Below are 115,343 nucleotides of genomic sequence, written 5' to 3' on the forward strand. Positions count from 1 at the left end.
TCCCGAGTCCTTGGTCACAAGCCACTGGGCGCCCACCTGCCGAAGCATCGCCTCGTTGAGCTCGCGGGTGAAGGGCCCCTGCATGCCGATGACGTGCGACGGCGAAAACCCCACGTCGATGCACTTCGTTATAGCACCGGGCAGCGGGAGCACACGCACGAAGAAGCGCTCCGCGAAATCGGCGACGCGCGTGTAGGGAGCAAGCTCCTTGCTCCCCGTCGTGAGAAGCGCGCGACCCGGGTTCTCGGAGAGAAAGCGCGCCGCGCAGGCGATCGACGCGACCGACACGACGCCTTTGGGCAGCGCCTCGGCCGGGCGCGCAAGGCGCAGGCATCGTGCACCCACGGCGAGCGAAGCGGCCCGGATGTTGCCGCTTGCGAGCGTAGCGAAGGGGTGCGTGGCGTCGACGACGATGCGCGCGCCGGAAAGCTCGCGCTCCATGTCGGCCTCGTCGAGCCTGCTCGCATGCACCTCGATGCCCGGAAGCTCGCCCAAAAGCTCACCTCCGTACTCGGTTGCCGCGTAGGTACGGGCGGGGATGCCCGCCCCGCTCGCCCATTCGCACAGAAGGCGGCCCTCGGTGGTGCCGGCGAAGATGCGCAGCGCTGGCACGGATGCGGGGGCCGTCACTTCGCGCCACCCGTGCGCGTGATCTGGTAGAGCAGCGCGTTCATAATGGCGGCCGCCACGGTCGAGCCGCCCTTGCGACCCCTCGCGACGATGGCCGGCACGCGTCGCGCGAGTAGCTCCTCTTTCGCCTCGACCACGTTCACAAACCCGACCGGCACCCCAACGACGAGCGCGGGCGCGATCTTCCCCGCGTCCATGAGCTCGGCGAGGCGCAGAAGTGCTGTGGGAGCGTTGCCGACGGCCACGATGAGCGGACCCTCGATGCCGCAAGCTTTGTCCATGCTCGCAACGGCGCGAGTCGTGCCCGCGGCGCGCGCAGCCGCGGCGACATCAGGGTCGGCCATGTAGCACACGGCCTTGCAGCCGAGCTTCGCGAGCGCGGGCTTGCTTATGCCTGCGAGCGCCATGTTCGTGTCGGTGAGCACCGTGGCCCCTGCGCGCAGTGCGTCGAGCGCACAGTGCGCGGCGTCATGGGTGAACACGAGGGAATCGGCGTACGAGAAGTCGGCAGTAGTGTGGATGACGCGCTTCACGACGGGCTCTTCGAGCGGCGGGAACGTGCGGCCGCCGAGCTCTTCGGTGATGATCTCGAAGCTGCGCCGCTCGATGTCGCCGGGCGCCATCTCCTTGGAATCCATCTAGTACTCCACTCCTTCCCTTGCACATATCCCCTGAGAGTAGGGGTGTTTCTCGCACCGCATCTCGGTTATGTAGTCGGCCTTCTCCACGATCTTGCGGGAAGGCGCGCGCCCAGTGAGCGCTACTTCGACGCCGCGCGCGGACATATCGAGCGCGCGGTCCACGAGCGCCTCGTCGACAAGCCCCTTCGAAAGCGCGTCGAGCGCCTCGTCGAGCACGAGCAGCCCCTCCTGAGCGCCCTCGAACTCGGCGAGCGCGGAAGCGAGGTTCCCATCGTGCAGCTCGCACGTCGCGGCAAGTTCTTCCGACGTCATTGACCAGGTAAACTTGTCCGACACCTTCCCCGCGAACACGGGCACGCCGAAATGCTCGGCGAGCAGGCGCGCCTCCCCGCTTTCGCCGTCTTTCAGGAACTGCACGACGACGACGCGGCGGCCTGCGGCGAGCATGCGAAGGGCGAGGCCCATCGCCGCCGTGGTCTTGCCTTTGCCGTCGCCATGATACACGTGGATCATACGCCCTCCTCGATAATGCGGTAGACATACTCCATGTCGAGCGCCCCGCGCACGACGTCGGCCAGGCGGTCGAACTCGCGCGCACGGTGATCGGCTGCGGACGCTGCGCCCGCAGCACCCACGACGCTCTCGGGCAGGCCGCGCTTGCGCGCGAGCGAGCGCGCGAGGGCGAGCGCCAACCCCGGTTCGTCGAACAGGCCGTGGAGATAGGTTCCGAACACGTTTCCGCAGGCCGCGCCTTCTGGTTTGCCGCCAATCTTGCCTGCAGGGGCGCAGGAGACGGTCGTTTCACCGTCGTGAATCTCGTACCCGCGCGCCGTCATGCCGTTCCACACCGAGAACGCGCCTTGGGCGCCCGTGATGCGCAGCTCCGACTGGGCGAGGCGCTTTTCCTCCTTGAACACCGTACTTGCAGGGATGAGCCCGAGCCCGCGCGCGGTGCCAGCGCCTTCCCTGCCGTGCGGGTCGGAAAGCTCGTCTCCCAAAAGCTGGTAGCCTCCGCATATGCCGAGCACCGGCGTGCCCGCGCCCGAAAGCGCGCGTACACAGGCTCCGATGCCGCTAGCCGCAAGCCAGCGCGCGTCGTCGAGCGTGGTCTTCGAGCCAGGGAGCACCACCAGGTCGGGTCGGCCCAGATCGGTCGTCGAGGAAACGTAGCGCACGCCCATGCCTGGCACGCGCGAAAGCGGGTCGAAGTCGGTGAAGTTCGACAGATGCGGAAGGCGCACGACGGCGACATCGATGACGCCGCGCGCCTCGCGGGCAGATAGGCGCGGCGCGAGCGAGTCCTCGTCATCCAGGTCGAGCGTAAGATACGGCACGACCCCCACGACGGGAACCCCGCACATCTTCTCGAGCGGGGCCAAACCCGGGCGCAGGATTTCCACATCGCCGCGGAACTTGTTCACCACAAGCCCCCGCAAAAGCGCGCGATCCTCGGGCGCAAAGAGCGCGACCGTACCGTAGAGCTGGGCAAACACCCCGCCTGGGTCGATGTCGCCCACGAGCAGCACGGGGGAGGACACGGCGCGCGCGAGCCCCATGTTGACGATGTCGTTTTCGGAAAGGTTGATTTCGGCGGGGCTGCCGGCGCCCTCGATGACGATGACGTCGTTTTCCTCCGCGAGCGAATCGAACGCCTCCAAAATCTGCGGCATGAGCGCCTTCTTTCGCGCGAAGTAGTCCCTCGCAGCGAAGGCTCCCTGCGCCTTGCCGGCCACGATGAGCTGGCTTCGGTGGTCGCTTTCGGGCTTGAGAAGGATGGGGTTCATGCGCACGTCGGGCGCGATGCCGCACGCCTCAGCCTGCATGATCTGGGCGCGCCCCATCTCGAGCCCGTCGGCCGTGACACCGCTGTTGAGCGCCATGTTCTGGCTCTTGAAGGGAGTCACGCGCAGGCCGTCCTGCGAAAGCACACGGCACAGCCCCGCCGCAAGCAGGCTCTTACCCGCGTTCGACATGGTGCCCTGGATCATGATGGGCTTCGCCCTACCCACGGGTATCGACCTCCTTCGCCGAGCCTCGGCCATCCGCGCCCGCCATAGCGCCGCCACAAGAAACGCCGCCCCGTTCGTCGGGTTCGCCTTCGCCCGATGCACCTTCCGCCCGAAGCGCGCGGCCGAACGCCATCGCAAGCCGGGCATTCTCCTTGCGCGTGCGCACCGCGACGCGGCACCAGAAACGGGACAGTACCGAAAACGAGTCGCACGTGCGGACCAAAACCCCCTGTTTATACAGGCGCTCGGGGATGTCTTTCGCCGGAGTGCGGACTAAAAGAAAGTTCGCATCCGATGGCACGACGGAAAGCCCGAGTGAGGAGAGCTCGTGGGAAAGCCACGCTCGCTCGCCCGCCAATACATCGCGCGTGCGCGAGACGTATTCAACGTCTTCCAGGGCGGCGATGCCCGCGGCCTCGGCGACCGAGGAGACGGGCCACGCCTGCCCCGCCCGGCGAATCCCCTCGATGAGTTGGGCGTTTCCGCTGATCAGATATCCCAACCGCAACCCCGCCATTCCGTAGAGCTTGGTGAACGCGGAGAGCGTGGCCACATGGCGCGAACACGCGGCACGTGCGGCCACGCTCCTTTCGCGGGCGTCGGGCGCAAATCCGAGGAAGCACTCGTCCACGACGAGCAGCGCGCCCACCTGCTCGCAGCGGCAAGCCGCGGCATCGATCACGCTGGGGTCGACGAGTCGCCCCGTCGGGTTGTTCGGATTGCAGAGGTACGCCACGTCTCCCGGCCCCTCGATCGCGCGGGCGAAGGAGGCGGGCACGTCGAAGTCGTCCGCTTCGGAGAGCGGGAACTCCTGCACGCATGCGCCGTAGTACGATGCCGCCTCCGCATATTCAGAAAACGTCGGCGCGCACACGACGATGCGTTTCGGGCGCACCGCCGCGGCGAACCGCCAGATGATGTCGGACGCGCCCGCGCCGCAGACGATAGTATCTTCGGGAATGCCCTGGGCGCGCGCTAGGGCGCGAACGAGCGCGAGGCTTTCCCTATCGGGGTAGGCGTCGATTCGAGAAAGCGCCTTGCAAGCTGCGGCGACGGCGCGCGGCGAGGGGCCTGCCGGATTCACGTTCACCGAGAAGTCAATGAGGTCGGAGGCGTCCCCTTCGCAAGCGATGCCAAGCGATTGCGTGCTACCCCCATGCGCACGGGCGCGCAGGATTCCCCCGGCAGCCCGGGGCGCGGCGTGGTCTTCCCTCATGCCATCGCCCCCACGGCGAGCACGACCGCCGCGCGCGCGGCACCGAAGACGACGACCGCGCATACGGACGCGGTGAGCATAAGCCTTGTCGCCCGGGCGATGTCGCCCCACTCGATTTCGCGGGACGCGTCGCCTATCGTCGGTTTCTCAACGAGCTTGCCGAAATACACCGCGGGTCCTGCCAGGCGCAGCCCGAGCGCGCCCGCGCACGCTGACTCGGTCTGCGCCGCATTCGGGCTCGCATGGCGACGCCTGTCGCGGCGCCAGATGTGCGCCGCCCCGCGCGCGTCGAGCCCGACGATCGGGCATACGGCGATCATAAGCAGGGCCGATAAGCGCGAGGGAATCCAGTTCGCCGCATCGTCGAGGCGCGCCGAGGCGCAGCCGAAGTCGATGTAGCGCTCGTTTTTGTAGCCCACCATGCTGTCGAGCGTATTCACCGCCTTGTACGCCATGCCCAAGGGCGCACCCCCGATCATAAGGTAGAAAAGCGGCGCGATGACGCCGTCGCTCGCGTTCTCCGCCACCGTTTCCACGGCGGCACGTGCGACGCCGTGCTCGTCGAGAACAGACGTGTCGCGTCCCACGATGAGCCCGACGGCTTCGCGCGCCGCGACAAGGCCGCCCTTCGAGAACGCGCGGGCCACGGCCAGGCTCTGGCGGCGCAGCTCGCATGTCGCGAGAATCTGATAGCTCGCCCATGCCTCGGCAACGAAGCGCAAGCCGGAGTGAACCATGCCGCAAAGATACAGGATGCCCCAGGTCAAAAGCCCACACGCAAGCGGAAGCGCCACGGCGAGCACAAGACCTGCGGCGCGCGTGCCCGCGGACGTTTGCGGGAATGCGCCCCGCAGGCGGCCTTCGGCCCACGTGATCGCGCGCCCCATGGCGACGACGGGATGGGGAAGCCAGCGCGGGTCGCCGAAGGCAAGGTCGGCCGCGAACCCGGCGGCGACGGCAAGAATCGTCATCACCGGGCATCGCCCCCCGAAGCGGGACGAACGTCGCGAAGGCAGCGCCCATCCCAGGTGGCGGCCCATGCGCCGCCCGGCTCGGTATGCACGTCGAAGTATCCAATTTTCGGGACAGCTAACTCGGAGAGCAGCGCTTTCACGGTACCCGCGTGAACGACGAAGACGGCGCGCCCACTCCCCTGGGCACGCTCCGATTTGCACGCCTCCCGAAACGCCGCGACGACGCGGCGGGTGAAATCGCTCTTGCCCTCGCCATGCGGGCAGCGCGTCTCGCACCAGGAGTCTACCCAGGCGCGGTAGCGCGCATCCTCTTTAAGCTCGGCGGCGCTTCGTCCCTCGAAGTCGCCGAAATCCATCTCGCGCAGACCGGGGCACGCCATAAGCTCCGCGTTCGGGAAGAGGATGCGCGCCGTCTGGTCGGTGCGGGCCATGCCGCTCGTGATAACACGGAACACGTCACGATCGCACGCGAGGTCGCGCAAAGCGCGCTCGCCCGCGCTCGACAGGGGCTCGTCGGTGCCCGCCCCGCTGTAGCGATGGTCTTCCGTGCCCGCCGTGGCACCATGGCGCACGAAGACGACTTCCAAAGGCGCGCCCGCGCCCTGCGTCCCTCGAGGCGCATCATCAAGATTTCCCTTGATGACCTGGGGAATCCCGCACGTCATGCGCACGACGACGTCGGCGCGCGCAGCGAGCGCGCATCCCAGGCGCCCCGCGCGCTCGCGCCATTGGGCGTCTTCCGCACGCATAGGGACGACCCCCGAGCCGACCAAGGACAGAATCACTACGTCGAAGCCGATCAGCCGCTCGAGCGCCCGGTCAGCGTCGAGCGCGCGTACGAGTTCCTCAGCACAGTAAGCGACACGGCCGGCAAAAGCCGCGGGCACGCCGCCCTCCGCAAACTGCGCCGCGTCGACGAAATCGTCCGCCGCGAACCCGAGCTTTTCGCGCACGAAGGTCCTCTTCCCCGAATGCGCGCCACCTACCACGAGCATCATAGGAGCATGCCCCCCGCCACCAGCATGGCAAGCATCGCGAGCTCGGCCCATTGCAGAAACCATCCGGCCAAATCCCCCGTCACCCCGCCGAAGCGGGACAGGGCAACATGGCGGTACCACGCGAGCGCCAAAAGCCCCGCCACCGCCATAAGGGCGCCGACGGCCTGAGCGCACGCGACCATCCCTGCAGCCGAAGCCGCAGCGAAAGCGCAAAGCGGCACGACGATCGCCGCGTGCTTCTTAGCAGGCGAGAGCCCCGCGGCCATGCCGTCCGCACGCGCGGCAGGCCAGCATTCAACGGCGAGCCCCGAAAGCGAGCGGGAGAACACGAGCGAGCACAGAAGCGCGAGGAACGCCCCCGCCGTAAGCGGCAGCGCGGTGAACAGGGAAAACTGCAGAATAAGGTACACAACAACACCGATGACCCCGAAGGCGCCCGCCCGCGGGTCGTGCATGATCTCGAGCTTTCGCTCGCGCGGGGCCCAACTTGCAAGCGCATCGGAGGTGTCGCAGAGCCCGTCTAGGTGGATGCCTCCCGTCACCGCCACAGGCAGCGCCACGAGCACGGCCGCGACGATGGTCGCGGGCACGCCGAGCAGGTTCGCAACGTGTCCCCACGCCGTCATGAGGAACCCTTCCGCAAGGCCCACCAGGGGAAACGCGGCAAGCGCATGGGTTGACCCGAAATCGGTCCAGGCCGATTTCGGGACGGGGATGCGCGAGAACGTTCCGAACGCCGCGCCGATTGCCTCTGCTATCTTCACCTTGTAGGTCCTTCACCTTTCATCCACACGGGAATCCCGCATACCACCTCGACTGCGCGGTCGGCCAGCGCCGCCACGCCCGCGTTCACGCGCGCGAGCGCGCGCCTCCATGCCTCGGTCCCCTCATCGTAGCGCATCTCATCGGCGAACACGTCGACGGTGACCACCACCGTATACGCAGCGGCCTGAGCGAGCCGTTCGATGCCTCCGAGCACCTCGCGCGCCACAGCGTCAGGGTCACGCGGGGACAAGCCGCCTTCCGCGAAAAGCTCGTTCGCAACCAGGTTGCCCACGTCTTCCAAAAGAAGCGTACAGCCGCGCGGAAGCTCGGGCACTGCGGTGCCCACGTCACGCGTGCGCTCGAGGGTGGAAAACCCCTTGCCCTCGCGCAGCGCCCGATGGCGCGCGATGCGGCGGGTGCCCTCTTCCCCGAAGGGCTCCATCGTTGCCAGGTACACGCGGGGGCCGTCGTGCCCGAGGCACAGAGACTCGGCGTAGGCGCTCTTGCCGCTCGCGGCGGCGCCGATAACGAGCGTCACCGTCATTTCACGGCCTCGAAATGCTCGTAAGCAGCCATGCCAGTCGCCGTGAACGTCTTCCCATCCCGGTATACGCGCAGCGCCGAATCCAGAAGGGGCAGATACGCCATGGCGCCCGCGCCCTCGCCCAAGTGCATGCCTGCGTCGAGGGGTGCCTTTATGCCGAGCTCGAGAAGGAGCTCCTGGCTTGCGGGTTCGCTTGATGCGTGGGTGCCCACGAGGTAGCCCAAGGCGTTGGGGCACAGGCGCGCCGCGCACAGAGCCGCCGTGCAGGATATGACCCCGTCGAGGAGCGCCGGCGCCTTCGAGGCCGCGGCCCCCAGGTAGAAGCCGCACATCGCCGCGATGTCGAAGCCGCCCACCTTCGAGAGCACGTCGATCGGGTCGGCGGGATCGGGCGAGTTCGCGTCGATAGCGCGCTCGACCACGTCGCGCTTGCGCGCGAGCGAGGCGTCCGAGAGCCCCGCGCCGCGCCCGACGAGGCTCCGCGCGTCCGCCCGGATGAGCACTGCGGCCACCGCCGCCGAGGTGGTCGTGTTGCCGATGCCCATCTCGCCCGCGGCGAGAAGGCGCACGCCGGCGCGGGCAAGCCCGCACGCGACGGCGATTCCGACCTCGATCGCGCGCACGGCCCCATCTCGAGACATAGCGGGGCCGTGCGCGATGTTGCCACTCCCCCGCCGCACGTTCGCGCGCACCATGCGCGCGTCTTCTATGCCCCGGGCCATACCCACGTCGACGGGCACGACCTCGGCACCCGCGAACGCCGCCATGCGGCAGGCGCTCGTGGCCCCCTCGCACATGTTGCGCGCGACGGCTCGCGTCACGTCTTGCCCGCTTTGCGACACGCCTTCGGCAACGATCCCGTTGTCGGAGAAGAATACCGCGAGCGCACGGGGAAACTCGGCCACCTCGGCGCTCCCCTGAGCTGCGGCGATACACGCGACGGCGTCTTCAAAGTCGCCCAATCCCCCCAAGGGGTGCGCGATGGAGTCCCACGCGGCGTACGCGGCGGCGCGGGCGCACTCGTCTGCGGGCTCGATCCGGGAGAGCGTGGCTTCGAGCACGGCGCCCGGCGCCGACGAGAACGCGCGCTCGACTTCCTCGCGGATGCAGGCAAGCGCGGTTTCGGTTGCTTCAGCCATGCCGTCTCCTCTCTGCAAACGACGCTGCGGCAGACGCGAACGCGCGCGCAACGTCGGGGTTCGCAGGATAGTACACATGCGGGAAGCCCGCAACCAGGGACGGGGTGGTCGACATGCACGGCCAGCCCTTGTCGCGCCGGGGCTTCTGCGCCCAGAAGTCGCCGCCCGGGCAGGTGGACTGCCAGTAGTGGAACTCGTGCGCGCGGATGCGTGTGCCGCGCGGCCCGTAGAGCCCGTCGCGTTGGGAAGTGAGCTCCACGTACCCGAAATGGGACAGCCTTCCCCCATTCTCGCTTGCGCCCTCAAGGGCGCCCGCAACAGGCCAGCGCCGCCCCTCGCTATCGGCGATTTCGCGCTGCAGGTACAGAAACCCACCGCATTCGGCGACCGTCGGCATGCCGGATTCCACCGCGCGCCGCACCGCCTCGCGCATCGGCGCGTTCTCGGAGAGCTGCCGCGCATGGAGCTCCGGGTAGCCGCCCCCCAGATAGAGGGCGCTTGTCCCCCGGGGCAACTCGTTATCACACAGGGGGCTGAAAAAGGCCAGCTCGCAACCCAGGTCCTCGAGCGCGCGCAGGTTCTCCTCGTAGTAGAACGAGAACGCCTCGTCACGCGCGACGGCGACGATGGGCCGCGCTCCCGCGATCGGCTCCAACCGGTAAGGTTCCTCGCGGATATCGGGTGCCGTCACCGCTATTTCGAGCAAGCGGTCGACGTCGACGCTCTTTTCCACCAGCTCGGCCATCTTGTCGATGCGCGCGGAGAGCTGCTCGACCTCGTCGGCGGTCACAAGCCCCAGATGCCGGCTTTCGAGCGAGAACGCCTCGTCGGCGGGGATATTCCCCAAAACCGCGACGCCCGTGTGCTTCTCGATCGCAGGCGCCGCGTAGGCGCAGGCAGCGGCGCTCGTCTTGTTCAGCACGACGCCGCGCACGTTCGCACAAGGCAGGAACTCGGCAATGCCGCGGATTACGGCGGCGAGCGATAAAGACGCCCCGCGCCCGTTCACCACTAAAACGACCGGCGTTTCCGTGTCGCGCGCAACCTGGTAGCTGCTCGCGTCGGCCACACCGGGCGCCATGCCGTCGTAGAAGCCCATAACCCCCTCGAGCACCGCGACATCCGCGCCCGCGGCGCCGCGTGCGAGCAGGGCGCGCAGCGTCGGGGCGTCGGTGAAGAAGCCGTCTAAATTGCCCGAGCGCGCACCCACGACGCGGCGATGAAAGAGCGGGTCAATGTAGTCGGGTCCGCATTTGAAGGCCGCGCATGCAAGGCCGCGACGCGCGAGCGCGCGCAGGAGCGCGCACGTGACGACCGTCTTGCCGCTCCCGCTCGAGGGCGCAGCGACCATGAAGCGCGGGATGGACGTGCTCACTGGGCGCCGCCTTCCCCACCTGCGGCGTTGCAGTTAGCAAGCGAGACCACCTCAACGGATGGTTTCCCCTCGGCAGAGGGGTCCTCCCCGACAGGTGACTCAACAAGCGCCCCGACATCGGCAAGCTCCTCGGCATCCGCGCCCGCACCACGCGCGCTGACGAGGAACACGGGGTTTTGCGCCTTCATAAGATGGTGCGAGCCTACAGCCTCGGCGCGGGCGGCCGAAACCTGGCACGCCTCGAACTCCTTAAAGCGCGAACCCGAGAGGAGCGCGCACGCCTCGGTGAGCGTCTCAACGGTGACGCATGGCACGCACAGGCGAACCTGCGAGTTCTTCTCGAGCGCCGCCTCCACGATGGAGGGAAGCTCGCCCGCGCTCCCGCCGACGAACACGGCGTCGGGGACGGGCAGTTTCGCGAGCGCTTCGGGGGCGACACCGGGGACCGCATGCACGTTGCCGCACCCGAATGCATCCGCGTTCTCTCGGATGAGCCGCACGCCGGCCGCGTTGCGCTCGACCGCCCATACCGACCCCGCTCGCGCGACGAGCGCCGCCTCGATCGACACGCTCCCCGTGCCGGCGCCGACATCCCACACGGTGTCGGTCGCGGTAAGGCGCAGCTTCGCGAGCGCGACGGCGCGCACCTCCTGCTTGGTCATGGGAACGTCGCCGCGGATGAAGAGCTCGTCGGGAATGCCCGAGGAAGCGTACGGCCAGCGGGAGCTCGCGGCGCGGGATGCGCCCGCAGAGTCCGCCGCGAAAGAAGCCGCCGCGGGCGCAGACGCGCCGGCCGGCGCCTCGGAGGCTGCGCTAGAGCCCGCAGGCGACCCGGCGCAGCCTGCGAACTCGATAAGCATCACGTTCAAGTCGTCGAACGTCTGACCTGCGATTTCACTTGCGGTCGCGCAGGTGATGCGCTCGTCGGGGTACGACAGGCGCTCGGCCACCGTCACGCGCGCGTCCGCGAAGCCCGCCTGCACAAGCTCGCCCGAAAGCCGCGAGGGGTCTTCCCCGCCCGACGTGGCGAGGAAGAGCTCACCTGCGCGCTCGGCCTCGGCCACGATGTCGCACGCCACGCCGTGAGCGCTCGCGAAGCGCCAATCCTGCCATGGACGCGCGAGGCGCGCGGCGAGATACGACGCTGAGCTTATGCCGGGAATGACGCGCACGTCCACCCGCGCGTCGCCGGAGAGCGCCTCCACCAGGCGGCGCGCGCCGCTGAACAGCCCCACATCGCCCGTCATCACGACCACGGCGCGCTGCCACGACGCCGCATCAGTGAGCGCGGCGACGATGTCCGCCGTCTTCACGAGCTCGCATCTCACCACGTCGGGCGGCACGTCGATGCCGACAAGCGCGCGATGAGCGCCGATGACCACGTCGGCGATGTCGATCGCGTCGAGCGCCGCACGCGAGAGCAAGTCGGGGTTTCCGGGCCCCGCCCCGATGATCGTTACCTTTCGCATGGAATCTCCCGATACCCGCGCGGCGTGACCATACGGCCGCCTACGCGCTTCGTGTCCGCGTTGCCGACGAACACGGTGGTGAACATGTCGGCGTCGAACTCCCCCAGCTCGGAGAGCCTGCACATGCCCGACTGCTGCCCCTCGCGCCCGATGTTGCGTACCCAGCCGCAGAGCGTGTCGGGGGCCTTCCATTCGAGCATAATCTTCGCCGCGCGCGAGAGCCTGTCGGCGCGCTTTCTGCTGCGCGGGTTGTACAAACAGATGCAGAAGTCGGCGCTCGCCACGGCAGCGAGCCTGCGCTCGATGACCTCCCACGGCGTGAGCAGGTCGGAGAGCGACACGACCGCGAAGTCGTGGGCAAGCGGGGCGCCGAGCACCGCCGACCCGCTCTGAGCCGCGGTGGCCCCGGCGATAACTTCCACGTCTACATCGGGGTAGTCCTCCGCAAGCTCCAGCACGGGGCTCGCCATGCCGTACACGCCCGCGTCACCGCTGCACACGAGCGCCACGGCTTCTCCGCTCTGCGCGCGCGAAAGCGCCAGGCGGCACCGTTCGACCTCGTGCATCATCGGCGTCGCGAGATGCGCCGCGTCGGGCACGGCGGCGAGCGCGAGCTCCACGTATTTCGTGTACCCCACAACGATGTCGGCCGCCTCGAGCGCGCGCCGAGCCGCAATCGTCATGCCGTCGGGGCCGCCCGGGCCAATCCCCACCACGAAGAGCTTTCCCATCACCGCTCCTTAAACGAAAGTTCGATAGTTACCTTGGAAAACGCGACGGTCACGCCGCCGTGAGCGAGCTTCGGGAAGAAAAGTTTGCCCCCGCCCGCGAGCGCCGCGCGCTCGCACACGTTGTCGACCCCCACCGTCGCGCGCACGAAATCAGATGGCGAAACGCTGCCTTCGACCTGCGACAACTCCTCTGCGGAATACGTCGCGAGCGGGATACTGCGCGCGTGGCAGAAGGCGAGCAGACCCTCCTCGCGCGCCTTAACGTCGATCGTCGCCGCCTCGCGCACGGCCGAAGGCGAGATGCCCGCCTGCCCGCACGCGAGAAGAAACGCCTCCCCGATCGCTTCGGTGCACGCACCGCGACGGCACCCTATGCCCGCAACGATGCAGGGTAAGACAAGGTGAAGCGGCTCGGGCGCAGGCGCCTGCGCCCGCACGCCCGCCGGCTTCCCCGTCACACCGGCGGGCACGACCTCGCCCGTTGTCTCCGCCGCGCGAACGGACGCACCTGCATTCGCGCCAGCGAACGGCGACACGACGATATCGGCCCGAGCGCGGTCGGACGCAATGTCAACCCCCTCAGGCGGCTGTCCCGAAATCGGCATGTCGGAATAGAGCGCCACGCGCCCGCCCGAAAGCAGCCGCGCCGACACTCGCTTGATAGCCTCGGGATTCGAAACGGCGAGCCCAGCACAGCGCGCCCACGTATCCACCGCCCACACGCCGCGGACGTCGGTCGCCGTGGTGATGACGGGGATGGCCCCTGCCGCGCGTGCCACAGTTTGCGCAAGCTCGTTCGCACCGCCCAAATGCCCCGACAAAAGCGAGACGGCAAAGCGCCCCGCCTCGTCGATCACCACAACCGCGGAATCGTTTGCCTTCGAGGCGACATGCGGCGCGATCGCCCGCACGGCGATGCCCGCCGCGCCCACGAACAGAAGCGCGTCCGACGCTTCCCACGCGAGCGCCGTCCATGCGCGCAGGTCGGCCTTCCCCTCGCCGAACCCGCGCGAAACGGAAACGTTCCAGCCAGAGTCATCTTCACCTGTCTGCGCGCAATCGGAAAGCGCGCGTGCGGTGCGCTCCGCCAACGCATACCCCCTCTCAGTGAACGCTATGCAGGAAACCCTCATCTAGCGCACCACCATCGTCGAGAAGTAGCTGCCCCGATCGGGCACATCGTCGAGCGAGCGGTACACGCGCTCGCCCGGAAGCCCACAGTCCTCTACGAGCTCGGCACCGTCGAAGGCACCCTCCTCGCGAAGGATGCGCTTCGTGTCCGCAAGCGAGCGGCGCGCCTTCATGACCACCTTCGTCCCCGGCCAGCCGATTGCGCGGCGAACGTCATCGTAGCCGCCGGGCACGATGTGCAGAGGCGACGACATCTCGGGCGTGAGGTCGCGCTCGAGCGCCGCGGCGACCGCGCAGAAGCTCGGCACGCCGGGAATGGCGCGCGCCTCGAACCCGCGGGCGCGCACGTCGGGCGCTATGCGCTGGAAGGTGGCGTAGATGCTTGGGTCCCCCAGGTTCAGCAGCGCGACGTCGCGGGCCGCATCCAGGTGCGCGACAAGCTCGCGAACAAGCGAGGCATGCTCGGCCGCGCGGCGCTCGGCGTCGCGCGTCATCGAGAATCGCACGGGGATCACCGTCTTGCCTGTAAGGTCGACGGCGCCGCGCACAATGTCAAGCGCGACCATGACCCCGTCCGCCGTTTGCGGTGCGGCGATGACCGGACACGATTCGATTGTGCGGACGGCCTTGATCGTGAGCAGCTCGGGGTCGCCAGGCCCCGTGCCCACCCCGTACAGCACGCCTTTACTCATACGTCGCCCCCAATTCCCCGATAACAGCATCGGCGCCCGACGTGCGGAAAAGCTCGCGGCGCCCGGCGTCGAACACGACCGCGGCGATGTCGCATGCGCCCGCCGCGCGGCGGCGCAACCTGTCCTCGATTGCCGCAGCGAGCGAGGCGCGCACAGCATCCCCCACGCCGGCGGCCTCGATTACCTCAAGCGCCGTCGTGGTCGTGACCGACGACATGATCTCGTGCACGGTCTTCGCGCCCGCGCCGGCCAAGGCCGCGTGGGCGGCCAGAATCTCCGCGCGGCAGTCGGCGGTACGCGAATGGGTGTCCATGATGCCGCCCGCGACCTTCACTAGCTTGCCGATGTGTCCCACAAGAAGGACATTGGTAAATCCCTCGCGAACGCAGCAATCAATCGCATCGCCCACAAAGTTGGAGATGAAGACCACCGGCGCACCGTTTAGGTGGAAATGCCCCGAGATGAACTGCCCGCCGTAGTTGCCGGGCGTGAGCACGACTCCGCGCCGCCCCATAGCCGCATGCTGCCGGATCTCGAGCTCGATGCTGTCGCGCAAGGCAGCGAGGCTGCGCGGCTCGACGATGCCCGTCGTACCCAGGATGGAGATGCCGTCCTCTATCCCCAGGTGCGGGTTGAAGGTCTTTTCGGCAAGGGCAACACCCTCGGGTACCGAAATCGTCACAGCAATATTTCCAGAAAAGCCGTGCGCGGCGCACACCTCGCGCACCGCCGAAGTGATCATCGCGCGCGGCGTCGCGTTGATGGCGGCCGCCCCCACCGGCTGCTCAAGCCCGGGCAACGTCACGCGCCCCACGCCCACGCCGCCATCGACGGAAACTTCCGATTCGCGCGCGGGCACGCCCTTGCTGCCCGCAGCGCCCGTGCCCGGCCCCGCATGTTCCACGAGCGCGTACACGAGCACGCCGTCGGTCACATCGGCATCGTCGCCTGCGTCCTTTCGCACGGCGCACTGGGCGCACCCCTCGCCGATGCATACGTCGACCACGTCCGTCTCGACGGGCAGCCCGCCGGGGGTGACGATCGACACGCGGCCCACGGTCTTTCGTGACAAGAGCATCTCGCAGGCCGCCTTCGCCGCGAGAGCGGCGCAGCTCCCCGTGGTGTAGCCGCAGCGCAGGCGGGTCGTCCCGGTATATATGTAGTGCTCGAAGGCCACGCTAGCTGCTCGCCTTCCGATACCCCGTGGCAAACGAAGGGTCGTAAAGCTTGCTGCGCTCGTACGACTCCGCTTGCGCGCCGTCGTGCGCAAGCCCGCCGCGAGCTCCGAGCACGCGGCCCACCACCACGAGCGCCGTGCGGTCGATGCCCTCTCGCGCGCCCGCATCGGCGAGCGTGCCCACTGTGCATCGCACCACGCGCTCCTCAGGCCAGGTCGCCTTATACACGAGCGCCGCCGGCTCGTCGGAGCTGCGGCCCGCGGCCAAAAGCTCGGCGGAAAGCTCGGCGAGCATACCCGAGCTCAGGAAGATGACCATAGTCGAGCCGCTTTCCGCCATGGTGCGCATGCCCTCGCCCGCAGGCATGGGGGTGCGCCCGGAAAGCCGCGTGATCACGACCGACTGGCTGATTCCCGGCAGCGTGTATTCCTGGCGAAGCGCCGCCGCGGCACCGCAAAAGCTCGACACGCCGGGCACCACCTCGTAGTCCACGCCGCGCGCGTCGAGCGCGTCCATCTGCTCCTGGATGGCGCCGTACAGGCACGGGTCGCCCGTGTGCAGGCGCACCACTTCCTCGCCCCGCGCATCTGCCGCGCACATCACGTCGAGCACTTCCTCCAAGGTCATGTGCGCGCTGTCGTAGACGATGCAGGATTCCTTGCACTCAGCGAGCAGCTCGGGGTTCACAAGGCTCCCCGCCCAAACGACCACGTCGGCCGCGTGCAGAAGGCGCGCCCCGCGCAGCGTGATAAGGTCGGCGGCGCCAGAGCCTGCGCCAACGATATGAATCATCCGAGCCTTCCCTTCCCGTTTCTCATCGCAACCGTTTACGCCGCCATTCGCGCAGCGGGCAAAACACGGCGCCTGCGGCAGCAATCGGCGCAAATACGCAGGCAGGAGGCGCAATGCCGCCCGCGCTGGCTTTGACACGTTCACAAGTGCCCACTATCATAGTAAAAGTTTCGGCAACGAGCATATGACAATCGGATAAAAGGAAATGACCGGCGCGGCGCCTGCACAGCCCGCGCTGGCTTGCGGAGGGAACCAGGTGGGAATCCTGGGCAAGGGACATTACTGTATAGGACGCGCGGGCGAACCGCCTCGCGCCCCAAGCCAGACTGCTTCGCCTTTTCCTCACGGCATCGCCGTGGCGTTAGCTCCTTGTGAACCCCGAGGGGTGCGCTTTTCTTTCGCTTGTGCCGACAAGCAACTGTCGCCGGGGGACCGGCAAACCGAGGAAAGGAAAAACCATGTCCGACCAGATGTCACGCCGCGGCTTCATGGGCGCCGCAGCAACCGGAGCCGTCGCGCTCGCCGGAGTCGCGCTCGCGGGCTGCTCCAACACCTCCGCGAGTTCCGAGAAATCTAGTGAAAAGGAGAAGGCCGCGAAGCCGGTCATCCTCGTCACGAGCTTCGGCACGAGCTACAACGACTCGCGCCACATCACCATCGGCGCCATCGAAGACGCTATCCGCGAGAAGTACTGGCAGGACTACGACATCCGCCGCGCCTTCACCGCGCAGATCATCATCGACAAGCTGAAGAAGCGCGACGGCATCACGATCGACAACATGACCGAGGCGCTTGACCGCTGCGTGGAAGACGGCGTGAAGGAAATCGTCGTGCAGCCGACGCATCTCATGGCTGGCCTGGAATACGCCGACGTGAAAGACGAGCTCGACAAGTACGCCGACAAGTTCGACAAGATCTCGCTCGGCGACCCGCTGCTCACCTCCGACGACGACTACAAAAAGGTGGCCGCAGCCATTAAGGAGAACATGGCGTCCTTCGACGACGGCGAGACGGCGCTGTGCCTCATGGGCCACGGCACCGAAGCCGATTCCAACGCCGACTATGCCAAGATGCAGGAAGTGTTCAAGAACGAGGGTTTGACGCAGTTCTTCGTCGGCACCGTCGAGGCTGAACCGACCTGCGAGGATGTTATCGCCGCCGCGAGCGCCGCAGGCTACAAGAAGGCCGTGCTCGCGCCGTTCATGGTGGTCGCGGGCGACCACGCGAACAACGACATGGCAGACGAGACCGACCCCGACAGCTGGGCTGCGAAGTTCGTGGCCGCAGGCTTCGAAGTGACGTGCCTGCTCCAGGGTCTGGGACAGAACGTCGCGGTCGACGACATCTACGTCTCGCACGTGGACGACGCCATCGCCAAGCTGTAAACTCGCCGCGCACGGGGGCGCCGGTCGCGTCCCCGTGCAACGGGCATGCGCCTTTCCCCGACTGACGACGCATGCCCGTTGCATTCGCATCCCGACCGCCCACCGCACGGCGCGGGCGGTCGAAGCGATTGAAAGGAACCCCCTCCATGTTGAAGAAAACCCTCGTCTTCGCCCTGTCGGCGGCGCTTTGCGCGTTCTCGCTCGCCGGCTGCGCCGGAAATTCAATCGACAGCGCAAAGGCAAGCGATGCCGATTCCCAGGAAAAGACCGAACAGGCGGCCGATGCGCCCGCGGGCGCAAGCGCTGCCCCCATCACCGCCGACAAGGTGGCCGACGGCACCTATCCAATCACCGTAGATTCCAGCTCGAACATGTTCAGGATCGTGGACGCCCAGCTCATCGTGGAAAACGGCTCCATGCACTGCGTGATGACGCTTTCCGGCACGGGCTACGGCAAGCTCTTCATGGGCACGGGCGACGAGGCTGCCGCCGCGAGCGAGGCCGACTTCATCCCCTATGTGGAAAACGCGGAAGGCAAGTACACCTACGACGTGCCCGTTGATGCGCTCGACGAGGACACCGCCTGTGCCGCGTGGAGTATTAGAAAAGAGCAGTGGTACGACCGCACACTTGTGTTCGAATCCGCCGGCGTCGATCTGCGCGCCGACGCACTGAAGTAACGCCATGCGGTCGATTCTTCCCAAGGGGGAAAACAGGAAGCTCCACAGCATCGCGGCGCGCGCGATCGCCTGCGTTCTCGTCGCCCTGCTCGCGCTTCCCTTCGCGGGGTGCAGTGCGAGCCCGAACGCGACCGGTGGCACGGCGGGCTCTCAGGAATACACGGTGAGCGTCTCGCTTTCCGGCGGGTCAGGGCGCGCAAGCATCGCCTCACCCACCACAATTGTGAAGGATGGCGACACCTACACCGCGACCATCACCTGGTCGAGTTCGAACTACGACAAGATGACCGTCGACGGCGTGGACTACGCGCCCGTAAACGACGGCGGCAACTCCACGTTCGAGATACCCGTCACGCTCGACGAGGACATCGCCGTGTCGGCCGAGACCGTCGCCATGTCGACGCCGCACACCATCGACTACACGCTCCACTTCGACTCATCCACCATGAAGGAGAAATCGGGCGACGATGCAAGCGGCGGCTCCCCTGCGGGAACGGCTTCAAGCGCCGCGGCCGACTTCCACAACGCCGATTTGGGCTGCGGCTGGGAGCCGACGGGAGCGCTTCAGCTTGAATACGCCGAGCACTTCACTGTCGACGAGTTCGAAGGCGGCCTGCGGCTTATCTGCGTTTCGAACGGGGAGCGCTTCCTCGTGGTGCCGCAAGATGCGAAGGTACCTGATGGGTTAAGCTCCGACATCGCGGTCATAAGGCGCCCCGCCGACAAGGTGTACCTCGTGTCGTCGGCGACGATGTGCCTGGTCGACGCGCTCGATGCGAACGACAATATCTTAATGTCGGGCACGAAAGCCGACGATTGCTCGGTCGCGGGCTTCAAAAGCGCGCTCGGAAGTGGGGCGATCGCCTACGGCGGCAAGTACAGCGCGCCCGACTACGAGCGAATATCGGCCTCGGGCTGCACGCTCGCCATCGAGAACACCATGATCAACCACACGCCCGATGTGAAGGAAAAGCTGCAGAAGCTCGGGCTCGTCGTGCTCACCGAACAGTCGTCGAGCGAGCCCAAAGCACTCGGGCGCGTCGAGTGGATTAAGCTTTTCGGCGTCCTGTTCGACAAGGAAGACGAGGCCACGCACCTGTTCAACGAGCAGAAGGCCCGCGTCGAGCAAACGTCGGGGCTCGCGTCGTCAGGTAAAACCGTGGCGTATTTCTACATTAACTCGAACGGGGCCGCCGTCACGCGGCGGGCGGGCGACTACGTGGCGCAGATGATCGAGCTTGCAGGCGGCAGCTACGCGCTCGATGACGCGCAGACGGCGTCGACGTCAGGTTCGTCAGTAACGCTCGAAATGGAGCGCTTCTACGCGACAGCGAAGGATGCCGACATCATCGTCTACAACGGCACCATCGACGAATCGGTTGCCACCTTGAACGACTTCGTAGGCAAAAACGCGCTATTGTCGCAGTTCAAAGCCGTGAAGAACGGCAACGTCTGGGTCACAAGCGCCGACATGTACCAGCAGATGACTTCTACCGCCGACATTATCGACGAGCTGCACGGGGCGTTCACCGGCGATGACGCGAGCGACTTCCATTATCTGAGGAAGCTCGGTTAGCGCCATGAGAAGCCGGCTTTCCATGGCATACGACGAATCGGGGCGCGCCGCGCGGTGTCGCGTCGTGACGGCGCTGCTCGCTGTTGCCCTCATCGTGCTCGTCGGGGCCAACCTGTGCATCGGGAGCGTGCTCGTGCCCGCAGACCACATCCCCGGCATCCTTTCGGGCGGCGCGGCCAATTCCATGGAAAGCCAGGTCATCTGGGAGATTCGCCTGCCGCGCGTGCTTTCAGCCGTGCTTCTCGGCGGGGCACTTTCGCTTTCCGGGTTCCTGCTGCAGACGTTTTTCAACAACCCCATCGCCGACCCGTTCATCTTGGGCGTCTCCTCGGGCGCAAAGTTCGTCGTCGCGCTTACGATGATCGTACTTCTAGGCGCGAACCAGGCCATGTCCTCGCCGGCCATGGTGGCCGCAGCGTTTCTGGGCTCGCTTATCACCATCGGCTTCGTGCTCCTCATCGCACGGCGCATAAGTTCCATGGCCATGCTCATCGTGGCGGGCGTCATGGTGGGATACATCTGCTCGGCGGCGACGAACTTCCTCATCGCCTTCGCCGACGACCAGTCCATCGTGAACCTGCACAACTGGTCTTTGGGTAGCTTCTCGGGTTCGAGCTGGGACGACATCGCGGTCATCGCGGTCGTGGTGATCACCGTGAGCGCATGCGTATTCGCGATATCGAAGCCCCTTTCCGCCTTCCAGCTGGGAGAAGCCTACGCGAAAAGCGTCGGCGTGAACGTCGAACGCTTCCGCGTGGTGCTCGTCCTTCTAGCGAGCATGCTCTCCGCCTGCGTGACCGCGTTCGCTGGTCCGGTGTCGTTCGTAGGCATCGCGGTTCCGCATCTCGTGAAGTCGGCGCTAAAGTCGTCGAAGCCCATCCGCGTGATTCCTGCGTGCTTCTTGGGAGGCGCCATCTTCTGCGCGGGCTGCGATTTGATCGCGCGCACGCTGTTCTCTCCCGTCGAGCTTTCCATCAGCGCCGTCACCGCCATCTTCGGCGCTCCGGTGGTTATCGCGCTCATGTTGAAGAAGCGGGTGAGGTAGATGCGGGAATTCGTGCCGCGGCCCAAAACGCTCGGAGGGGACATTCCATGCTTAGACAGTCCTGAGCTCGCACGAAAGCGCCAGAAGGCACTTTCGGCTCGTGCGGAACTGCGCGCGGAACGCCTCTTCCGAGCGGAGCCGAACCTCGAAACTACGGTCGAAACGCAGGCTGACGGAGCGCCGCTTTTCCACATAAGCGACCTGTCGGCGGGCTACGACAAGAAGGTCGTAGTCGGAGGCGTCGATCTGGAGGTTCGCGCGGGCGACGTCGTGGCGCTCATCGGGCCGAACGGCTCGGGCAAGTCGACCATCTTAAAAACCATCACACGCCATCTGGCACCGCTTGCCGGCGCGGTCGAGCTCGACGGGCGGGAGATTTCCCGATGGAAGACGGCGGAGTTTGCAAAGAACCTTGCCGTTATGCTGACAGATCGCCCCCGGACCGAGCTCCTCACCTGCCGCGATGTCGTAGAGGCGGGAAGGCACCCCTACACCGGGCGAATGGGCACACTCTCGCCCGACGACCATAGTCGGGTCGACGAGGCCATGAAAACCGCACGTGTGGAAGAGCTCGCCGAGCGCGACTTCATGCAGATAAGCGACGGGCAACGCCAGCGCGTCATACTCGCACGCGCCATCGCGCAGGATCCGCGTGTGCTCGTGCTCGACGAGCCCACGTCGTATCTCGATATCCGCTACCAGATCGACCTGCTGCGAATACTTCGCCACCTTGCGAAATCGCGGAATGTGGCTGTCATCATGTCCATCCACGAACTCGAGCTCGCGCAGAAAAGCGCCGACAAGGTGATTTGCGTGAAGGACGGCCGGGTCTTCCGCGCCGGCGTACCCGAGGACATATTCACGCGCGAGACGATTGGCGAGCTCTACGGCCTTCAACATGGCACCTTCAACGAGCGCTTCGGCAGCGTGGAAATTGGACGCCCGCACGGCGATGCGCACACGTTCGTCATCGCCGGCGCAGGTACGGGGTCGGCTGTGTTTCGCCAGCTCATCCGGCAGGGCAAGGCGTTCTACACGGGCGTTCTGCACGAAGGGGACATCGACTGCGAGCTAGCGCGCGACCTGGCGGCGGAATGCGTGGCCGAGCGCGCCTTCGAGCCGATCGGGGATAAAACCATAGCCCGCGCCAAAGAGCTCCTCGTCCACTGCGCGCGCCTTATCGTGTGCCCCGCCGCCTTCGGCACCATTAACGCCCGCAACGCAGAGCTCGTCGAGTTCGCACGCTCGCACGGTATCGAGGTCATGCGAGCGTGCGAAGGCGCATCGGAGGATTCCCAATTGGGGTGGAAAGGATAAACTGGACTTTCTTTTAAGGATCCTCAGGCTACAGCTCCTACGCCGGCGAGGTCTACAAGGCGCCGGAGAACCTCGTAAACAGGAATTTCCACGCCGACGAGCCCAACCTGCTGTGGCTCACCGACATCACCGAGTTCAGGCTCCCGGGCGGCGAGAAGGTCTACCTGAGCCCGGTCATCGACTGCTTCGGCGGGATGCTCGTCGCCTGGTCGATCGGGCTGCACCCCGACAAGCGCCTCGCGAACTCGAGCCTGCGCCTAATCCAAGCGAGATTCCAGACTCGACAGGCCATTGAGAGTCAGGTCGTTGGCGACCTCCGAGACGCGCTCGATAGGAACCGAGCCGTCAGACAGCGCCCATGTGCGATAGATTCCGATAATACCCGACAGCAAAAACGCCAGATAGTAGTCGAACATCTCGTCCTTGAGACCGTGGGGCAGCAGATCGCGCTCGGCAATCTCGTGCTCGAGCGGCGCACGAAGACGAGCCATAAAATCATCGAGCGGAATGTTCTCGATCAGCTGACGATTGAGCACCAGGTTGTTGCACAGCGCCTCGTTAACGGTTTTAAAGAAGGTCGCCGCCGCGCCCAGGGCGCGCTCGTTGGTGTCACCGTCCATGGAAGCAAGCGTTTTCTCGACCGAGTCGACAATCATCTCCACCACATCGACGGCAATGGCATCGAGCAAGCCATCAACCGTACCAAAGTGCACGTAGAAGGTTTTACGGTCGACATTGGCCTCGCGCGCGATGGCACTCACCGTAATGTCTGCCAGCGGCTTTTCCATGAGCAAGCGCTCAAAAGCGGAAAGGATGGCATTGCGGCTGCGAACGATACGGCGATCAATACGCGGTTTACTGGTGGCCATGGGTGTGTCCCTTCGATATGCGAGCATTCATCAACAGATGAGAGATAATCTACGTAAGAGGATTATCCCCCATACAGCTCAAATATGCCCCGCATCATGAAGAACGCACGACTGCCCTACCGCGACTTAGGGTGCTTCTTCTTATTGAGCGCCGACGGAGATACGCGGATACCGTCGCCCGTCTGGCGCACATAGGCTTTATGAGCCGGCTTAGCGGTCCCAGAAGCCTTCTGAGCGTGCTTCCTGGGATCAACGGTAACAGCATTCGTGGGGTGCGGCTTAGTGGGCGCAGAGGGCGTCTGAGGCTCGCGGCCGAGTTTGCGCATCACGCGATCCCAGCGCGCATGGATGCTCTCGTTGTGGGCGCTCTTAAGTCCCAGCAGGGGCGCAGCCAAAATGGTCGGCGCAATAAACGTAATGAGGCGCCACAGCAGATAGCCGGCGGTCGAAGCCGACCCAAAGAAATGACCCAAGAACAAAGCAAAGCCGCCCTCAGCGCCACCAGTTCCACCGGGCAAGGGAACCGCAGAGCTCAGCAGCTGGACAAAGGCGCTCGCGGCCATGACCGAGAAAAAGTCGACCTCGTGATGGCCAAAGGCAAGCATCAGGAAATACGGAACCAGATAGAAAAACGCGAGCTGCAGCATGGTGATAAACACGGTGAGCAGCATGGACGAAAAATGTCCGGCCGAAAGCTTGAACTTCTCGGAGAAGGAGTAGATCTCGCCGTCGACAAACGTGCGCCATCCCTCGATCTTAGTGGCCGAGACACCTATGCGCTCGAGCCAATTGATGATGCAATGGGCAACGCGCGTGACGGTCTTAGGCATGAGCGCGACGGCGAAGATGCCCAGCAAGATGCAGCAATGCCCACCAAAGCTAAAGACGCACAGCAGCGTCATGTCGCCATAGCGCTCGGCAAAAAACGGCATGCGAGCAAGCAGTAGGATAGCCCCCCAGGCAACGAGGCCAAACTGGTACACGATAAAGCGCGTGAACTGCGTGGCTCCGGCCTCGCCGACATTTTGGCCCGCCTTGGTCAGGCGGTAGATCTGGGCGGGAGTCGAGCCCATCATCATAGGCGTGAGGTTGCCAAAGAAGATGCCACTCGCCTCGACCGAGATCAGGTCGCGAATGCCGACGGGTGAATTGGGGTCAAGCCATACGGCGATCGCATAGGCCACAATGCCAAAGAACAGATACATGAACATGCAAAGACACGCGACAAAGAGCCATGACGCCTGCACGCTCGACATAGCGGCCCAGAACTGCCCCATCTGCCCGGTTACCACCAGATAGACGATATAACCCACCAGCACGACGCCGATAAAGATGGCGCCGCGGCGTGCGCTCTTATTGTCATCTCCGCCCGAGGCCTCAACCTCGACCTGGGGCTTAGACGTATGCTGAGAGGACTCCGTCATGAGACTCCTTCTAACAGTCAAAATATCTTGGTTATTGTACCCGTAAGGGCCATAGGAAGAACGCAAAGCTCTGGTTCAAACGGGAATTGCAGACGGTTGTTTGGAAATAAAAAACCCGGGCTTCCATGGGAAGACCGGGTATCAGATGCGTGGTAGCCCGTACCAGATTCGAACTGGTGATCTCCGCCTTGAGAGGGCGGCGTCCTAAACCGCTAGACGAACGGGCCATAGACCTCAGCAGAAAAGAAGTGGTAGCCCGTACCAGATTCGAACTGGTGATCTCCGCCTTGAGAGGGCGGCGTCCTAAACCGCTAGACGAACGGGCCATAGACCTCAGCAGAAAAGAAGTGGTAGCCCGTACCAGATTCGAACTGGTGATCTCCGCCTTGAGAGGGCGGCGTCCTAAACCGCTAGACGAACGGGCCACATGACATCTGCACTGCCGTGCTGCGAGGAAATATATTACGGGACAAAAAACGTCAGCGCAAGAAGAAATTCCAAATTGCCGAAAAATTGTCGGCAGGTTATGGAACACGCAGGTAAACTGGGTAGCTAATTCAAGTTGAGATGGACCAAAAGAGCTTCGCGCTCGTTGGAAATGTTGTCTTCGATCACGGCGTCGAGGGCGGAGTTGAGTAGCTGGCCTAGCTCGGGCCCCGGCTTCACACCGGCGCGGATCAGGTCGCCGCCGTTAATGGCGAGCATCTTGAGCGTATAGGGTTCCCCCGCCTTCAGCAGCTCGTGCGCCATTGCGCGCATCTCCTCAATCGTCTCGACGTAATAGAAGCACGACGGGGCCTTGCCCAGCGTGTCGGCACGCTTGAGGTCCATAAGCTCGTCGATTAAGCGCGCTGTATCGACGCCCTCGCCCGAAAGCGCGCGCATCATATTGAGCAGGCAGGAGCGCTCGGGGCGCAGCGGCTTATCGTGATATTTGATGAGCAGGCACACGTCGCGCACCAGGTCGTGCGAGAGCGCCAGGCGATCCATAATGACGCGCGCTTTCTTGGCGCCGAGCTCGGGATGACCGTAGAAGTGTCCGCTGCCGGCGTGATCGACCGAAAAGCACTCGGGCTTGGACACATCGTGCAAAAACGCCGCCCACATAAGGCTCGACGAGGGCGCGACGCCGTCGCACAGCGCCAGCTCCCCTGCCACCGTCAGCACGCGGGCGATATGCTCGTAGACGTTAAACGCATGATAGACACTGCTTTGATCAAACCCGCGAGCGGGCGCAAGCTCGGGCACGGCGGCACAGATGAGCTCGGGATAGCGAAGCATCGCGTCTCCCCCATGACCGGTCGAAAGAATGCCCTCGAGCTCAATACCCACACGCTCGCGCGCCACGGCATCGAGCAGCGGTGCGCACTCGGCAAGCGCGCGCTTGGTCTCGGGCTCAATCATAAAGTCAAGGCGGCAGGCAAAGCGTACCGCACGCAGCATGCGCAGGGCGTCCTCGTTAAAGCGGCGCTTGGGATCGCCGACAGCGCGAATCAGCTTGCGCTCCAGATCACCCTGGCCGTCATAGCGGTCGACAAGCCCGCGCTCGGGATGCCAGGCCATGGCGTTGACGGTAAAGTCGCGGCGCGCCAGATCGTCCTCGAGCGAGGCGGCACGCTCCACACTCTGGGGATGGCGACCATCGGTGTAAAAGCCATCCAGACGGTACGTGGTGACCTCGATACGCTCGCCATCGGAAATAGCCGTGATTCCGCCAAATTTAATGCCGGACTCCACAACCGCGATGCCGGCGGCCTCGAGCGCCGCTTTGGACTCCTGCCACAGGCCGCTACAGCACATATCAACATCGTGGCTGGGGCACCCCATCAGGGCGTCGCGCACCCAACCGCCCACGTACCAAGCCTCAAGACCAGCCGCCTCAAGCGCGCGCAGGACGCACAGGGACGCATCGGACGGTTGAGTACCGTTGAGCGAAACATTGCACATGCCTATGGCCTCCTGCACTTGTGAGCATAAATCGATGGTTCTCAAGAAGTCTAACAAGAAACGAGAAAACACGCACACGCAATCGCGTCGTCGATTAGATAAATCGAGACAGCAGACGCCACATACGTTCAGCGCGCAAAAAACACCCGCCTTGGTAATCCAAAGCGGGTGTTCGGCAACGACGTATCGATGCTGCTAGCAGACCTGGCGAACCTCAATGTGCTTCATATATTCGTCCACCTTGGCAAAATCGCCCAGACCGGGGCACTCGACCACGTTGGCGCCGGTGGCCATCGAGAGGCGCAGGGCATCCTCGACGCGCTCGGGGGCGTCGTGCCACACGGACAGGAAGGCGGCCAGCGAGGAGTCGCCCGCGCAGACGGTCGACAGCAGCTTGACGTCGAAAGTGCGGTTGGCAAACCAGATGTGCTCGCCGTTGGAGAAGTACGCGCCGTCGCCGCCGAGCGTCAGCAGTACATTCTTAGCGCCCTTGGCGTGCAGCTCGGCCATGGCGCCCTTGACGGACTCGTCGTCGCCACCGCTCACCTTAATGCCAAAGATGTCGAGCAGCTCGTCGTCGTTAGGCTTAATGAGCAACGGCTCCATAGCAATGAGGTCGGCCAGCTGATGGCTCGAGATATCGAGCACGAACTCGGCGCCCTTCGCCTTCACGCGACGCAGGACCTCTGCCAGGAAGCTCTCGGAGGTGTTGGGGGGCAGCGAGCCGCTGATAACCAGGCAGGTCATGTCATCGAGCGAATCGATAAGCTCAAACATCTCCTGCTCGTTGGCTTCGTTGATGGCGGCACCGGCGTTGACCATGTTGTACTCGGTGTCGGGACCGGCGTTGAGGAACACGTTAACACGCGTGATGCCGTCAGTCCACACGGGCTTGACGGGCACGCCCAGGGCCTCGGCGCCCTTAACGATATACTCACCCGAGAAGCCGGCGAAGAAGCCCAGGATCGTGGTGTCGACGCCGTAGTGGTCGAGCGTAAACGAAACGTTGAGACCCTTGCCGTTGGGGGTGTAGACAGCGTTACGGGTGCGGGTAACGGTGTTGGCGGACAAGCCATCGCAGGAGATGTTGTAGTCAATAGCGGGATTTGCAGTAAGCGTGTAAATCATGAATGTTCCTTTCACGAAGCAACGAGTTAATGAAAGTATATTCCACGCTTCGGCAAAAGGCTACAACAACTCGGTGAACGGTGTGGAACGCGTGAAGCGCGGCTCCGAGGTTCGAGTGGGACAAAAAACGGCGCCCCGGTCGAAACCGGGACGCCGTATGCGCACGAGTTTGTCGTGTTTCGCTTACTTGCGATCGAGCTTGCGAACGGCAACGCGCTTGCTGTACTCGTCGACGTGACCAAAGTCGCCGATGCCGACGGACTCAGCAACGTTGGCGCCGGTGGCCATAGCGAGCTTCATGGCCTCCTCGACGTTGTCGCGATCCCTGTACCACTTGTGCAGGAACGCAGCGAGGGTGCAGTCGCCGGCGCAGACGGAAGAGACAAGCTTGATGTTGAACTCACGCTTGGCATACCAGATGTCCTCGCCGTTGGAGAAGTAAGCGTCACCGCGGCTACCACGGGTGAGCAGCACGTTCTGGACGCCGGCCTCGTGAGCCAGCTTCATGGCAACGCGGACCTCGTCGTCGGTGTCGACCGGCACGCCGAAGATAGCCTTCATCTCGTGATGGTTCGGCTTAATGAGCAGCGGCTTCTTGTGAGCGAGCTCCTTGAGCTTGTCGGAGGACAGGTCCAGGACGACGTCGGCGCCACGGGCCTGAGCGTGCTCCATGACCTGAGCCAGGAAGTCGGGCGTAGCTTTGGGAGGCACGGAGCCGGAGACGATCAGGCACTCAAGGTCGCCCGCGGTGTCCAGGATGTTGTAGAGCTCCTCCTGATGCTGCGGCGTGATCGGAGCACCGGGGTTCAGGATGCCGTACTCGTGCTGGCCATCGTTGACGTAGGTGTTGATGCGCGTGATACCGTCGGTCCAGACCGGGCGGCAGAGGCAACCCAGGTTCATGACCTCCTCGACGATGAACTTGCCCGTGAAGCCGGCGAAGAAACCGAGCGCGACGGTGTCGACGCCCATCTTCTTAAAGGCGAAGGACACGTCGAGGCCCTTGCCGTTAGCCGTGTAGCTGGCCGAGCCGGTGCGGACGTTCTCGTCGGGCTCGAGCGGAGAGCTCGAAACCGTCATGTCGACAGCCGGGTTAGCGGTTAGCGTGTAGAACATTTACAGTACCCCCTGTATATGTGAGGGCCGCGTGGCCGGCCCATTCCAACCACGCGGTTACCTCTGATACCAAATTAGCGAGCTGCGGACTCGAGCAGTGCCTTGACCTCGGCAGCGGTGTTGCAGGCGAGCGCCTTCTCGGCGAGCTCGTCGCACTCGGCCTTGGTCCACTGGCTGATGGTCTTGCGGGCGCGCAGGATGGACGGAGCGCTCATCGAGAACTCCTCCAGGCCCCAGCTGATCAGCAGCGGCTCGAGCAACGGATCGGCAGCGGCCTCGCCGCACATACCGACCATGATGCCGGCCTTCACGCCGCTCTCGATGATGTTCTTGAGCGAGCGGAGCACGGCGGGATAGTAAACCTGGTACAGGTTGGAGATGGTGTCGTTGCCACGGTCGGCGCACATGGTGTAGCCGATCAGGTCGTTGGTGCCGATGGAGAAGAAGTCGGCGACCTCGGCCAGGCGGTCAGCGAGCAGCGAGGCGGCAGGCGTCTCGACCATGATGCCGACCTCGATGTTCTCGTTGAACTTGCGACCCTCTTCGGTCAGCTCGGCCTTGCACTGCTCGACGAGCTCCTTGACAGCCAAGACTTCCTCGACGCAGGTGACGAGCGGGATCATGATCTTGACGTCACCGAAGGCGCTGGCGCGCAGCAGGGCGCGGAGCTGGACCTTGTACTGGTCGGGGTTGGCCAGGCAGTAACGCACGGCGCGGAAGCCCATGAAGGGGTTCTCTTCCTTGACCATGTGCAGGTACGGAATCTCCTTGTCGCCACCCACATCGAGCGTGCGGATGATGACCGGAGCACCCTTGAGCGCGCTGGCGACCTTACGGTAGGCGTTGAACTGCTCCTCCTCGGAAGGAAGCTCAGCAGAGTCCATGAACAGGAACTCGGAACGGAACAGGCCGATAGCCTCGGCGTCGTGATCGAGCGCGTTGGGCACGTCATCGGGGTTGCCGATGTTGCAGGCAATGATCTTCTTGATGCCGTCGGCAGTCACGGACGGCTTGCCGCGGAAGGCCTCGAGAGCCGCCTTCTCGGCAGCGAAAGCCTCGGCCTTGGCAGTGTAAGCGGCGAGCGTCTCCTCATCGGGATCGGCCTCGACGATACCCTTGCCACCGTCGACGACAACGGTCATGCCGTTGCGCAGTGCGGTGCAGCTGTTGGAAACCGAAAGGACAGCCGGGATCTCGAGGGCGCGCGCAATGATTGCGGAGTGCGACGTGCGGCCACCAGTCTCGGTGACGATACCGGCAACGTGCGCCTTATCGATCGTGGCGGTCATGGACGGCGTGAGGTCGTGCACGACAACGACGGTGTTCTCGGGCAGGACGGAGAGGTCGACGACCTCCTTACCCAGCAACTCGGCCAGAATGCCGGTACGGATGTCGGCGATGTCGGCCGCGCGCAGACGGAACATCTCGTCGTCCATGGACAGGAACATGTTCTCGAACATGGTCGAGGTGTCCATGAGCGCCTGCTCGGCGCAGGTGCCGCCGTCAATGGCGGCGTTGATGGCGTCGGTCATGCCCGGATCCTGAGCCAGGACAATGTGTCCGCTCATGATCTCGGCCTCGGCCTCGCCCACCGTCTCCTTCATGTGGTCGGCCTGAGCCTGAGTCTTCTCGCAGAAGACCGAAAGAGCGGTCTGATAGCGTTCCTTCTCTGCTGCCGAATCAGCAACCTCGTGCGGCTCAAACGTCAAGTCGGGATCGACGGCGACCATAACGGTGCCGATACCGATGCCCTCGGAAGCGTTGACTCCCTGATACATTCCCATTCCTCTCTCCGTGTCATGTGATAAAGCGTTTTGCCATATCCATGACAAAAGAGCGCAGCTACCTTACAACAGGTCACTGCGCCCCCAAATATGAACTTAGTTGTTCAACATGCGACCCGTTTGAGTTCTACTCGCCAAGACCGCTCTTGATGAGCTCGATGGCAGCAGCCAGAGCCTCGGCCTCGTCGGCGCCGTCGCACTTGACCTCGACCTCGGTACCGCAGGGGATACCAGCAGCCATGAGGGCCATCGGGGACTTGCCGTTGACCTCCTTCTCGGGGGTGACGACCGTCACGTCACAGGCATACTTGCCCATGGTGGAGGCGAACAGACCAGCCGGACGCATGTGCAGACCCTGAGGATTAACGAGGGTAGCCTTCTCAGAAACCATAATTGACTCCTTTTTGTGTTTAACCCCTGTCATGCATGTGGCAGGAGTCAGATTCACGACGTTGTTTATATTAACTCACATCAAACGGTTTTTCATTGTGTTTCGCACGAATTGTTGGACAGATGTCGTTCCTGTACGTTCGTCTGCCGGGCGGGGCGGTTAAGTTTGCTGCTCTACAGTCCTGCGCAAGACGGAAAGCACATTAAGTGCTTTCCTTTGCGTGCGGAACTCGCGACAAACTGAACCGCCCCGCCCGGCAGGCAAGCTGCGGAAACTCGGTCGGTCCAGAGCAATATCGTGCAAACAGAATTCTGGCTAATTTTTTGTTCGCCTGGTTGATCTAGTTGATGGAGCCTATCTATACCCTCTTGTGGACTGAGGACTGTCCCAAACTGCCGGCAGAAAAGGAACGTCCCTAAGTGCCGAGTAGGGATGAAAAAGGCGGAGGCCCTGGTGAGGGTCTCCGCCTTTTTACAGGGGGCGATATTAATCGCTGACTGCTGGATTAGACCAGGCGGGCGTTGATCGTCTTGGCGATCTCGGCGGCGTCGGTGGAACCCTTGACGGTGCCACGGAAGTCCTCGTCCATGAGCGCCTCGGCGACCTTGGACAGGATCTTGAGGTGCGTGGTGCCAGCCTGTGCACCGGGGATGAGCAGGGCGATAGCCACGTTGACGGGAGCGCCGTCCATGGTGTCCCAACCGGTCACGCCGGATTCGTCCTTAACGACGATGACGGCGGCCTCGGTAATGGCGTCGGACTTGGCATGCGGGATGGCGAAGCCCTCCATCATGCCCGTGGTGCCCTCGGCCTCGCGGGCCAGGAAGGCGTTCATCACGGCGTCGGCGTCGCTTGCGATACCGGCCTTGACGGCCTGGTTGGAAACGAAGCTCAGAGCCTCGTCACGAGAAGCGAAGTCCTCGGCGACAAAGACATTCTCGACCTTCACGAAGTCGGCAGCCTCGGCCTTGGGGGCCTCGACGGCAGCGGCCTTGGGGGCCTCAACGGGCTTGGCTGCAGGAGCGGCCTTCTGGTTCTTCTCAAAGTCGTACTTCTTGAAGGCCACGAACAGGATGCCACCGACCACAGCGCCGATGAGGATAGCGAGGACCCAAAGCGGACCGTTCTCGACAACGGGCAGGACCAGGAAGCCACCGTGAGGCGCCGGATCGTGAACGTTGAACATAATGGTCAGGATCGAAGCGATAGAGGAACCGAGCATCATGATGGGCATGACGGGCCAGATGTTCTTGGTCATGAACGGAATGGCGCCCTCGGTGATGTGGGTGCAACCAAGGATGAGGTTGACGACACCGGCGTCGTGATCCTCCTGGCTGAAGTACTTCTTGCCGACAACGACGGCGAAGGTAGTGATCAGCGGCGGAACGATGCAGGCGGCGGAGACGGCAGCCATGAAGTTAGTGCCGAAGTTGTAGGTATCGGTGCCAACGCCGGCAGCCAGTGCCTCGGTGAGCATAGCAGTACCAGTGACGTAAGCAGCCTTGTTGACCGGGCCACCCATGTCAAAGGCGCACATGCAGCCGATGGCAAGACCCAGGACAACGGCGCCAGAGGCGGACAGGCCCTTGAGGAAGTCCATCATGGCGGTGTTGATGGCAGCCATGGGGCCGGAAATGCCGAGCATGACCAGGCCGACGATAGCCGTCGAGAACAGCGGGTACAGGAAGATGGCCTTGAGGCCGTCCAGGTTCTTGGGCAGACCGGCAAAGACCTTCTCGAGCAGCAGGATGACATAGCCAGCGAGGAAGCCGCCGACGATGCCGCCCAGGAAGCCGAAGCCCACGCCGGCGCCACCGGCGTCGATCATGCCGGTCTCGGCGTTAACAGGCAGGCCCTGAATGGCGATCATACCGGCAACAAAACCAGGGACGAGCGCCGGGCGCTTACCGATGGACTCGGCGATGTAGGCGGAAAGCACCGGAACCATGAGGTTCATGGCGATGCCGCCGATGATCTTGAGCATCGCAGCAAAGCTGTTGTAGTCAGACGCCGTCGAATCGAAGGACGTAATGCCCCACAGGAACGAGACGGCGGTCAGGACACCACCGGCAACGACGAAGACCAGCATATGGCTGACGCCGTTCATAAGGTGCTTGTAGATGACGTGACCGATGGACTCCTTCTCCTCGGCCTCGTCCTCGACATCGGCAGCGGCTGCAACCGTGTTGTCGCCCTTGGCGGCGAGCGCGCGGTCAATCAGCTTACCGGCGGCCTCAACGGACAGGGCCTTGGAAACACCAACGGAAACCATGGGCTTGCCGGCGAAACGCTCAGCCTGGACATCCTTATCGGCTGCGACGACGACGGCCTTGGCACCAGCGATCTCACTCTTGGTGAGCTCGTTCTCGACACCGACCTGGCCATGAGTCTCGACCTTAATGGTCAGACCGCGCTCGGCAGCTGCCTTCTCCAGCGCCTCCTTCGCCATGAAGGTGTGCGCGATGCCGGTCGGGCAACCGGTGGCGGCGATGATGTCAAACTTAGCCATGTGTCCCTCCTTTTTAAGTTTTGCGCCCGCAGGCGCTCCCCTACACGCGCGTCCTTGCGCGCTTTTCCACAACTGAAAGATACCAACCTACCGTCCGCGTGAGAAGAGACACGGCGCAATTCTCCGGTGAAAGGTTCTTTCATAACCGTAAACGGTAGGTGAAAGTTTACCATCAACACTTGAAACGGCAAGGTGTATCTTGTAATTGAAAATCCCCCTATACTATGACATTACAAAACGAGTCCGATTATCATGCCAACCAGGAGCCATCCATGACCGATAGTAGCAAGAGCGCACTTTCCCTCATTAGTACCCATCAGGGATACAGCGAGTCAGAGCAGCGCATTGTCGACTATATATTGGAGCACCAGTCCGAGGCGCCACGCCTCACGGCAGCTCAGCTCTCGCGCGCCGCCGCCACGTCCGAGGCGACCGTTTCGCGCTTCTGCCGCAAGCTTGGCTTTGGCAGCTTCCGCAGCTTTCAGTTTTCCCTGGCGAGGGATTTGGAAAGCCAGCGCAACGAGGGCCTGACTGACGAAGTCTCACTCGACAACATGGAGCAGAGCCTTAAGAACATCCTGGCTGCCAAGGTGAGCGAGCTTAATGCGACCATCGACGGGATCGACCACGATACGCTGGCGGCTGTTGTACATGCCCTTAAGCATGCAGGGGTTATTGAGTTTGCGGCTGTGGGCAATACGAACGCGGTCGCGCTCGATGCGACATTTAAGTTTTCGCAGCTGGGCCTTCGCTGCATGGCGAGCACCATCAGCGAGACCTCGATCGGGTTTGCGCTCACACTACGCCCCGGCGACGTCATCGTGCTAATCTCAAACTCCGGCAAATCGCGCCGACTGAATCGCATGGCAAAAGCGGCTCGCGACTGCGGCGCAACCGTAGTCGTCATCAGCAGCGACAGCAAATCCCCGCTCGCGCGCCTGGCAGACTACACTTTTAATACCGTCAACCACGAAGCGCTGCTGACGACGGGCGACTTTGCGTTCTCTAAGATAAGCGCCACAATGATCATAGAGGTCATCTACAACTTCCTGCTGCCCGAAATCGAGGACGCCCGAGAGCACATCAGCTACTACGAGGAGCTCATCCAGCCGGATAAGGTCGTTGAGTAGGTAAATTGGGGAGCCGATAGACGCCTCTCGTCACGAAACACGCCCATCTACTACGTTTTAACCGCAACCGCCAACCATACACCCAAAATAGAGAAAACCGCAGGCGTTCTACCTGCGGTTTTCTTTTTGCAATTCTTGGCGTGGTTGCCGATGCCCTACCAAACGTAGTAGATGGACCCATTTCGTGGCGGCCGGGTTGGACATGCATGTGGCGGCTCGGCCTAGGCACGCGCCTCCGCAAGCATCTGCCTGGCGTGCGCCAGGCTTGCCTCGGACTGATCGCCGCTGAGCATGCGGGCGATCTCGGCGGTACGCGCTTCGCCAGTTACCTCGTCCAAATGCGTCTGGGGAACATCGCCCGGTTCCTTGCTGACGACATAATGCTTGTCAGCCATGACGGCGACTTGCGCCAAGTGGGTTACGACAATCACCTGATGCGTAGCGGCGAGATCTGCCAGCACGCCCGCGAGTGCACGCGCCGTGGAGCCACCGACACCAGCATCGACCTCGTCAAATACCAGAGTGTCGACACCATCAGCATTACCCAAGACCACCTTGCTCGCCAACATGACGCGGCTAAGCTCGCCGCCCGACGCAATTCGGCGCAGGGGACGCGGCGTCAAGCCGGCACCGCTGCGATACAAAAGCTCATAGCTCGAAGGACCCGCCGGCGTCCACTCGGCGCGCGGAAGATCACGCGACTCCCAAACGAGCTCGGCGCCGCCCATCTCCAAGCGTGCCATCTGACGACCAACCTCGTGGCAGAAGCGCGGGGCCGCCGTATTGCGAGCGCGCTTAAGCGCCTTGGCAGCGGCAAACAACTCGCGCTCAGCAGCACCAAGTGATTCGCGCGCCTTTTTGATCTGTTCATCGCCATCATCGACCAGGGACAGCAGCTCTTGCGAGCGATCGCGCATGGCAAAAACATCGTCCATGGTGGGACCCCACTGACGCAACAGGCCCTTGAGGTCGGAATACCGCTCACGCATGCGAGCGAGCTCGCGCGGGTCGAAGGCGACGCCATCGCGATAAGCACGCAGCTCGTTGGCGCAATCCTCGAGTAAGATGCAGGCATTCGAAAGTGCGTCGGCGATGTCACCCAGTTTGCGATCGACGGTAGCCATTCGAGAAAGCTCTGCCACGGCACTGTTCACGGCATCGAGCGCTCCCCCTTCGGCGGCAAGCGATGCATGGGCATCGTTAGCCGTCGCCACCAAGACCTCGGCGTGCTCCGAGCGCGGCAGCAGCTCCTCGAGCTCCTCATACTCGCCCGGCTTGGGGTCGACCTCGCCGATGCGCTCGAGGGCAAAGCGCGCCTCCTCGACGCGGCTCCCCTGCGCACGTGAGGCCTCTTCGACGCGTCGAACCTCCTTGGCGGCAGCGCGCGATGCCTTAAAGCAGGCGCGATACGCATCCAGCGCCTCGAGCGCAGAGCGCCCTGCCCACGCATCGACCATCGCAACGTGATGCGCCGGGTCGAGCAAGCGCTGGTGCTCGTGCTGGCCGCACAGATCCATCATCACGCCAACGCGCTCCGAAAGCTCGCGCACACTGGCGATGCGGCCGTCAATCTTCACGCGGCTGCGGCCCTCGGCAGAAAGGCTGCGCTGGACCGTGAAGCCTTCCGTGTCGTGCGGGCCGTCGAACAAGCGCGCCTCGACACTCGCCAGCGCCTCGCCCTCGCGCACCGTCGACGAATCCGCGCGCTCACCCAAAATAAGCTTGAGGGCCGAGAGCAGCGCGGTCTTGCCGGCACCGGTCTCGCCGGTCAGGACAGTCAGGCCGGTACTCGGCACCAGCGTCGCCTCGCGAATGAGTGCAATGTTAGAAACCTGCAGCTCATCGATCATGACGCACTCCGTAGAACACGCGGCTCACGGAGTTATAAAAGCTCTCGGGACCGTAATCGAGAAGCAGCACATCTCCGGGACCGCGACGCACGGCCACGCTCTCGACCGTGCCATCGCAGGTAATAAACTGTCCGTCGATGGCAATCGCCGGCACGCTCGGGCGATCGTCGGACATAAAGATCTCGACTACATCGCTCGGCGAGGTCAAAAAGGCGCGAGCCTGAATGGTATGCGGGGCGATGGGCACACAGACCATACCCGTGTAATCGGGGCTGACAATGGGACCGCCGGCGGAAAGCGCATAGCCGGTGGAGCCGGTCGCCGTCGAAACGACGACACCGTCGCCGCGCAGGCGATCGATATGATGGCCGGACACCGTGATGTCAAACTCAACCATATCGGACAGGGGGCCGCGCGTAAGTGCCATATCGTTGAGGGCAAACGTGCGCACGACATCCTTCGTGCCATCGTCGCGCACGGACACGATATCCGCGGCGATAGTGGCGCGGCGGCTCACGTGCAGCTCACCGGACAGAGCATCGCTCACGACCTGCAGAATGTCGCGCTCCTCGGGGCTCGCAGCAGTTAAAAAGCCCAGGTGACCATAGGAAAGACCAAGGATAGGAATCTCGCGATGGTTGAGGATGCGGGCAGCGCGCAGCAACGTACCGTCGCCGCCGAGCGTAATGACCAGATCTGAGCCATCAATATCAGGCGTGCTTTGAATCTTCGATCGCTGGTCGGCAGCCCATGCGACCTCGTAGCCCTGGCGCGAAAGCCAAAGCTCGAGCATCAGACCGCTCTCGACGGCCTCTTGCTTGTAGTAATTGGGAACCAGAAAGACCTTCATAGCGTTGCAGCTTTCTCGCTCAAAACCGATACCTGGGATTGCAGCTCATCGTCGGTACGTCCGCCGGGGGCAAACCTCATGCCGTACAGGAAAAACTCAACGTTTCCCTTGGCACCATGAATGGGCGACACGCACACATCGACCGGGAACAGCCCCTTGGCAGCAAAGAGTTCAACTGCCGCAACGAGTGTATCGCGGCGCACGGCGGGGTCGGTCACAATTCCGCCCTCGCCCACCAGCGCCGCCGGAGCCTCAAACTGCGGCTTTACGAGCGTGCAGAATGCACCCGTAGGCGCCAGGCACGCCAGCACCGCATCGATAATGTTCGCGATGCTGGTAAACGAGACGTCACACACAGCCAGGTCGATAGCGCCGGCATAGCCAAGCTCGGGCAGCTGCGTCACGTTTGTGCGCTCATGCAGCGTCACGCGATCGTCCTGACGCAACGACCAATCGAACTGGGCGCGACCCACGTCCACCGAGACAACTGTCGCAGCTCCGCGCTTAAGCAGGCAATCGGTAAAGCCGCCGGTAGAGCAGCCCACATCCAGACAGGCAAGGCCCGTCGGATTGATACCAAACGCATCAAGCGCGCCTTCGAGCTTAAGACCGCCGCGGCCAACATAGGGAATGCGCCCCTTCACGTGCAACGGCAGGCCCGGGGTCACCTTAAGGCCCGGCGAAGTCAAGCGCTCGCCGCCACTCGAGACCAAGCCGGCCATAAGAGTGCGAAGGGCATCCGCGCGATCGGCGCAGATGCCCTGTGAAATCAGTTCGTCATCAAGACGCACGCGTTTCATGAATGCCATCAACCATTCGTATCCAGAGATGCGGCCTAGCTATCCTGGGATTCATTTGCCGCATCCTCATCGTATTCCTGCTCGAGCTTGTCGGCCTCACGCGGCGTCAGCTCAAACTTGTCGACCATATCGACCGCGCGGGAGCCCAGCTCAATCGCTTCGTCAAACAGATCGAGTGAACGCTCCAAGGAGGTATCTTTGGAGCGAACGGTAGCGATGATCTGGTCCAGACGGTCCGAGATCTCGTCAAAGTTGCGTACAGAACCCTCTGGCATGGCTACTCCTCGACGGAGTCGGCCTCGACGGCCTCAGCAGCGTCCACACCCTCGGCCAGCACACCAGCCTCAGCCTGGGCAACCGCAACTTTAGCGGCAGCCTCGGCAGCCTGGGCCTCCTCGCGAGCGCGATCCTCGGCGAGCAGCTCTTGGTACAGGTCCTCGCCCGGCAGCTCCTCGCTGCGAGCGATCTTGCCCAGCACGCCGTTGACGAACGACGCGGACTGGTCGGTGCCGTAGGCCTTGGCAAGCTCGACGGCCTCGTTGATCACGATGGCGTCCGAGACCTCCTCGTCGGTGAGGAAACGCATCTCGTAGACGGCGATACGCAGCAGATTGCGGTCGGCGCCGGGCATGCGCATAAGATCCCAGTTCTTGGCGACGGCGCGCAGGGCACAGTCGATGCGATCGATATGCTCGTAGGCACCGCGGCACAGCTCCAGCGCATAGGGGTCGAGGGGGCCCTTCGAGATCAGGAAATCGCCCTCGAGGACGCGCTCGAGCGGGCTGTCCGTGGCCTCGGCCTGGAACAGCAGCTGCAGCGCCTGACTGCGGGCAAGCGTACGCCCGCGATAAACCTTAAGGCTCAAAGGTTACTCCTTGGGGAAAACGAGGCCGTCGATGCAAACGTCAACGCGCTCGACCTCAACGCCCACCTGGGCATCGATGGCAGCGACCACGGCAGCGCGAACGGCCTCGGCGAGTTTCTTGAACGGATAGCCAAAGAACACCACAACGCGCACGGTGAGTGCGAGCTTGTCGCCGACGACCTCGGTCTCGACCGCCGGCTCGGAAGCCGGGGCCTTGGACGAGAGCATCATGGAGACAAGGTTGGTGGCAAGGTCCTTGACGCCAACGGAGGCGATGCCCTCGACATCGGACACGGCGCGCGAGACGATGGCGGTCAGAACATCGGGCGAAATGCCGATGCCGTCAATCTTGATTTCCTGGGGCATGAGTCCTCCTAGAAGAGTTGGTTGCTAGACGCGGGAGACGAACTTGCCGTCGCGGGTGTCAACCTTGATGACCTCGCCCTCGTTGAGGTACATGGGGACCTGGATGACAGCGCCGGTGTCGATCGTGGCCGGCTTGGTGGAACCCTGGACGGTGTCGCCCTTAAAGCCCGGGTCGGTCTGGACGATGGTGGTCTCGATGAACATCGGCGGAGTCACGCCCATGAGCTCATCGTCGGCGAAGAGCAGCTGGCAGATGTCGTTCTCGCGCAGCCACTTGGAGTTCTCGCCCACCATGTCCTCGGGAACGGGAACCTGCTCATAGGATTCGTTGTCCATGAAGATGTAGTCGGTGCCATCGTTGTAGAGGTACTGGAACTCACGGGTGGTGAGCATGACGCTCTCGAACTTGGTGCCGGCGTTGCAGGTGTTCTCGACGACGCGGCCGCTCTTGATGTCGCGGGTCTTGTAGCGCACAAACGCGCCGCCCTTGCCCGGCTTGACATGCTGGAACTCGACGATGGTGTAGACCTTGTCCTTAATGCGGAGACCGAGGCCGTTCTTGAAGTCGGCGGTAGAAATGGTAGGCATAGCGACCTTTCTTGTTATGGGCAGAACGCACAAGCGTCCAAATTACATACGAGCGAAATTATACACTTGCAGACGGCGCCTGCAGCGAGCGCATAAAAAGAGAACGCGGGGCGTCCGAATTGCTCCGGAGGCCCCGCCCCAAACTATCTACCGAAGTAGACTAGCAATCGATGACGTGAAGGTCATGCGGCGTCTTGGTGAAGGGCTCGTAGCCGTTCTCGGTGACCACGCCGTAGTCCTCCAGGCGCACGCCGCCCACGCCGGGCAGGTAGACGCCGGGCTCCATGGTGATAACCGAGCCGACCTCGATGATATTCTTGCTGCGGTTGAAGTTGGGCAGCTCGTGGATGTCAATGCCCACGCCGTGGCCCAGACCATGGTTGTAGTAATCACCATAGCCGGCATCGCCGATGATCTTCTTGGAAAGCTTGAAAATGTCGTTGCCCTCGACGCCCGGATGGATGGCGGCGACGCACTCCTCGTGCGCACGGCGCACGAGCGCGTACAAGTCGAGCTGCTCCTGCGTGGGCTCGCCCATCACGACGGTACGAGTCATGTCGGAGCGGTAGTCGCAATAGCCCGCGCCATAATCCATGAGAACGAAGTCGCCCTTCTCGATCACGCGGTCGCTCGGGACGGCATGCGGGTTGGCGGTGTTGGGGCCGCTCGCCACGATGGAGCCGAAGGCCAGGCTGTCGGCGCCGTTGGCGAACATAAAGTTCTCGAGCTCGTTGCGAACCTGCTTCTCGGTCATACCGGGCTTAATATAGCCGAGCATGTGCTGGAAGGCGGCGTCGGTAATCGACTGCGCATGGCGCATGAGCTCGATCTCCTCGGCGTCCTTGATGGCGCGCATCTTGCGAATGTCGTCATGCATCCGCGGCAGCATGCAGGCGACGGAACGATCCTCAAGGCCACGCTGGATACCCTGGTAGAAGTTGATCTGCATGTCGTCCTCGACAGCGCAGACACGGCACTTGTTAGCCGCGATCTTGCCGGCGACCCAACCGGGGATGGTGCCCTCGTCCATGTCGTAGACCCAGGGGCTGCCGGCGGACGTGTTCTCCTCAAAGCTGTTGAGATAGCGTGAGTCGGTATGGAACAGGCACTGGTCGGCCGTAATAAATGCAGCGTGCGGGAACTCGAAGGTGTAGTCGAAGACGCCCTTCACGCCCGTGAGCCAACGAAGGTTGGCCTCGTCGCGCACGACGATAGCGTCGTAGCCGCGCTCAGCCATCAGGGCACGGACACGCTCGATACGACCGGCAGGACCGGCAGCAAACTCAGACATGCAGATTCCTTTCTTATTGTCCTCATAAAAGCGGGACGGGCCTCGATCGAAAGATGGAATCGCGCGCGATTCGCAACCGATTGGAAACCCGCCCCTCAACATGATACGAAAGACGATGTATGTCAATAAATCCTAGAGAAGTTCTTTGCGAGAAGCCAAGTATGCGTGAGCATGGCGGTCGAGAACCTCGTCCTCAACGCTCGTTAGACGAATGGCGCCGAGCGCCGCGGGCAGCGGCAACATGCTGCGGTTCGAGCGAACAAACTGCTGCCTGCGGAACTCCTCGATATATGCGGCAGGCTCCAGATCGAAGGCAAGCTCCTCGATACCAAAGTCCTCCAGGCAGTCATCGACCTCAAAGACGTAATCGATATCAAAGTCGCAGGCATCATGTGCTAGGCGCGCCTCAAAGCGCATCCCCTCGGACAGCAGCTGGTAGGCAGGAACCTGCACCGCGGCTTTGCCCAGGCAGACGCGCAGAGTACGCTCCCCCGTCTTGCCAAAGTCTAGAGCGTGGCGGGCGCTGGGATTCGTAGCCATCAGTACGTCCTTACGGGCAGTCTGAGACCACTGAACGGCATTGACGAGCGCGACCTCCTCGCCCGCGAGAATCTCGGGGACGGTCTCGGTAAACTGATTCCAGCGGGACTTGCTGCTCGAAAGCATGGTGCCAACAAGTACCACATAGCCAAGTTTGAGGTCATCGGGGTCCGCCTCGCGAACAAGATCAAGGTCACACACGACCAACCCCGGCTCGGGACGGAACGCGATAGCGGGAAGCGCATTCGCCGACGAGGCAACGAGCGGCCTCATGGTCGTCGCGACCGTGAGCATGGCGTCAAACGTCGTCGGCAGCAAGGCGCACTCGGTGCGACCGCACCACTGATTGGCACACCAGCAAACGACTGAGCAGGTCGCCGTGTCGCCGACAGCGACAACGAGATCATCGCAGGTAATGCCGTTAGCCGACAGCGCGCCAAAGACGGTATCGGCATCGACCAGCGTAGCACCGGCAGGCGAAACCTCGAGGACGAGCGGCGACACGGCAAAACCGGCGTCAACCAGTGCATGCTCGACAACCTCGCCAAAACGCTCGGATGTGGCGTCGTTCCAAACCACCATCGCACGCTTAGGCTTGCCCACAGCCGAGGCAAACATGCGCGACAGCTCCTCGAACGCCCCCAATCCGACGCGGACATCGACACTGCGGTTTTGGAAATTGATAAGTTGACGGCGAATCATAGCAGTCCACGCTCCAAAAGCATCTCGGCACAAAGGTAGGAAACGTCCTCGAAGGACTTGTTGCGAATATCAAGGGTAATATCGGCCGCCTGGCGATACAGCGGACGGCGATGCTCAAACAAGCGCGCAGCGTGCTCGGGCGAGCGGAAATCGGGCCGGGTATCGGAGCGACGAATCTGGCGCAACGAGTCCTCAAAGTCGCCTTCGAGGTACACGCATGTACCCATCTCGTGCATCAGCTCAATGTTCACCGGCGTCTCGACGATGCCGCCTCCGCACGATACCAGCAGGCTGCGCTCGCTTTGAAGCGAACGGAGTGCCGAGGTCTCGAGCTCGCGAAAACGATCCTCGCCCTCGGTCTCAAATATCTCGGTCACCGACTTGCCACATCGACGCACAACCAAACGATCGGTATCGATAAAACGCCGCTTGAACATAGTGCCGACGTTGCGCGCGAGCGTCGATTTGCCCGCGCCCAAAAAGCCGATAAAGAAGATATGGTCGCAGCCGTGTTTGATGTGCTGAGACATGGCGAAACCTATTCCTCGCAGGGAAGGTCGCGCAGGGCCCGGCGCTCAAAGATACGGAAGATCTGCGTGTACCACAGGTCCTGGGTTGCCTGCGGCTTGACCAGAATAGTGTCAACGCCGGCAAAGTTACCGCTCCACACGTCCGTGTACAGCTGATCGCCGATCAGCACCGCCTCGTCTGCCGTGGCGCCAAGGCGCTTAAGACCCGCCTTCAAGGCAAACGGGGCGGGCTTCATGGCGTGGCTGATGGCCTCGAGTCCCAGCTCGCGTGCAGAGCTCATGACCTGATCGCGATGCCAGTTGTTGGACACCATGCACAGCTTAAAGCCTTTGGCGCGGGCGGTATCGAGCCAAGCGGAAACCGCGGCGGGAACCTGCTCGGTGTCGCGCGGAACCAGAGTGTTATCGCGATCGAGCAGAATGGCGCGTTTGCCGTCGGCCCACAGGGTATCAAGGTCGATGCGATCGACCGAGGCAACGTATCGTTTGGGGCTAAATATCCTCATGCTAATTCCAAGACTGTTGATGCTCTTCGTAGGTTTGCGAGAAGTACTCCTCGTCCTGCGTAATGTAGAAATACAGGTCATCGGAGTCGGTCGGCTCAAGCGTGGCCTTGAGTGCCTCGAGCGACGGAGAGCAGATGGGCGTGGGTGGCAGGCCCTCGTGCTTATAGGTGTTATACGGACTATCGCTCTGCAGGTCGTCGGCGGTAACCTCGCCACCGGTGACATACATCATGGTCGCATCGCTGTTGAGATAGCGCAGACCGTCGAGCTTGCCGGCAAGGCGGTTGTAGAAGACCGAGCCCACGTGTGCACGTTGATCGGCGTTGAGGCCCTCGCGCTCAACGATAGAGGCCAAGTTGACGATGTCGTAGTCGGACATCTCCACACCGTAGCGCTCCTTGATCTTGGCTTCGCAGCTCGCAAAGTCAAGCGACTTGTACTCAGTCTTAAACTGATCGAGCATGGCGCGAATCACGTCATCGGCCGTCGGCGAATCACCCAACGAATAGGTCTTGGGGAACAAGAAACCCTCGAGCGAGTCGTTGGCGGCGCCCTTAAGGAAGCTATAGTCATCCACGTAATTGGAGGCCTTAGCCTGGTTGAGGAAGTCTTCCTTAGAGATGCTGTCGTAGGCCTGGGCCACACGGTCGGCGACTTGATCGACCGTCAGGCCCTCAGGGATAGTCAGCGCATTGGAGCCCGCGTTAGGACCTTCCATGAGCTGCTGAACAACCTTGGTCGCATCCATGAGCGTGGTGAACGAGTAGGTACCAGGCTTGAGCGACATATCGGCGTTGAGCTTTTTCACCGCCGCGTAGTAATCCTTGGGATTTTCGACGATATGGTTCTCGGAGAGAATCGAGGCGATCGCATCACCCGAAGCACCGTCGGGAATGGTCACCGTAACCTGCTGACCAGCCGTGACCTTCGTATCCTCACCGGCAAAGAAGCCCTTGACGGCAGGCACGACAAAGAAAGCGATAGTAGCAAGCGCGATAACGGCCACCACAACGCCGATGATCATAGGAACCGGAGAACTCTTCTTTAGAGCACCGCGACGAGCATGCGTGTTGTAGCTCGAGCGGGCCGCCGGAGCAACGCCATGCGAACCGCGAGCGTGATGCGAATGCGATTGGGGGGCCTGCGTTCGCTGAGTAGGTGCCTGATGCTTAAAGCGAGCACCGCCTGCAGGCTGAGCCGAACGAGCAGCGGGCTGCTGAGCCGCGTGAGAAACCGGATACTGAACCGAACGAGCAGAAGACTGCTGACCCGTCCGTTGAACAGGTTGGGCCGAACGAGAGGAGAACTGCACCGGGCGCGCGGCAGATTGAGCTGCGCGCTGGGTCGGCTGTGCCGGACGCTGGCCAGGCTGAGCAGGGCGCGACGACGGCTGACGTGTACGATTCGGCTGGCGCGGATCGGGAGCGCTAGGCATGCGAAACCTCCTCGTTTTTACGATCAAGCCACGTCTGCAAAAACAGGCTGGCGGCAATCATGTCAATCTTGCCCCTCATCTGCTTTTCGTTGAGGCCCTGCTCGCGCAGGATACGCTTGGCCTCTTGCGAGGACAGGCGCTCGTCCTCAAACTCCAACGGAAGATCGAGCTCGTCGGCAATCTTTTGCGCAACAGCGGCAACACGCTCGGCCTGGGGACCGGGCTCACCGGCCATGGTCAGGGGACGCCCACTTACCAGGATATCGGGCTCATAGTCCTCGACCAGGTAGCGGAACGTCTTGGCCATACCGGTGACCTCTGCAGCCGGGAGCACCTTGACAGGCATCGCCATCTTGCCATCACGGCTCGAGACGGCGATGCCGATCCTGGTCTCCCCTATGTCCAGCGCAAGCGCGACCACAGCGACTACCTAGATTCTTAGGCGCCGAGCGCGGTCTTAGCGGCCGCAAGGGCATCGGCGATGCCGGCGGCATTCTTGCCACCGGCCTGGGCCATGTTGGGACGGCCGCCACCGCGACCGTCGACCAGGCCCGCGATCTGCTTGATCACGTTACCGGCGTGGAAACCGGCCTTGACGGCGTCATCGGAGCCGGCGGCGAGCAGGGCCGGGGTGCCCTTCTCGGTCACGCTGGCGACGACGCAGGCGACAGGACCGGCGACCTTCTGGTGCACGGTATCCCAGACGTTGCGCAGGTCGGCAGCCTCAAGGCCCTGGAGCTCAGCGACGACGAGCTTGTAGCCGTCGAGCTCGACGGCGCCCTCGATGGCGCTGGAGATAGCGTCGGAGGAGCCACCGGTCAGCGCCTTCTTGAGCTTGTTGGAAGTCTCGCGCAGCTCGGCCTGCAGGTTCTCCACGCGGGCGGGAACCTCATCCACGCGGCACTTGAGCGCAGCAGCGGCGGCGTCGACGAGCGCCAGACGGTCGGCCATGTAGTCGAGAGCACCCTTAGAGGTCACGGCCTCAATACGGCGGACGTTGGAGCCCGTAGAGGACTCGGAAATGATCTTGAACAGGCCGATCTCGGCGGTGTTGGCAGCGTGCGTGCCACCGCAGAGTTCGCGGGAGAACGGCTGGTCCTCGGCGCCCACGGAGACAACGCGGACGACGTCGCCATACTTCTCACCAAACAGGGCGACAGCACCGGCGGACTTGGCCTCGTCAATGCCCATGACGCGGGTCAAGACCGGCTTGGAGGCGAAGATCTGCTGGTTGACCAGGTCCTCGACAGCCTTGAGCTGCTCGGAGGACAGGGCCTCGAAGTGCGTGAAGTCAAAGCGCAGGTGCTCAGGCGTCACCAGCGAGCCGGCCTGGGAGACATGCTCGCCCAGGACCTGCTTAAGCGCGGCGTCGAGCAGGTGCGTGGCGGTGTGGTTGCGGCGCAGGAAGCCACGGCGCTCGGCGTCAAGCGTGGCGGTCACAGCGGCACCGACAGTCAGCGTGCCATCGACAACGTGCGCGACGTGGGCATACAGACCGTTGTGGTTCTTGGTGTCGGCAACGGTCAGAACAACCCCCTCGGCGGAAAGCTTGCCGGCATCGCCCTGCTGGCCACCCATCTCGGCATAGAACGGGGTGCGGTCGAGAACGACCTCGACGTCCTCGCCGGCGGCAGCGGACTCGACGGACTCGCCGTTGCGCACGATGGCAACAACCTTGGCGCCTACGATCACATCGTTGTCATAGCCGTCGAACTCAGTCGCGGCGACCTTGTCGGAAAGTTCGACCCACACGTCGTTGAAGCTGCCCCAGGCGTCGCCCTTGGCATTGGCGCGGGCGCGGGCCTTCTGGTCCTCCATGCAGGCGGTGAAGCCGTCCATGTCGACGTCGTGGCCAGCGGTGCCGGCGATCTCGACGGTCAGGTCGATGGGGAAACCAAAGGTGTCGTGCAGCTTAAAGGCAACATCGCCCGGAAGCACAGCGCCCTCGGCAAGCGCTGCCAGGGCCTCATCCAGGTAGACGCGACCGTTGTCGAGCGTCGTGGAGAAGCGCTCCTCCTCGGAGGCGACGATACCCTTGACGAGCGCGACGTTCTTGAGCAGCTCGGGATAGGCCTCGCCCATCTGAGCGTTGACCTCGTCGATAAACTTGGTCAGGAAGGCGCCCTCGATACCCAGCAGGCGACCGTGGAACACGGCACGGCGAAGCAGGCGTCGAAGGACGTACTCGCGACCCTCGTTACCGGGCAGGATGCCGTCCGAGATCATAAAGTCGACGGCACGAGAGTGATCCGCGATGATACGCAGCGAGCGGCTGGCACCGGAGTAATCGTCGGCGTCATAGGTCTTGCCGCTGATCTCCTCGCCCAGCTTGATGAGGTGCTGCATCAGATCGCCGTCGTAATTGGCGGTCTTGTGCTGCATGATGGCGGCCATGCGCTCTAGGCCCATGCCCGTATCGAGGTTGCGGTGCGGCAGCTCTGGCATGGAGCCGTCCTCCTGGCGGTCGTACTGGGTAAAGACGAGATTCCAGAACTCCAGGAAGCGGTCGCAGTCGCAGCCGGGCTTGCAGTCGGGGCTGCCGCAGCCAACCTCCTCGCCCATGTCAAAGTAAATCTCAGAGCACGGACCGCAGGGGCCGGTGGGGCCAGCGGCCCAGAAGTTGTCGTCCTCGCCCAGGCGGGAGATATGATCCTCGGCAACGCCCAGGGAGCGCCACACATCGTGGGTCTCGTCGTCCTCGGTAAAGACAGTAAAGTACAGGCGGTCGAGAGGCAGCTTGAACTCCTTGGTAATGAGCTCAAAGGCCCAAGCGCAGGCCTGCTGCTTGGAGACGCCACCAAAGGAGAAGTCGCCGAGCATCTCAAAGAAGGACAGGTGACGGCCGTCCTCGCCGATGCAATCGATGTCGTTGGTGCGGACGCACTTCTGGCAAGAGATTGCGCCGATCTCCTTCATGGTCTTCTTGCCCTGGTAATACTCCTTAAACTGGTTCATGCCGGCGTTGGCAAGCAGCAGCGAAGGATCGTCGGGGACGAGGGACGAAGAAGGATAGAGCTTAAGACCGCGCTCCTCAAAGAAGTTGAGGAACTTAGAGCGAATCTCAGCCGTAGTCATTGACGGGTAGTCAGCACTCATAGAGGGAATCTCCTCGGTTTCACATCGAAACAGTTCAAACGTAACGATATTACCATCCCACCGCGCCTGTGCAAAAAAGAGGGCCGCCAAACAGCGACCCTCCAGCGAAAGTGCACGTTATTTAGTACTGTGCGATCCTTTGAAAAAGGGCTGCTGTAGAATTACATATAAGAGTCACCCGGAAGGAGAGATCGATGAAAAGCAAACGTTTTTTCCTCAATGCACTTCTGTTAGCGACACTTTTAACGCTTTTGGCTTTCACCTGCTGGTACGCAAACCAACCAGCATTTGGCTACGTGTTGTATGCAGTAATGTCCGGCGATAAGGCTTATTACACTCTACGCGCAATTGACATTCTCTTTTTCTATGTTGCCGGCCCCTTATCAATCGCTTTGCTCGCGTTTCTTGTCATTTTCAACTTCAAGAAACGTTAATAGGACCTATTTAGAATCCGAGTCGTCCATGGAGCCGTCGATGCCGGTTTTTGTATCGTCGTCCGTGTTGGAGTCATCGTCCTTGGCAAAGGGGTTCTTGAAGAAGCCCGTGGCATCGGGCTGCAGACCAGAGATCTTAATCCAGGGATTATCGAGCTCGGGCTTGGGCATGGCCTTGGCCTCGGGCGCAGTCTCGTTGCCGATGAGTTCGGACTCGTAGATGAAGGTGTCGTCGCCGAGCGCGTCGTAGGCGGCGACCGGGTTGCCATCGGCATCGCGGTACGGCGTGCCCTTAAACACGGCGCCGTCATAGGCCACAAGCTGTCGGCCGGTCTCATTCTCGAAGTAGTACACGAAGATACCCTTGAGGGCTGCACACAGCGGGATGGCAATAATCATGCCGATGGGGCCCATGAGTGCCGAGCCAATAACGAGCGCCGTGAGGCTCATGATGGGATGCACCTGCACCGAGCTCTGCATGACCTTAGGCGAAATCACATTATCAGTGACGTTTTGCGCGACCATCGTCACGATGAGCGTCCACAACGCCAACATGGGGCTGAACATGAAACCGAGCACTGTGGCGATTGCCGCGCTCACCCAGGGGCCGACGACCGGAACCAAATGCATGATGCCGGTAAAGATAGCCATGAGCGCCGCATACGGATGGCCGATAATCATAAAACCAATAAAGGCGAGGAAACCACCGCAGATGGACGTCACGACCATACCGCGCATGTAGCCGCCGACAGAGCGAGAAAGGATGGCGACCATAAAGCGGTACGAAGTCTCCTTCTCCTGACCGATGATGGTGCAAATCTCGTGGTGCATGCGAGGATAATCGCAGGCCATCCAGTAGGCAAGCACCAGACCAAGGAAGATCACGAACAACTGCGAGGCCGTATTGGTGATGAGCGGGAACACACCGCGGCCAAGCTCGGCAGCGATCTGAGACACATACTTCGATGCCACGGTAACCAGCGACGAAAGATTATCGTCCAAATACTCCATGAGCGGCGTGTTGTTGAGCGTCTTGACATGCGAGACCATCTCGTTGAGGTCGCCACCCGCAACACGAAGCTGCTCGGGCAGGCGGCTCAGGACTTCCATGATCTGACCAAAAAGAATCGGCGACAAGATGCAAACAACACCGACGAGCACGGCAACAACAACAATAAGCGCTATAAGCGAACCGATGCCGCGATTCACGCCATGATGCTCGAGCCAGTTGGTGATCGGGGACATCACAAAAGCAATGATGGAACCGACTGCCAAAAACTCGATGACCGGTGCCAGGATGCCCATAAGGTTAAAGATGACGGCAGCGATGACAATGCAGCCGACGACGCCCCAAATGCGCAGCGTCAGAATACGGGTATCGCGAAGCGTGCGGTCGATTTGTTGGGGGTGCTCACTCATGAACGAACCATCACTCCGTCGGGGTCGATCTTATCTTGAATCTTCTTAAGCGTGCGGCGCAGCAGACGCGAAACCTGCACCTGCGAGATGCCCAGCTTCTTGGCGATCTCGATCTGGGTCATGCCCTTCACAAAACGCAGCTCGATAACCTCGCGCTCGCGCGGCGAGAAATCGCGGATGGCTTCCTCGATTACCAGACGGTCATCGGTAAAGTCGAGCTCGTTGTCATCGTCGGCGTAACGATCGAGAATCGAAGGCGCATCATCGGAATCGGACGCACCGGGGGCCTCGATGGGCACCGAGGTGTAGGCCGAGGACGATTCCATGGCTTCGAGCACCTCGTCGACGGTTACGCCAAGATAATCGGCGATTTCCTCAACCTTGGGCGAACGCTGAAGCTCGTTGGTGAGCTTGTCGGTGGCCTGGTTAACCTTGGCAGAGAGCTCCTGCAGACGACGCGGCACGCGCACACTCCAGCCCTTGTCGCGGAAGTGGCGCTTAATCTCGCCCAAGATGGTGGGCGTGGCAAACGTCGTGAACTCGAGTCCGCGCTCGGGATCAAAGCGATCGATAGCCTTGAGCAAGCCCAAGTACCCGACCTGCAAAAGGTCATCGAGCGGCTCGCCGCGGTTCTTGAATTTGTTGGCAAGAAACCTTACCAGGTTCATATGGGACATGACGAGCTGCTCGCGAGCATCCGGATCACCGGTCTCCTTATAACGACGAAACAGCTCGCGGGTTTTCTCCTTGTCCCAAGCGGTCTTGCCGCTCCGGGAGCGTTCGGTCATATTAGATATCCGCCTTGAGGTCGAGGGAAAGCGTTAGGGGCGCTGTAGTCTTTTCGTAGGAGTCGCACACACTCGCCAAAATGAGCTCGGCATACACGGCAGCCTGGTCATCCTCATCGACAGTCGCCTGGTCGCCAAAGGTAAAGGTCATGCCCACATGCGATTCGTCGACATCGAATTTGATCGAGATATTGTCGGAATCAACAGCCGTGCAGCCAAAGATGAAGGCTTCTTCGGCAGCCATACGAATGTCCTCGATGCGATCGACGGACATAGAGCACAGGGCGCCGACGTTGGCGGCCGTCATGCGCACCAAGCGCGCGAGACGCGGATCACCGGCAACGCTCAGCGTAATGGGGCAGGTTGCTTCGCTACTCATCGCAGGACTCCTCGGAGGTCTCGGCAGGCGTATAGGTGTAATACTGAGCAGGCTTAGCAGCGGGCTTCTGAACATCATCGTCGTCAGCAGCGGCATCGTCGTCGCCAATCAGAACGCGCTCAGTGGGCTGCTCGGCCTCGGCAGCGGCAGCGGCGAGCTTGCGATCGGCGTCGGCTGCAGGAGCCTTCACCTTATTGAAGAGCTTCTGCACGGCGCCAGCAGCAGAATCAGTCACGCTCGATACGGCATTGCTGGCCTCGGCCACGCTGCCCGTGACCTCGGAGATGTCGCGAACGACCGCCTCAACCTCAACGAGGTTAGACGTCAGAGCATCAACGGCAGTCTTGCTCGACTTGAGGAGCGGCTCCATCTGGGCAAGTGCCGGCGTAAGCTCGTCAACGGCGCCATCAAGCTTTGCCACCACGGGCTGAGCCTCGGCAATCGTATTGTTGAGGTCGGTTACCGTCTTGTCGAGCGAATCAACGACGGTGCGGGTCTTGCGCAGCGTGAGCGCGAGCTCGACAACAGCCCACACGCCGGCAACGGCGAGCACCAGCAGGGCGATTTGAATGGGACTCATACAAGCCTCCCAAAGGAATCGAAATACAGACGCTGTTCATGGTACCCCAAAGGGGACCGAACATGCCAAGCGTGAGATCCTGGGACAAAATAATCAGCAGTTACTTCGGTGCATTCCCGCTGCGGTCGCGTTCGCTTTGCTCTACGCGCCATTCTTCCCAACCGCGGCCGGCAGGCTGCCAAAATGCACCGCGTTCTAAGCCTTCGGGCAAATAGCGCTGGTCGACCCAGCCTTCGGGATAATCGTGCGGATACTTATACACACCGTATTCATCGCTGCCCGGGCGATGGCGATCGCGCAGGTAGCTGGGCACCTCGCGAAGACCACTGCTGTGGATATCGGCCAGCGCCGCATCGATCGAGGCCTCGCACGCGTTGGACTTAGGCGCCAGGCACACATAGAGCGCAGCCTGAGCCAGGTTGATGCGACACTCGGGATAGCCAATGACCTCGGCAGATTTAAATGCGGCATGTGCCACCAAAAGCGCCTGCGGGTCGGCGTTGCCAACATCCTCGGAAGCCTGAATCATAATGCGGCGAGCGATAAACTTGGGATCCTCCCCTGCATCGATCATGCGCGCGAGCCAATAGATCGTGGCATCGGGATCGCTGCCGCGCATAGATTTAATAAACGCACTGATAATGTCGTAGTGCATGTCACCGTTTTTGTCATACGAAAACCCACGACGTGGATTGGCGATCTTCACGTCATCCACGGTAATGGGATAGCGTTCCCCCGCCGCCGGCGCTGGCGTTCCCTCAGTATCGGGACGCGTAACGGCAATCTCACTCGCAAGCTCGAGCGTCGTGAGCGCCGAGCGCGCATCACCCGCGGCCAGCGTGCAAATGGTCTTGACTGTATCCTCATCGGCCGAGAACTTACCGTTTAAACCCTGCGGCGCCTCGAGCGCACGCTCAATGAGCATGGCGATATCCTCGTCCTTCAGGTGCTCAAGCTCTACCACACGCCCACGCGAGAGCAATGCCGAGTTGACCTCAAAGTACGGGTTTTCCGTCGTGGCGCCAATCATAATGACGGTGCGGTTCTCGACCGCATGCAGCAGGGCATCTTGCTGCGACTTCGAAAAGCGATGGATCTCATCGATAAACAGAATGGTGCGGCGGTCGTAGGTGTTCAGACGGGTCTTAGCCTCATCGATTACGCGGCGCAGGTCCTTCACAGTGCCCGTCACGGCGCTGACCTCGACAAACTCGCTCTTGGTATGGTTGGCGATAATGTGGGCCAGCGTCGTCTTACCCGTACCGGCCGGCCCGTACAGAATCACGCTCGAAAGCACATCGTGCTCGATCGCGGCACGCAACCATGAACCCTTACCGACGGCCTTTTGCTGGCCCACATACTCGTCGAGCGAATTAGGGCGCATGCGCACCGCAAGCGGCGCATTCTGAAAGGAACGCTCGCGCGTCGAAGCAGAAAAAAGGTCGTCCATAGCCATCCCGTGCATCAATCAAAAACGTTTTCCACAAACAGTATACCGAATAAATACGAACTACCGTTCGTTAATATAGGTACGATGCGGAAACTTTAGACCCGGGAACAGCTTGCTCGTCAGCTCGCAGAAATAACCGTCCGTCATGCTCGCGATGTAATCCACCACGGCTTGATCCTTGTCGTCCTGCCAGGCATAGGTACGATCGTAGTAGGAAAGCTGCTGCTCAATGCGCGAAATATGGTGCTTAAAGATATAAGAGGACTCGTCGCCACTGTTTAGATCCCGCAGGCAACGGTCGTAGAGCTTTTCGAACGCCTCGCGCAGCTCCTCCTCGGAATCGCCTTCGATACCGCCCTTGCTATAGATCTTCTCGTAGTTCTCGCGCTTGGCTCGGCGAATTTCCTCAAACAGGTCCTCGCTCATCTCGATGCGCGGCTTACCATAGCTATGCTCAACGATATCGATGGAAGCGTGCGTGAGGATCCAGCTGTTATAGGCGCCGCCCCGACCATCGTCAAAAGCGTCGGGCGAAAGCAGACCCGCCGCGATCGCATCCTGACGGTCACGACCGACGTAGGCAAGAATATCCGAGATGCGAACGACGCAGCCCTCGAGCGTCATGGGACGCAGGTGCCCAATGGCGCCATAGCCCGTGGCGATGCAGTCCTCGACCGCCTGATCGAACTGGTCAAAGGAGCCCATATCCGACAATTCAAACACGCGTTGCTCGTACTCGCCGTTATGGCATAGCACGCCGTCGAGCGTCTGGAGCGACACGTTGCGGCCATACAGGGCGTCGAGCACGCGGACCGACTGCACGTTATGGAAAAAGTAGCGACCCGTGCGCTCATGATAGATATCGTTGAGAAAACGCTCACCGGCATGGCCGAAAGGCGTGTGGCCCAAGTCGTGGCCTAAGCCAATCGCCTCGATCAGATCGCAGTTGAGCCCCAGGGCGCAACCGATATCGCGCGCAATGCGCGAAACAAGCTGCACGTGCAGGCCACGACGCGACAGGTCGTCGTTGCTGCGAAAACTGAAGACCTGTGTTTTGCCGGCATAGCGAGTGTACGCCGGAAGATGAAGAATCTTTTCGGTATCGCGCATAAACGCCGGACGCATAAGCGTGCCTTTGTCGGAGGCGCGATCAATACGACGAATGACCTGATCGTCGTTGCAACGATACGGGTTAACATAGCCCGAAGCACGATCGGTGGCAATGCGCTCGAAAAGTTCGGGCGACAACGCCGAGGGAATTCGGTCCATGCGCGCCTTAATGACGGCCGTTTCTTGATTAGTTGCCATGGCATGCTCCTTAAAAAGGATGCGCAATCGGTTACAATGTCCAGCCCACGACCTCGATTATGGCAAATATCGGCACCAAAAACGGGAGCAATGGCAGGGAGCGCGATTTTGTGAAGAGGCAGGAGAGGGCCAGGACCAGGAGCGCGACGGCAAATGCCACGATGCCGCCCAGAGGGTCGAGCGTGCAAAGCGCGAAAAGCGCCTTGGCATCCCCCATGCCGATGCCGGGGGCCTGGCGGAAACGCCGCCAAAGCGACTCGGTCAGCACAAGGGAAAGGTACACGATAACGGCAGGACCGGCGTGGTCAAGCGCCGTGTTCAAGCCCCTGTCCAGCCAAACGCCTGCAAACGCCGCCACGGCGCATGCGGCGGCAAGCGCGTTGGGAAACCGCCGTTCACGGACATCAATCACCGCACCGGCAAAGGCGCAGATCCAAAAGGGAATATAGACCATTGAACACCTCCCGGGGCAGTCTCTAAAAAGCAAAAACCACCACAGAGGTGCCTGTCCCCTTTGTGGTGGTTTTGGTGGTGGTTATTTAGCGCCCTGCATGACCTCGTCGAGGGTAACGTTGACGGCATGCTGCGTCGGGACCCAGTCGACCTTCAGGAACAACGCAGCCACCGTAATGGGGATATAGCTGAACATAAAGATCGGGAAGGTAAACAGGTTGGTCACCAGGCGCCACTTTTGCGCGCAATGGATGTGCTTGTACTCGAAGATAGTCGTGAGCAGCGCCAGGATAAAGAAGGTCTGATACATCATCGCGAAGGTCATAATGAGCGAGGCGGCACAAGCCTGCATCTCAACCTCGGTGGCCAAGAAGCCGTGCGAAAGCCCGCCCACGATGAGGAAGGTCGCGTTGGCGAGCATGGAGATCAGGGACAGCAGCATACCCGGAGCAATCGTCATAAACATGTCGTAGGCGGCAAAGCGGTGATAACGGAAGGTCGACTTGACCAGATGCTTACCGTAGGTAAAGAACACCTGGTAGAAGCCCTTGGTCCAGCGCATACGCTGCTTCCAGGACGCCTTAAACGTCACGGGCTGCTCGTCAAAAAACTCCGCCGACGCATAACCGATGCGAATGCCGTGAATGGCACAGAACGTAGTGAACTGGATGTCCTCGGTCAGCGTATGGAACTGCCAGCCGTGCATGCCCTCAATAACGCTAGCCGAGATAAGGTAGCCCGAACCCGATACGGCGCAGGACGTCTTGCAGATGTTGCGCGCGTTGTTGAGAAAACGCGCCTCGCGCAGATACCAAGTGGCATTCGCTGCCGAGATCCACGAGCTTCCGAAGTTCTTGGAGTTACGATAGCTCGTGACCACATGGAAGCCCTGGTCAAAGGCATCATTCATCTTGGACACGTAATCGCGGGCGATAACATTATCGGCATCGAAGATAAAGTAACCTTCAAAGGTGTCGGGATACTCGTTAAGGATACGGTCGAAACCAAAGTCCATGACCCAGCTCTTGCCTTTACGGGCCAGGTCGTTTCGCTCGTACACGACAGCGCCCGCCTCGCGCGCGAGCTGCGCGGTGTTATCGGTGCAGGCATCGGCGACGACAAAGACCTCGATGAGCTCGGACGGATAATCCTGGTCCTTGATGGAGCGAACGAGGTTGGCGATCACGGCCTCCTCGTTATGCGCCGCGATAAAGAAGGCATACCGGTGGAGTTTTTTGGCCTTGGGAGGCGCGACCTCGCCGCGGAGAGCACCGATGACAAAGAAGACCACCTGGTACAAGAAGCAGACCGTGAGCAGCGTGACGACAATCTGGTTGAAGATCACGATGGGTGTGTTGGTTTGTAAAAAGGCGAGCATGCAGGCTCCCAGGAACGTGTTACGTAAACAACCGTATATCTTACCGCAGGCTTACCGAGTTCAAGAAACCACCTAATACTGGCTAGGCTTCGAGCAGACCGAGCTGCGGTACGATTTCGTCGCCGGCAGCAGTGCGACCAAGCGAACGCGGGGCTAAGTCGTCGAGGACGGCGGCGAGATCCCACGGCAGCTCGTCGCGGCACTCAATGCGCTCTCCCGTCACGGGATGATCGAACGCCACGCGCCAGGAATGGAGGAATTGCCTGGTCAGACCCTGATCGGCACGCGCATCGCACTTACCGTAGAGCGGATCGCCCACGCAGGCGTGGTTGATATGGCGCATGTGCACGCGAATCTGATGCGTGCGGCCCGTAAACAGGTGGCACTCGACGAGCGTATAACCGTCGTCAAAACGCGTGGAATCAAAGCGCTCGAGGACCTTAAAGGTCGTAATGGCCTGGCGCGCGAAAGGATCGTCCGAAACTGCCATCTTGACACGGTCACGCGTAGAACGGGCAATGCCGGTGTTAATGGTGCCCTCGTCCATAGCGATATGACCGTGAACGAGCGTAATGTAGCGGCGGTCGAGCGTGCGCGTACGGATAAGATTTTGGAGCGCGCGCTGGGTGTCGTCGTCCTTGGCAGCAAGCATGAGACCCGAGGTATCGCGATCCAAACGATGCACGATACCGGGGCGATCCTCGCCCTGCACAGTGCCCAGATGGTCGATACCGCAGTGATAGACCAGGGCATTCGCGAGCGTACCGCTCTCATGACCATGCGCAGGATGGCACACCAGGCCGCGCTGCTTGGAGAGCACAATGAGATATTCGTCCTCATAGCGAATGTCGAGCGGGATGGCTTCGGGAATCACATCGGTCGGGTCGTGCGGCTCGGGCAAATCGACCGAAATACGGTCACCGGCCCGCACGGCGTACTTTTTGGACAGGCAGGTCTCGCCATTGACACATACGGCACCGCCCTCAATCAGATGCGCGCAGGCAGAGCGCGTAGGACAGCCGTCATTGGCGCCCAGATAGGCGTCAAGGCGCTGACCAGCGGCATCGTCGGCAACAAGGATATGAATGTCAGCCATTAGCGCTCATTCCTTTCGCGAATCTTGCGGGCACGCTCCCCACGCTGCTTGGCTTTGCGCTTGGCGCGGGCCTCGTCACGGGCGTTAAGCTCGGCGGTCGCATCGACCTCACGGGCCGCGGGGCTCAAGAACATGTAGCCGAAGAGGGCGAGCACGACGCCCACGGTAATGCCGATATCGGCCACATTGAAGACGGGGAAGTCGATGAAGGTGGTGGCAATAAAATCGGTCACGAAGCCAAAGGCCAAACGATCGATAGCGTTGCCGATAGCACCGCCCGCAACCATCGCCATGCCCACAACCTCAAGATGGGCGAGCTGGGGTGCACGAACGAGGTACACGGCAATAGCGATAATGACCGCCAACGCCAGCACGGCAAACGCGACACCATGCCCCTCGCCCATGCTAAAGGCAGCACCGATATTACGGACAAACATAAAGTCGATAACACCGGGGATGACGGTCACATGCAAAGCGTCGCCCACGGCACGAACCGCAAGCTTGGTCAGCTGGTCAACAAGCAGCACAACCAGCGCCACCCCACCAGCAACACCCAACCGCCAACGCAAAGGCGGCGTCATATCCCCAGCACGACCCAAATCAATCCCCTAGCCTCAAGAACATCGAATTACGTTTAACGTAAGTAATCATCTTATAGTGACAAACGCCAAACGCGCAGCATATTCACCAACGCTAGCGAAATAATCAGCATAAAACAAAAGCGGCATTCCGAAAAACAGAATGCCGCTTTTATTCAGCGGAGCAAATGGGCCGAAGGCGCCCAAATTCTCCCTATAACTAAAATGCCGAGTTACCGTGCCTTAAAGGGCATTCGCACAACGCTTACAGATGTGAGCATGGCCGTTGTACTCGCCGACGGTGGTGCGGTAGTTCCAGCAACGGTCGCAGCACTCGCCCTCGGCAGCATCGATGGCAACAGAAAGCTCCTCGCCCTGGGTAAGCTCAACATCGGAGACGATGTAAAACTCGGCCAGGTCGACGGCCTTGTCGCCGGTCAGCAGCGCATACATTTCGGCGGGAACGACCGCCTTGACGCGGACCTGCTGGCTCTTGGTGAAGGTGCCAGCGGAGCGGGCATCCTCAAGGGCCTTGGTCACGACGCTACGGAGCTCGAGTGAAGCCTCGAGCACGCCCTCAAAATCGTTGGCCTCGTCGACCGTGATGGGCGACTTGTACCAATCGAGCAGCGCGGCGTACTTCTGGTGATCGACGCAGCCGGCGGGCGCATAGGCCATGGCCTCGTCGACCGTATAGGACAAGATCGGCTGCAGGTCGCGCATGAGCATCGAGAAGAGCTCGGCCAGCACGGTCTGGGCGCTGCGACGCTCGAGCGAACCGGGCTTCTCGCAGTACAGACGGTCCTTCAGGGCGTCGAGATACACGTTGGAGAGCTCGGTAACCACAAAGTCGTAAAGCGCACGGTAGGCGCGCGGGAACTCGTAGCTGGCGTAGGCATCGTCGACCTCGGCCTGGACCTGGGTCAGGCGGGCGACCATGAGCTTGTCGAGCGGCAGCAGGTCGGCAAAGGCGACGCCGTCGGTCTCGGGCTCAAACTGACCCTCGAGCTCGGAGAGCAGGAATCGCAGCGTGTTGCGGAAACGACGGTAGGCATCGGACGTACGAGCGAGAATCTCGTGGTCGATGGAGACGTCGGAGCTGGTATCGACGGAGGCGACCCACAGACGGATGATGTCGGCACCCATCTCGTCGCAGACCTTATTGGGGTCGATGACGTTGCCGAGCGACTTGGACATCTTGCGGCCCTGGCCGTCGAGGGTAAAGCCCTGCGAGACGACCGCCTTGTACGGAGCGTGGCCGTTGGCGCCCACCGAGGTGAGCAGTGAGCTCTGGAACCAACCGCGGTGCTGGTCAGAGCCCTCGAGGTAGACGTCCGCCGGGTACTCCAGCTCGGGACGGTACTCGCAGACGGCCTTCCAAGACACGCCGGAGTCCCACCACACGTCAAGGATGTCCTTATCAGCCTTGAGGTGATGGCCACCGCACTTGGGGCAGACGCAGGCCTCGCCCAGATAGCTCTCAGGAGCGTCGGTGAACCAGGCGTCGGAGCCCTTCTCGTGGAAGAGCTTGATGACGGCGTCGAGCGTGGCGTCGTTCATGACCTTCTCGCCACAGTCGGCGCAGGTGTAGCTGGGGATAGGCACACCCCAGTTGCGCTGACGGCTGATGCACCAGTCGGGACGCTGCTCGACCATGGCGCCAATGCGGTTGGCGGCGTGGGCCGGATACCACTTGACGTTCTCGCGGACCTCTTTGCCAGCCTGCTCGCGCAAGCCGGTCTTGTCCATCGAGACGAACCACTGGTCGGTAGCACGGAAGAGCACCGGGTGCTTGCAGCGCCAGCAGTGCGGATAGCTGTGCGTGATCTTCTTCTCGAGGACCAGGGTGCCACGCTCGCGCAGGAACTCGATGATGTGCGGGTTGGCCTCATCGGTGTCCATACCGCTGAAGGGGCCGCCGGTGCCAAACTCCTCGCCGGTGTAGAACTTGCCGTCGTCATCGACCGGCATGCAGATGTCGGTGATGCCCTCCTTGAGGCAGGCAAAGTAGTCGTCGACGCCGTGACCGGGCGAGTTGTGGACGATACCGGTACCGTCATCGACACCGACGTAATCGGCCAGCAGCGCCACGCCCTCGACACCGTCAAAGATCGGCTGCTTGTAGTGGATGTGGTGGAAGGTCTCGGCGGGAACCACATAGGGCTTGCCGTCGACCATGACCGGGGTGTACTCCCAGCCAAACTCCTCGCAGCACTTGGGAGCCAGGTCCTCGAGCATGACCTCGGCACGGCCATCGTGCTCAACGGCGACATAGGCGGCGCCGGGCTTAAGGGAAACGGCCTGGTCGGAGGGGATGGTCCACGGTGTGGTCGTCCAGATGATGAAGTCGACCGGGCCGTCGAAGTCCTCGAGGCCGGCGGGCTTGGTGGTCATCTCAAAGCGCACGAAAATGGACGGGCTCGTCTCGTCGGAGTACTCGATCTCTGCCTCGGCGAGTGCGGTGTGGCAATGCTTGCACCAGTGAACCGGCTTGTGGCCGCGATAGATCATGCCCTTATCGAACATGGCCTTAAAGACCTCGATGTCGGCGGCATCATGCTGGTGATAGAGCGTCAGATAGGGGTTGTCCCAGTCGCCGAGCACGCCCAGACGGCGGAAGCCGGCCTTCTGGAGCTCGATGTTCTCGACAGCGAACTTGTTGCAAAGCTCACGGATCTTGGCCGTGGAGGTCTGGTTGAACTTCTCGGTGCCGAGCTTCTCCTCGACCTTGTGCTCAATCGGCTGACCGTGGCAGTCCCAACCGGGGACATAGGGAACCTCATAGCCCTGCATCATCCAGTAACGGTTGATCATGTCCTTGGAGATCTTGTTCATGGCATGGCCGATGTGGATCGGGCCGTTGGCGTACGGAGGACCGTCGTGCAGCACGAACTTCTTGTGACCCTCGTTCTTCTTCAGAACCTGCTCGTAGACCTTGTTGTCCTGCCAGTCCTTGAGTCGCTTGGGCTCGGACTTGGAAAGACCGGCACGCATGGGAAATCCGGTTTTAGGCAGATTCATCGTCTGCTTGTACTCGTTTGCCACGGTACCCCTTTCTTGTCATGGGCGCACACGCCCTCTGGGCACCAAAAAAGCGCCCGTCCCTACAAGCTGGGACGAAGCGCCACAAACGGGCTGCACGCCCGCAAAAGCTCTTCGCTTAACCACCCAGCTTAGATGCCCTCGCCCGCGTATTCGCGCGCTCGCATCCGTTACTCGGCTGGTCTGTATCGACGACCATCTCGGCGATGTCTACTAAGACGAACCTGCGCGGCACGTCCGTTGGGACCGCAGCTCCGGGGTGATTTTCATCGGTCGCATGCACGGGTTCTCAGCGCTCCCCGCTCTCTGTAGCATGCGGACGGCCGACTACTCGTCCCCATCAACGCTTATGCGCTGTATGGTAACACGGTCAACGCCGGCGAAAAACCCTCAACATCGGTTTCATACTTTAGAAACTTCTCGCGATCGCAAGCACTCACTTGGAGCAAAATACCTGAAAGCACTTTATCTAACGAAAGAAGGCTGCTATGCGCACGATTGGAATGAGCGACTACACCGTCGGCGAGGACTGCTTTGACGAGCTGCCCGGCGCACTGGACGAGTACGGAGCGACCAAGGTCGCGATTATCGGTGGTAAACGAGCACTGGCAGCGGCGCTTCCCGGTATCGAAGCGGCGCTGGAGGGCACCGACGTCGAGATTCTGGAGACGCGCGTCTACGGCACCAACAGTACGCGCGCCAATATCGCCAAGGTTGTTAACTCCCCCGCCTGCCGAGAGGCCGATGTGCTCATCGCATGCGGCGGCGGCAAAGCGCTCGACACCGTGAAGACCGCAGCCATCGAGCTCAAGAAGATCGTCTTTACGGTACCGACGATCTGCTCCAACTGCTCGGCCGCGACCGCCATTGCCGTTGTCTACAACGACGACGGCTCGCTCGAGGGCTATTCGTACCCCAACCGCCCCGCGCACATCTTCATCAACCCCAAGATCATCGCCGAGGCTCCGGCGGAGTACTTCTGGGCGGGCGTGGGCGATGCCCTGTCCAAGCAGCCCGAGGTCGAGTACGCCACGAGCGCCGGCAACCTGGAGCACACCGCAGGTCTTGGCCTGGCGCTCGCACACACCTGCTCCGAGCCGCTGTTTACCTATGGCGTGCAGGGTCTTGAGGACGTTCGCCAGAACCTGTCGACCGAAGCCGTCAAGCAGATCGCGCTCGATATCGTGGTCAACACGGGCTACGTCTCCAACCTGACCAACCAAAACGATTACTACTACAACTCGAGCGTGGCGCACGCGTTCTACAACGCTTCCTGCAGCATTCCGCGCGAGGGCTCCTACCTGCACGGCGAGGTCGTAAGCCTGGGTGTGCTGGTACTGTTCGCCTATACGGACGATACCGAGAACCTTGAGCGCTACGCCGCCTTTAACAATCAGATGGGCCTGCCCGTGACGCTTGAGCAGGTCGGGCTTTCCGAGGCTGATATCCCTGCCCTGTGCGAGTACGCGCACGCCACCAACGAATGGAAGCAAGGCAACCCGGAGCCCTTCACCGACGAGAAATTCGCCGCCGCCATCAAGGCCGCCAACGCTTACGGCCACACGCTCTAGGACTGACCCAAAACCACCACAAAGGGGACGGGCACCTTTCTGGTGGTTTTTTATTGCTCCAGCATTCAGTTCGTACTCGAACCCGATTCTTTACGAGAAAGGGTTCGGGTACGTTTTTTGTTTATCGGAAATTCTGCGGAAGGACTACTCGGAACGGTAAACAGAAACGAACAGAGGCAGGGTATCATCGTGGTGATGGTATCCTGCCTTTTGTTTTGCGGGATCAAGGTCGCTTTATGCGAACTTGATCGCCACTTATATGGGGCATTGATGGCAATTGCTTCGTACGTGCATACCGAGAGCCTGTACACCTCTGGCAAGGCGTAAAACACTAGACTTTGTTCCAAAGTCCGTGTGCTAAGGGGGCAGGCCCCTTAGAATTCCTGTGGAGTGTGTACGCACGTACGCTGGAAAACGGCAAAATTTCGCTATATCAGGGCGTTCTATCATTGGAGAGTATGGTATACACGGCTTAGTTCAACAAATAAGAATTTATATATAAAGGAGAATATTGATGAAACTGTTTTTATGTTCTCACTTTTCAAGTGTAGGAAGTCTGATAAAGGAAGAAATTGAAAATAAAAAAGTCGCATTTATTCCAACAGCTTCGCTGCGTGAAGGCTACACCGGTTATGTCGGCTCGGCTCGAAAATTATTCAAAAAGTTGGGAGCAATCGTAACTGAAATTGATATTTCAACGGAGGCTTATTCAACGATACAGTCTCTTTTTGAAGATGCGGATGTGATCTATTTTACCGGCGGAAATTCTTTTTTCCTTATAGACCAGCTCCGTAAAACGGGAACGGATGAGCTGTTGAAGAAAGAATTGGCAAAGGGAAAACTGATGATTGGTGAATCGGCAGGTGCGATTGTATGCGCTCCAAGCATCCAATATATCGAGCAAATGGATGAAATGCCGGAGGACTACTCACAAGAAGATGATGCAGGGCTTAATTTGATTGATTTCTATGTTCTTCCGCATTATCTCACAGCACCATTTAAGAAAGTTACCGAGAAAATAATGGCTGAGTTTTCGGATTTGAATCTATGCCCAATTAACAACCGTCAGGGAATTGTAATTGATGGTGAAGGTTCAAAGGTAATTTGCAAAGACTAATTTGAAAATTCCAGTTTGCTGTACTCGTTCCTAGCAGGGTTTGGGGCGGGCACGCCCCAACAAGAAGCTGTCCTAAAGGGGCAAGAATGGGGACTGCGGATGATTTCTTGGACCGTTACGCGGCCCTTCCCAGCGCGGAGCGGAACTCAGCCGGCGTGCGGCCACCGAGCGCATCGCTGCGCCTCTCCGTATTATATCGACCGATCCAGCCCCCGAGCTCCTCGATGAAGCGGGCGGGGGTCCAGTCCGACCAGTCCCTGCCGTGCCAGAACTCCTTCTTGAGCAGGCCGAAGAAGCCCTCCATCGCCGCGTTGTCCGGGCTGCAGCCCTTTGCGGACTGGATTGGCTACACTGATGTGGACAGTTCCGGGAGGGGCGCAAGAGACGGGAAGGCCGCGTGCGCGTTCCTGCGCGAGGGCCGCGGGGAGGGGCTGCCTGGGTACGGCGCCTGTCAACTCGGTCTACGTCTTTGATGACCGGGTCGTACTCAATATCAACTTCACGGATGATGCCAAAACGGTCACCCGTGAGGAAGTGTTGGGTTCGAGTGCTGTGGACAATGTTCCAGCATGCTGGGATCGAACTCGCTAGCCGGAATCACACGGTACCCGTGACGCAGCAGCAGATCGACAAAAACACCATTGCCCGCGGTGAGCGTACCGCTAAAGGTGCCATCGTAGACGTGACCCGTACCGCACGAGGGGCTGCGGTCCTGCAAAATGCACGCAACGATCTCGGACGGGCCGCCCGCCTGCTCGCACATATCGAGCGCGCGCTGAGCACCCTGGCGAAACTCGCGATCGACCGAGATGCCCTCGCAGGTACAAACCTCGCCATCCACAATCTCGGACGGCTTGCGCGGTGTGGGCAAGCCGCCAAAAACCTCGGGGCACACCAACAGGACCTCGGTCCCTGTGCGTTCGCAGGCCTCGACCAACGCGCGATGGTAATTGTCGAGCCCGTTATATTTGCAGCTCTCTCCCATCAAGCAGGCACTCACCACGATCTTCATACATATCCCTCCCAAACAAAACGCCCCATTTGAGATAGAAACTCAAATGGGGCGTTCGACGTTGTGCAACCAGCCTTACTGCTGCTTTGGCATCAGCGGATTCTCGCGCGTGAGGAGATTCATGAACTCCTCGCCCGTGATCGTCTCCTTCTTGTACAGATAACGAGCCAGCTCATGGAGCTTAAACTTGTTCTCCTTGAGGATCTGCAGGGCGCGGTCATGTGCGTCCTCGATCAGCTTGGCGACGATCGCGTCGACGCGCTCGGCCGTACCGGGGGCACAGGTGAGCGACGTGTCCTGGTTGAGGTAGGCATTCTGAACGGTACCGAGCGCCATCATGCCAAACTCTTCCGACATACCAAAGCGCGTCACCATGTTGCGGGCGAGCTTGGTGGCCTGCTCGATATCATTGGCCGCGCCAGTCGTCATCTCACCAAAGATGAGCTCCTCGGCAGCACGTCCGCCGCAGTAGACAGCGAGCTTGTCGAGCACCTCCTGGCGCGTGGTCAAGAAGCGCTCGTCCTCCTCGACCTGCATGGTGTAGCCCAGAGCACCGCTCGTACGCGGCACGATGGTGATCTTCGTAACCGGCGCAGAACCCTTCTGGCGGGCGGCAACGATGGCATGGCCGATCTCGTGATAGGACACGACCTGTTTCTCGTGATCGGACAGCACCGTGGACTTACGCTGCTGGCCGGCGATGACGACCTCCACCGACTCCTCAAAGTCATCCTGCGTGGCGCGCTTGCGACCCTCGCGGACGGCGCGCAGGGCGCCCTCGTTGATGATGTTGGCCAGGTCGGCACCCGAGGCGCCAGGCGTGGCGCGGGCGATCGCGGTCAGGTCGATCGGCGGCTGCGTCTTCACGCTCTTGGCGTGCAGTTCAAGGATATTCTTGCGACCGGTCAGGTCGGGCAGCTCAACGGGGATGCGGCGGTCGAAGCGGCCGGGGCGCAGCAGGGCCGGATCAAGGCTGTCGGGACGGTTGGTCGCAGCGAGGACGACGATACCCTTGTGGTTATCGAATCCATCCATCTCGGTCAGCAGCTGATTGAGCGTCTGCTCGCGCTCGTCGTTGCCACTAAAGCCGCCGCCATCGCGCTTCTTGCCGATGGTATCGATCTCGTCGATAAAGACGATGCACGGGGCCTTTTCCTTGGCCTGCTTAAACAGGTCGCGAACCTTAGCGGCGCCGCGGCCGACAAACATCTCAACAAACTCAGAACCAGAAATACTAAAGAACGGCACGCCCGCCTCGCCGGCCACAGCCTTGGCGAGCAGGGTTTTACCGGTACCCGGAGGGCCGACAAGGAGAGCGCCGCGTGGCAGTTTGGCGCCGATCTCCTCGTAGCGCTGCGGCTTCTCCAGAAAGTCGACGACCTCCTTGAGGGACTCCTTAGCCTCTTCCTGGCCGGCGACATCCTTAAAGGTCACGCCCACGTCCTTGGAGGCGATCACGCGCGCGCCGGACTTGCCCAGTCCGCCGCCGCCAAAACCACCGCCGCCAAAGTTCATCGACGGACCGTCATCACCCATGGCCTTCTTCATGCGTCGGTTGAGCCACCAGCCAATCAGGAAGAAAATCGCCATGGGAAGAATGAGGGTGAGCAGGTAGTAGGTCATCAAACCCGAGTTCTTGTCGGGAACGACCGATTCCAGGGACGCACCGGATTCAAGCACGCGATCGGTAAAACCCGCATCATTCGGCACACCGGTCGTCTTGTAGGCGATGTTCTCGTCCTCGCCCTTCTTGGTGTAATAAATCGTGTAATCGTCCGTGTTGTACTCGACCTTGTTGACGCTCTTCTTATCGAGCGCTTTGACAAACGTCGAGTAATCGGTCTTCGTAATCTGCTGCGTGTGACCGATGTTGGGGAACAGAACGGTCGAGAGCACGAGGTAGACGACGAAGGCGATGAGCACGTAGAGGATCATATTCCGTCTACGTTTGTTGTCATCCATCTCCATCTGCTTGAACTCCATCTACTGGGGTTGATAATGGTTTCTAGAATACCCAACCCGAGCGACGATAAACCGACGCCGGGCACGAAAGGACAGAGATGGCATCACTGGAAGTCGGCAAGGTTCAAATCTATACGGGCGACGGCAAGGGCAAGACGACGGCTGCGCTGGGGCTCGCGCTGCGCGCCACGGGCTATGGACTTAACGTACTCATGCTTCAGTTTGCCAAGAAGCTGCACTGCGCCGAACATGACGCAGCGCCTCGATTGGGGCTACGCATCGTACAAGCCGACCGCGACACGCCCGAGGCTTGCGCCGCGCAGATCATGGAGCTCGCACGCGAGCAGATATCACAGGTCGACGTTCTGATTTTGGACGAACTCGGCGAGGCCATGCGCCGAGGCTTTGTGACGCGCGATGATGTCGAGGCGCTCATTGCGACAAAGCCCGCCACCACAGAGCTCGTACTCACCGGCCGCGATCTTCTCCCGCTCGCCGATCTAGCGGACCTGGTCACCGAAATGCGCCCCGTAAAACACTACTTCGACGAAGGCCTCCTAGCCCGCCAAGGCATCGAATACTAAATGATCCGAAGGGGACGGAGGAAAACGGATCATTTTGCCTTATCGCCAGGTCAATGATCCGTTTTCCTCCGTCCCCTACGGATCATTAGGCGGTGGCGCGGCCGAGCCAGTTGCCGCTGTGGTGGTAGATGGTAAACATCGTGGCCGTGATGAGCCAGGTTACGGGGTAAACCAGCAGCAGATGCTCAAGCGACGGATCGAACGGCATAATCGCAAACACCCAGATCACCCTGAGCACGACGGTGCCAAAAATCGTGAGCATCATAGGCTGGAAGCTCACGCCAGCGCCGCGGATGGAGCCGGACGCGTTTTCGATAATCGAGAAGATCGCGTAGAACGGCGCGATGAAATGAAGAATCGTCGTGGTGTAGGCCGAAATCGAAGCATCGTCGACAAACAGACGCGACAACGGACCCGAGAACACCAGTAGCACGGCAGACAGGCCACCAATGAGCATAAACGACAGCACAAGCGACGTATGGTAGCCCTTGCGCATGCGCTCGTAGTTGCGCGCGCCAAAGTTCTGTGCCGAGAACGTGGTGATCGAAACGCCAAGCGCCTCGGTAACCATCCAGACAATGCCATCCAAACGGCCCGAAAGACCCCACGCCGTGGTGACATCGGCACCAAACGAGTTGACCGACACCTGAATCAAAACGTTGGAAATCGAATACGCAGCAGACTGAAAGCCAAGCGGCAGACCACACGAGATCATGCTCTTACAAATGCCAGGATCAATGCAGAGTTTGGACAGTGAAAGCCGCCACGCACCCGGAGCGTGCATCATACGAATCACGATCATCGTGGCGTTGGAGCAAATGGTCAGCGCCACCGCGATGCCGCAGCCCAGAGCCTCCATATGAAGCACGGCAACGAAGATGACATCCAGCACCGCATTAACAAGGCAGCCGGAAGCAATGATCACAGCAGGACCGCGTGTGTCGCCCACGGCGCGCAGCAGCGCCGTTCCCATATTGAGCAGCAGCGCCGCAACCATGGCGGCAAAATAGCAACGAGCATAGGCCACGCCCTCGGCCAATAGTTCATGCGGCGTGTTCATAAGTACCAGCATGGGCTCAACGAACACTATGCCAAGAATCGAGAAAACGATACCGCCCACCAGCGCGAGCGTCATGGCCGTATGGACCGAACGACTCAATCGCTCATCATCGTGCTGACCAAAATACTGACCGGTAATGACCGCGCAGCCAGCGCCAACGCCAACGCAAAAGCCGATGCAGAGCTCGGTGAGCACCATCGTGGCCTGAATGCCACCCAGCGCGAGCTTGCCGCCAAACTGACCGACGATATAGGTACCGATAAGCGTGTAAGCCTGCTGAAAAAACGAGCTAAAGAAGATAGGGACGCACAGCGAAAGCAGTTGCTGCCAAATGACACCCTGCGTCACATCGATAGCCGTAGATTTCTTAGCCACACGCCCTCCCCAACAGCGTACATCAAACAACAAAACGGCAATTTAAGACCAAAGCCAATACCAGCTTAGCACCGACCGGTATCGGCCGAAACGCCCCGAACCAGAGCCCAGTGCGAAATAATTGCCTAGTGATACAGCCCCGGCTGGTAGTGGTACTCGTTGCTCACATGCGGGCACAGCTGCCAAAAGGCGACAGCACTTGCCGCGGCCACGTTAAGCGAATCGACCCCGTGCGCCATCGGAATACGCACGGCGCGGTCGCAGCCGGCAATGGTCTTGGTGCCCAAGCCGGCACCCTCGGTACCCATAAAGATCGCTAGGCGGTCAATCTCCTGCAGCACGGGATCGTCCAGCGACACCGAATCATCCGTCAACGCCATGGCGGCACACGAAAAGCCGGCATCGTGCAGCGCCGCCAGTCCATCATGCGGCCATACGCGCGCCTCGCTGCCAATGCGCGTCCAGGGCACCTGGAACACCGTGCCCATGCTCACGCGGGCCGAGCGACGGTACAGCGGGTCACAGCAAGTGGGGCTCACCAAAATGCCATCGACGTTCAGCGCAGCCGCCGAGCGGAAAATCGCGCCGGCATTGGTGTGGTCGACAATGCCCTCGAGCACGCACACGCGCACCGGGCGCTCACCCGCCGCCTCGACGACGCCACTCAAGAACTCGGCTACCGGAATCTGGCGTGGACGACGGAATGCCGCGAGCGCACCGCGCGTCACGTTAAAACCCGTCAGCTGCTCCATGAGCTCCATGGAGGCAACGAACACAGGAACCGGACCCGCGCCCTCGCGCACAACCAGGCGCTCAAACAGCGGCATCATCTGATCGAGCCAGCGTTCGCCCAAAAGAAAGCTCACCGGCTCGTATCCGGCGCGAACCGCACGCTCGATGACCTTGGCGCTCTCGGCGATAAAAATGCCCTTCTGCGGCTCCAGCACGCAGCGAAGCTCACGCTCGGTCAGTCGCACGTAGGCATCGAGCCGCTCGTCCTCGAGCGAATCGATTCGCAGCACCTCAACGGCATCAGTCATAGCAGCCAGCCCGCACCCTTCTTTACAGCACATCTATACCAAACGAGGCGACGCTAAGCGCCGCCCCATGCATTCAATCAACCCGATGATACCGTTCACGCCAGGCGATTTATGCCTCAACGCGACGATACGTCACGAACTCATAATCGAGACCCTCGTCACCCTCGCCCGAGGCAATCGTGGCAACCCCGCCACGCCGCGCAATCTCCCACGCGGGATCGGCGTCCAAGTCGGGAAAGTACGTGTCCACGGGATGGACGCAGTGGTCATGCGTGACCTCGGCCTCCACGCAGCACGGCAAAAACTGACGATACACCTCGCCACCGCCGATCACCCACGCAACGGGCTCATCGGCAACCACGGCGAGCGCTTCGTCGACGCTATGCACCACGTCGACGCCCTCGGCGGCAAAGCTCTCGTCACGCGTGAGCACGATATTGCGGCGGTTCTTGAGCGGACGCCCACCGGGAAAACTCAGCAGGGTCTTGCGTCCCATAATAACCGGGCACCCTTTGGTGCACGCCACAAAATGGCGCATGTCGGCGCGATTGGACACCACCATGTCGCCCTCGCACCCAATGCCCCAGTCATCGCACACGGCGACAATGGCAGAAAGCTTACACGTCATGCGCGCCACCTACACCGCAATGGGGATGTTCTTGACCTGCGGGCCGTGCTCATAACCCTCGACGATCAGGTCGTCGGTCGTAAACGCATAGAAGTCATGCACATCGGGGTTAAGCGTTACCTTGGGCGCGGCAAACTGCGGACGCTCGATAAGCTCGCGGACGATATCGACATGACGGTCGTAAATGTGGGCATCGGCAATCACATGTAGCAGCTCGCCGGGAATCATATCGACCGATTGCGCGACCATCATCAGCAAGATGGCGTACTGGCACACATTCCAGTTGTTCGCGGCCAAAATGTCCTGGCTGCGCTGGTTGAGAATCATGTTGAGCGTCAGTTTGTCATCCTGCGGGCGCTGCGTCACGTTATACGTCACGCTGTAGGCGCACGGATACAGGTGCATCTCGGACAAATCGCTAAACACATAGGTATTCGTCATAATGCGGCGGCTGTACGGCGTGTTCTTAAGGTCGTACAGAACGCGGTCCATCTGGTCGAAATCGCCCTCGGCATAATGGCTCTTTTGCCCAATCTGATACCCGTAGGCCTTACCGATGGAGCCGGTCTCGTCAGCCCACTCATCCCAAATATGGCTGTTGAGGTCATGCACGTTATTGGACTTCTTTTGATAGATCCATAGGATCTCATCCATGGCAGATTTGAGGGCCGTACGACGCAGGGTAAGCGCCGGAAACTCCTCACGCAGGTCATAGCGTGCCGTAACGCCAAAGTTTTTAATGGTATAGGCAGGGGTGCCGTCCTCCCACACCGGACGGACCTTTTGGCCCTCGGTGGTGGTGCCATGGTCCAGAATATCGCGGCACATGGTTACAAACTGTTGATCAGCCTTGCTCATTGACCCTCCTGTCAGTCGCCTACAAGCGAGATTCATTGTAGCCCAGGCGCACGCGGCCCCACAGCCCAAACATAAGCCCTTGTTTTCTGACATATGCCAGAAATCTCTTGCGTAAATCTGCACGTTCGTTATTCTATTGTTGACATATGTCAGATAAGGAGCACGTATGGCAGGAAGACGCGAGAAATTGCGCCGTGTTGGGATCATCCCCGAATATCGCGGCTTTACCCCCGACGGCCTTGCCAGTGGAGACGCCATCGACATGACGGTCGACGAACTCGAGGTGCTGCGCCTGTGCGACCTGGAAGGCCTTAACCAAGAGGCAGTCGCACAGCAGATGGGCATCGCGCGCGCCACGGTGGCGGCTATTTGCAGCCAAGCGCATCGCAAGGTGGCAAACGCGTTGGTCAATGGTCGGGCGCTCATCATCGAAGGCGGCAATATCGCGTACTCCCCCATCACCACGACAACGGCCGCATGGCCAGCAAAGGGGGTCGGCACCATGAGGGTGGCAACCACGTACGACAATGGCAACATCTTTATGCACTTTGGCCGCAGCGAGCAGTTCAAGATCTACGACGTTCAGGACGGCAAGGTGCTCAACGAGCAGGTCGTGGGCACCGGCGGCACCGGCCACGGCGCACTTGCGGGCCTGCTCGCCAACGGCGGCGTGGACACGCTCATCTGCGGCGGCATCGGCGGAGGCGCTATCAACGCGCTTGCCCAAGCCGGCATCACGGTATACGCAGGTGCCCAGGGCAGCTGCGACGCTTGCGTCGAGGCCCTTATCGCCGGCACGCTCGCACAGAACGGCGAGGCCACGTGCGGCTGCCACAGCCACGACCACGAGCACACCCATGAGCATGGCGGGTCCTGCGGCTGCCACGGCCACCACGACCACGAAGGCCATGAGGGCTGCGGCTGCCACTAACGGCACGGCACCGCGAGCTCGGGACGCGAAGCCGAACGCAACCCAACAATCAAAGCCAACAACAAAGGCCACCCGGTAGCTTCCGAGTGGCCTTTGCCATATCAAGCTGGAATTACAGCTCTATTTCTTATTACGCATCTGCGCTTCCATCTGGCGCAGCAGCTCCATATCGGACTTGGGACCGCCCGTACCTAGGCCGCCCATGCCGCCCAGACCCATAGCGTCCAGGCCAGGGATATTGGGCATGCGCATCTTCTTGCCCTTCTTTCCCTTTTTGCCCTTTTTGCCGCCGGCCTGCGCCTGATTGGCCATCGTGCGCATGCGGCCCATCATCTTATTCATCTCGCCCCACTGCTTCATAAGGCTGTTGACCTCGGTGGGGGTTACGCCGGCACCCTTGGCAATGCGGGCGCGGCGCTGGCCGTTGATGATGGAGGGACGCAGGCGCTCCTCCTTGGTCATCGACATGATGATGGCCTCGTTCTTATCGAAGATGCCCTCGTCCAGGTTGCCGCCCATCTGGTTGAGTGCACGCTGACCACCGGGGAGCATGCCCAGGATACCCTTCATACCGCCCATCTTTTTGACGGCTTTCATCTGGTCGAGCATGTCGTTCATGGTAAAGCCCTCGCGCAGCATGCGCTCGGCAGCCTCGAGCTGCTCTGCATCGGCGGCCTCCTGGGCCTTCTCGATGATGCCGACGACATCGCCCATGCCCAAGATGCGCTTGGCCATGCGATCGGGATAGAAGGGCTCAAGCGAATCGGGTTTCTCGCCCATGCTCACGAACTTGATGGGCTTGCCGGTCACCTGACGTACCGAAAGTGCGCCACCGCCACGGGCGTCACCGTCGAGCTTGGAGATGATCACGCCGTCAAAGTCGGTGCGATCGGCAAAGGTCGAGACGACGTTGACGATGTCCTGGCCGGTCATGGCGTCGACGACCATCAGCACCTGGTCGGGCTTGACGGCCTTCTTGATGTCAACGGCCTCCTGCATCATCTGCTCGTCGATCTGAAGACGACCGGCGGTATCGACGATGACCACGTCACGCAGGTGGTCGACGGCCTCCTGGATGGCACCCTTGGCAATGTCGACCGGGTGCGCACCGTCGCCGCGGAAGACCGGTACGCCAATCTCGCCACCGAGCGTGGCCAGCTGGTCGGCAGCGGCGGGACGGTAGACGTCGCACGCTGCGAGCAACGGCGAGCGGCCCTGCTTCTTGAGCAGGTAGGCAAGCTTTACGGCTGCCGTGGTCTTACCGGAGCCCTGCAGGCCCACGAGCATAATGACATTGGGAATGCGGTTGCTAAAGACGAGCTTGCTCTCGGTTGAGCCGAGCATCTCGGTGAGCTCGTCGAGCACGATCTTGACGACGTTTTGCGCCGGCGACAACGACTCCATGACCTCGGCGGTCATGCAGCGCTCCTTGGTCTTGGCGACGAACTCCTTGACAACCTTAAAGTTGACGTCGGCCTCGAGCAACGCCATGCGAATGTCGCGCATGGCCGAGGTGATGTCGGCCTCGGTCAGCTTACCCTTGCCACGCAGGCGGTCAAATGTGTCATTGAGGCGATCGCTCAGAGAATCAAACACTAGTCACTCCTTAGTTGGACTCGCCCACCAGGGCGCGGCAGAAATCTTTGGCGTTAAACTCCTGCAGGTCATCGACCTGCTCGCCCACGCCGATGCGCAGGATCGGGAGCTTGAGCTTCTCGGCCACGGCCATGGCGATACCGCCCTTAGCCGTGCCGTCCAGCTTAGTCATGATAATACCGTCCAGGCCCAGCGCCTCGTTAAACTCGAGCGCCTGGTTCAGACCGTTCTGGCCGGTGGCGGCATCGATCACAAGCACGACCGAGACCGGCATGGGACCGGCGGCCATATTGGCGGCGCGCTTACGCGTCACGTTGACCACCTTGGCGAGCTCGCGCATGAGCTCGGGGCTCGTATGCAGACGACCGGCGGTGTCGATAAGCACCAGGTCGCTGCCGCGCCTGTCGGCCTCGTCGAGCACGTCGTAACAAACGCTCGCCGGGTCGGAGCCGCGGTCGCGCTTGATGACGGGAACACCGGCGCGCTGGCCCCACACATCGAGCTGCTCGATGGCGGCGGCGCGGAAGGTATCGGCCGAACCGATCACGACATTCTTGCCGCGGGAAGCCATGGCGCTCGCAATCTTGCCGACCGTCGTGGTCTTGCCGGCACCGTTGATGCCCACAAACAGCACGCAGCTCGGCGTATCGGAGAACGGATCGCGCTCGATGGGCACAAAGTGCTGCTCAAGCTGCTCGGCCAGAGCGCGACGAAGCTGCGGTGCGGTCTTGAGGTTCTTCTTGGCTGCGGCATCGCGCAGGTCATCGGAGACCTGAATAGCGACCTCGGCACCCATGTCACCCATAACGAGGGTGTCCTCAAGGTCCTCCCAAAAGTCCTCGTCGACCTCGCCGCCAAAGTAGAAGACCTCGTTGAGGGCCTCGCGGCTGCGCTCAAGTCCGCGCGAGAGAGCGTCAAAGAATCCCATTATGCATTCACGACCTTTCCGGTTTCGCGATCGAGTTTTTGCGAGACGACGCGACTGACGCCGTCGGCTTGCATCGAGACACCGTAGAGAACGTCAGCATCCTCCATAGTACGGCGCTGATGCGAGATTACCAAGAGCTGCGTATCGGAACGCAGCACATCGAGGGCGCCGATGAGCTTGGACAGGTTGGCGTCGTCGAGCGCGGCCTCGACCTCGTCCAGCACATAGAACGGCACCGTGCGCGTGCGATACACGGCAAAGAGCAGGGCGAGCGCCGTCAGGCTCTTCTCGCCACCCGACATGAGCATCATCTTGGTGATGCGCTTGCCGCGCGGCTGCGCCACGACCTCGATACCCGTCTCGGCCGGATGCTCGGGATCGGTCATCTCCAGATGAGCCTGGCCACCCGGGAACAGCATAGCGAAGATCTCGCGGAAGTTCGCGTCGACCTTCTCAAACGTCACCAGAAACGCCTTGCGCATCTTGCGATCAATGGCCACCGTGATCTTGGTGAGCGCCTTACGCGCGCTCTCCAGATCGGCCAGCTGCTCCTCGATGTAGTCAGCGCGGCGCTTGAGCTGCTCGTACTCCTCCATGGCAACTTGGTTCACGGGACCAAGGTTGTTGATCTGGCGCACAAGCTGGTTGAGCTCGCGCTCGGCGGCGTCGCGGTCCGTGGGCGCAGGAAGCATAAGCGCTTCCTCGAGTACCGTGTTGCCATCGGCGGTAATGGCCTTAATGGCGGCCTCTACCTGCACCTCGAGCTTGCCACGCGCGACCTTAAATTCGTTTTGCGTGGCGGTGGCGGTATCGACCTTCTCCTTAGCGCGGGCAACCTCTGCCTTGGCATCCTCGATGGTCTTCTTGAGCGAAGCGGAGTCCGCCTCCTCCAGAGAGGCCTGGTCACGCAGACGCGCTGCCCAATCCGACGCGCGCTCCAGCAGGGCCGAATAGCGCTCGTGCATGGGATCGACGCGAAGGCGCAGCAGCTCGAGCGAGCGCGAGGCCTGACGAGTCCCGCGGATACGACGATCGATACCCTCCAGACGATGCTCAAGATCGGGCACGCGGCCCCTCAGCGAACGAAGGCGCTCGCTCGTCTGAGCAAGGCGCACCTTAGCGTCGGCGAGCTTGCCGGCGGCCTCGGAATCGTCACGGCGAACGCGGTCGAGTTCGTCGTTGGCTTCGGCAATCTGAAGGCCAAGATCGCTTGCCTGCGCTCGGGCCTCGTCACGCGAGCGGGTGAGCTCGTCCACGCGCGGACGCGCAGCGCGAACGGCCTCGGCGGCCTGCTCGCGGCGCTTGGAGATGCGCACGCGCTCGACCTCGGCGTTGTTGGCGCTTTGCTCCAGGCGGCCAATCTCGGAGAGCAGCGAGCGGCGCTCGCCCTCAAGACGGGCGATCTCGCCGGCGGCATCGCCCTCAGCGGCACGCGCCTCTTCGACGGCCGCATTGGCCTCGACGACCTGATCCGACACATGATCAAACACAGCAGCCAGATCGGGTTCCAGACCCTCCAGCTCGCGAATGCGACGCTTGCGCTCCAAAGCACCCGAAGCCTCGCCGGCGTCGAGCCCCACACGCACCAGGCCGCCGCAGGCGACGCGGGCGCCATCGGGGGTCACGTAAGTCACGCCGTCAACGACCGGCGCCGACAGCGCAGCCGCCAAGTCGTCGACAACGTAATAGCCGCCGAGCAGCGCCTCGACAACCGGGCCATAGCCGGCGCGTACGGACAGGCGATCGACCAGGCGGGAACCGGCAGCGCCCTTAGCGGCAGCAGAGGCGCTCACACCGCGCGCGACCAGCAGCGCCTCGCCCGAGGCCTTCTTCTGGTCCAGAGCGGCACGACCGGCACGCTCAAGCGCGGACGCATCGTCGAACAGCAGCGCATCGATATCACCGGCGAGCAATTGCTCAACCAGGCCCTCAAGCTCACGCGGGGCCTCGAGCACGTCGCCCAGACGACCCGAGACATCGTCGCCCAGCGCACCCATCAGACGGCTCACCAGCGGCGAGCTGTCAGCCATGCGGGCATCGAGCTTCTTTTGGCTGGCAAGCTCCGAGCGCACCTCGGACAGTTTGTTGCGCGCCTCGCTCTCGCGGGCACGCAGGTCCTTAAGGGCTGCACGGGCGACCTCGGTAGCCTCGCGAGCATCAAACTGAGCTTGACGGGCCTGATCAAGTGCACTGTCGAGCTCCTCGGCGCGGTCGCGACGGCTCTCGAGTGAGGCCGTGACTTCCTCGAGCTGCTCGTCGATCTGCTCCAGGCGTGAGGCGTACATGTTGTCCTCGACCTCGGCGTTGCTCAGCGAGTCCTTCACCTTGGCGAGTTCGAGCGCCGCGTTATCGGCCACACGCTGCACATCGCGTTGCTCACGCGTAAGCTGCGAAATCTGATTGTCGAGCGCAACGCGACGCTCGTGGAGCTCGGCGGCGGCAGGTCCGGCGGCGTCAACGTCCTCCTGGGCCTGCATGTGCGCGCCGGTCACTTCCTCAAGCTGCGCACGTGCATCCTCGAGCTCCTCTACCACGCGACGACGCTGATGCTCGGAGCTCGAAATCTGCCCGCGCATGTCGGACAGGCGCGACACCATGTTGTGGCCCTTTTCCTCGAGCAGACGCATATCGGAGTTAATGCGACCGACCACATCTTGCATATGGCGGCGCTGCTCGCCCAGATCGCCCACAAACAGGCCCTTTTCCTCGAGCATGACCTGGAGCTTCTCGAGCTCGCGCTCCTTTTCGCCCATGCGGTACTGCGCAAGCTCCAGCTCGGCGGCGCCTTCCTTGGAGCGGCTCTCCAGGTCGTTCCACTGCGACTGCAGCGAACGCAGCTCGTCGACGGCTAGCATCTGCGTAAGCTCGTTCGCGCGCGAGGACAGCTCTTTGTACTTGCGCGCACGATCGACCTGACGCTCCAGCGGTCGCAGCTGACGGGCAATTTCCTTATTGATGTCGCGGGCACGCGTCAGGTGCTCGTCCATCGACTTAATCTTTTTGAGCGCACGCTCCTTGCGGCGCTTGTGCTTGGAGATGCCGGCGGCCTCCTCGATGAGGGCGCGGCGCTCCTCGGGGCGGCTCTGCAAAATGGCGTCGAGCTTGCCCTGGCTGATGATGGAATGCGTATCCTTGCCCAAGCCCGAATCGTGCAGGATGTCCTGAATGTCCATCAGGCGGCACGGACTCGAGTTGATGAGGTACTCGCTTTCGCCCGAGCGATACATACGACGGGTGATGGCGACCTCGTCAAAGTCGACGGGCAGCATATGGTCCGAGTTATCGAGCACCAGCGTGACCTCGGCGACACCCACCGGCTTGCGCGCTGACGAGCCCGAGAAGATGACATCCTCCATGGCCTGGCCGCGCAGCTGCTTGGCGCTCTGCTCGCCCAGGACCCACAGAATCGAGTCAGAGATGTTCGATTTTCCCGAGCCGTTGGGGCCGACGATGACGGTCAGGCCCGGCTCAAACGTCATATGGGCGCGGTCGGCAAACGACTTGAACCCTTTGAGCGTGAGGGACTTGAGATACACGGTTCCTCGCTTAAACAGGCTTCTTGTTGAGAATCACGCCGTTGGTGGTGTAGCCCATGCGGTCAAGTGCCTCGAGTGCAGCGGCTCCCTCGGCTTCCTTCTTTGAGGAGCCGGAGCCGCGACCCTGGCGAATACCGTCGATGAGCACCACAGCGGTAAAGGTGGGCGCATGCGCGGGGCCCTCGGAGCCGACCAGCTTATACGCGGGAGGCTCATGGCCGTCTGCCTGCACGCACTCCTGCAAGAACGACTTGGGGTTCGCAGGGTGCTCGGCACGCTCGGAGGCCAGGTGCGGTTTGAGCGTACGATGGATAAAGTCCGCCGCAACATCCCAGCCGGCATCCAGGTACAGCGCACCCACGAGCGACTCGTAGACGTTCTCGAGCGCCGAGTGCAGGCCGCGCGCGCCGGTACCGGTCTCGGAGGCACCAAATATGATGATGTCGTCGATGCCCAGCTCATGCGACACCTCGGATAGCGTAGCGCCCGAGACAAGCGACACCTTCAGGCGCGTGAGCTTGCCCTCGTCAAACTCCGGATAGGACTCAAAGAGCGAACGGGCAACGACGGCGCCCAAAATGGAATCGCCCAAGAACTCAAGGCGCTCATAGCTGGCAGAAACCGGCTGGCCCTCGACTGCCGAGGGATGCGTAAGCGCCGCGCGCAGAAGCACCTTATTATTGAACTCGTGGCCCAGGATTTCCTGGGCACGCGTAAGTCGTTCAGACAAAGCCAAGACCTAGGCCTCCCTGGCGTTTTCGATCGCGTCGACGGCGTCGGCGACAGAGTTGAGCGAGAGCAGAGTCTCGTCATCGATCTCGAGGTTGAACTCGTCCTCGATAGCCGTAACCAGCTGCAGGCGCTCGAGCGAGTTGGCATCGAGATCGTCAAAGGTGGTCTCATCGCTAATTTCGGCAACATCGACGCCCAGAACGTCAGCAGCGACCTCGGCGATCTTGTCGAAGATTTCGGAGCGGTCCATAGCGCTTCCTCTCATAGTGCATGAATACCAAAAGAATGGTACCGCCCGGGCGGTACCAAGACACGGTTCTGATTCTACCCCACGAAGCAGGCCGCGAGGCACATAACAGCACTCTAACTCGCTCTTACAAAACGATGCCGTCCATGGAGTTGGCGACGTTCTCGACCAGCCCCGCGCGCACGGCTTCGGCCGCCGCGAGCGTACCGTTTTTAACAGCATCGACCGAGGTGGCGCCATGGCCGATTAGGACCACGCCACGCAGGCCCAAAAGAATCGCGCCGCCCTTGGCATCACCAGAGAGCTTAGCCTTAATCCCGCGCATCTGCTTTTTGATGAGCAGCGCGGCGATCTTGGTGCCGAGCGAGGCCATAAAGGCGCCCTTGAGCTCCTGCAGCAAAAACTTGGCAGCGCCCTCGGTGGCCTTGAGCGCAATATTGCCCGACATGCCGTCGGCGACCACGACGTCAAAATTGCCCGACGTAAGATCGGTGCCTTCGCAGTTACCCACAAAGCCGGGAACGGCGGCTTTCATGGCCGGGAAGCAGGCCTTGGTAAAGTTGGAGCCCTTCTCGTCCTCGGTGCCATTGGCGAGCAGACCTACGCGAGGATGCTCAACGCCCAAGACGACGCGGGCATAGGCGCTGCCCATCTGCGCAAAGCGCACCATATCGTCCACCTCAACATCGGGGTTGGCGCCCATATCGCACAGCACCGTCAGACCGCCGGCGCGATTGGGTAGCGCATTGGTCAGACAGGGACGTACCGGCTGCTTCTTGCCTTCGGCCATATATCTAAACGGCGTCACATAGGCGGTGGCGGCAGCAGTCATGGCACCGGTCGAGCCGGCAGAGAAGAACGCGTCCGCATTTCCCTTCTTGATGGCGCGGCACGACAACACGATCGACGATTTACGCTTGGTCATCACGGCGCGAATGGGATCGTCATCCATGGCGATAACGTCGGGTGCCTCAAGGGCCTCAACACGTGCATGGGAAGCAGCAAAGGGATTAACGATTTCAGCGGGGCCAGCTGCCAAGACCTCGATATCGGAATCGGCGGCAAGTGCTGCCTCGATACCATCGAGAACAACCTGAGGTTTCTCGTCTCCGCCCACAACGTCTACACAAACGCGAACGTTACTCATATACATACTCCTTATACAAAAATGGCCGACTCATTGAGCCGGCCATTGTGGTTCCATTTGGAACGGCATCGCATCCAGAGTATACCGTTACTCGGTAACGATAACCTCGCGGTCCTTGTAGAAACCGCAGCTGGGGCACACGTGGTGCGGAAGCTTGACAGCGCCGCAACGGGGGCACGTGGACTGAGCCGCAGCCGAGATCTTCATGTTGGCGGAACGACGGGTGTGAGTGCGGATACGACCCTGCTTTTGTTTAGGTACGGGCATAGTGACCTTCCTTATGAACTATCCAGTGTGGCGATTACGCGCAAGTAGCGATACTACCACAGTTTTACTCATCGAGCTTGAGATTCTTCAATGCTGCAAATGGATTTTCCGTGGCAGCGGCCCATTCTGCCTCTGCCTGGGCGGCGCAATCGCATTGCTCGACGTTGAGATTGCAACCGCAAGTGGGGCACAGGCCGCGGCAATCGGGCTTGCACAGAACGACAAACGGCGTGTCCATGACGACCGCGTCGTTGATGGGCTCACCCAGATCGACGATGCGGTCCTCACCCAGGAGCTCGTAGCCGACCTCGTAGGTCTCGGGATCCTCGGGCTCCTCGAAGAGGTAGAACTCCTCGATCTCGCCGGCGATATCAAACGAGGCAGGCTCCAGGCAACGGTCGCACTCGCCGGTGGCGTGCGCGCGGACCATGCCCGTGAGCAAGACACCGGTGCCGGCATTGGTAAAGACAACGTCGTAGTCGATGCCGTCCTGTAGCTGGTACTCCTTCTCGCCCACCGTGTAGGTGGCAACATCAACCTTGCCGGTCAGCGGATACGAATCACCAGGAAACTCGAGCTGCTCAGAAAGATCGACGGTAACGCTCGGGAACTCAGCCATTACCACTGACCATTCTGTTGGGCGGCACCCTCGTTGAGCTGCTGACGGCAACGGGTAACGGTGCCGGTCAGGCTCTTGAGGTTCTCCTCCAGGTGCGTAAAGACCTGCTCTGCGTAGTCCTCGGCAGCATAACGCGTCTCGCGCTCGTACTGCTGGGCACGATCGCGGATGTCGTCGGCCTGCTGCTGTGCCAGACGGACGATCTCCTGCTCACCGGCAATGGTGAGGGCCTGCTGCTGAGCGTCGGCGATGATGGAATCGGCCTGAGCGGCGGCGGATGCCATAAGCTCCTCGCGCTCCTTAAGGATACGGCGGGACTTCTGCCACTCCTCGGGATAGCTCATGCGGATCTCGTCGAGGATGTTGAAGAACACGTCGGCGTCGATGACCTTGAACTGAGCGTTCTTGCCGAAAGGCGGCTTGGCTTCCTCGATCAGCCCTTCGAGCTCATCGACCAAGCTGACGATCCTATCGCCAGGAAAATTCTCGCCCGGCATCCGGTCTCCTTTCATAGGTAACATATCATCGTGCTAGTTTACCACATGCCACCAGGCAATAAAAAACGTCACGAAAAGCGGTGTCTGAGCGCTTCGACCACGTTGGGCGGGACAAACGTCGATACATCGCTGCCGAGCGAGGCGATCTGGCGAACGACCGAACTCGAGATATAGCCGTACTGCGGCGCACTCATGACAAAGATGGACTCAAGCTCGTTATCCAAGCGATAGTTGAGGTCTGCCTGCTGCAGCTCGTACTCAAAGTCGGTCATGGCGCGCAGGCCCTTGACCACGGCCCCCGCCCCCTGCTCGCGAGCGAAGTCGACCAAGAGGCCGGTAAAGGGCAGGACCTCGACGCCGTCGATATCACCGAGCGCCTCGCGAGCCAGCGCCACGCGCTCATCCAGCATAAACGTGGTGCCCACACCGTTTTTACCCTGCGACTCGGCGACAGCGACGATCACGCTGGGAAAGATGCGGCGGGCACGGCGGATGACGTCGATATGGCCAAATGTGATGGGATCGAAGGTGCCCGGGACAATCACGCGGTTGATAGTGTCATTCATGGGCGTCCTCCGTGGGTGCGTCGCTATCGATACCATCATCCTCGCCGTTGCCGACCCAACGAAGCAGGTCGACCGAGGTAATGCCGTAGCGCTTCTCGCGCACGATCTCAAAGCCTGCCGGATGCGCGCCGGCATCGGCGGCGGCATGCTCAAACAGGGCATAAGCGCCAGGTGCAAGCAGACCCTGCTGAGCCAGGTTCTGCAGCAGTTCCTCGACCGGCTCGGCACCAAAAGCATAGGGCGGGTCGAGCAGGACCAGATCAAAGGGGCCGCCCGGCACACGACCGCGCGAGGCGCTCGCCAGCATGTCGCCCGTTACCACGCGCCAACGCGCACGGTCACGGCAGAGCGACTCGATATTCTTGGTAATGAGCCGCGCGGCATTCCGATCGATCTCGAACGTCGTGAGCGAACGGGCTCCCCGCGAGAGCATCTCAATGCCTAGGGCACCGGAGCCGCCAAAGGCATCCAGTACGCGGACCTCGTCCAAATCAAAGTCAAAGGCCGATAGGACCATGGATGCGCACGCTTCGCGCACGCGGTCGGTCGTCGGACGCGTAACATCGCGACCGCGCGGCTCTTCGATTTTGCGACCGCGCCATTCACCGCCGATGATTCTCATCCTCCGCTGACCTCCTTAAAAATGTGTCGATATCGCATGGCGACCGCATCGCGCAGGGGGCGCGTCGCCACGGAGTCAAGGGTGCAAGCATACCGCAAGAGCTCGACCGCGTCCAAATGGGCCCATTCGATAAGGTCCTCATCGGCGTCCAGGTCCACAAAGCGCAAGGTCACGCCGCCGTGCTGACGGTAACCCAGGATTTCGCCCTCGTGACGCAGACGCAGGTCCATCTGGGCAAGCGTAAAACCATCCGAAGTTTTTTCGAGCGATTGCAGGCGATCTTGTGCTGCCGACGCGCCGCCGTTGCCCTTGGAGTGCGTCATGACCAGGCACGTGCCCGACACACTGCCGCGGCCCACGCGACCGCGCAGCTGGTGCAGGGCAGCCAAACCAAAGCGCTCGCCGTTCTCGATGACCATGACGGTGGCGTTAGGCACGTCGACGCCCACCTCGACCACCGTAGTCGAGACGAGCACGTCAATCTCGCCACGCTTAAAGGCATCAATAACCTGGTCCTTCTCCCCCGCTGGCATACGGCCGTGAAGGCGCTCGATGGCAAGGCCCGGCAACGCCAGACGCAGGCGATCGAGCTCGGTCGCCGTATCGTGCAGCGGTACGGGAACCGTCACGCGGCCCTCATCGTCGCGGGCAATACCGGGCACGTCTTCCAGCTCATCGGCCGAGTCACTCGGCTCCACGAGCGGGCAAATCACGTAGGCCTGCTGACCCTTTTCATGCGCCTCACGGATGGCGCCATAGGCCAGGTCGCGACTCGACTCGGTGAGGACGCGCGTCGTCACGCCGGCACCCGGAATGGGACGATGGCGGATGATGCTCGTATCCAGGTCGCCATAGACCGAGAGCGCCAACGTGCGCGGGATAGGCGTGGCCGTCATAACGAGCAGGTCCGCACCGGGGCCCTTCGCGCGTAGGGCGTTGCGTTGGCCGACGCCAAACCGGTGCTGCTCGTCGATGACGACAAGCGACAGATGCTTGAACGCAACGTTATCCGAAAGCACCGCATGGGTGCCAAAGAGCACGTCAAGCTCGCCCGATTCCAGCTGCGCATGGATGCGCTCGCGCTCTGCGGCCGGCGTGGCACCCGTCAGAAGTGCCCAGGACATGCCGGCCTGCGAGAGCAGAGGGCCGGTCTTATCGGCATATTGGCGCGCCAGCACGCCCGTGGGCGCCATAACGCAGGCCTGCGTACCGCCATCGGCAGCCACAGCCAGCGCGCAGGCGGCAACGGCGGTCTTACCGGTACCGACATCGCCCAGCAGCAGGCGGTTCATCATGCGCCCGCCATCGCACATATCGCGCAGGATATCCTGGAACGCGGCCTCCTGCTCGTCGCTCAGCGAAAACGGCAGGGCCTGCTTGAGCGCGACCAGGTGCTCGCCCGCGGTGTGGGCATAGGGCACCACATCGACCAGGCCGCCGTCGTTGCGCAGACGCAGCGCCAGCTGCAGGTAGAGACACTCCTCGTAGGCAAGACGCCGGCGTGCGATGTCGCGCTCAGCCATGCTCGAGGGAAAGTGGATCGATCGAAGCGCACGAGCATTGCTCATCAGGCGACGCTTAACGCGTAAGCGTGCCGGAATGGGATCAAAGGGATTGCCGACGACCTCGAGCGCGCCGCTTACGATGCGGCGCATCCACGCCTGGCTCACGCCATCACTGACGTAATGGACCGGCAGGATAGTGCCTGCGGCACGCCCTTCCTCGAGCTTTTCAAAGTGCGGCGAGGCCATCTGCTTAAAACCGTAGGCAAACTCAACCTTGCCCATCACGGCCAGGCGGTCGCCCTGCTTAAGCTGCTGGGCAATCCAGGGCTGGCGGAAAAAGGCGACCTGTAGCACGCCCGTCTCGTCAACGAGTGAGACCTCGGTCACCTGCATGCGCGGACGCGGCTGCTTTTGGACGATGCGGTCGACCGTGGCGATGATAGTGCACACGGTACCGATGGGCGCCATCTCGATGGACCACGAACGAGTAAAGTCGAGGTAACGATGAGGGATATGGAGAAGGAGGTCCCCCACCGTCCGAATTCCCAGACGGCGAAGGGCCTCCTCACGTTTACCTGAAACATATTTGAGTCGCGCGATATCTTCGTCGAGCGCATTGCTCTGGGCAAAGCGCTCCGAGACGCGCGGCACGGAGCACAGCTCGGACATGGGCAGAGCCTACTCGATCGAGAAGATCACGGGATAGAGCGGCTGCTCGCCACGATGGGCGTCGATCTCCAAATCGGGCTGAGCCTCCTCAATGGCGTCTACGATCTCCTGGAAGGCCTCATCGGACAGTTCCTCGCCGGCCAGAATCGTCAGCGCGTCGCCCTCCTCTTCCTCCTGCATACGGTTGATGCAATCGAGCGTGACCTGCTTCACGTCGGAGCCGACCACGTCGATGGAGCCGGCGATGATACCCATGACGTCACCGGAGTGAATCGGCGAGCCGTCGGAGGCGCTGGAATCGCGCACGGCACGGGTGACCTCGCCATCGCGAACCTCGCTGATGGCGTCGACCATAGCGGCGACGGCATCCTCGAGCTCGGAATCGGGCAGGACCGCGAACAGCGCGGAGAAGGCCTGCGGGACGGTCTTGGTGGGAACGACGGCTACCTTCTTGTCGGTGCAGGCTGAGGCAGCGGCCTCGGCAGCCATGCGGATGTTGCCGTTGTTGGGCAGGATGATGACCGAGGTCGCGTTGACCTGGTCAACGGCGCCCAGCAAGTCTGCAGTCGAGGGGTTCATGGTCTGGCCACCCGACACGATCACGTCGACGCCGAGGGACTTGAGGATGTCTGCCTCGCCGGAACCGGCGGCAACGGCGACAAAGCCCAGCGCCTTGGCGGGCTCGGCGGCCTTTTCCTGGTCCTCGTGGATCTTGGCGGTACGGTCGTGGGCCTCCATCTCCATGTTGTGGATAAAGACCTCGTAAATCTGACCAAGCTGCAGCATATGCTCGAGCACCAGGTTGGGGGTGTTGGAGTGCACGTGAATCTTGTAATCGGGGTAAGCGCCCACGAGTAGCTCGCAGTCGCCCATGGAGCCCAGGAACTTAAGGCACTCGTCCTCGTCAAACGGGGCGTCTGCCTTAAACAGGAACTCATTGCAGTAACGGAACTCCGAGCCCTCCCAGTCGTCGTTGGCCTCGATCTCAACGCGGTCGAGGGCCGCGTCGCGGGCAGAGCCAGCGGAGTCAAACGTGGCGGAGAAATCCTCGACAACGGTGCTGCGACCAAGCGCGGCGGCAACAAAGTTCTCAAGGAAGATGGCAAATCCAAAGGCGCCGGAGTCGACCACGCCGTTCTCCTTCAGAACGGGCAGCAGGTCGGGCGTACGGGCGACGGACTGATAGGCCTCGACGACGATGGCGTCGAGCGCGTCCTCGGCCGAGAACTTCTTCTTCTCGCACTCGTCTGCCTTGGTCGAGACGTCGCGCAGCACCGTGAGGATCGTACCCTCGATGGGCTTACGCACTGCCTGGAAGGCAACCTTGACGGCTCGGCGGAACGCATAGGCGATGTTGGCGGAAGTGATGGGCTCATCGGCAGAGACAAGGCCCTCGGCCACACCACGCAGAATCTGCGAGGTGATGACGCCGGAGTTGCCACGGGCACCCATCAGGGAGCCATGGGTGATGGCACCGGCGATGGCCTCCATGTCGGCGTCGGCAGGAAGGGCGGAGAGCTCCTTGGTCACCGAGGCGAGCGTGAGCGACATGTTGGTGCCGGTATCGCCATCGGGTACGGGGAAGACGTTGAGTTTGTTGATCTCCTCGGCCTTGTCGGAAACGGCAGCCGCAGCGATCGGAAAACAGGTGCGAATGGTCTTTGCAATCATGGGTATTTGAATCTCCGTTTTCGGATGCTAGTTCAGACGGCTCTTGAGCGCGTCGATATGGATGCCGATCTTAAGGCTGGCGGGGTCGATCTGGGCGATCTCCTGCAGGGTGAAGGCAACGGAGCTCGAAAGATTGTGGCAGACGGACTTCATGTTGACGCCGTTCTCGAGCACGACGTGAAGATCGACCGTAAGGCCGTTCTCGTCGGCGGAGACAAGCACGCCCTTGCGGAGGCGCTGACCGGCAAGCAGGCGCACGCTCTCGGCGCCTTGGAGCTGCTCAGCCATACCGACGACGCCATAGCACGTCATCGCGGCATAACCGGCAATATCGGCAATAACGTCGTTCGAGACGCTCAGGCTGCCGTTAATGGTCTCAGACACAAGAATCTCCTTATCTGGTGCTCACGGCACCATGTCGTGGGAGCAATCATTGCAATATTCTACAACGACCGCGCCATGTTGAGGTGATGGGTCGCGGGATTACATCCTCGACACGAAATGTTGATATGGCAACGTTCGAGTCAAGTGGTCGCGGCATGAAAAAACCCGCCGCATAAGCGACGGGTTCTACAACCTGGCTCCCCGGGTAGGACTCGAACCTACAACAGCGCGGTTAACAGCCGCGTGCTCTACCATTGAGCTACCGAGGAATTAAAAAGCCCAGCGGAATGGGCTGAGAAATTCTGGCTCCCCGGGTAGGACTCGAACCTACAACAGCGCGGTTAACAGCCGCGTGCTCTACCATTGAGCTACCGAGGAATAGGTGCGTGCTCTCAAGCAACGAAATTTATTATACGGACGAATCAGCGCAGGGCAAGAACTTTTTTGAGATTTTTTCCGACCTAGTCATTGGGGACGTTCTTAAACGACTAGTCATTCAAGAACGTCCCCAACGACTACTCATTTAAGTCTGTCCCCAATAACCACCCCCAAACTGTCGCACAACTGACAGCCATAGCAACGCCGCAGATAGAGGACGGACAGACACTATGACCCAATCCGAGGGCACTAAAAAGATAGGAGCCCCCGCTCGTGACCGCGGGTCGGGGCTGCGACAATGATGTTGAAGTGCCATAGGCGCAGCCGCGCCGCAACGAGGTTGGGAGGCTCCCATGCCAAAGTATTCTACCGCGTTCGGGATGGACGTCCACCTGAGGTCGACCACCGTCTGCGCCCTCGACGCGGACACCGGCGAGGCCGTGACGAGGAGGTTCCCCGGCAACCCCTGGGGCGAGATCGCCGGGTGGATGGGTGGGTTCCCCGGGCCGTCGCTCGCGGCCTACGAGAGCGGCTACCCCGGCTTCGCCCCGCAGAGGGAGCTCGCCGGGCTCGGCGTCGAGTGTGTCGTCGCCGCGGTCTCGAAGATACCCAGGTCGGCCGCCGACTCGGCCTCCAAGAACGACAGGAACGACGCCGCCAGGATGGCCAAGGCGATACTCGCCCACGACATCTCCCCCGTATGGGTCCCCTCCCCCGAGGTCGAGGGCATCAGGGACCTCGCCGGCGCCTACGACGGGGCGACCGCGCGCCTGGCGACCGCCAAGCAGCGGCTGCTCGCCTTCCTCGCAAAGCGAGGGTTCGCCTACGGCGGCACCACGCCCGCCGGCAACCCGAGGAAGTACTGGACCTACGACTTCCTGAGGTGGCTCGACAAGGTCAGGCCGGAGGACGATGGCGGGGTTCGGACGCTCGCCGCTCTGAGGAGCGAGGTCGAGGCCGCGGCGGAGGCCCGGGCGGATCTGCTCTCCGAGTACAGGGCGGCCGTGGATGCCAGCCCGATCGCCGCGGAGGTGGCCGCCCTCCAGTCGATCAAGGGCTGCGCCTTCGCGCTGGCCGCAGCCTTCTCGGCCGAGGTCGGCGACTTCACGAGGTTCCGTTCCGGAAGGCAGGTCACGGCCTATTTCGGCCTCGCGCCGAGTCAGAGGTCGAGCGGCGACTCCGTGCGGCTCGGAGGCATCAGCGGTGCGGGCAACGCGCTCGTGAGGAAGCTGGCCGTTGAGGGTTCATGGTGCTACGCCGCGGCGCGGCACCAGCCGAAGCTCATGCCGAGGGACACGGGCGTGCCCCTCGAGATAAGGATGCACGGGAGGAAGGGGTCCGAGCGGCTCCTGCGGCGGCGCGAGGAGATGCTCGCCCGCGGCATGCCCCAGGCGAAGGCTAACGCGGCCACCGCGGCCGAGCTCGTGAGGTAGCTCTGGGCCCTCGGCATGATGTGCCGGGAGGGCGCGGAATAGACATAGCCCCCGCCCCGGCGAGCCGGGCGGCCTTCGGGGATACCCCCTATTTCGCTGTGCGCGCGGAGCCCTCCGCATGCGCCTCGACAGACTTGGGGAACCCCGCCGAAGGAATGGAGTGCGGGCCGACAGAACGGTATCCGCGGATATGAGACTGAGCCGAAGGCGTCGATGACATGCCGGGGGCGGACCGGGACGGGTTTAACGGCAGGCCCCGCCGACCGATTGCAAGCGGTCGGCGGGGCCATTGTGGCTCTTGACAGCGGATTGGGTCATATGAGCGAAAACCCGCCAGAGCGAGCAAGGTGCCTTGAAACAAGGCGGCATTGACCTTTTGGTCATGCCGCCGAAGTTGAAAGGCAGATTGCCGCTCTGGCGGGTTTGCAGCATCGGCCAGTTACGGCGTTCGGTAGAACGCCGCAACCCTAAGACTCGATGTAGTCCTTCAGCTTGCTGCTGCGGCTCGGGTGACGAAGCTTGGCCAGGGTCTTGGACTCGATCTGGCGGATGCGCTCGCGCGTGACGCCAAACTCGCGGCCGACTTCCTCGAGCGTGCGGGGATGCCCGTCGACAAGGCCAAAGCGCAGCTCGATAACCTTGCGCTCACGATCGGCAAGCGAGTCGAGCACCTGGGTGAGCTGCTCCTGCAGCATGGAGAAGCTGGCAGCATCGGGCGGAACGATAGCCTGGGAGTCCTCGATGAAGTCGCCCAGCTGGGAATCCTCTTCCTCGCCGATGGGGGTCTCGAGCGACACGGGCTCCTGCGAGATCTTCTGGATCTCGCGGACGCGGTCGGCGCTCATGTCCATCTCGGCACCGATCTCCTCGGGGGTCGGGTCGCGACCCAGGTCCTGAAGGAGCTGGCGCTGCACGCGGACGAGCTTGTTGATAGTCTCGACCATATGCACGGGAATACGGATGGTACGGGCCTGGTCGGCGATAGCGCGCGTAATGGCCTGACGGATCCACCACGTGGCGTACGTGGAGAACTTGAAGCCCTTCTGGTAGTCGAACTTCTCGACGGCGCGAATCAGACCGAGGTTGCCCTCCTGGATCAGGTCAAGGAACAGCATGCCGCGGCCGACATAGCGCTTGGCGATGGAGACGACCAGACGCAGGTTTGCGCTGATGAGCGCCTGCTTGGCTTCGAGGCCGACGTTCTCAATGCGCGTAAGACGACGCATCTCGGCACGCGTGAGCTCGAGCTCACCGGCATCGGCGGCCTCGAGCTTCTCGGTGGCCTCGAGACCGGCCTCGATCTTCATGGCCAGATCGACCTCTTCGGAGGCGGTCAGCAGGTCGACCTTGCCGATCTCCTTGAGGTACATACGAACCGGATCGCCGGTCAGCATCACCGTGGAGGCATCGATGCCACGCACGCGGGAGCGTGAACGGGACGTGCGCACGGTGCGCTTCTTCTTGCTCTTGGAAGAACCCATCTCGGCGTCGGCCTGACGGGCCATCTTGAGCTCGTGATCGTCGAGCGAGCCGGAATCGTGCTCGTCGTCGTCATCGAAATCGTCGGTATCGGTATCGGTATCGTTATCGTCATCGTCGACGTCCATGGGGGCGTCGTCGTTACCGCTCGCGGAGATAATCTGGATGCCGCTGTTGCGCAGCGCGGAATACACCGCGGTGAGCTGCTCGTCAGAAACATCGATATCCTTCAGGGCGACCTGAATCTCGTCCTCGGTTACCGAAGTCCTGTTTGAGCCGTTGCCCATGAGCTTTGCAACGTAGGATTCCAGCCCAGTACCCGTGCTCTCAGTCTTTTTTGGCACAGATTCTCCCTTCATAGTCCACAGGACTCAATACTTTAGCACACACATAGGCGTCTATACCCAAAAGAGGACTGGATATAGGCGAGAATACGCTGGTTGACCACAACATCTAGGCCTGTTCGGTGCCTGCGGCCTCCAGACCGATCAAACGGAACGGGTCCGCCACGCCGCCGATCGACTTTTGCAGCTCGCGTTGACGCTGCGAATCCTGCGCGGCCTGCACGGTCAGCGCACGACGGGCCTCATCATCGAGCGAACGGTCCTGGCGCAGCTTGGCCTGTGCGGCTCGCATGCGACGCTTGATGGTGTAGAGCTCGAGCGTATCGAGCATAAAGACGATGTTCGTCTCGGTCGGGTGCTTACTCGTTGCCGAGATGCGCCCGGCGCTGACAAGGGAGGCCGCCTCGGGACACACCGCGCGCGCCGCATCCATGCAGGCCGCAGGATCGGTTCCCGGCGGCGTTGCCAGAACGGCCCATGCGATGGACTCGTGACGTGGGTCAACCCACTCGATAGAGCAGATGCGGTCGGCATACGTGCGGAACAGGTCGGGGTAGCTCGTGAGCATCGTCAACAGCTCGCGCTCCCCTGCCAAGGACTTGCGCTCAAGATCAGTAAGAACCATCGGCGCCGCCGCAGCCGGAGCGCCCGAACCATCAGTCACAGGCACAGCACCCATACCATCAGGCACATCGATCGGCAGCAGGTCGTCGACGACCTCCACGGGCGCGGCACCGTAGGCATCGAGCGGGACGTAGTCATACGGCTCTTCTTCGACCGGCGCGGACACCGGCGGCGTCGCGCCCGATGCCCAAGCACCGCGAGATGCCCCCTGCGAACCAGACGTCCGACCGCCCGCGCTACCAGAGCGCTCGGCTTGCGCCCGCTGGCGTTCATAGTTCTGCTCACGACGTCGTTCCGCATCTTCGCGCTTGGCGACATCGCGAAACACGCGACCCGAACTCGCGCGAACCGTCTCCAGATCCAAACCCAGCAGATCGGCAATCTGGATAAAGTATGTGTCGATCATATAGCTATCGCGCAGCGGATAGATAAGCGTCAGCGCATCTTCCAGCGCCTTGGCACGACCGCCCGGCGTGGTGATGTCACTCGACTCCTGCAGCGAACGGTAGACAAAGTCCATGAGCGGCTCGGCAGCGTCGATGCGCGCCTGAAGCTCCTGTCCACCATGCGCCGTGATGAACTCCATGGGGTCGTTGCCGTCGGGCAGCACCACGCAGCGCAGGTCCATCGAATCCTGCTCGATAAATTGAATCGCGCGACGGGCGGCCTTCTGGCCCGCGGCATCGCCATCGAACATATACACGATACGCTTGGCAAAGCGGGTGAGCGTCTTGACGTGATGCTCCGTGAGCGCGGTGCCCAGCGTGGCGACAACGTTTTTGATCCCCGCCTCCCAGCAGGCGATACAATCGGTATAGCCCTCCACCACGATGGCCGTATCCTGCGCGACGATAAACTCCTTGGCCCAGTTAAAGCCATAGAGGTTTCGCTTTTTATGGAACACGCTCGTCTCGGCGGTGTTGAGGTACTTGGGTTGGCCGTCACCCATGATGCGCCCGCCAAAGGCAATGTTGTGACCCTGCTCGTCAAAGATGGGAAACATCACGCGGTCGTAGAAGCGGTCGGCAAGCTGCCCGCGCCCGCGGCTCACGGCAACGTTGGCGTCGATCATCTCCTGCGGGGTAAAACCCGCCTGGGACAGGTGCGACACCAGCGCGTTGCGGCCCGGTGCAAAGCCCAGGCAGTAGCGGCGGCAGACGTCGCCACCCATACCACGGCTGGCAAAGTACTCGCGTGGACGGCCGTCCTTACCGCGCATAAGCATGGTGTGGTAGAACTGGGCGGTCTCGGCACACAGATCGTAGATGCGGGCACGCTTGGTACCGCGCTCGCGACGATCTCCGGTGTCATGCAGCTCAATACCCGCACGATCGGCCAAATAGCGGATTGACTCGGGAAAGCTCAGGTTTTCGCGCTTCATGATATAGGTGAAGACGTCGCCGCCTTCGCCGCAGCCAAAGCAGTGCCAGACCTGCGTAGCGGGGATAATGTGGAAAGAAGGCGTCTTTTCGCCATGGAAGGGGCAGCAACCCCAAAACTCATGGCCGCGGGGCTTGAGCTCAACCGTTTCCTGCACGATGGCAACTAAGTCGGACGCAGCGCGTACCTGGTCTTTTTCCTCATCGCTAATCACGGATACTCACCCCCTGCTCGCCCAAGTTGTGACGAATATCCTCGATATTACCCTCGACGGTCGAGATCAACTCATCCAGCGATTCGAACACACGCGAGGGACGCAGCCAGCGCGTAAACGCCAGCGAAACGGAAGCGCCGTACAGGTCGCCCGTATAACCAATTAAGTTAGCCTCGAGATGCGATGAAGCGGCATCGTCGGCATACGTCGGCGGCAGGCCGACATTAACGGCAGCGGGCCACGCGATGTCATCGACGAGCACCAGACCCTCATACACACCATCGGCAGGCACCTGAATGCCGTCGGGAACCTGCAGGTTTGCCGTGGGAAAGCCCATGTCAGAACCCTCGTGACGGCCACGAATAACACCGCCACGCAGCATATACGGGCGGCCGAGCAACTCAGCAGCAAGCTCCACATGGCCCTGTCCCAGCTCATGACGAATGCGGGTGGCGCAAATGGCCTCACCGCCCTCGCAAAGCAGGTCGTGACCATACACGTCAACGCCGCGCTCGGAACCCCAAGAGCGCATCTCGGCAACACCAGAAGCACCGCCACGACCCAGCCTAAAGTCGCTGCCAACGCGAATCGAACGAATGTCGACCAGACGCGACACCAGCGAGAGAAAAGCAACATGGTCGAGTGCCGCAACCTCAGGCGTAAAGGGAACGGCCACCACCGCATCGACCCCGGTCTGAGCCAAGGCATGTAGACGGTCGGCCGTCGTCATCAATTTTTGAGCGGGCGAAGGACTCACCACAACGTCCGGATCGGGATCGAAAGTGACCACGACCGCCTTGCAATCATGGGCGCGCGCATCGCTAACAAGCGCCGCAATGAGCTCCTGGTGTCCACGGTGAACGCCGTCGAACACGCCGATGGCAATCGATGCGGCACCCAGGTGCTCACACTTATCAAACGCATCGGCAGTAACGATGTGAGCCACGTCCGACTCGCCCGCGAAAAAAATACGCGCGAGCTCGTGAGCGGACAACATCATCGAACACCGCCGATTGCCTGCGGAAACACGTGCTCCATGACAAAGCGGCCACCCTCGATGCGGGCGAGCGCCTTGAGTCCCCCATCGAGCACCAACGCAAAAGGCGACTTCGAGGTATCGAAATCGGCAAGCGCACGCTCAACGGGAATGCGTCGACCGCAGAGCAGATCGTCGGCAAGATTGCCCGGCAAGTCAACACGCGTGGCGCCCAGGGCCGCAATGGGATCCAGGGCAAAGCCAGCCGCGGACTCGGGAGAAAACTCCTCGACCGCATGACAAGCGCCAATGGAAACAACACCGGAGGCCGTGCGGCGCAGCGCGGAAATGTGCGCGGCGCTCTCGCAGGCGCGGCCCAAATCGCGAGCGAGCGCACGGATATAGGTACCCTTGCTCACTGAGAACGCCACGGTCCACACACACGTATCACCTTCGCCTCCCACGGCGATCAGGTCGGCGGCATAGACCTCGACGGGGCGCGGAGGTAGGTCCACCGCATTGCCCTCGCGAGCAGACTTGTAGGCGCGAACGCCATTGACCGAGATAGCCGAAAACGCCGGCGGCACCTGCATCTGCGGACCCAGCAAAGCGGCCAAGCGCTCACGGGCATAGGCAGGATCGCGGAGCTCGTTGGCAACAGCCACCGTGCGGACCGCCTCGCCCTCCGCATCATCGGTATTGGTCTCGGCGCCAAACGAGATGTCGGCGACATAGCTTTTGGTATCGAGGGTTAGCATGCCCAGCAAACGAGTAGCCTGGCCAACACCCACCACCATGACACCCGATGCCATGGGGTCGAGCGTGCCGGCATGGCCGACGCGACGCTCATGGAGGGCGCGCCGACATTGCGAGACCACATCGTGGGACGTGCAGCCCACCGGCTTATCGACGGCGAGCAGCATATTCAGTTGAGAAGGCGTACGACGAGCCATGTACCATCCAAAAAGTTAAAGCTCGACGGTCACCGAAGCGGGATCCTCCCCTACCAGTTCGGCCAGCATGGGAAGTGCCACGGTGAGCGTCTCGAGAATCGTTCCGTTGTTGGAGAAACCGGCGGCAGCGGGATGTCCGCCTCCGCCAAAAGCAGCAGCGATCTCGGACACGTTGAGGTCGCCCTTGGAGCGCAGGTTGCCGCGCACCTTGCTATCGCCCTCAATGCCCTTCAGGAACAGGCAGACTTCGACGCCCATCACCGAGCGAACCACATCGACCAGGCCGTCGCACTCATCCGAGGTGACACCGCAGGCCTCAAGGTCACTCTGGTACGCGTAGCTATACGCGACGCGCCCGTGGGCCACCGTCTTGATGCGGCCCATAACGATGGACTTGAGGTGCAAAAACTCAACGCGCATGCTCTGGTAAACCTCGAGTGCCACACGCGCCGGATCGGCACCGTGGGCAACCAGACGCGAGGCTGCATGGAACGCGGCGGCATCGGCATTTTGATACTGAAAACGGCCGGTATCGGTAACCAAGCCACACAGCAGGCAGGTCGCAACGCCATCACGTGCGACAATGCCGCAATTGTCCAAGAAGCGGTCGATGATCATGGCGCAGGCTGCAGCTTCGACGCGCCTCAGGCTGAGCTCGGCAAACTCCTCGCGCGCCGGATGGTGATCGAAGCACACCACATGCTTGGAGCGACGAAGCACCTCGGCGGAGTTGTTCAGGCGCTCTACGACCGGTACGTCCACCGAGATGAACAGGTCAGGATTGCCAGTGTACGCAGATGCCGGCACCAGGCGATCGGAGCCTTCCATAAAGCGGTAGATACGCGGAACCGGGTCATCGTCTGCCAACAGCAGCGCAATGTCCTTGTTGGGAAAAAACTTCATGAGCGAAAGGCCCAGACCCAACACGGAGCCCAGGGCGTCGCCATCGGGAGAAGTGTGTCCCGAAATCGCAATGGAGGACGCACCCTCGATGAGCTCGAGGATGCGTCGCTGAATATCTGCAGACTCGCACGAGGCGAGGTCGGCGGAATTAGTCATCTAAAGCTGCCTCCTGGGCGGCATCCGCTATCGGATAGCCGTCCTCGTCCTTTTCGATCGCAAGCGTGGCGGGAACGTTTTCCAGCGCACGCGTGATGCGCTCGGCCTCATCGGTCGAGCGATCGATGCGAAAATCGAGCTCGGGCGTAACACGCCAATCGAGCGAGCGAGCCAACAGACTGCGAATACGGCCCTTAGCGCTTGCGAGCGCCTCCATGACCTCGTCGTAGCGGCTCGCATCGCACGACACGAACACACGCGCGAACGAACGGTCCACCGCGACCTCGACCGCGGTCAAAGTAACCAGGTCGAGACGCGGATCGGAAACCTCAAAGAGCAGGATATAACCGAGCTTCTCGCGAAGCTGCTCGCCCAGACGGCGGGTTGCCTGCGTTTGCTTCATAGCGCTACCCCCTACTCGGTACGGGCAACCTGGTCGATGCGGTAACCCTCGATCTGGTCGCCGGGCTTGATGTCCTGGAAGTTCTCCAGGCCAATGCCGCCCTCGGAACCGCTCTTGAGGCTCTTGGCTTCGTCCTTGTAGTGACGCATCGAGGCGATCTTGCCGTTGAAGACCACGATGCCGTCGCGCACCAGACGCACGGAATCGGTCGCGGCGATCTCGCCCTCTTCGACACGGACACCGGCGGCGATACCGACTTTGGGCACCTTGAAGGTGTCCAGGACGGTCGCGGTACCCGTGGAGACCTCGACCTCGGTGGGCTTAAGCATGCCGATACGGGCAGCGTCAAGTTCCTCGAGGCACTTGTAGATAACGTCGTAGCAACGGATCTCGACGCCCTCGCGCTCGGCGGCGGAACGTGCCTTACCGTCGGGGCGGACGCCAAAGCCGATGATGATGGCGTTGGAGGCGTCGGCCAGGACGACGTCGGTCTCGTTGATGGCACCAACGGCGGAGTGGATCGTGTTGATGCGAACCTCGGACTGATCCATCTTGTCGAGCGAGTCCTGAAGGGCCTCGATGGAACCCTGGACGTCGGCCTTGATGATCAGGTTGAGCTCCTTGACCTCGGCGTCGGCAATGGTCTCGAAGAGGTTCTCGAGCGTGACGTGCTTGACGCGGCTCTGCTCCTCGATACGGGCCTTGAGCGAACGCTCGTCAGCAAGCGCGCGAGCCTCACGCTCGTCCTCGAACACGCGGAACTCGTCACCGGCGTTGGGCACGGACTGCAGGCCCAGGATCTCGACGGCGTCGGAGGGACCGGCCTCGGTGACGGCGCGACCCTTGGGGTCGAGCATAGCACGGACGCGGCCGTAGGTAAGGCCGGCGACCAGCGTATCGCCCACGTGCAAGGTACCGCGGGTCACGAGCACGGTAGCGACCGAGCCGCGGCCCTTGTCGAGCTTGGCCTCGAGGACGTTGCCGGAGGCAAAGGTGTCCGGGTTGGCCTTGAGCTCGAGCACGTCTGCCTGGAGCAGCACGGTCTCCAGAAGGTCGTCGATACCGATCTTCTGCTTGGCCGAGATGTTGACGAACATGTTCTGTCCGCCCCACTCCTCGGGGATGACGCCGTACTCGGTGAGCTCCTGGCGCACGCGGTCGGGGTTGGCACCCGGCTTATCGATCTTGTTGACGGCGACGACGATGGGTACGCCGGCGGCCTTGGCGTGGTTGATCGACTCGACCGTCTGGGGCATGACGCCGTCGTCGGCAGCCACGATCAGAATAACGATGTCGGTCACCTTGGCACCACGGGCACGCATAGCCGTAAAGGTGGCATGACCCGGGGTATCGATGAAGGTGATCTTGCGGTCATTAATCATGACCTGCGAAGCACCGATTGCCTGGGTAATGCCGCCCGCCTCGCCGGCAGCGACGCCGGTGTGACGGATGGCGTCGAGGAGGCTCGTCTTGCCGTGGTCGACGTGGCCCATGACGGTGACGACCGGGGCGCGCGGCTTAAGGTCGGCGGGATCGTCGTAGAACGAGAAGGTGTTCTCCTCCTCGGGGGTGATGATCTTGATCTGACGACCCAGGTCGTCGGCAACGAGCTCGACAAGGTCATCGGACATGGACTGCGTCATGGTAAGCGGCGTACCCAGCAGGAACAGTCGCTTGATGATGTCGTTGGCCGGAACGTCGAGCGCCTCGGCGAGCTCCTGAACGGTAACGCCCTGGGAGACCTTGATGGCGTCGAGGTCCTCGGGGTTCACGCCCTGGGCCAGCGCCTCCTCTATCTTGCGCTCCTCCTGAGCCTTGGCAGCCTCGCGCTCGCGCTTCTCCTTGCGCTTTTTGCGGCGACCGGTGGACTCGCGAGAGGCCTCCTCGACGGCGGCACGAGCCTCCTCGAGCACCTTCTCGCGGCTGTACTCCTCGGCCTCGCGCGCCATGCGGCTGTAGTGGTCCTCTTCGTTGTTGTGACCGCCCTTGCGCTTCTTGCCCTTGCCCTGCTTGTCGGGGTTGGGGAAGTCCATACCGGCAGCGACGTTGTTGCTGGCATTGGTGCGATGGCTGTGGGGACGGCTCTCGGAGGCGTTGCGCTCGGAGTTGTTGTCGGAGGCGTTGCGATCGTTACGACGGCCACCGCGACGGTCGTTGTTGCCGCCACGACGGTTGCCGCGCTCGGCAGCGCGCTCGGCCTTGGCCTTCTGCTCGGCGTCCTTCTTCTCCTTGAGCACGGTCTCCTGTGCGGCAATCTGGTCAAGCAGCGAACGGAAACGCGAACCGGAGTCGGAAGCGGGAACGGCGCGGCGCTGGGCCTCGCGGGCAGCCTCCTCCTTCTCGCGGGCAAGGCGCTCCTGCTCGGCCTTCTTCTTGGCCTCGGCCTCGGCGCGGGCGGCCTCCTCGGCAGCCTGGGCGGCGGCGAACTGCCGGCGCTCCTCCTCGCGTGCCTTCTCGGCGGCGATGCGCTCGCGCTCGGCCTCGGCAGCGCGTGCAGCCTCCTCGGCGGCGGCTGCCTCCTCCTCGGCCTGCTTGGCAGCCTCGACTTCCTGGGCGCGGGCCTCGATCACCGAGGCGAGCTGCTTGCGGACCATGGCGACGTACGCGTCCTCCAGGGCGGAGGAAGCGGACTTAGCGGGAATCTTCATTTCGGCGAGATGACCCATCAGTTCCTTGGAGGTCATGCCGAACTCTTTGGCCAGGGTGGACACACGGACTTTTGCCATATGACTTCACCTACCCTTTCTGGCACCTTGGGTGCCTAGAGACTGAACGAGCGTGGGGGATGCGCCGGGACCCGCCCGGCGCGATCGCGCGCTAGATCAGATCCTCCGCATCATCGAAGGCGTCGGTGTCGTGGACACCGCAGAAACGGGAGCCGGGACGGGCCTGGTTGCGGCACTGGATGCCGTCCTCGGACACGTACTCGCAGCGGCGGACGTCCTCGTCCTCCTCGTCACCGATCAGGTCGGCGGCGGGCTCCTCGTGAACGGGAACGTTCTTGAGGATGTCGGCGGCAAGCGTCTCCGACTTGATGTCGATGTGCCAGCCGGTCAGGCGCGCGGCGAGGCGGGCGTTCTGGCCCTCCTTGCCGATGGCGAGGGACAGCTGGTCGTCGGGCACGATGACGCCGGCGTAGGCCTTCTCCTCGTCGATGAGGACGCGGGTGACCTTAGCGGGCGAAAGGGCGTTGGCGACGTAGACGGCAGGATCGGCATCCCACAGGATGACGTCGACGCGCTCGCCACGGAGCTCGCCCACGACAGCGCGAACACGGCTGCCCTTGGGGCCGACGCAGGCACCCACGGGATCCAGACGGTCGTCAAGCGAGTGGACGGCGACCTTGGAGCGCTGGCCGGGCTCGCGGGCGATCGACTTGATCTGGACGGTGCCCTCATAGATCTCGGGCACCTCCTGCTCAAACAGACGACGCATGAGCTCGGGGTGGGTACGGGAGATGACAATCGGCGGACGGCTGTGCTCGCCACGAACCGGCTGCAGGTTGGAGTTGGGGTCGCGAACGTCGATGATCACGGCCTTGATGTGCTGGTTGTGCAGGTAGCGCTCGCCCATCGGGCGCTCGTTGCGCTCGTTCTCGTAACGGCGCTGATCGAAGTGCGGCAGCTCGGCCTCGACGCCTTCGCGGATCTTGACGATCGTGAAGTCGGGCGTGGACTGCAGCACGGTACCGCTGATGAGGTCACCGATGCGGCCGGAGAACTCCTCGTAGATCTGCTCGCGGGCGGAGTTACGCACGATGGCGTTGATCTCGGCCTTGGCGTGCTGGGCGGCGATGCGGCTCGTGTTCTTGGGGGTAACGTCGATCTCCTCGAACTCGGTGAAGTTGCCCTCCTCGTCCATGGAATCGTCGATCGGCTCCAGGCGGTAGACGTAGATCTTGCCGGTGGTACGGTCGATGGTCACCTTGGCGCCCCACTCAAGATGCAAAATCTCGGCATAGCTCTTGGCGAGCGACTGCTCCAGGCGGTCGATCAGGTAGAGCTGGTCGATGTGCTTCTCCTGGCAAAGCTCCATCAGGGCGGACATCATGTCGGATGCTGCCATCTTACTTTCCTTCCTTCGCGGGCTTGAAGTCGTAGGTGGGCTTCAACTTGCACTTTTTAACATCAGAGAAATCGAGGGTGACGGACTCGCCGTCCTCGAGCTCGAGGGTCACGTCGGTCTCGGTCGCAGCGGCAATCTTGCCGGCGTACTTGCGACGGCCCTCGGTGGCGGTGGAGGTGAGCTCACAGTTCTCGCCCACAAAGCGGGCAAAGTCGCGCGGACGGCGCAGCGGGCGCGCCATACCCGGGCTCGACACCTCGAGCGTATAGCTCGAAGAGATGGGGTCGAGCTCCTCAATCACATCGCCGACCCACTTGGTGTTGGCCGTGACGTCGTTGAGCGACAGGCTCTGACCCTCGGCACCCTCGATACGCACGCGCACGCAGGGGGCCTTGGTGGCGCCCACGAGCTCGACGTCGACGATGTCGACATCGTGCTGGGGAGCGACGGCCTCGAGCGCGTCGATGATCGCCTGCTCGGTCTTGGTCTTGACCATTGCGGCACCTCCATCCATACAAAAAAGAAGCGGGGCCGAAACCCCACTTCTTTCAATTACAACTTCATTTGCAAGCAAACTATACCAATACCTGCGAAAACGTGCAAGCACAACAGAAACTCGCAGGTCAGCGCGCCCACAGTATCTCCACAAGAATAGAACAATTGACCGCGGGCGCCGCGAGCAGACAAAACAAAACGAGGGGCGATCCAGCCGGATCGTCCCTCGTCTTTTACACGCCGGCTATACGTGCGGCGTTTACTTAACCACTAGGTTGACCAGCTTGCCGGGTACGCAGATGGCCTTGACAACGGTCTTACCCTCGGTCCACTTGGCGACGGCGGCCTCGGCAGCAGCCTGCATCTCCTCGTTGGAGGCATCGCGGGCCACGTCGATGCGGCCACGGACCTTGCCGAGAACCTGGACGACGATCTGCACCGTGTCCTCAACGGACTCGGCCAGGTCGAACTCGGGCCAGGCGGCGGTGTAGGCGTTGCCCTCGCAGCCGAGCGCCTCGTGCCACAGCTCGTCAGCCCAGAACGGGCAGATGGGGGCAAGGACGCTCACGATGTCCTTGGCCACACCGTAGCACAGCGCCTTGTCGCGGGCGGCACCCTCGGTGGCGTTGAGGTAGGCGCTCGCCGCGTTGACGAGCTCCATGACGGCCGAGATCGCGGTGTTGAACTGGCCGCGGTCATAGTCCTCGGTGCACTTGGCGATGGTGCGGTGACGCTCGCGATAGAGCTTGAGCGCCGCCTCGTCGAGCACGGACTTGTCAAAGGCCACGTTGGCATCGCCGGACTGGACGAGCTGCCACACGATACGCCAGGCGCGCTTGATAAAGCGGTTGGCACCCTCGACGGCCTTGGGATCCCAGTCGAAGTCCTTCTCGGGCGGGGCGATAAACAGGATCGCCAGACGCATGGTGTCGGCGCCGTAGGGCTCGATAACCGAGCTCGGGGGCACGACGTTGCCCTTGGACTTGGACATGGTGTCGCCGTTCTCGTCCTTGACCATGCCCTGGCACAGCAGGTTGGTGAAGGGCTCGTCCACGCTCAGCAGACCCAGGTCGCGCAGCGCCTTGGTAAAGAAGCGGCTGTAGAGCAGGTGCAAAATGGCGTGCTCGATGCCGCCGATGTAGTTATCGACGGGCATCCAGCGGTCGGCGGCGTCCTTGGAGAAGGGCAGCTCGGTGTTGTGCGGGTCGGTATAGCGCAGGTAATACCAGCTGGAGCAGGTGAAGGTGTCCATGGTATCGGTCTCGCGCTTGGCCGGGCGACCGCAGACCGGGCAGGTGGTCTCGTAGAACTCCTTGCACTCGGCGAGGGTCTCGCCGGCGCCCAGGTCCAGGTTCTCGGGCAGCGTCACCGGCAGCTGGTCCTCGGGCACGGGCACGATGCCGCAGTGCTCGCAGTGGATGGCCGGGATGGGGTTGCCCCAATAGCGCTGGCGGGAAATGAGCCAGTCGCGCAGACGGAACTCGACCTTACGACGACCGCAGCCCATGGCCTCGAGGTCAGCAACGATTGCAGCCTCGCCCTCGGAGTGCTTGCCGCCGCGCATACCGGTGTACTTGCCGGACTGGACGAGCGTGCCCTCGGCAGCGTGGGCGCAATCCCAGTCGACGGTCTCGGCATGGAAGGTATCGATGGTCTCGCCGTTGGCCTCGACGGCAGCGCGGTCGTCATCGTCCAGGATGATCGGCACGATCGGCAGGTCGTACTTGCGGGCGAACTCAAAGTCGCGCTGGTCGCCGCAGGGAACGGCCATGACGGCACCGGTGCCATAGTCGGCAACGACATAATCGGCAACCCACACAGGGACCTTCTCGCCGTTGACCGGGTTCACCACGTAGCGGCCGGTAAAGGCACCGTGCTTCTCGAGGGTGCCCTGGGCACGCTCGACGGCGGAGATATGCTTGGAGTCCTCGACGATCTTGGTCACGGCCTCCTCGTACTCCGTACCCTCGACGAGCTCGTGCAGACGAGCGTACTCGGGGGCCAGGACAAAGAAGGAGACACCGAAGAGCGTATCGGCACGCGTGGTGAAGACGGTGATCTTGCCCTCGTCGCCCTCGATGGGCTCGCCATCCTTGTCGCACAGGGTAAAGTCGACCTCGGCGCCCTCGGAGCGACCGATCCAGTTGGCCTGCATCTGCTTGACGCGCTCAGGCCAGCCGGGGAGCTTCTCCAGGTCGTCGAGCAGCTCCTGGGAGTAATCGGTAATCTTGAAGTACCACTGCTCAAGGTCGCGCTTCTCGGGCTCGGTGCCGCAGCGCCAGCACTTGCCCTCGGTGACCTGCTCGTTGGCCAGAACGGTCTTGCAGGTGGGGCACCAGTTGACCGGGTTCTTCTTGCGGTAGACCAGGCCCTTTTCCCACAACTTCTCAAAGATCCACTGACCCCAACGGTAATAATCGGAGCTGCAGGTCTTGACCATGCGATCCAGATCGTAGGAGAAGCCCATGCGCTTCATCGTGGCGAGCGCCTGGTCCATGTTCTTATACGTCCAGGCGGCAGCCTGCGTGTTGTGCTTGATGGCGGCGTTCTCGGCAGGCAGGCCAAAGGCGTCAAAGCCGATGGGGTGCAGCACATCGTAGCCGCGCATGCGGGCCTGACGGGCCATGGCATCGCCGATGGTATAGTTGCGCGCGTGGCCCATGTGCAGGTCGCCCGACGGATACGGGAACATCTCGAGCACGTACTTCTTGGGCTTGCTGGCGTCGGTGTCGACGGCAAAGAGGTTGGAGTCCTCCCAGGCCTTCATCCACTTGGACTCAATGGCCTGCGCGTCGTAGGCAGGGATCTCATCCTTATGATCTGTGCAATCGCACATATCAGCTCCTTTAATCTTTAATGGGGTCGGTCGGCTTAGCTTTATTCGCTACTGCGGACAGTCCTGCGCAAGACGAAGAGCACATTAAGTGCTCTTCTTTGCGTGCGGAACTTGTAGCGAACAAAGCTAAGCCGCCCGACCCTAAGGTTGACTCGCATGATGATAGCAAATACAACAAGCGAGATGTCTGCGACTTGCAGGCATCTCGCTTTATCTAAATAACGTGGTTGAGGCTCAACCTTTATGTGCAGGTCTTATCTTATCGATACGTTACGCTCTGTTGGGAGTCCTTGACTACGACGTCGTGGGCTCCGCCTTCGACGATCGAGGTCGAGGAGACCAAGGTCAGACGTGCCTTTTCCTGGAGCTCGGGGATCGAGAGGGCGCCGCAGTTGCACATCGTGGACTTGACCTTGTAGAGCGTGCCGCCCACGCCGTCCTTGAGGGAGCCGGCGTAGGGAACGTAGGAGTCGACGCCCTCGACGAAGCTGAGCTTCGCGGCGCCGCCCAGGTCGTAGCGCTGCCAGTTGCGGGCACGCGCAGAACCCTCGCCCCAGTACTCCTTCATGTACTGGCCGTTGACGTTGACGCGCTCGGTCGGGCTCTCGTCAAAGCGGGCGAAGTAGCGGCCCAGCATCATAAAGTCGGCGCCCATGGCAAGGGCGAGCGTCATGTGGTAGTCGTATACGATACCGCCGTCGGAGCACACGGGCACGTAAACACCGGTCTCCTCGTAGTACTCGTCACGGGCGCGGCAGACGTCGATCAGCGCGGTGGCCTGGCCACGACCGATACCCTTGGTCTCGCGAGTGATGCAGATGGAACCGCCGCCGATACCGACCTTGATGAAGTCGGCACCGCAGTCGGCCAAGAAGCGGAAGCCCTCGGCGTCGACGACGTTACCGGCACCGACCTTGACGTCCTCGCCGTAGTTGGCGCGGATCCACTCGATGGTGCGCTTCTGCCACTCGCTGAAGCCCTCGGAAGAATCGATGCACAGGACATCGGCACCGGCCTCGATGAGCAGCGGCACGCGCTCGGCATAGTCGCGGGTATTGATACCGGCGCCGACCATATAGCGCTTGTCGTTATCGAGCAGCTCGTTGGGGTTGGTCTTGTGGCTGTCGTAGTCCTTGCGGAAGACGATGCCCATAAGGTGATCGTTGTCGTCGACGATAGGCAGGGCGTTGAGCTTGTTGTCCCAGATGACGTCGTTCGCAACCTTGAGGCTGATGTTCTTGTCGCCCACGATGAGCTGCTCACGCGGGGTCATGAACTCGGAGACCTTCTTCTGGTGATCATCGCGACTGGGGCGATAGTCACGGCTGGTGACGATGCCCAGGAGCTTACCCTTGGGAGTACCGTCGTCGGTGACCGGCATGGTGGAGTGACCGGTCTTCTCCTTGAGCTCGATGACCTGCTCCATGGTCATGTCGGGGGTCAGCGTGGAATCGGACTGAACGAAGCCAGCCTTGTGATCCTTGACGGCCTTGACCATAGCGGCCTCGGACTCGGGGGTCTGGGAACCGTAAATGAAGGACAGGCCACCCTCGGTAGCGAGCGCGACACCCATGTCGACGCCCGAGACGGACTGCATGATGGCGGAAACCATGGGGATGTTCAGGGTGATTGCCGGCTTCTCACCGCGCTTGAAGCGGGTTAGCGGCGTCTTAAGAGAGACGTTGTTGGGGATGCACTGCGAGGACGAGTAGCCAGGGACCAGCAGATACTCCGAAAACGTGTGGGACTCACCGGGAAAGAACGTAGCCATGTTTCTCCTTTTTCCATGCGACCGGTCGGCTGCAGGCCTCGTAGGACCCAGCCCAACCTTGGGCGCCCAATACTGGGGAAGTATCTTAACGCACTTTGACTGCTACAATGCATGATTTAAGAAGAGCACACGAGGGTTTGACGCAGGCTTTGCGTTTACCCAGCAAACACTTTAGCGGGGAGACGTGGAGCACATGGAGTACAAGACGACGGCAAAGCTGGTCATTCAAGCGTGCGACAAAGACCTGCCAGGCGTGTTCGGCCATGGCTGTGTCTTGCTGCTGCAGGGCATCGCCCGCGAGCACTCGCTCAACCGCGCCGCCAAGAGCATGGGCATGGCGTATTCCAAGGCCTGGCGCATCGTAAACGAGGCCGAAGGTCAGCTGGGATGCAAACTCATCGAGCGCGACGGCGCCCGCGGATCATCGCTCACCCCCGCCGGCGAGCGAGCCATAGCGGTCTACGAGGAGCTGCAGGCCGACATCAACAACGTCATCGCCTCAAAAGCCGACGACCTCATCGCCAGCATCAATGCAGGGTAGTCCTTTTAGGCGGTTTTTAGCCCACAGCGCCCTCGGGTTGAGGCTCGCGCCACAAAACGGGCCCATCTACTACGTTTAGTTGAATACCCACGACCATACCGGACATTATGAAAATAAAACCGCTGGTAAACCGCTTGGTAATTTTCAAAATAGGCGGGTGTGGTCGAACCCTATTGCTTAAACGTAGTAAATAGGCCGTTTTCGTGACACAGACCCCGATTAGCTACTTGCGAAGGGCGTTATCGAGAGTGGCAGCCACCTGCAGGGGATCGTCGGTACCGGCGAAGAGGCGGATGGTGCTCCCCTGCTTGCCGCGTGGAGCCGAAAGGCGCGTCGTTGCGCCGCCGGCGGGCGATGTGCGGAATTCGTCCGGCAGTATGCTGAATAATTCACCCGCGATGCAGTCCATCAGGTCAAACTCTACTGCCGGGCCAAAACCGTGCTCCAGGATGCCGGTCGCGATGGCATGGTCGGGATGCGAGGTCAGCCCGGGATAGCGCACGTTGCGTACCATCTCGTTGGCGGCCAGATACTCGGCCAGCGCACGGGCGCGATCGAAGTGCGCCTGCATGCGAGCATCAAGCGAGGACAACCCGCGCTCCAGCACGCCGGCCTCCTCGGCAGACAGGTCAAGAGCAGGCGCACCGCAGTCCACAAGCAGCGCGTGCGAGCACTCGGCAGCGGCATCCACGCGATGGCGCTTGAGTTGCGAGCGCGCCACCGAAGCGGCGACGAGTTTGCGCGGCGCAACGCCGGCACACACACGGTCGAGCGCCTCGAGCGAAAGCACGGCGCCCAGACGCAGCGGGTTGCACCCAAAGACGCCTGACACAGTGTTATCAACCACGAGCAGCGCATGCGCCTCGCGAGCCGCGCGCCCCAGAGCACGAAGATCGGGCACACGCAGACCAAACCCGCCGATGGAGTTGACGAACCACCACAGGTGCGGCCCCTCGGCATCAAACGAAGCGTCAAAGCCCTCAGACGCAGCAGCAAACGCCGCAGCCGCGGGCTCCCCCACCAGCGCAACATCGAAGCCATCAAAGCCGCAGGCAAACGCATCGGCAAAATCGTCCGCAAAGGCCACCAGGCGGTCACCGGGACGCACAATACGCAGTAGCGACAGAGCCGCCGGCACATGCGGCGCTGCAGCAAGACGCGACTCACGCGCGCCGGCCCTTGCAGCCCAGGCCTCTTCTAGCTGCTGTACATCCACACGGCACCGTCCCTTCATAAGCAAAAACCCACGATGCGGGTGTTCCCCGCATCGTGGGCAACGGCTGCAGTATAGCGCCGATGGGCGACGAAGCGCCTAGATGCTGAGCGTGTGATAGGTCACGCTCGCACCCGGAGCGTCAACGGTCACGCCATAGGCCTCGGGTGGCCAAAAGCGTCTGCAACGTCGAGCATCTCAAAGTTGGCATCCCAGCTGTCAAAGATACGATGCACCAACACCGCGAGTTCCTCGGCACACAGCAGGGGAAACGGCGCATCTGCCGCACCCTGAAGTGCGACCGACCCGCCCGAGCATGCCTCGAACAACGGCACCAAAAATGGGTCGGTTAATGCCGGCGATGCGGTATACAGATACGGCACGCGCAGGACTTTGGCTTGGATGCCGTCGCGCGATGCATAGTAACGGCACAGGTCGTTGGCAGCGCGGGCGATAATGCCCTTGCCCGTCTGGGCGCCACTGGCGGCCGTGGCGTCGTCGTCACATCCGCCAGTGGTGCCCTCTGCACCCGCGGGCCCCGCAATAAACAGCAGCTGCACATTGCGTCCCATACAGGCACGAAACACCGAGCGCAGCAGTTCGATGCCGCCAAAAGTCTCGGTATACGGGGTAAGGTAGGTAGAAAGGTAGACCACGCGGTCGAACTCGTAGGCCTGCTCCAAGTGCTGGAGCAGCTCTTTCCACGAGGCATGGGGCGACAACTCATCACGACGCGCATCCTTGGCGGCTACAACCTTAACGTGGTCCCCGGGGAATGCCTTGGCGCAAAAGTCATCGTCAACATATGCGGTGTTGCCAACAACCAGCACCTCCATGGCGTACTCCTCCCCTAAAATCCACTTTAGTCATAGTCAAACATGCGTATTTTACGCTGTCAACGCGAGCTGGAGCGCCTTTAAGGCTGTTTTAAGAACTTTTTTGGAGGATGTGGGGACTTCGAGAGTGCAAAATGAGCGCCCAATCCGGAAGTACGCGGCAAATTCTTGACATGCCGACCACACTGGATAGCGACAACGTTTCTACCTGCGGTTTCTTTACCCAAAAACAACGGCGTGCTCGAGGGCTCCGGAATTTGCAGCATACTTCCGGCGGGCACTCAGCTGCTATTTCAACAAGTCAACCAGCAAAAACTCTCCGCTCTTTCGCTTACTCGTCTCCGCATGAGCTTTAATTGCCTTTACAAGTTTTTCGCCGTTGCCCCAATATTCCTCAAGAAAGTCCTTCTCTTTAATTTTGCCTAGTCCAAGACGCTGCTTGCAGAATTCATTAGGCTTAAGCTGTCTATCCCTTCTGGTCGCGTTCTCCCAATCCCGATAGGCACCCTCGGCGTGAATCACAAGCATCTCGACCTCCGGCCGCGTAACAAAACTCAGCACTTTAGTGCCGTTCTGCCTGCGCTTTGGAAACTCAAACTTGGGAGCGCTGCTGTCCACAATCCGTGCGACCGCAAGTCCTTCAGCCCCAGCAGTCTCGTAGTTCATCGAGAAATAGTCGTTTGCAATTTCGGAAGCCTTGCGTTTTCGTGTGTAAGGACGATCAACAATGAGGGCATCTTTGACCACTCGTTCTCTTGGGACGATCAACAAATCGTTGTCATACAGCTGCTGAATAACGACACCCTCTGCAGTTCCTTCACAGCTAAACAAGACAAAACGACTTGATAGAATGTCTTTTGCCTGATTACCCATTGATGTGCTCGCAAACATATTCGCGCATCGCTTGAACGTCGGGGTACTTAGGCATAGACCCCTTAATCACATTGTTGATGATCACATCGCTCTTTTTGTTCTCAATCCGATTGATACGCTCGGAATACTTGATGAGCTCTGTCTTAAACGAATCGTCGCGCACAAGAACAAAGACATTGTCTTTACGTCTAAGCACATCAAGGAGCTCCGAGTAATGAGTCGAAAAGAGCAAAGTTGCCCCATGGGGGTTCGTAACGGGAGAAGCAAAAAGCTCAATCACTGTGCCAACAAGTGATCTATTAAGACCCGTTTCAATCTCGTCCACAATCAGATAGCCCCCATTTCTGAGAGCGGTTATCGCTTGATTGACCAGCTCAGCGCCCAAGATCGTTCCATTTGACAGAACAGAAGTCGCGATCGCGACATTCATCACTCGCTCCGCTCGCTCACCCTTAAACTTAAGATGGAACACTTGGTTTTCCTTGTTCCAGACAAGATATTCAACACTCGGATCAAAAGCCTGAACAACAGGGGTTGGCAAGCTCGTCAAAGGCAGCGTGCGCTCGGGGGACTCCACCGAGACCACCTTTTTACCCGTGATGACAGACACGATTGACATGTTGTCATCCAGAAAAGTTCGTTGGGCATCGTTAAGAACAAGGTCACCATCATCAGGCCCCTCACGAACCAGAATAGGCTCAGAAACATCCTTCAGATGCTCGATATTCAAAACGACCTTTCTAGAGACGCGCGATACGGGGCATCTCCAAAGCCATTCGTTCTCAAATGCAAGCGATTCCGCAAAAGAAGTATCCTCCGCAGCTACGCCATCTACTTTGCGAAGCCGAGACTCAATAAGATAGACCGAACCTTTTTCGAAAAAAACACAGGCAACATTGACTTGGCGCTCCAAGTTTCCGAGAACATCGGAGCCAGTTGCAAAGCGGCGCATAACAAAGCTGCCAGACATATAACCAAGTACAAAGCGCACGAGGTTGAGAGTCGTTGTCTTGCCGGATGCGTTAACGCCAACAACGCCCATTACATTTTGAGAATAGAGCGAGGACCCAACTGGCAGCGGAAACACGTCAGCATAATTACCTTCTTCATCGCTCAAAACTCGATCGGCAGCAATAAAATCAAGTTCTAAACGTTTGTCCTTAAATAGTGTGACCCCATCGATTCTTAATTTAAGAAGTTTCACAGCGACCTCCTCTTAGACAATTCAATTATAAACAGTTTTCCTGTTTATAATTTGAAAAACAAGATTTCTGAGAAAAGCTCAGTCATTTAAGTTCATGCACAGAGACCCCCGTCGACCGTTGCGATGTTCGCAGACACGGTCCGTGCCCCCTTCGTCTGTGATTTATTGTTTATCCGCTGGAAATCACATAACGAGGTGCGGACCTTGTTCCGGTATGCGATTATCAATTTACGAAAGAAACCATGCGCTATCGGCATACATCGATGACCTGACGAACGGTCGTCTCTATATGAACGCAGCCGGCTACTGCTACGGCCTGCCTGGCGGCAGCATCGTCATAATCAGGATATGTATCAACAGAAGAACGTCCGAATTCATAGCGAGACGAGTTCCCGAAGGGGAAATGCAAGCGCAAGGAGAGACTATGCCCATGAAGCCCTTCTCGATGGAGTCGAGAGAGAAGATAGCGCGGATTGACAACCATAGAAATGTCTTTCGCGACGCTGCCGTCCCTCACCCATAGGCGAGCTCTACCAACGCTGGCATAACGCCTCCACTAGACACAGCCTTACCATAGCTCGCGTACTTGGCTAAAAGTGCGTTGCAAAAATCCGGTTCGACCTGTTTACAAAAGCTCAAGTGGCCTAAAACGCGAAGGGCGCATTCACGATCGCACTCGCGCATAAGCACCTGGTATAACGAGCGCTTTAACTCTGCCTTTCTTTGAGGTCCCAATCGCAGGACGCCATCACAGTCAAGATAGATGCCCGTGATTTTACGAAGGTGCCCTCGCCCAAAACAACGAGTTTTGTCACTATTCAAATCAAAACCCTTTTGCCGTAGGCGACTACCAACAAAAGTTGAAATCTCCGCAGAGTCTATCCATTCAGTTGATGAAATGCAGATGTCGTCAGAGTATCGCGAGTAGACGAATCTTTCGCCTAGTCTAGCTGCAATCTCATGGTCAAACGAAGCCATTATGCGATTGGCAATGAAAGGCGAACACGGAGAACCCGTTGCAAGAGAACCCCGATAACATGATAAAGCTACGAGAAGATCGACATCGTCTGCAGTAAGACGCGAGCGAAATTCAGCGTTTGTCGGCCGATAGGTTCCCCCTGAAAACAAATTCCTAACCATTTGCTGAGTGCAGGACTCAAAGAAATGGCAAATATCAAGCAGAAGAAAATGACTGCTCTTAGCATGGAGCCCGGCATTACGGCAGACGCTTGAGCCCTTTTTGTAAGCTGTAGCGTAAGGAAGATCTATATCAAACTCCGTATTTATATAGTCCGAAATCCAACATTGGACGAGCTTCAAATCTGGCCGAGGCGCAACAATCTTTCTCCCACCGGCAGAAAAACAGTGATACCTATCTGCCGTTGAGCTTACAAGGCCCAATAGCTGACGATTTGTCATTCCAAGGTCGAAGCAAATTCTATCCGCAATAGACACCGGCAACGCCTCCATATCCCATTGATCTCTTACGAAGGATTACCCGCGCCCTCATATTTAAGAAATCTCGGTCTTCGTCTCGCTTAAACATGAAATAGGAATCGAGATGTATCGTGCTTTTAATCAGATAGTCATGATCCTTTTTGTATCCCACTTTAGAAACAAGACCGGTAGCTCTCATCATGCAGCAAACATCCGACCAAGATATCGGAACACCAGCGTTTTTCATATCCGCATTTAAAATGGGCGAGTATATTTTGAGCTTACTAGCACGGAAGCCTTTGGCCGCACAGTATATCGTTCGTAAATCGGTCTCTGACATGGGGCCCAATATTTGAAGCAAATCAAGTAACTCGTGGACGAGCGAGCCCACGTTAATCTCGGACTCGTCTCGATTGATCATCTTTCTAGCGGCCTTTAAGCCAGCCTTGCCCCGCTTAGTAGCATTAGCACCAATAAGGGGTCTTAGTTCAGAAACAAAGCGGCACAAGTCAGGCGAAGACATCGGGTTATTTAAGTCTAAGTAAAAGACCTTGTTAAGCGAAGAGTCACCCGTGGCTATTTCTCTCACTGGCCCATCAATCAAGAAGCTCCGAGAGCCCTTATATTGCTTTCCAACAGCAACAGAGGTAATCCAAGCGGCATGAGGCAAAGCGGAGAAAGCACCCAACTCGCAAAAAGATCCACAGCTCTCTGCAAAAATCAATATCCAGTCCGATATATCGGCAAGCATGGCCTCTTGCTGAAGTAAATTAAGTCTCGAACCGTCCATTTCCGCCGCCACGTCTTCGGCAGTAAGACAAAAAACGTTATTTAACGCCTCGGTGTGATTGCTGGACACATAAGCTCTAAAGAATCGTCGAGAGGAATGCAGGCTCTGATCACCGCCGCAGGGAAAGATAAACAAGGGCAGATTATTAACGTCACGCTTAACTCTCAGATGATTTCTCAGGATATTCAAATCAGTTTTACTGATACAGTCGCAGAGCATTGCACCTCGATTCCAATAAGGACAAGGCCGCACAGTCCGTGCATATGGTCATTCCGTAGACACGGATTCGGGTCCGTGGCTATGGAATGACCATATGCACGGACCAAAATTGGTAAAAACGTCTCAGTCCATCTTTAACAGAGGACTCGCTCCAATCGGGGCAATCAATGACTAGCTGCGGCCTTGTCTCAAGTAACTTTACCATCACATTAGTGTCTAAGGCTTGATATTAGCCGGCTATAAATAGAAAGCATGCTAGTCCCGCATCAAGTTTATACTGCAAAATGTACTCTATTGAGCAGCGAGTCGCCCATTCTCGGCCTATTCCTGGCTGCTCTTCGCGGAGGATTTCATCCCGTTGTCACTCCCCCTTCTTCTTACGCAACACATGCATCGCGTGTTCGCCGAAGATCGCCGTGGACAGTTTCATCGCCGCACCCTTAACGGCGTTGAAGAAGTTCTCAAGAAACGGTACGTTCATGTCGTAGTAGTTCATGTTCCTAAGCAGCGCATAGATTGCCAGAAACGTTTGGGCAATGACCACTACAACACTCATTGCAAGAGCGTTGTAGGGCGACTGGGAAATCCTTACCAAGGGCCTCAAGCGCAGTTGGGCAAACCAATCTCCGGCGACCAACAATCCGTCTTGGGCAGTCTTAATAAACCCATAGGGGAAATAATTGCGCATAAGGAGGTGACGCATAATTTCTTTCACAAATTGACAAACACATTGAGGGACACAATCCACGCGCCGTCATATGATTTCTAGCGACTAAACAACAAATCATCGACGAAAGGGGCACAAGACGCGTCTGCGAACATCGCATCGGTCGACGATGGGTCACTCGATGCGCTGCTCAAAGAGAGGCGTCCGAGCTTGTCGGGGCCGAGCGCTACGAGAGGACGGCGGGCCGGGAGGCCTACCGGAGCGGCCACTACGCGAGAAGGCTCATCACGGGCGTCGGGGAAATCGAGCTCAGCGTGCCGAAGCTCCGCGGGACGGCAGCGAGGACGGTGCGCGACGGGTTCGCCGAGACGCTGGCCTACACGAAATTCCCGCCGGAGCACTGGCGCCGGATCAGGACGAACAACGTGATCGAGCGCATCAAGCGCGAGATCAGGGGTACGAGGGTCGTCGGGACCTTCCCGGACGGCAACTCGGCCCTAATGCTGGTGACGGCGAGGCTGAAGTACATAGTGGAGCACGAGTGGGGAAAGAGGAGGTACCTGGACATGTCCAAACTGGAGGAGATGGACGAGCTGAAGGAAAAGGCGGAGGGCAAGAAGAGAAAGGGACCGAGGACGGCTAAACCAATTTGCGAAAGAATCTTGACGGTACCTTAATGCCCACGATTTTCTCGGTAACATCACGCGCGAGCTTCTCGAATTCAAAACTATCCAACGCTTCGTAGTTGTAACCCATCGCAATACCATCCAACAGGAAAAGCAATTATTGTTTTGCAAGCAATATGTTAATAGAAGCTGATAATTTAGTTTTCAAATCAAAGTTGCAGCTCATAGGAGCGCCAACGGTTATCTAGTCATGCAGTCCGAACGCATCCGGGCTTATCAAGCCAGACGATTGGCGCAGGGTCCCCTTGAACGCATCTGAAGTCAGGCGGCCTTCAATATAGGCTTCATAACAACGAAGCAATGTCTCAGTTGATAGAACTGCGATTTCAGTTCTCTGTGCAATAGAAATCTGCTTCTCAGGGAATGGATCGCGCTCTTCGGGTCTTAACTCAATTTGAGATGCAAATATTAAGACACCTTTGATTTTTCGAGAGTCGCCTTCGGCCTCCATCTCATCCATTTTAATTTGGACATGATCGTATGTCTTTGAAATATGCTGTCGCTTCAGCCCGCGGCCGCTGCCTTTTATTTCAATCAAATAGAAAGTGTCATCGTAAGAGAAGTTGAAATCCTCTTCCTTATTGTCTTCAAAGGTTTCATCAACCTCAGCAATCTCGGCCAAAAGGTGCCGAGCATTATTTTCAAGATCAAAATCTTTGGTACAAAGGACTGACTTAATATCCCGATAACTAGAAAGGACTTTCTCAATCCCTTTCTTCTCCTCGTTCAGAACAGCCATTTGTTCATCTATTTCTTTTACTCGCGCTCTTTGTACTGTCTCATCATGAAATTCAACTTCATCCAGCCAATCAGGAACGCAAGTGAGCTGGCTTTCAGTTGGAAAAATGCCATTAATAACCGCCGATAGGTCCTCATTGTCATTTACCTGAAGAGTTGTAGCGGCAAAAGCCTCGGAGATTAGAACGGCTGAAACTGTTGATGCGTTCGAAAAAAGAAGAGGCTTAATAGGATGCAGTATCGGTGAACTGAAAGAAAAATCCGAATGAAGCTCTCTGTCTGCAAGTGCCGTTTTCGATTCTCCAAAACAAATGGGCAGCGGAAAAGGAAACAATTCGCATATCGGAGAGTCGGCAAAATCCTTAATAAAATCCTTCAGAAGCTTATTACGCTTATATCTCTTAGCGTCAATGCGTGAATCATATTCGTAGGAATATGAATACAAACAGTTTTGCGGAAGCAAGATGATGCATTCAGATTTTTTTGATTGCAGCACCATCTGACTAATCGAAGCAATATCTGCATGGTCCTTTAATAACGACACATCGCATGGATCGCATTTCCATAAATTCTCATCCTGCAAGTCAATGACCGTTAGCTCAAAGGCATCAAAGGCGCTCGCATTGCTGAATTCTCTTATCGTAAGGTCGGTTGTTTCCGCGAATCCACAACCCTGTTTTCTATATACCAATAACT

The 115,343-nt window shown here is 60.9% G+C and carries 103 protein-coding genes, 5 tRNA genes and 2 pseudogenes (2 of these 110 cut by a window edge); 15 read left to right on the plus strand and 95 right to left on the minus strand.

Features of this window, described 5'->3' with window-relative positions; translation table 11 throughout:
* The 17 genes in view from cobK to cobM are tightly spaced (at most 42 nt apart) and all read right to left on the minus strand, a layout consistent with a single transcriptional unit that may run on beyond the window.
* Nucleotides 1–630, minus strand: partial view of a precorrin-6A reductase gene (gene cobK / locus DWV20_RS00240; RefSeq protein WP_118256067.1) — the 5' portion only. Its footprint begins 144 nt before the window's first position; 630 of the gene's 774 nt are visible here — the first part of the coding sequence; its start codon is at nt 628–630; the stop codon falls past the left edge of the window.
* Nucleotides 627–1,268 (minus strand): precorrin-8X methylmutase, encoded by a 642-nt coding sequence (locus DWV20_RS09950; RefSeq protein ID WP_117583480.1) that lies wholly within the window; start codon nt 1,266–1,268, stop codon nt 627–629. Before DWV20_RS09950 ends, cobK begins: the two co-directional genes overlap by 4 nt.
* The gene (locus tag DWV20_RS09955; RefSeq protein WP_118388603.1) at nt 1,269–1,784 is read right to left on the minus strand and encodes a cob(I)yrinic acid a,c-diamide adenosyltransferase; all 516 of its coding nucleotides are present in this window, start codon (nt 1,782–1,784) and stop codon (nt 1,269–1,271) included.
* The gene (locus DWV20_RS00250; protein ID WP_233539732.1) at nt 1,781–3,280 is read right to left on the minus strand and encodes a cobyric acid synthase; all 1,500 of its coding nucleotides are present in this window, start codon (nt 3,278–3,280) and stop codon (nt 1,781–1,783) included. Before DWV20_RS00250 ends, DWV20_RS09955 begins: the two co-directional genes overlap by 4 nt.
* Nucleotides 3,273–4,496 (minus strand): histidinol-phosphate transaminase, encoded by a 1,224-nt coding sequence (locus DWV20_RS00255; protein WP_158566255.1) that lies wholly within the window; start codon nt 4,494–4,496, stop codon nt 3,273–3,275. The genes DWV20_RS00250 and DWV20_RS00255 overlap by 8 nt, the downstream gene beginning before the upstream one ends.
* Nucleotides 4,493–5,467: an adenosylcobinamide-phosphate synthase CbiB gene (gene cbiB, locus DWV20_RS00260; protein ID WP_118256070.1), complete on the minus strand. Its 975-nt coding sequence runs from the start codon at nt 5,465–5,467 to the stop codon at nt 4,493–4,495. The genes DWV20_RS00255 and cbiB overlap by 4 nt, the downstream gene beginning before the upstream one ends.
* Nucleotides 5,467–6,423 carry a histidine phosphatase family protein gene (locus DWV20_RS00265; RefSeq protein WP_233539733.1) on the minus strand — a complete coding sequence of 319 codons (957 nt, stop codon included), beginning with the start codon at nt 6,421–6,423 and terminating at the stop codon, nt 5,467–5,469. The genes cbiB and DWV20_RS00265 overlap by 1 nt, the downstream gene beginning before the upstream one ends.
* Nucleotides 6,424–6,464: 41 nt before the next feature.
* Nucleotides 6,465–7,232 (minus strand): adenosylcobinamide-GDP ribazoletransferase, encoded by a 768-nt coding sequence (gene cobS, locus DWV20_RS00270; RefSeq protein WP_118237414.1) that lies wholly within the window; start codon nt 7,230–7,232, stop codon nt 6,465–6,467.
* Nucleotides 7,229–7,777, minus strand: a complete 549-nt coding sequence (locus tag DWV20_RS00275) for a bifunctional adenosylcobinamide kinase/adenosylcobinamide-phosphate guanylyltransferase (protein WP_117758119.1) — start codon at nt 7,775–7,777, stop codon at nt 7,229–7,231. The genes cobS and DWV20_RS00275 overlap by 4 nt, the downstream gene beginning before the upstream one ends.
* Nucleotides 7,774–8,916: a nicotinate-nucleotide--dimethylbenzimidazole phosphoribosyltransferase gene (locus tag DWV20_RS00280; protein WP_117758120.1), complete on the minus strand. Its 1,143-nt coding sequence runs from the start codon at nt 8,914–8,916 to the stop codon at nt 7,774–7,776. Before DWV20_RS00280 ends, DWV20_RS00275 begins: the two co-directional genes overlap by 4 nt.
* On the minus strand, nt 8,909–10,291 hold the full coding sequence (locus tag DWV20_RS00285) for a cobyrinate a,c-diamide synthase (RefSeq protein ID WP_233539734.1): 1,383 nt from the start codon (nt 10,289–10,291) through the stop codon (nt 8,909–8,911). Before DWV20_RS00285 ends, DWV20_RS00280 begins: the two co-directional genes overlap by 8 nt.
* Nucleotides 10,288–11,760 (minus strand): precorrin-6y C5,15-methyltransferase (decarboxylating) subunit CbiE, encoded by a 1,473-nt coding sequence (cbiE, locus tag DWV20_RS00290; protein ID WP_117833452.1) that lies wholly within the window; start codon nt 11,758–11,760, stop codon nt 10,288–10,290. The genes DWV20_RS00285 and cbiE overlap by 4 nt, the downstream gene beginning before the upstream one ends.
* On the minus strand, nt 11,748–12,491 hold the full coding sequence (gene cobJ, locus DWV20_RS00295; RefSeq protein ID WP_042435525.1) for a precorrin-3B C(17)-methyltransferase: 744 nt from the start codon (nt 12,489–12,491) through the stop codon (nt 11,748–11,750). The genes cbiE and cobJ overlap by 13 nt, the downstream gene beginning before the upstream one ends.
* Entirely contained in the window at nt 12,491–13,582 is a 1,092-nt protein-coding gene (locus DWV20_RS00300; protein ID WP_233539735.1) for a cobalt-precorrin 5A hydrolase, read from the minus strand. Before DWV20_RS00300 ends, cobJ begins: the two co-directional genes overlap by 1 nt.
* A 42-nt stretch (nt 13,583–13,624) precedes the next feature.
* On the minus strand, nt 13,625–14,314 hold the full coding sequence (cobI, locus tag DWV20_RS00305) for a precorrin-2 C(20)-methyltransferase (RefSeq protein ID WP_117758124.1): 690 nt from the start codon (nt 14,312–14,314) through the stop codon (nt 13,625–13,627).
* Complete coding sequence (cbiD, locus tag DWV20_RS00310; RefSeq protein WP_233508818.1) at nt 14,307–15,491, minus strand: cobalt-precorrin-5B (C(1))-methyltransferase CbiD; 1,185 nt, start codon at nt 15,489–15,491, stop codon at nt 14,307–14,309. Before cbiD ends, cobI begins: the two co-directional genes overlap by 8 nt.
* Nucleotide 15,492: 1 nt before the next feature.
* Complete coding sequence (cobM, locus tag DWV20_RS00315) at nt 15,493–16,284, minus strand: precorrin-4 C(11)-methyltransferase (RefSeq protein WP_117758125.1); 792 nt, start codon at nt 16,282–16,284, stop codon at nt 15,493–15,495.
* Nucleotides 16,285–16,742: 458 nt separating this feature from the next.
* Here cobM and DWV20_RS00320 point away from each other — a divergent pair, with 458 nt between their 5' ends.
* The 6 genes and pseudogenes from DWV20_RS00320 to DWV20_RS00345 all read left to right on the plus strand — a co-directional run.
* Nucleotides 16,743–17,669 carry a sirohydrochlorin cobaltochelatase gene (locus DWV20_RS00320; RefSeq protein ID WP_117583469.1) on the plus strand — a complete coding sequence of 309 codons (927 nt, stop codon included), beginning with the start codon at nt 16,743–16,745 and terminating at the stop codon, nt 17,667–17,669.
* A 146-nt stretch (nt 17,670–17,815) separates the two neighbouring features.
* A complete protein-coding gene (locus tag DWV20_RS00325; protein WP_117716075.1) occupies nt 17,816–18,349 on the plus strand; it encodes a hypothetical protein in 534 nt (177 codons plus the stop codon).
* A 4-nt stretch (nt 18,350–18,353) separates the two neighbouring features.
* Nucleotides 18,354–19,925 (plus strand): ABC transporter substrate-binding protein, encoded by a 1,572-nt coding sequence (locus DWV20_RS00330; RefSeq protein ID WP_118256071.1) that lies wholly within the window; start codon nt 18,354–18,356, stop codon nt 19,923–19,925.
* A 22-nt stretch (nt 19,926–19,947) separates the two neighbouring features.
* On the plus strand, nt 19,948–20,970 hold the full coding sequence (locus tag DWV20_RS00335; RefSeq protein ID WP_117637717.1) for an iron ABC transporter permease: 1,023 nt from the start codon (nt 19,948–19,950) through the stop codon (nt 20,968–20,970).
* Nucleotides 20,971–22,287: an ABC transporter ATP-binding protein gene (locus DWV20_RS00340; protein ID WP_117758128.1), complete on the plus strand. Its 1,317-nt coding sequence runs from the start codon at nt 20,971–20,973 to the stop codon at nt 22,285–22,287.
* A 29-nt stretch (nt 22,288–22,316) separates the two neighbouring features.
* Nucleotides 22,317–22,541, plus strand: a pseudogene (locus DWV20_RS00345) (DDE-type integrase/transposase/recombinase); the annotation flags it as partial.
* Nucleotides 22,542–22,544: 3 nt separating this feature from the next.
* Here DWV20_RS00345 and DWV20_RS00350 read toward each other — a convergent pair.
* From DWV20_RS00350 to DWV20_RS00400, 11 genes are all read right to left on the minus strand, one after another.
* Entirely contained in the window at nt 22,545–23,156 is a 612-nt protein-coding gene (locus tag DWV20_RS00350) for a TetR/AcrR family transcriptional regulator (RefSeq protein WP_055250431.1), read from the minus strand.
* 116 nt (nt 23,157–23,272) lie between these two features.
* On the minus strand, nt 23,273–24,580 hold the full coding sequence (locus DWV20_RS00355) for a lysylphosphatidylglycerol synthase transmembrane domain-containing protein (protein ID WP_118256072.1): 1,308 nt from the start codon (nt 24,578–24,580) through the stop codon (nt 23,273–23,275).
* Between the two features lie 150 nt (nt 24,581–24,730).
* Nucleotides 24,731–24,807 (minus strand) — tRNA-Glu (locus DWV20_RS00360).
* A gap of 22 nt (nt 24,808–24,829) precedes the next feature.
* Nucleotides 24,830–24,906: transfer RNA gene (locus tag DWV20_RS00365), tRNA-Glu, on the minus strand.
* Between the two features lie 22 nt (nt 24,907–24,928).
* A tRNA-Glu gene (locus DWV20_RS00370) sits at nt 24,929–25,005 on the minus strand.
* A 127-nt stretch (nt 25,006–25,132) separates the two neighbouring features.
* Nucleotides 25,133–26,527: a CCA tRNA nucleotidyltransferase gene (locus DWV20_RS00375; protein WP_117758130.1), complete on the minus strand. Its 1,395-nt coding sequence runs from the start codon at nt 26,525–26,527 to the stop codon at nt 25,133–25,135.
* Between the two features lie 195 nt (nt 26,528–26,722).
* Nucleotides 26,723–27,655 (minus strand): 1-phosphofructokinase family hexose kinase, encoded by a 933-nt coding sequence (locus DWV20_RS00380; RefSeq protein WP_118256073.1) that lies wholly within the window; start codon nt 27,653–27,655, stop codon nt 26,723–26,725.
* 183 nt (nt 27,656–27,838) lie between these two features.
* Complete coding sequence (locus tag DWV20_RS00385; RefSeq protein ID WP_055250439.1) at nt 27,839–28,771, minus strand: 1-phosphofructokinase family hexose kinase; 933 nt, start codon at nt 28,769–28,771, stop codon at nt 27,839–27,841.
* Nucleotides 28,772–28,845: 74 nt separating this feature from the next.
* A complete protein-coding gene (gene ptsP, locus DWV20_RS00390) occupies nt 28,846–30,549 on the minus strand; it encodes a phosphoenolpyruvate--protein phosphotransferase (RefSeq protein WP_099431685.1) in 1,704 nt (567 codons plus the stop codon).
* Nucleotides 30,550–30,682: 133 nt separating this feature from the next.
* Nucleotides 30,683–30,946: an HPr family phosphocarrier protein gene (locus DWV20_RS00395; RefSeq protein ID WP_022094575.1), complete on the minus strand. Its 264-nt coding sequence runs from the start codon at nt 30,944–30,946 to the stop codon at nt 30,683–30,685.
* A gap of 505 nt (nt 30,947–31,451) precedes the next feature.
* Nucleotides 31,452–33,455, minus strand: a complete 2,004-nt coding sequence (locus tag DWV20_RS00400) for a fructose-specific PTS transporter subunit EIIC (protein WP_118256074.1) — start codon at nt 33,453–33,455, stop codon at nt 31,452–31,454.
* 272 nt (nt 33,456–33,727) lie between these two features.
* Here DWV20_RS00400 and DWV20_RS00405 point away from each other — a divergent pair, with 272 nt between their 5' ends.
* Nucleotides 33,728–34,585 (plus strand): MurR/RpiR family transcriptional regulator, encoded by an 858-nt coding sequence (locus DWV20_RS00405; protein ID WP_117806188.1) that lies wholly within the window; start codon nt 33,728–33,730, stop codon nt 34,583–34,585.
* 221 nt (nt 34,586–34,806) lie between these two features.
* Here the strand turns inward: DWV20_RS00405 and DWV20_RS00410 are convergent, their stop codons facing one another.
* From DWV20_RS00410 to alaS, 14 genes are all read right to left on the minus strand, one after another.
* Complete coding sequence (locus DWV20_RS00410) at nt 34,807–36,435, minus strand: DNA repair protein RecN (RefSeq protein WP_118256075.1); 1,629 nt, start codon at nt 36,433–36,435, stop codon at nt 34,807–34,809.
* Nucleotides 36,425–37,285, minus strand: a complete 861-nt coding sequence (locus DWV20_RS00415; protein ID WP_117758136.1) for an NAD(+)/NADH kinase — start codon at nt 37,283–37,285, stop codon at nt 36,425–36,427. Before DWV20_RS00415 ends, DWV20_RS00410 begins: the two co-directional genes overlap by 11 nt.
* Entirely contained in the window at nt 37,282–38,085 is an 804-nt protein-coding gene (locus tag DWV20_RS00420) for a TlyA family RNA methyltransferase (RefSeq protein ID WP_117758184.1), read from the minus strand. Before DWV20_RS00420 ends, DWV20_RS00415 begins: the two co-directional genes overlap by 4 nt.
* A 35-nt stretch (nt 38,086–38,120) precedes the next feature.
* Entirely contained in the window at nt 38,121–38,360 is a 240-nt protein-coding gene (locus DWV20_RS00425; protein WP_006233978.1) for an exodeoxyribonuclease VII small subunit, read from the minus strand.
* A 2-nt stretch (nt 38,361–38,362) separates the two neighbouring features.
* Nucleotides 38,363–38,950 carry a transcription antitermination factor NusB gene (nusB, locus tag DWV20_RS00430; protein ID WP_118256076.1) on the minus strand — a complete coding sequence of 196 codons (588 nt, stop codon included), beginning with the start codon at nt 38,948–38,950 and terminating at the stop codon, nt 38,363–38,365.
* A 3-nt stretch (nt 38,951–38,953) separates the two neighbouring features.
* Entirely contained in the window at nt 38,954–39,316 is a 363-nt protein-coding gene (locus tag DWV20_RS00435) for an Asp23/Gls24 family envelope stress response protein (RefSeq protein ID WP_117629319.1), read from the minus strand.
* Nucleotides 39,317–39,340: 24 nt separating this feature from the next.
* Nucleotides 39,341–39,904 carry an elongation factor P gene (efp, locus tag DWV20_RS00440; RefSeq protein WP_006233983.1) on the minus strand — a complete coding sequence of 188 codons (564 nt, stop codon included), beginning with the start codon at nt 39,902–39,904 and terminating at the stop codon, nt 39,341–39,343.
* 160 nt (nt 39,905–40,064) lie between these two features.
* Nucleotides 40,065–41,195, minus strand: a complete 1,131-nt coding sequence (locus tag DWV20_RS00445; RefSeq protein WP_118256077.1) for a Xaa-Pro peptidase family protein — start codon at nt 41,193–41,195, stop codon at nt 40,065–40,067.
* A 132-nt stretch (nt 41,196–41,327) separates the two neighbouring features.
* The gene (locus tag DWV20_RS00450; protein WP_117773838.1) at nt 41,328–42,437 is read right to left on the minus strand and encodes a hypothetical protein; all 1,110 of its coding nucleotides are present in this window, start codon (nt 42,435–42,437) and stop codon (nt 41,328–41,330) included.
* Nucleotides 42,434–42,967 (minus strand): shikimate kinase, encoded by a 534-nt coding sequence (locus DWV20_RS00455; protein ID WP_099431675.1) that lies wholly within the window; start codon nt 42,965–42,967, stop codon nt 42,434–42,436. The genes DWV20_RS00450 and DWV20_RS00455 overlap by 4 nt, the downstream gene beginning before the upstream one ends.
* An 8-nt stretch (nt 42,968–42,975) precedes the next feature.
* Entirely contained in the window at nt 42,976–43,473 is a 498-nt protein-coding gene (locus DWV20_RS00460) for a YqeG family HAD IIIA-type phosphatase (protein WP_099431674.1), read from the minus strand.
* A 1-nt stretch (nt 43,474) separates the two neighbouring features.
* Entirely contained in the window at nt 43,475–44,908 is a 1,434-nt protein-coding gene (mltG, locus tag DWV20_RS00465; protein ID WP_233539736.1) for an endolytic transglycosylase MltG, read from the minus strand.
* On the minus strand, nt 44,901–45,329 hold the full coding sequence (gene ruvX, locus DWV20_RS00470; RefSeq protein ID WP_035138185.1) for a Holliday junction resolvase RuvX: 429 nt from the start codon (nt 45,327–45,329) through the stop codon (nt 44,901–44,903). Before ruvX ends, mltG begins: the two co-directional genes overlap by 8 nt.
* Before the next feature lie 17 nt (nt 45,330–45,346).
* On the minus strand, nt 45,347–48,004 hold the full coding sequence (gene alaS / locus DWV20_RS00475; RefSeq protein ID WP_118256168.1) for an alanine--tRNA ligase: 2,658 nt from the start codon (nt 48,002–48,004) through the stop codon (nt 45,347–45,349).
* A gap of 194 nt (nt 48,005–48,198) precedes the next feature.
* Between alaS and DWV20_RS00480 the strand changes: the two genes are divergently transcribed.
* Nucleotides 48,199–48,438 carry a hypothetical protein gene (locus DWV20_RS00480; RefSeq protein ID WP_117773841.1) on the plus strand — a complete coding sequence of 80 codons (240 nt, stop codon included), beginning with the start codon at nt 48,199–48,201 and terminating at the stop codon, nt 48,436–48,438.
* A gap of 6 nt (nt 48,439–48,444) precedes the next feature.
* On the opposite strand, the gene DWV20_RS00485 is transcribed toward DWV20_RS00480, so the two are convergent.
* The 11 genes from DWV20_RS00485 to ileS form a co-directional block, all read right to left on the minus strand.
* The gene (locus tag DWV20_RS00485; RefSeq protein WP_118256079.1) at nt 48,445–49,857 is read right to left on the minus strand and encodes an AI-2E family transporter; all 1,413 of its coding nucleotides are present in this window, start codon (nt 49,855–49,857) and stop codon (nt 48,445–48,447) included.
* Nucleotides 49,854–50,645, minus strand: a complete 792-nt coding sequence (locus DWV20_RS00490; RefSeq protein WP_117635146.1) for an RNA polymerase sigma factor SigF — start codon at nt 50,643–50,645, stop codon at nt 49,854–49,856. The genes DWV20_RS00485 and DWV20_RS00490 overlap by 4 nt, the downstream gene beginning before the upstream one ends.
* Before the next feature lies 1 nt (nt 50,646).
* Nucleotides 50,647–51,024: an ATP-binding protein gene (locus DWV20_RS00495; RefSeq protein ID WP_118256080.1), complete on the minus strand. Its 378-nt coding sequence runs from the start codon at nt 51,022–51,024 to the stop codon at nt 50,647–50,649.
* Nucleotides 51,017–51,604 (minus strand): hypothetical protein, encoded by a 588-nt coding sequence (locus DWV20_RS00500; protein ID WP_118256081.1) that lies wholly within the window; start codon nt 51,602–51,604, stop codon nt 51,017–51,019. The genes DWV20_RS00495 and DWV20_RS00500 overlap by 8 nt, the downstream gene beginning before the upstream one ends.
* A gap of 100 nt (nt 51,605–51,704) precedes the next feature.
* The gene (locus DWV20_RS00505; RefSeq protein ID WP_197032187.1) at nt 51,705–53,054 is read right to left on the minus strand and encodes a replication-associated recombination protein A; all 1,350 of its coding nucleotides are present in this window, start codon (nt 53,052–53,054) and stop codon (nt 51,705–51,707) included.
* A gap of 60 nt (nt 53,055–53,114) precedes the next feature.
* Entirely contained in the window at nt 53,115–54,362 is a 1,248-nt protein-coding gene (locus tag DWV20_RS00510; protein ID WP_117736297.1) for a deoxyguanosinetriphosphate triphosphohydrolase family protein, read from the minus strand.
* Nucleotides 54,363–54,393: 31 nt separating this feature from the next.
* Complete coding sequence (locus DWV20_RS00515) at nt 54,394–54,816, minus strand: prepilin peptidase (RefSeq protein ID WP_089571722.1); 423 nt, start codon at nt 54,814–54,816, stop codon at nt 54,394–54,396.
* A gap of 81 nt (nt 54,817–54,897) precedes the next feature.
* Entirely contained in the window at nt 54,898–56,193 is a 1,296-nt protein-coding gene (locus DWV20_RS00520) for a glycosyltransferase family 2 protein (protein WP_118256082.1), read from the minus strand.
* A gap of 82 nt (nt 56,194–56,275) precedes the next feature.
* Nucleotides 56,276–57,289: an RluA family pseudouridine synthase gene (locus DWV20_RS00525; protein WP_118225795.1), complete on the minus strand. Its 1,014-nt coding sequence runs from the start codon at nt 57,287–57,289 to the stop codon at nt 56,276–56,278.
* Entirely contained in the window at nt 57,289–57,816 is a 528-nt protein-coding gene (lspA, locus tag DWV20_RS00530; protein WP_233539737.1) for a signal peptidase II, read from the minus strand. Before lspA ends, DWV20_RS00525 begins: the two co-directional genes overlap by 1 nt.
* A gap of 294 nt (nt 57,817–58,110) precedes the next feature.
* The gene (gene ileS, locus DWV20_RS00535) at nt 58,111–60,888 is read right to left on the minus strand and encodes an isoleucine--tRNA ligase (protein ID WP_370448149.1); all 2,778 of its coding nucleotides are present in this window, start codon (nt 60,886–60,888) and stop codon (nt 58,111–58,113) included.
* A 509-nt stretch (nt 60,889–61,397) separates the two neighbouring features.
* On the opposite strand from ileS, the gene DWV20_RS00540 reads away from it, so the two are divergent.
* Both DWV20_RS00540 and DWV20_RS00550 read left to right on the plus strand, forming a co-directional pair.
* Entirely contained in the window at nt 61,398–62,480 is a 1,083-nt protein-coding gene (locus DWV20_RS00540) for an iron-containing alcohol dehydrogenase family protein (protein ID WP_118256084.1), read from the plus strand.
* A gap of 514 nt (nt 62,481–62,994) precedes the next feature.
* On the plus strand, nt 62,995–63,597 hold the full coding sequence (locus DWV20_RS00550; protein ID WP_118225798.1) for a Type 1 glutamine amidotransferase-like domain-containing protein: 603 nt from the start codon (nt 62,995–62,997) through the stop codon (nt 63,595–63,597).
* 115 nt (nt 63,598–63,712) lie between these two features.
* Here the strand turns inward: DWV20_RS00550 and DWV20_RS00555 are convergent, their stop codons facing one another.
* The 3 genes from DWV20_RS00555 to ftsH form a co-directional block, all read right to left on the minus strand.
* Entirely contained in the window at nt 63,713–63,940 is a 228-nt protein-coding gene (locus DWV20_RS00555; RefSeq protein ID WP_369831449.1) for an IS3 family transposase, read from the minus strand.
* A 177-nt stretch (nt 63,941–64,117) separates the two neighbouring features.
* Nucleotides 64,118–64,609 (minus strand): DUF523 domain-containing protein, encoded by a 492-nt coding sequence (locus DWV20_RS00565; protein ID WP_118256086.1) that lies wholly within the window; start codon nt 64,607–64,609, stop codon nt 64,118–64,120.
* A 75-nt stretch (nt 64,610–64,684) separates the two neighbouring features.
* Entirely contained in the window at nt 64,685–66,577 is a 1,893-nt protein-coding gene (gene ftsH / locus DWV20_RS00570; RefSeq protein WP_199581718.1) for an ATP-dependent zinc metalloprotease FtsH, read from the minus strand.
* A gap of 92 nt (nt 66,578–66,669) precedes the next feature.
* Here ftsH and DWV20_RS00575 point away from each other — a divergent pair, with 92 nt between their 5' ends.
* Entirely contained in the window at nt 66,670–67,155 is a 486-nt protein-coding gene (locus tag DWV20_RS00575) for a cob(I)yrinic acid a,c-diamide adenosyltransferase (RefSeq protein ID WP_117758157.1), read from the plus strand.
* Between the two features lie 85 nt (nt 67,156–67,240).
* On the opposite strand, the gene DWV20_RS00580 is transcribed toward DWV20_RS00575, so the two are convergent.
* The 4 genes from DWV20_RS00580 to thyA form a co-directional block, all read right to left on the minus strand.
* Nucleotides 67,241–68,590, minus strand: a complete 1,350-nt coding sequence (locus tag DWV20_RS00580) for an MATE family efflux transporter (RefSeq protein ID WP_117564142.1) — start codon at nt 68,588–68,590, stop codon at nt 67,241–67,243.
* A 125-nt stretch (nt 68,591–68,715) separates the two neighbouring features.
* Complete coding sequence (locus DWV20_RS00585) at nt 68,716–69,630, minus strand: RNA methyltransferase (protein WP_118256088.1); 915 nt, start codon at nt 69,628–69,630, stop codon at nt 68,716–68,718.
* A 109-nt stretch (nt 69,631–69,739) separates the two neighbouring features.
* On the minus strand, nt 69,740–70,258 hold the full coding sequence (locus tag DWV20_RS00590) for a dihydrofolate reductase (protein WP_118256089.1): 519 nt from the start codon (nt 70,256–70,258) through the stop codon (nt 69,740–69,742).
* A 9-nt stretch (nt 70,259–70,267) separates the two neighbouring features.
* Nucleotides 70,268–71,116, minus strand: a complete 849-nt coding sequence (thyA, locus tag DWV20_RS00595; RefSeq protein ID WP_118256090.1) for a thymidylate synthase — start codon at nt 71,114–71,116, stop codon at nt 70,268–70,270.
* Nucleotides 71,117–71,282: 166 nt separating this feature from the next.
* Between thyA and DWV20_RS00600 the strand changes: the two genes are divergently transcribed.
* Nucleotides 71,283–72,047 carry a NifB/NifX family molybdenum-iron cluster-binding protein gene (locus tag DWV20_RS00600; RefSeq protein ID WP_118256091.1) on the plus strand — a complete coding sequence of 255 codons (765 nt, stop codon included), beginning with the start codon at nt 71,283–71,285 and terminating at the stop codon, nt 72,045–72,047.
* Between the two features lie 120 nt (nt 72,048–72,167).
* Here the strand turns inward: DWV20_RS00600 and ffh are convergent, their stop codons facing one another.
* The 16 genes from ffh to DWV20_RS00680 form a co-directional block, all read right to left on the minus strand.
* Nucleotides 72,168–73,643, minus strand: a complete 1,476-nt coding sequence (gene ffh, locus DWV20_RS00605) for a signal recognition particle protein (protein WP_117816780.1) — start codon at nt 73,641–73,643, stop codon at nt 72,168–72,170.
* Between the two features lie 10 nt (nt 73,644–73,653).
* On the minus strand, nt 73,654–74,571 hold the full coding sequence (gene ftsY, locus DWV20_RS00610) for a signal recognition particle-docking protein FtsY (RefSeq protein WP_117629291.1): 918 nt from the start codon (nt 74,569–74,571) through the stop codon (nt 73,654–73,656).
* Nucleotides 74,571–78,107, minus strand: coding sequence for a chromosome segregation protein SMC (gene smc / locus DWV20_RS00615; protein ID WP_117854571.1), 3,537 nt, complete (start codon nt 78,105–78,107; stop codon nt 74,571–74,573). Before smc ends, ftsY begins: the two co-directional genes overlap by 1 nt.
* Before the next feature lie 10 nt (nt 78,108–78,117).
* On the minus strand, nt 78,118–78,843 hold the full coding sequence (rnc, locus tag DWV20_RS00620; RefSeq protein WP_117765703.1) for a ribonuclease III: 726 nt from the start codon (nt 78,841–78,843) through the stop codon (nt 78,118–78,120).
* A 3-nt stretch (nt 78,844–78,846) separates the two neighbouring features.
* Entirely contained in the window at nt 78,847–79,089 is a 243-nt protein-coding gene (locus tag DWV20_RS00625) for an acyl carrier protein (protein ID WP_055309519.1), read from the minus strand.
* 124 nt (nt 79,090–79,213) lie between these two features.
* Nucleotides 79,214–80,233 (minus strand): phosphate acyltransferase PlsX, encoded by a 1,020-nt coding sequence (gene plsX / locus DWV20_RS00630; RefSeq protein WP_117854569.1) that lies wholly within the window; start codon nt 80,231–80,233, stop codon nt 79,214–79,216.
* 87 nt (nt 80,234–80,320) lie between these two features.
* Nucleotides 80,321–80,500 (minus strand): 50S ribosomal protein L32, encoded by a 180-nt coding sequence (rpmF, locus tag DWV20_RS00635; protein ID WP_022094017.1) that lies wholly within the window; start codon nt 80,498–80,500, stop codon nt 80,321–80,323.
* A gap of 64 nt (nt 80,501–80,564) precedes the next feature.
* A complete protein-coding gene (locus DWV20_RS00640) occupies nt 80,565–81,119 on the minus strand; it encodes a DUF177 domain-containing protein (protein WP_117786775.1) in 555 nt (184 codons plus the stop codon).
* Nucleotides 81,119–81,616 (minus strand): ATPase, encoded by a 498-nt coding sequence (locus DWV20_RS00645; RefSeq protein WP_040358176.1) that lies wholly within the window; start codon nt 81,614–81,616, stop codon nt 81,119–81,121. The genes DWV20_RS00640 and DWV20_RS00645 overlap by 1 nt, the downstream gene beginning before the upstream one ends.
* A 68-nt stretch (nt 81,617–81,684) precedes the next feature.
* Nucleotides 81,685–82,182 (minus strand): pantetheine-phosphate adenylyltransferase, encoded by a 498-nt coding sequence (coaD, locus tag DWV20_RS00650; RefSeq protein ID WP_117564151.1) that lies wholly within the window; start codon nt 82,180–82,182, stop codon nt 81,685–81,687.
* Entirely contained in the window at nt 82,175–82,804 is a 630-nt protein-coding gene (gene rsmD, locus DWV20_RS00655) for a 16S rRNA (guanine(966)-N(2))-methyltransferase RsmD (protein WP_117786774.1), read from the minus strand. Before rsmD ends, coaD begins: the two co-directional genes overlap by 8 nt.
* Entirely contained in the window at nt 82,801–84,978 is a 2,178-nt protein-coding gene (locus DWV20_RS00660; RefSeq protein ID WP_118256092.1) for an ATP-dependent DNA helicase RecG, read from the minus strand. The genes rsmD and DWV20_RS00660 overlap by 4 nt, the downstream gene beginning before the upstream one ends.
* A gap of 9 nt (nt 84,979–84,987) precedes the next feature.
* Nucleotides 84,988–86,649 (minus strand): DAK2 domain-containing protein, encoded by a 1,662-nt coding sequence (locus tag DWV20_RS00665; protein WP_117655401.1) that lies wholly within the window; start codon nt 86,647–86,649, stop codon nt 84,988–84,990.
* A gap of 27 nt (nt 86,650–86,676) precedes the next feature.
* Complete coding sequence (locus tag DWV20_RS00670) at nt 86,677–87,033, minus strand: Asp23/Gls24 family envelope stress response protein (protein WP_022093773.1); 357 nt, start codon at nt 87,031–87,033, stop codon at nt 86,677–86,679.
* A 194-nt stretch (nt 87,034–87,227) separates the two neighbouring features.
* Nucleotides 87,228–87,302, minus strand: a tRNA-Asn gene (locus tag DWV20_RS00675).
* 34 nt (nt 87,303–87,336) lie between these two features.
* Nucleotides 87,337–87,411 (minus strand) — tRNA-Asn (locus tag DWV20_RS00680).
* A 353-nt stretch (nt 87,412–87,764) separates the two neighbouring features.
* Between DWV20_RS00680 and DWV20_RS00685 the strand changes: the two genes are divergently transcribed.
* Nucleotides 87,765–88,844, plus strand: a complete 1,080-nt coding sequence (locus DWV20_RS00685) for an IS110 family transposase (RefSeq protein ID WP_118256093.1) — start codon at nt 87,765–87,767, stop codon at nt 88,842–88,844.
* Nucleotides 88,845–89,311: 467 nt separating this feature from the next.
* Here DWV20_RS00685 and rpoD read toward each other — a convergent pair whose 3' ends face one another.
* The 11 genes from rpoD to DWV20_RS00740 all read right to left on the minus strand — a co-directional run bounded on the left by rpoD (nt 89,312) and on the right by DWV20_RS00740 (nt 105,443).
* Nucleotides 89,312–90,667 (minus strand): RNA polymerase sigma factor RpoD, encoded by a 1,356-nt coding sequence (rpoD, locus tag DWV20_RS00690; protein ID WP_118256094.1) that lies wholly within the window; start codon nt 90,665–90,667, stop codon nt 89,312–89,314.
* Between the two features lie 109 nt (nt 90,668–90,776).
* Nucleotides 90,777–92,885 carry a DNA primase gene (dnaG, locus tag DWV20_RS00695; RefSeq protein ID WP_118256095.1) on the minus strand — a complete coding sequence of 703 codons (2,109 nt, stop codon included), beginning with the start codon at nt 92,883–92,885 and terminating at the stop codon, nt 90,777–90,779.
* A complete protein-coding gene (gene ribF / locus DWV20_RS00700) occupies nt 92,878–93,831 on the minus strand; it encodes a riboflavin biosynthesis protein RibF (RefSeq protein WP_233539738.1) in 954 nt (317 codons plus the stop codon). The genes dnaG and ribF overlap by 8 nt, the downstream gene beginning before the upstream one ends.
* Before the next feature lie 50 nt (nt 93,832–93,881).
* Complete coding sequence (truB, locus tag DWV20_RS00705; RefSeq protein WP_117629488.1) at nt 93,882–94,814, minus strand: tRNA pseudouridine(55) synthase TruB; 933 nt, start codon at nt 94,812–94,814, stop codon at nt 93,882–93,884.
* 15 nt (nt 94,815–94,829) lie between these two features.
* A complete protein-coding gene (locus tag DWV20_RS00710; RefSeq protein WP_117629487.1) occupies nt 94,830–95,873 on the minus strand; it encodes a bifunctional oligoribonuclease/PAP phosphatase NrnA in 1,044 nt (347 codons plus the stop codon).
* A complete protein-coding gene (rbfA, locus tag DWV20_RS00715) occupies nt 95,866–96,276 on the minus strand; it encodes a 30S ribosome-binding factor RbfA (protein ID WP_117629486.1) in 411 nt (136 codons plus the stop codon). Before rbfA ends, DWV20_RS00710 begins: the two co-directional genes overlap by 8 nt.
* Nucleotides 96,277–96,287: 11 nt before the next feature.
* Nucleotides 96,288–99,002 (minus strand): translation initiation factor IF-2, encoded by a 2,715-nt coding sequence (gene infB, locus DWV20_RS00720; RefSeq protein WP_118256096.1) that lies wholly within the window; start codon nt 99,000–99,002, stop codon nt 96,288–96,290.
* 91 nt (nt 99,003–99,093) lie between these two features.
* On the minus strand, nt 99,094–100,341 hold the full coding sequence (gene nusA / locus DWV20_RS00725) for a transcription termination factor NusA (RefSeq protein ID WP_006234042.1): 1,248 nt from the start codon (nt 100,339–100,341) through the stop codon (nt 99,094–99,096).
* 1 nt (nt 100,342) lies between these two features.
* Nucleotides 100,343–100,837, minus strand: a complete 495-nt coding sequence (rimP, locus tag DWV20_RS00730; protein ID WP_117564814.1) for a ribosome maturation factor RimP — start codon at nt 100,835–100,837, stop codon at nt 100,343–100,345.
* 258 nt (nt 100,838–101,095) lie between these two features.
* The gene (gene leuS / locus DWV20_RS00735) at nt 101,096–103,672 is read right to left on the minus strand and encodes a leucine--tRNA ligase (protein ID WP_118256097.1); all 2,577 of its coding nucleotides are present in this window, start codon (nt 103,670–103,672) and stop codon (nt 101,096–101,098) included.
* A gap of 259 nt (nt 103,673–103,931) precedes the next feature.
* Nucleotides 103,932–105,443: an IMP dehydrogenase gene (locus DWV20_RS00740; RefSeq protein WP_117803302.1), complete on the minus strand. Its 1,512-nt coding sequence runs from the start codon at nt 105,441–105,443 to the stop codon at nt 103,932–103,934.
* Between the two features lie 193 nt (nt 105,444–105,636).
* Here DWV20_RS00740 and DWV20_RS00745 point away from each other — a divergent pair, with 193 nt between their 5' ends.
* Nucleotides 105,637–105,984, plus strand: coding sequence for a winged helix-turn-helix domain-containing protein (locus DWV20_RS00745; protein ID WP_118256098.1), 348 nt, complete (start codon nt 105,637–105,639; stop codon nt 105,982–105,984).
* A 223-nt stretch (nt 105,985–106,207) separates the two neighbouring features.
* Here DWV20_RS00745 and DWV20_RS00750 read toward each other — a convergent pair whose 3' ends face one another.
* From DWV20_RS00750 to DWV20_RS00790, 7 genes are all read right to left on the minus strand, one after another.
* Entirely contained in the window at nt 106,208–107,200 is a 993-nt protein-coding gene (locus tag DWV20_RS00750) for a PLP-dependent transferase (RefSeq protein WP_158566257.1), read from the minus strand.
* A 146-nt stretch (nt 107,201–107,346) separates the two neighbouring features.
* On the minus strand, nt 107,347–108,033 hold the full coding sequence (locus tag DWV20_RS00755) for a hypothetical protein (protein WP_118256100.1): 687 nt from the start codon (nt 108,031–108,033) through the stop codon (nt 107,347–107,349).
* 288 nt (nt 108,034–108,321) lie between these two features.
* Complete coding sequence (locus tag DWV20_RS00760) at nt 108,322–108,906, minus strand: hypothetical protein (protein ID WP_118256101.1); 585 nt, start codon at nt 108,904–108,906, stop codon at nt 108,322–108,324.
* Nucleotides 108,899–110,110 carry an ATP/GTP-binding protein gene (locus tag DWV20_RS09825; protein WP_147346289.1) on the minus strand — a complete coding sequence of 404 codons (1,212 nt, stop codon included), beginning with the start codon at nt 110,108–110,110 and terminating at the stop codon, nt 108,899–108,901. The genes DWV20_RS00760 and DWV20_RS09825 overlap by 8 nt, the downstream gene beginning before the upstream one ends.
* Before the next feature lie 513 nt (nt 110,111–110,623).
* Complete coding sequence (locus DWV20_RS10165) at nt 110,624–111,580, minus strand: reverse transcriptase domain-containing protein (RefSeq protein ID WP_118256105.1); 957 nt, start codon at nt 111,578–111,580, stop codon at nt 110,624–110,626.
* A complete protein-coding gene (locus DWV20_RS00785) occupies nt 111,549–112,556 on the minus strand; it encodes a retron St85 family effector protein (protein WP_118256106.1) in 1,008 nt (335 codons plus the stop codon). The genes DWV20_RS10165 and DWV20_RS00785 overlap by 32 nt, the downstream gene beginning before the upstream one ends.
* Nucleotides 112,557–112,917: 361 nt before the next feature.
* Nucleotides 112,918–113,271, minus strand: a complete 354-nt coding sequence (locus DWV20_RS00790; RefSeq protein WP_147346291.1) for a hypothetical protein — start codon at nt 113,269–113,271, stop codon at nt 112,918–112,920.
* A gap of 110 nt (nt 113,272–113,381) precedes the next feature.
* On the opposite strand from DWV20_RS00790, the pseudogene DWV20_RS10170 reads away from it, so the two are divergent.
* Nucleotides 113,382–113,813, plus strand: a pseudogene (locus DWV20_RS10170) (transposase); the annotation flags it as partial.
* 280 nt (nt 113,814–114,093) lie between these two features.
* Here DWV20_RS10170 and DWV20_RS00800 read toward each other — a convergent pair.
* Nucleotides 114,094–115,343, minus strand: the 3' portion of a protein-coding gene (locus DWV20_RS00800) for a hypothetical protein (RefSeq protein WP_118256109.1). It continues 10 nt past the right edge of the window; the window shows 1,250 of its 1,260 coding nt (coding positions 11–1,260); its start codon lies off the right edge, out of view; its stop codon occupies nt 114,094–114,096.

The organism is Collinsella sp. AF02-46-1, from assembly GCF_003465825.1.
Classification (GTDB): Bacteria; Actinomycetota; Coriobacteriia; order Coriobacteriales; family Coriobacteriaceae; genus Collinsella.

Coding starts and splice junctions, on each gene's coding strand:
- DWV20_RS09950 (WP_117583480.1), bottom strand. CDS start 1,268: ATGGATTCCAAGGAGATGGCGCCCGGCGACATCGAGCGGCGCAGCTTC.
- DWV20_RS09955 (WP_118388603.1), bottom strand. CDS start 1,784: ATGATCCACGTGTATCATGGCGACGGCAAAGGCAAGACCACGGCGGCG.
- DWV20_RS00255 (WP_158566255.1), bottom strand. CDS start 4,496: ATGAGGGAAGACCACGCCGCGCCCCGGGCTGCCGGGGGAATCCTGCGC.
- cbiB (WP_118256070.1), bottom strand. CDS start 5,467: ATGACGATTCTTGCCGTCGCCGCCGGGTTCGCGGCCGACCTTGCCTTC.
- DWV20_RS00275 (WP_117758119.1), bottom strand. CDS start 7,777: ATGACGGTGACGCTCGTTATCGGCGCCGCCGCGAGCGGCAAGAGCGCC.
- DWV20_RS00280 (WP_117758120.1), bottom strand. CDS start 8,916: ATGGCTGAAGCAACCGAAACCGCGCTTGCCTGCATCCGCGAGGAAGTC.
- cbiE (WP_117833452.1), bottom strand. CDS start 11,760: ATGCGAAAGGTAACGATCATCGGGGCGGGGCCCGGAAACCCCGACTTG.
- cobJ (WP_042435525.1), bottom strand. CDS start 12,491: ATGGGAAAGCTCTTCGTGGTGGGGATTGGCCCGGGCGGCCCCGACGGC.
- cobI (WP_117758124.1), bottom strand. CDS start 14,314: ATGAGTAAAGGCGTGCTGTACGGGGTGGGCACGGGGCCTGGCGACCCC.
- cobM (WP_117758125.1), bottom strand. CDS start 16,284: ATGATTCATATCGTTGGCGCAGGCTCTGGCGCCGCCGACCTTATCACG.
- DWV20_RS00320 (WP_117583469.1), top strand. CDS start 16,743: ATGTCCGACCAGATGTCACGCCGCGGCTTCATGGGCGCCGCAGCAACC.
- DWV20_RS00325 (WP_117716075.1), top strand. CDS start 17,816: ATGTTGAAGAAAACCCTCGTCTTCGCCCTGTCGGCGGCGCTTTGCGCG.
- DWV20_RS00330 (WP_118256071.1), top strand. CDS start 18,354: ATGCGGTCGATTCTTCCCAAGGGGGAAAACAGGAAGCTCCACAGCATC.
- DWV20_RS00335 (WP_117637717.1), top strand. CDS start 19,948: ATGGCATACGACGAATCGGGGCGCGCCGCGCGGTGTCGCGTCGTGACG.
- DWV20_RS00340 (WP_117758128.1), top strand. CDS start 20,971: ATGCGGGAATTCGTGCCGCGGCCCAAAACGCTCGGAGGGGACATTCCA.
- DWV20_RS00350 (WP_055250431.1), bottom strand. CDS start 23,156: ATGGCCACCAGTAAACCGCGTATTGATCGCCGTATCGTTCGCAGCCGC.
- DWV20_RS00355 (WP_118256072.1), bottom strand. CDS start 24,580: ATGACGGAGTCCTCTCAGCATACGTCTAAGCCCCAGGTCGAGGTTGAG.
- DWV20_RS00375 (WP_117758130.1), bottom strand. CDS start 26,527: ATGTGCAATGTTTCGCTCAACGGTACTCAACCGTCCGATGCGTCCCTG.
- DWV20_RS00380 (WP_118256073.1), bottom strand. CDS start 27,655: ATGATTTACACGCTTACTGCAAATCCCGCTATTGACTACAACATCTCC.
- DWV20_RS00385 (WP_055250439.1), bottom strand. CDS start 28,771: ATGTTCTACACGCTAACCGCTAACCCGGCTGTCGACATGACGGTTTCG.
- ptsP (WP_099431685.1), bottom strand. CDS start 30,549: ATGTATCAGGGAGTCAACGCTTCCGAGGGCATCGGTATCGGCACCGTT.
- DWV20_RS00395 (WP_022094575.1), bottom strand. CDS start 30,946: ATGGTTTCTGAGAAGGCTACCCTCGTTAATCCTCAGGGTCTGCACATG.
- DWV20_RS00400 (WP_118256074.1), bottom strand. CDS start 33,455: ATGGCTAAGTTTGACATCATCGCCGCCACCGGTTGCCCGACCGGCATC.
- DWV20_RS00405 (WP_117806188.1), top strand. CDS start 33,728: ATGACCGATAGTAGCAAGAGCGCACTTTCCCTCATTAGTACCCATCAG.
- DWV20_RS00410 (WP_118256075.1), bottom strand. CDS start 36,435: ATGATCGATGAGCTGCAGGTTTCTAACATTGCACTCATTCGCGAGGCG.
- DWV20_RS00415 (WP_117758136.1), bottom strand. CDS start 37,285: ATGAAGGTCTTTCTGGTTCCCAATTACTACAAGCAAGAGGCCGTCGAG.
- DWV20_RS00420 (WP_117758184.1), bottom strand. CDS start 38,085: ATGAAACGCGTGCGTCTTGATGACGAACTGATTTCACAGGGCATCTGC.
- DWV20_RS00425 (WP_006233978.1), bottom strand. CDS start 38,360: ATGCCAGAGGGTTCTGTACGCAACTTTGACGAGATCTCGGACCGTCTG.
- DWV20_RS00435 (WP_117629319.1), bottom strand. CDS start 39,316: ATGCCCCAGGAAATCAAGATTGACGGCATCGGCATTTCGCCCGATGTT.
- efp (WP_006233983.1), bottom strand. CDS start 39,904: ATGCCTACCATTTCTACCGCCGACTTCAAGAACGGCCTCGGTCTCCGC.
- DWV20_RS00445 (WP_118256077.1), bottom strand. CDS start 41,195: ATGTCTGAGTTTGCTGCCGGTCCTGCCGGTCGTATCGAGCGTGTCCGT.
- DWV20_RS00450 (WP_117773838.1), bottom strand. CDS start 42,437: ATGATTCGCCGTCAACTTATCAATTTCCAAAACCGCAGTGTCGATGTC.
- DWV20_RS00455 (WP_099431675.1), bottom strand. CDS start 42,967: ATGTCTCAGCACATCAAACACGGCTGCGACCATATCTTCTTTATCGGC.
- DWV20_RS00460 (WP_099431674.1), bottom strand. CDS start 43,473: ATGAGGATATTTAGCCCCAAACGATACGTTGCCTCGGTCGATCGCATC.
- mltG (WP_233539736.1), bottom strand. CDS start 44,908: ATGCCTAGCGCTCCCGATCCGCGCCAGCCGAATCGTACACGTCAGCCG.
- alaS (WP_118256168.1), bottom strand. CDS start 48,004: ATGAGTGCTGACTACCCGTCAATGACTACGGCTGAGATTCGCTCTAAG.
- DWV20_RS00480 (WP_117773841.1), top strand. CDS start 48,199: ATGAAAAGCAAACGTTTTTTCCTCAATGCACTTCTGTTAGCGACACTT.
- DWV20_RS00485 (WP_118256079.1), bottom strand. CDS start 49,857: ATGAGTGAGCACCCCCAACAAATCGACCGCACGCTTCGCGATACCCGT.
- DWV20_RS00490 (WP_117635146.1), bottom strand. CDS start 50,645: ATGACCGAACGCTCCCGGAGCGGCAAGACCGCTTGGGACAAGGAGAAA.
- DWV20_RS00495 (WP_118256080.1), bottom strand. CDS start 51,024: ATGAGTAGCGAAGCAACCTGCCCCATTACGCTGAGCGTTGCCGGTGAT.
- DWV20_RS00500 (WP_118256081.1), bottom strand. CDS start 51,604: ATGAGTCCCATTCAAATCGCCCTGCTGGTGCTCGCCGTTGCCGGCGTG.
- DWV20_RS00505 (WP_197032187.1), bottom strand. CDS start 53,054: ATGGACGACCTTTTTTCTGCTTCGACGCGCGAGCGTTCCTTTCAGAAT.
- DWV20_RS00510 (WP_117736297.1), bottom strand. CDS start 54,362: ATGGCAACTAATCAAGAAACGGCCGTCATTAAGGCGCGCATGGACCGA.
- DWV20_RS00515 (WP_089571722.1), bottom strand. CDS start 54,816: ATGGTCTATATTCCCTTTTGGATCTGCGCCTTTGCCGGTGCGGTGATT.
- DWV20_RS00520 (WP_118256082.1), bottom strand. CDS start 56,193: ATGCTCGCCTTTTTACAAACCAACACACCCATCGTGATCTTCAACCAG.
- DWV20_RS00525 (WP_118225795.1), bottom strand. CDS start 57,289: ATGGCTGACATTCATATCCTTGTTGCCGACGATGCCGCTGGTCAGCGC.
- ileS (WP_370448149.1), bottom strand. CDS start 60,888: ATGAATCTGCCTAAAACCGGATTTCCCATGCGTGCCGGTCTTTCCAAG.
- DWV20_RS00540 (WP_118256084.1), top strand. CDS start 61,398: ATGCGCACGATTGGAATGAGCGACTACACCGTCGGCGAGGACTGCTTT.
- DWV20_RS00550 (WP_118225798.1), top strand. CDS start 62,995: ATGAAACTGTTTTTATGTTCTCACTTTTCAAGTGTAGGAAGTCTGATA.
- DWV20_RS00565 (WP_118256086.1), bottom strand. CDS start 64,609: ATGAAGATCGTGGTGAGTGCCTGCTTGATGGGAGAGAGCTGCAAATAT.
- ftsH (WP_199581718.1), bottom strand. CDS start 66,577: ATGGAGATGGATGACAACAAACGTAGACGGAATATGATCCTCTACGTG.
- DWV20_RS00575 (WP_117758157.1), top strand. CDS start 66,670: ATGGCATCACTGGAAGTCGGCAAGGTTCAAATCTATACGGGCGACGGC.
- DWV20_RS00585 (WP_118256088.1), bottom strand. CDS start 69,630: ATGACTGATGCCGTTGAGGTGCTGCGAATCGATTCGCTCGAGGACGAG.
- DWV20_RS00590 (WP_118256089.1), bottom strand. CDS start 70,258: ATGACGTGTAAGCTTTCTGCCATTGTCGCCGTGTGCGATGACTGGGGC.
- thyA (WP_118256090.1), bottom strand. CDS start 71,116: ATGAGCAAGGCTGATCAACAGTTTGTAACCATGTGCCGCGATATTCTG.
- DWV20_RS00600 (WP_118256091.1), top strand. CDS start 71,283: ATGGCAGGAAGACGCGAGAAATTGCGCCGTGTTGGGATCATCCCCGAA.
- ftsY (WP_117629291.1), bottom strand. CDS start 74,571: ATGGGATTCTTTGACGCTCTCTCGCGCGGACTTGAGCGCAGCCGCGAG.
- DWV20_RS00625 (WP_055309519.1), bottom strand. CDS start 79,089: ATGGACCGCTCCGAAATCTTCGACAAGATCGCCGAGGTCGCTGCTGAC.
- plsX (WP_117854569.1), bottom strand. CDS start 80,233: ATGAGTAACGTTCGCGTTTGTGTAGACGTTGTGGGCGGAGACGAGAAA.
- rpmF (WP_022094017.1), bottom strand. CDS start 80,500: ATGCCCGTACCTAAACAAAAGCAGGGTCGTATCCGCACTCACACCCGT.
- DWV20_RS00640 (WP_117786775.1), bottom strand. CDS start 81,119: ATGGCTGAGTTCCCGAGCGTTACCGTCGATCTTTCTGAGCAGCTCGAG.
- DWV20_RS00645 (WP_040358176.1), bottom strand. CDS start 81,616: ATGCCGGGCGAGAATTTTCCTGGCGATAGGATCGTCAGCTTGGTCGAT.
- coaD (WP_117564151.1), bottom strand. CDS start 82,182: ATGAATGACACTATCAACCGCGTGATTGTCCCGGGCACCTTCGATCCC.
- rsmD (WP_117786774.1), bottom strand. CDS start 82,804: ATGAGAATCATCGGCGGTGAATGGCGCGGTCGCAAAATCGAAGAGCCG.
- DWV20_RS00660 (WP_118256092.1), bottom strand. CDS start 84,978: ATGTCCGAGCTGTGCTCCGTGCCGCGCGTCTCGGAGCGCTTTGCCCAG.
- DWV20_RS00665 (WP_117655401.1), bottom strand. CDS start 86,649: ATGATTGCAAAGACCATTCGCACCTGTTTTCCGATCGCTGCGGCTGCC.
- DWV20_RS00685 (WP_118256093.1), top strand. CDS start 87,765: ATGCCAAAGTATTCTACCGCGTTCGGGATGGACGTCCACCTGAGGTCG.
- truB (WP_117629488.1), bottom strand. CDS start 94,814: ATGGCTCGTCGTACGCCTTCTCAACTGAATATGCTGCTCGCCGTCGAT.
- DWV20_RS00710 (WP_117629487.1), bottom strand. CDS start 95,873: ATGACTAATTCCGCCGACCTCGCCTCGTGCGAGTCTGCAGATATTCAG.
- rbfA (WP_117629486.1), bottom strand. CDS start 96,276: ATGAAGCAAACGCAGGCAACCCGCCGTCTGGGCGAGCAGCTTCGCGAG.
- infB (WP_118256096.1), bottom strand. CDS start 99,002: ATGGCAAAAGTCCGTGTGTCCACCCTGGCCAAAGAGTTCGGCATGACC.
- nusA (WP_006234042.1), bottom strand. CDS start 100,341: ATGGCAGCATCCGACATGATGTCCGCCCTGATGGAGCTTTGCCAGGAG.
- rimP (WP_117564814.1), bottom strand. CDS start 100,837: ATGGTCAAGACCAAGACCGAGCAGGCGATCATCGACGCGCTCGAGGCC.
- leuS (WP_118256097.1), bottom strand. CDS start 103,672: ATGTGCGATTGCACAGATCATAAGGATGAGATCCCTGCCTACGACGCG.
- DWV20_RS00740 (WP_117803302.1), bottom strand. CDS start 105,443: ATGGCTACGTTCTTTCCCGGTGAGTCCCACACGTTTTCGGAGTATCTG.
- DWV20_RS00745 (WP_118256098.1), top strand. CDS start 105,637: ATGGAGTACAAGACGACGGCAAAGCTGGTCATTCAAGCGTGCGACAAA.
- DWV20_RS00755 (WP_118256100.1), bottom strand. CDS start 108,033: ATGGAGGTGCTGGTTGTTGGCAACACCGCATATGTTGACGATGACTTT.
- DWV20_RS00760 (WP_118256101.1), bottom strand. CDS start 108,906: ATGGGTAATCAGGCAAAAGACATTCTATCAAGTCGTTTTGTCTTGTTT.
- DWV20_RS10165 (WP_118256105.1), bottom strand. CDS start 111,580: ATGGAGGCGTTGCCGGTGTCTATTGCGGATAGAATTTGCTTCGACCTT.
- DWV20_RS00785 (WP_118256106.1), bottom strand. CDS start 112,556: ATGCTCTGCGACTGTATCAGTAAAACTGATTTGAATATCCTGAGAAAT.